Annotated in this window: 123 protein-coding genes, 1 tRNA gene, 1 pseudogene, 1 riboswitch and 1 other annotated feature (2 of these 127 cut by a window edge); of the genes and pseudogenes, 102 read left to right on the plus strand and 23 right to left on the minus strand. The window is 48.0% G+C overall.

All coding sequences use genetic code 11. From position 1 onward, the window contains the following. The 7 genes from dxs to spoIVB form a co-directional block, all read left to right on the plus strand. A protein-coding gene (dxs, locus tag I8U23_RS00850; RefSeq protein WP_037993843.1) for a 1-deoxy-D-xylulose-5-phosphate synthase crosses the window boundary here: on the plus strand, positions 1–164 show its 3' end. It extends 1,726 nt beyond the left edge of the window; the window shows 164 of its 1,890 coding nt (coding positions 1,727–1,890); its start codon lies beyond the left edge, outside the window; the stop codon is at positions 162–164. 9 nt (positions 165–173) lie between these two features. Next, positions 174–986: a TlyA family RNA methyltransferase gene (locus I8U23_RS00855; RefSeq protein ID WP_037993838.1), complete on the plus strand. Its 813-nt coding sequence runs from the start codon at positions 174–176 to the stop codon at positions 984–986. 59 nt (positions 987–1,045) lie between these two features. Continuing rightward, positions 1,046–1,561 carry a hypothetical protein gene (locus I8U23_RS00860; protein WP_049719946.1) on the plus strand — a complete coding sequence of 172 codons (516 nt, stop codon included), beginning with the start codon at positions 1,046–1,048 and terminating at the stop codon, positions 1,559–1,561. A 29-nt stretch (positions 1,562–1,590) separates the two neighbouring features. Beyond that, positions 1,591–2,493, plus strand: a complete 903-nt coding sequence (locus I8U23_RS00865) for an NAD(+)/NADH kinase (protein WP_049719947.1) — start codon at positions 1,591–1,593, stop codon at positions 2,491–2,493. Then, positions 2,471–2,920, plus strand: coding sequence for a transcriptional regulator AhrC/ArgR (ahrC, locus tag I8U23_RS00870; RefSeq protein ID WP_049719948.1), 450 nt, complete (start codon positions 2,471–2,473; stop codon positions 2,918–2,920). The genes I8U23_RS00865 and ahrC overlap by 23 nt, the downstream gene beginning before the upstream one ends. 13 nt (positions 2,921–2,933) lie before the next feature. Then, complete coding sequence (recN, locus tag I8U23_RS00875; protein ID WP_198050608.1) at positions 2,934–4,640, plus strand: DNA repair protein RecN; 1,707 nt, start codon at positions 2,934–2,936, stop codon at positions 4,638–4,640. A 181-nt stretch (positions 4,641–4,821) separates the two neighbouring features. Further along, the gene (gene spoIVB, locus I8U23_RS00880; protein WP_309485129.1) at positions 4,822–6,363 is read left to right on the plus strand and encodes a SpoIVB peptidase; all 1,542 of its coding nucleotides are present in this window, start codon (positions 4,822–4,824) and stop codon (positions 6,361–6,363) included. 371 nt (positions 6,364–6,734) lie between these two features. Here spoIVB and I8U23_RS00885 read toward each other — a convergent pair whose 3' ends face one another. The 6 genes from I8U23_RS00885 to I8U23_RS00910 all read right to left on the minus strand — a co-directional run bounded on the left by I8U23_RS00885 (position 6,735) and on the right by I8U23_RS00910 (position 12,186). Continuing rightward, on the minus strand, positions 6,735–7,247 hold the full coding sequence (locus tag I8U23_RS00885) for a M57 family metalloprotease (protein WP_049719950.1): 513 nt from the start codon (positions 7,245–7,247) through the stop codon (positions 6,735–6,737). 175 nt (positions 7,248–7,422) lie between these two features. Further along, positions 7,423–8,103 (minus strand): DUF7847 domain-containing protein, encoded by a 681-nt coding sequence (locus tag I8U23_RS00890; RefSeq protein ID WP_049719951.1) that lies wholly within the window; start codon positions 8,101–8,103, stop codon positions 7,423–7,425. Between the two features lie 18 nt (positions 8,104–8,121). Then, entirely contained in the window at positions 8,122–8,955 is an 834-nt protein-coding gene (locus tag I8U23_RS00895) for a hypothetical protein (protein ID WP_049719952.1), read from the minus strand. Between the two features lie 19 nt (positions 8,956–8,974). After that, positions 8,975–9,946, minus strand: a complete 972-nt coding sequence (locus I8U23_RS00900) for a hypothetical protein (protein WP_198050609.1) — start codon at positions 9,944–9,946, stop codon at positions 8,975–8,977. Between the two features lie 606 nt (positions 9,947–10,552). Then, a complete protein-coding gene (gltP, locus tag I8U23_RS00905) occupies positions 10,553–11,824 on the minus strand; it encodes a glutamate/aspartate:proton symporter GltP (protein ID WP_049719954.1) in 1,272 nt (423 codons plus the stop codon). Between the two features lie 224 nt (positions 11,825–12,048). Then, positions 12,049–12,186: a hypothetical protein gene (locus tag I8U23_RS00910; RefSeq protein ID WP_156473318.1), complete on the minus strand. Its 138-nt coding sequence runs from the start codon at positions 12,184–12,186 to the stop codon at positions 12,049–12,051. Between the two features lie 190 nt (positions 12,187–12,376). On the opposite strand from I8U23_RS00910, the gene spo0A reads away from it, so the two are divergent. Further along, positions 12,377–13,177, plus strand: coding sequence for a sporulation transcription factor Spo0A (gene spo0A, locus I8U23_RS00915; protein ID WP_037993823.1), 801 nt, complete (start codon positions 12,377–12,379; stop codon positions 13,175–13,177). A gap of 30 nt (positions 13,178–13,207) precedes the next feature. Here spo0A and I8U23_RS00920 read toward each other — a convergent pair whose 3' ends face one another. Further along, positions 13,208–13,447, minus strand: coding sequence for a hypothetical protein (locus tag I8U23_RS00920; protein WP_037993821.1), 240 nt, complete (start codon positions 13,445–13,447; stop codon positions 13,208–13,210). 17 nt (positions 13,448–13,464) lie between these two features. After that, positions 13,465–14,406 (minus strand): superoxide dismutase, encoded by a 942-nt coding sequence (locus tag I8U23_RS00925; RefSeq protein ID WP_232335409.1) that lies wholly within the window; start codon positions 14,404–14,406, stop codon positions 13,465–13,467. A gap of 175 nt (positions 14,407–14,581) precedes the next feature. Between I8U23_RS00925 and I8U23_RS00930 the strand changes: the two genes are divergently transcribed. Together I8U23_RS00930 and I8U23_RS00935 are read left to right on the plus strand one after the other, a co-directional pair. Further along, the gene (locus I8U23_RS00930; RefSeq protein WP_049719955.1) at positions 14,582–15,148 is read left to right on the plus strand and encodes a TetR/AcrR family transcriptional regulator; all 567 of its coding nucleotides are present in this window, start codon (positions 14,582–14,584) and stop codon (positions 15,146–15,148) included. A 131-nt stretch (positions 15,149–15,279) separates the two neighbouring features. Then, on the plus strand, positions 15,280–17,418 hold the full coding sequence (locus tag I8U23_RS00935; protein ID WP_049719956.1) for an MMPL family transporter: 2,139 nt from the start codon (positions 15,280–15,282) through the stop codon (positions 17,416–17,418). Between the two features lie 75 nt (positions 17,419–17,493). Here I8U23_RS00935 and I8U23_RS00940 read toward each other — a convergent pair whose 3' ends face one another. Further along, on the minus strand, positions 17,494–17,754 hold the full coding sequence (locus I8U23_RS00940; protein ID WP_049719957.1) for a DUF2627 domain-containing protein: 261 nt from the start codon (positions 17,752–17,754) through the stop codon (positions 17,494–17,496). 124 nt (positions 17,755–17,878) lie between these two features. Here I8U23_RS00940 and I8U23_RS00945 point away from each other — a divergent pair, with 124 nt between their 5' ends. The 8 genes from I8U23_RS00945 to I8U23_RS00980 all read left to right on the plus strand — a co-directional run bounded on the left by I8U23_RS00945 (position 17,879) and on the right by I8U23_RS00980 (position 28,101). Beyond that, positions 17,879–19,939 (plus strand): sigma-54 interaction domain-containing protein, encoded by a 2,061-nt coding sequence (locus tag I8U23_RS00945; protein ID WP_037997454.1) that lies wholly within the window; start codon positions 17,879–17,881, stop codon positions 19,937–19,939. A gap of 108 nt (positions 19,940–20,047) precedes the next feature. Further along, positions 20,048–21,073 (plus strand): phosphate butyryltransferase, encoded by a 1,026-nt coding sequence (gene ptb, locus I8U23_RS00950; RefSeq protein ID WP_232335410.1) that lies wholly within the window; start codon positions 20,048–20,050, stop codon positions 21,071–21,073. 22 nt (positions 21,074–21,095) lie between these two features. After that, positions 21,096–22,196: a Leu/Phe/Val dehydrogenase gene (locus I8U23_RS00955; protein WP_037997456.1), complete on the plus strand. Its 1,101-nt coding sequence runs from the start codon at positions 21,096–21,098 to the stop codon at positions 22,194–22,196. 35 nt (positions 22,197–22,231) lie between these two features. Then, positions 22,232–23,344, plus strand: a complete 1,113-nt coding sequence (gene buk, locus I8U23_RS00960; protein WP_198050721.1) for a butyrate kinase — start codon at positions 22,232–22,234, stop codon at positions 23,342–23,344. After that, a complete protein-coding gene (lpdA, locus tag I8U23_RS00965) occupies positions 23,337–24,764 on the plus strand; it encodes a dihydrolipoyl dehydrogenase (protein WP_198050610.1) in 1,428 nt (475 codons plus the stop codon). Before buk ends, lpdA begins: the two co-directional genes overlap by 8 nt. Before the next feature lie 17 nt (positions 24,765–24,781). Beyond that, entirely contained in the window at positions 24,782–25,771 is a 990-nt protein-coding gene (locus I8U23_RS00970; protein WP_037997459.1) for a thiamine pyrophosphate-dependent dehydrogenase E1 component subunit alpha, read from the plus strand. Between the two features lie 20 nt (positions 25,772–25,791). Further along, on the plus strand, positions 25,792–26,778 hold the full coding sequence (locus tag I8U23_RS00975) for an alpha-ketoacid dehydrogenase subunit beta (protein ID WP_037997460.1): 987 nt from the start codon (positions 25,792–25,794) through the stop codon (positions 26,776–26,778). 24 nt (positions 26,779–26,802) lie between these two features. Continuing rightward, positions 26,803–28,101: a dihydrolipoamide acetyltransferase family protein gene (locus I8U23_RS00980; protein ID WP_198050611.1), complete on the plus strand. Its 1,299-nt coding sequence runs from the start codon at positions 26,803–26,805 to the stop codon at positions 28,099–28,101. A 97-nt stretch (positions 28,102–28,198) separates the two neighbouring features. On the opposite strand, the gene I8U23_RS00985 is transcribed toward I8U23_RS00980, so the two are convergent. Beyond that, positions 28,199–28,375, minus strand: coding sequence for a hypothetical protein (locus I8U23_RS00985; protein ID WP_156097763.1), 177 nt, complete (start codon positions 28,373–28,375; stop codon positions 28,199–28,201). Between the two features lie 316 nt (positions 28,376–28,691). Here I8U23_RS00985 and I8U23_RS00990 point away from each other — a divergent pair, with 316 nt between their 5' ends. The 5 genes from I8U23_RS00990 to I8U23_RS01010 all read left to right on the plus strand — a co-directional run bounded on the left by I8U23_RS00990 (position 28,692) and on the right by I8U23_RS01010 (position 34,125). Then, positions 28,692–30,332, plus strand: a complete 1,641-nt coding sequence (locus I8U23_RS00990) for an acyl-CoA mutase large subunit family protein (protein WP_037997464.1) — start codon at positions 28,692–28,694, stop codon at positions 30,330–30,332. 16 nt (positions 30,333–30,348) lie between these two features. Further along, positions 30,349–30,765 (plus strand): cobalamin B12-binding domain-containing protein, encoded by a 417-nt coding sequence (locus I8U23_RS00995; RefSeq protein ID WP_197052016.1) that lies wholly within the window; start codon positions 30,349–30,351, stop codon positions 30,763–30,765. Continuing rightward, entirely contained in the window at positions 30,758–31,183 is a 426-nt protein-coding gene (gene mce / locus I8U23_RS01000; RefSeq protein ID WP_049719960.1) for a methylmalonyl-CoA epimerase, read from the plus strand. Before I8U23_RS00995 ends, mce begins: the two co-directional genes overlap by 8 nt. A gap of 12 nt (positions 31,184–31,195) precedes the next feature. Then, positions 31,196–32,737 carry an acyl-CoA carboxylase subunit beta gene (locus tag I8U23_RS01005; protein ID WP_198050722.1) on the plus strand — a complete coding sequence of 514 codons (1,542 nt, stop codon included), beginning with the start codon at positions 31,196–31,198 and terminating at the stop codon, positions 32,735–32,737. Positions 32,738–32,985: 248 nt separating this feature from the next. Next, the gene (locus I8U23_RS01010) at positions 32,986–34,125 is read left to right on the plus strand and encodes a M20/M25/M40 family metallo-hydrolase (protein ID WP_049719961.1); all 1,140 of its coding nucleotides are present in this window, start codon (positions 32,986–32,988) and stop codon (positions 34,123–34,125) included. Positions 34,126–34,233: 108 nt separating this feature from the next. Here I8U23_RS01010 and I8U23_RS01015 read toward each other — a convergent pair whose 3' ends face one another. From I8U23_RS01015 to I8U23_RS01025, 3 genes are read right to left on the minus strand one after another with little or no spacing between them, the layout of a single operon-like run. Next, on the minus strand, positions 34,234–35,079 hold the full coding sequence (locus tag I8U23_RS01015) for an EcsC family protein (protein ID WP_049719962.1): 846 nt from the start codon (positions 35,077–35,079) through the stop codon (positions 34,234–34,236). A gap of 32 nt (positions 35,080–35,111) precedes the next feature. Then, a complete protein-coding gene (locus tag I8U23_RS01020; protein ID WP_198050612.1) occupies positions 35,112–35,981 on the minus strand; it encodes a fructosamine kinase family protein in 870 nt (289 codons plus the stop codon). Positions 35,982–36,026: 45 nt separating this feature from the next. Continuing rightward, on the minus strand, positions 36,027–36,182 hold the full coding sequence (locus I8U23_RS01025; RefSeq protein ID WP_131470937.1) for a Z-ring formation inhibitor MciZ: 156 nt from the start codon (positions 36,180–36,182) through the stop codon (positions 36,027–36,029). 278 nt (positions 36,183–36,460) lie between these two features. Between I8U23_RS01025 and I8U23_RS01030 the strand changes: the two genes are divergently transcribed. The 37 genes from I8U23_RS01030 to I8U23_RS01210 all read left to right on the plus strand — a co-directional run bounded on the left by I8U23_RS01030 (position 36,461) and on the right by I8U23_RS01210 (position 68,978). Then, positions 36,461–36,715 (plus strand): DUF2642 domain-containing protein, encoded by a 255-nt coding sequence (locus tag I8U23_RS01030; RefSeq protein ID WP_231855173.1) that lies wholly within the window; start codon positions 36,461–36,463, stop codon positions 36,713–36,715. Positions 36,716–36,770: 55 nt separating this feature from the next. After that, positions 36,771–37,661, plus strand: a complete 891-nt coding sequence (locus I8U23_RS01035; protein ID WP_049719965.1) for a manganese catalase family protein — start codon at positions 36,771–36,773, stop codon at positions 37,659–37,661. Between the two features lie 120 nt (positions 37,662–37,781). After that, a complete protein-coding gene (locus tag I8U23_RS01040) occupies positions 37,782–38,333 on the plus strand; it encodes an NUDIX hydrolase (RefSeq protein WP_049719966.1) in 552 nt (183 codons plus the stop codon). Then, complete coding sequence (locus tag I8U23_RS01045; RefSeq protein WP_049719967.1) at positions 38,326–39,501, plus strand: endonuclease Q family protein; 1,176 nt, start codon at positions 38,326–38,328, stop codon at positions 39,499–39,501. Before I8U23_RS01040 ends, I8U23_RS01045 begins: the two co-directional genes overlap by 8 nt. Positions 39,502–39,659: 158 nt before the next feature. Next, a complete protein-coding gene (locus I8U23_RS01050; RefSeq protein WP_198050613.1) occupies positions 39,660–40,115 on the plus strand; it encodes a hypothetical protein in 456 nt (151 codons plus the stop codon). A 90-nt stretch (positions 40,116–40,205) separates the two neighbouring features. Further along, positions 40,206–40,868 carry a stage II sporulation protein M gene (spoIIM, locus tag I8U23_RS01055; RefSeq protein WP_198050614.1) on the plus strand — a complete coding sequence of 221 codons (663 nt, stop codon included), beginning with the start codon at positions 40,206–40,208 and terminating at the stop codon, positions 40,866–40,868. Between the two features lie 97 nt (positions 40,869–40,965). Continuing rightward, a complete protein-coding gene (fur, locus tag I8U23_RS01060; protein ID WP_037997491.1) occupies positions 40,966–41,445 on the plus strand; it encodes a ferric iron uptake transcriptional regulator in 480 nt (159 codons plus the stop codon). A gap of 92 nt (positions 41,446–41,537) precedes the next feature. Next, complete coding sequence (gene ald / locus I8U23_RS01065; RefSeq protein ID WP_049719970.1) at positions 41,538–42,659, plus strand: alanine dehydrogenase; 1,122 nt, start codon at positions 41,538–41,540, stop codon at positions 42,657–42,659. Between the two features lie 85 nt (positions 42,660–42,744). Further along, entirely contained in the window at positions 42,745–42,990 is a 246-nt protein-coding gene (locus I8U23_RS01070; RefSeq protein ID WP_037997497.1) for a DUF4227 family protein, read from the plus strand. Positions 42,991–43,056: 66 nt separating this feature from the next. After that, entirely contained in the window at positions 43,057–44,238 is a 1,182-nt protein-coding gene (gene deoB, locus I8U23_RS01075; protein ID WP_049719971.1) for a phosphopentomutase, read from the plus strand. Between the two features lie 23 nt (positions 44,239–44,261). Next, positions 44,262–45,080: a purine-nucleoside phosphorylase gene (locus I8U23_RS01080; protein ID WP_370526884.1), complete on the plus strand. Its 819-nt coding sequence runs from the start codon at positions 44,262–44,264 to the stop codon at positions 45,078–45,080. Positions 45,081–45,236: 156 nt separating this feature from the next. Continuing rightward, positions 45,237–47,504 (plus strand): immune inhibitor A domain-containing protein, encoded by a 2,268-nt coding sequence (locus tag I8U23_RS01085; protein ID WP_198050617.1) that lies wholly within the window; start codon positions 45,237–45,239, stop codon positions 47,502–47,504. 117 nt (positions 47,505–47,621) lie between these two features. Further along, positions 47,622–48,812 carry a D-alanyl-D-alanine carboxypeptidase family protein gene (locus tag I8U23_RS01090; RefSeq protein ID WP_049719973.1) on the plus strand — a complete coding sequence of 397 codons (1,191 nt, stop codon included), beginning with the start codon at positions 47,622–47,624 and terminating at the stop codon, positions 48,810–48,812. A gap of 122 nt (positions 48,813–48,934) precedes the next feature. After that, positions 48,935–49,288, plus strand: a complete 354-nt coding sequence (spoIIAA, locus tag I8U23_RS01095) for an anti-sigma F factor antagonist (protein WP_037997504.1) — start codon at positions 48,935–48,937, stop codon at positions 49,286–49,288. Further along, on the plus strand, positions 49,285–49,740 hold the full coding sequence (gene spoIIAB, locus I8U23_RS01100; protein ID WP_037997507.1) for an anti-sigma F factor: 456 nt from the start codon (positions 49,285–49,287) through the stop codon (positions 49,738–49,740). Before spoIIAA ends, spoIIAB begins: the two co-directional genes overlap by 4 nt. A 9-nt stretch (positions 49,741–49,749) precedes the next feature. Continuing rightward, positions 49,750–50,520, plus strand: a complete 771-nt coding sequence (sigF, locus tag I8U23_RS01105) for an RNA polymerase sporulation sigma factor SigF (protein ID WP_037997510.1) — start codon at positions 49,750–49,752, stop codon at positions 50,518–50,520. 100 nt (positions 50,521–50,620) lie between these two features. Continuing rightward, positions 50,621–51,250 carry a stage V sporulation protein AA gene (locus tag I8U23_RS01110; RefSeq protein WP_037997511.1) on the plus strand — a complete coding sequence of 210 codons (630 nt, stop codon included), beginning with the start codon at positions 50,621–50,623 and terminating at the stop codon, positions 51,248–51,250. Further along, the gene (locus I8U23_RS01115; RefSeq protein WP_198050618.1) at positions 51,234–51,650 is read left to right on the plus strand and encodes a stage V sporulation protein AB; all 417 of its coding nucleotides are present in this window, start codon (positions 51,234–51,236) and stop codon (positions 51,648–51,650) included. The genes I8U23_RS01110 and I8U23_RS01115 overlap by 17 nt, the downstream gene beginning before the upstream one ends. Before the next feature lie 31 nt (positions 51,651–51,681). Continuing rightward, on the plus strand, positions 51,682–52,035 hold the full coding sequence (gene spoVAE / locus I8U23_RS01120) for a stage V sporulation protein AE (RefSeq protein ID WP_037997515.1): 354 nt from the start codon (positions 51,682–51,684) through the stop codon (positions 52,033–52,035). 185 nt (positions 52,036–52,220) lie between these two features. Beyond that, positions 52,221–53,189 (plus strand): COX15/CtaA family protein, encoded by a 969-nt coding sequence (locus tag I8U23_RS01125; RefSeq protein WP_198050619.1) that lies wholly within the window; start codon positions 52,221–52,223, stop codon positions 53,187–53,189. 117 nt (positions 53,190–53,306) lie between these two features. Next, positions 53,307–53,440, plus strand: a riboswitch (FMN riboswitch). Positions 53,441–53,609: 169 nt separating this feature from the next. Then, positions 53,610–54,725 (plus strand): bifunctional diaminohydroxyphosphoribosylaminopyrimidine deaminase/5-amino-6-(5-phosphoribosylamino)uracil reductase RibD, encoded by a 1,116-nt coding sequence (ribD, locus tag I8U23_RS01130; RefSeq protein WP_037997516.1) that lies wholly within the window; start codon positions 53,610–53,612, stop codon positions 54,723–54,725. 15 nt (positions 54,726–54,740) lie between these two features. Further along, complete coding sequence (ribE, locus tag I8U23_RS01135; RefSeq protein WP_037997519.1) at positions 54,741–55,388, plus strand: riboflavin synthase; 648 nt, start codon at positions 54,741–54,743, stop codon at positions 55,386–55,388. Positions 55,389–55,399: 11 nt separating this feature from the next. Further along, positions 55,400–56,596, plus strand: coding sequence for a bifunctional 3,4-dihydroxy-2-butanone-4-phosphate synthase/GTP cyclohydrolase II (locus I8U23_RS01140; RefSeq protein WP_037997522.1), 1,197 nt, complete (start codon positions 55,400–55,402; stop codon positions 56,594–56,596). Between the two features lie 18 nt (positions 56,597–56,614). Continuing rightward, positions 56,615–57,085 (plus strand): 6,7-dimethyl-8-ribityllumazine synthase, encoded by a 471-nt coding sequence (gene ribH / locus I8U23_RS01145; RefSeq protein WP_037997524.1) that lies wholly within the window; start codon positions 56,615–56,617, stop codon positions 57,083–57,085. 18 nt (positions 57,086–57,103) lie between these two features. Beyond that, complete coding sequence (locus tag I8U23_RS01150; RefSeq protein WP_198050620.1) at positions 57,104–57,859, plus strand: segregation and condensation protein A; 756 nt, start codon at positions 57,104–57,106, stop codon at positions 57,857–57,859. Next, positions 57,859–58,470 carry an SMC-Scp complex subunit ScpB gene (gene scpB / locus I8U23_RS01155; RefSeq protein ID WP_037997528.1) on the plus strand — a complete coding sequence of 204 codons (612 nt, stop codon included), beginning with the start codon at positions 57,859–57,861 and terminating at the stop codon, positions 58,468–58,470. The genes I8U23_RS01150 and scpB overlap by 1 nt, the downstream gene beginning before the upstream one ends. Before the next feature lie 115 nt (positions 58,471–58,585). After that, complete coding sequence (locus I8U23_RS01160; RefSeq protein WP_037997530.1) at positions 58,586–59,041, plus strand: PTS sugar transporter subunit IIA; 456 nt, start codon at positions 58,586–58,588, stop codon at positions 59,039–59,041. A 116-nt stretch (positions 59,042–59,157) separates the two neighbouring features. Continuing rightward, positions 59,158–59,808 (plus strand): DUF2953 domain-containing protein, encoded by a 651-nt coding sequence (locus I8U23_RS01165; protein ID WP_037997533.1) that lies wholly within the window; start codon positions 59,158–59,160, stop codon positions 59,806–59,808. Further along, positions 59,809–60,255, plus strand: coding sequence for a GerW family sporulation protein (gene ytfJ, locus I8U23_RS01170; RefSeq protein ID WP_037997536.1), 447 nt, complete (start codon positions 59,809–59,811; stop codon positions 60,253–60,255). It abuts the gene before it with no gap. A gap of 105 nt (positions 60,256–60,360) precedes the next feature. Continuing rightward, a complete protein-coding gene (locus tag I8U23_RS01175; RefSeq protein ID WP_370526864.1) occupies positions 60,361–61,509 on the plus strand; it encodes a D-alanyl-D-alanine carboxypeptidase family protein in 1,149 nt (382 codons plus the stop codon). A gap of 7 nt (positions 61,510–61,516) precedes the next feature. Continuing rightward, positions 61,517–62,119 (plus strand): nucleoside recognition domain-containing protein, encoded by a 603-nt coding sequence (locus I8U23_RS01180; RefSeq protein WP_049719977.1) that lies wholly within the window; start codon positions 61,517–61,519, stop codon positions 62,117–62,119. Between the two features lie 25 nt (positions 62,120–62,144). Continuing rightward, positions 62,145–62,684, plus strand: a complete 540-nt coding sequence (locus tag I8U23_RS01185) for a spore maturation protein (RefSeq protein ID WP_037997541.1) — start codon at positions 62,145–62,147, stop codon at positions 62,682–62,684. A gap of 119 nt (positions 62,685–62,803) precedes the next feature. Then, positions 62,804–63,523 (plus strand): pseudouridine synthase, encoded by a 720-nt coding sequence (locus I8U23_RS01190; protein WP_037997544.1) that lies wholly within the window; start codon positions 62,804–62,806, stop codon positions 63,521–63,523. Between the two features lie 112 nt (positions 63,524–63,635). Beyond that, positions 63,636–65,210 (plus strand): cytochrome c biogenesis protein ResB, encoded by a 1,575-nt coding sequence (locus tag I8U23_RS01195; RefSeq protein ID WP_231564643.1) that lies wholly within the window; start codon positions 63,636–63,638, stop codon positions 65,208–65,210. Between the two features lie 12 nt (positions 65,211–65,222). After that, the gene (gene ccsB / locus I8U23_RS01200; protein ID WP_037997546.1) at positions 65,223–66,425 is read left to right on the plus strand and encodes a c-type cytochrome biogenesis protein CcsB; all 1,203 of its coding nucleotides are present in this window, start codon (positions 65,223–65,225) and stop codon (positions 66,423–66,425) included. 25 nt (positions 66,426–66,450) lie between these two features. Further along, positions 66,451–67,167 (plus strand): response regulator transcription factor, encoded by a 717-nt coding sequence (locus I8U23_RS01205; protein ID WP_198050621.1) that lies wholly within the window; start codon positions 66,451–66,453, stop codon positions 67,165–67,167. After that, the gene (locus I8U23_RS01210; protein WP_049719978.1) at positions 67,164–68,978 is read left to right on the plus strand and encodes an ATP-binding protein; all 1,815 of its coding nucleotides are present in this window, start codon (positions 67,164–67,166) and stop codon (positions 68,976–68,978) included. The genes I8U23_RS01205 and I8U23_RS01210 overlap by 4 nt, the downstream gene beginning before the upstream one ends. 49 nt (positions 68,979–69,027) lie before the next feature. Here the strand turns inward: I8U23_RS01210 and I8U23_RS01215 are convergent, their stop codons facing one another. Genes I8U23_RS01215 through I8U23_RS01225 form a run of 3 tightly spaced genes read right to left on the minus strand, consistent with a single transcriptional unit; the run spans position 69,028 to position 72,496 of the window. Next, positions 69,028–69,723, minus strand: a complete 696-nt coding sequence (locus I8U23_RS01215; RefSeq protein WP_037997551.1) for an SDR family oxidoreductase — start codon at positions 69,721–69,723, stop codon at positions 69,028–69,030. Positions 69,724–69,765: 42 nt separating this feature from the next. Beyond that, positions 69,766–71,346 carry a phosphoglycerate dehydrogenase gene (serA, locus tag I8U23_RS01220; RefSeq protein ID WP_198050622.1) on the minus strand — a complete coding sequence of 527 codons (1,581 nt, stop codon included), beginning with the start codon at positions 71,344–71,346 and terminating at the stop codon, positions 69,766–69,768. Next, on the minus strand, positions 71,339–72,496 hold the full coding sequence (locus I8U23_RS01225) for a pyridoxal-phosphate-dependent aminotransferase family protein (RefSeq protein WP_037997655.1): 1,158 nt from the start codon (positions 72,494–72,496) through the stop codon (positions 71,339–71,341). The genes serA and I8U23_RS01225 overlap by 8 nt, the downstream gene beginning before the upstream one ends. A 69-nt stretch (positions 72,497–72,565) precedes the next feature. Continuing rightward, positions 72,566–72,794 (minus strand) — a binding site (T-box leader). Between the two features lie 150 nt (positions 72,795–72,944). Here I8U23_RS01225 and I8U23_RS01230 point away from each other — a divergent pair. Continuing rightward, positions 72,945–75,080 carry an ATP-dependent helicase gene (locus I8U23_RS01230; protein ID WP_049719980.1) on the plus strand — a complete coding sequence of 712 codons (2,136 nt, stop codon included), beginning with the start codon at positions 72,945–72,947 and terminating at the stop codon, positions 75,078–75,080. 34 nt (positions 75,081–75,114) lie between these two features. Here I8U23_RS01230 and I8U23_RS01235 read toward each other — a convergent pair whose 3' ends face one another. From I8U23_RS01235 to I8U23_RS01245, 3 genes are all read right to left on the minus strand, one after another. Then, positions 75,115–76,218 carry a DUF1648 domain-containing protein gene (locus tag I8U23_RS01235; protein ID WP_037997661.1) on the minus strand — a complete coding sequence of 368 codons (1,104 nt, stop codon included), beginning with the start codon at positions 76,216–76,218 and terminating at the stop codon, positions 75,115–75,117. Continuing rightward, positions 76,215–76,613, minus strand: a complete 399-nt coding sequence (locus I8U23_RS01240) for a GntR family transcriptional regulator (RefSeq protein ID WP_037997663.1) — start codon at positions 76,611–76,613, stop codon at positions 76,215–76,217. The genes I8U23_RS01235 and I8U23_RS01240 overlap by 4 nt, the downstream gene beginning before the upstream one ends. Positions 76,614–76,732: 119 nt before the next feature. Then, positions 76,733–77,227, minus strand: coding sequence for an inorganic diphosphatase (locus I8U23_RS01245; RefSeq protein ID WP_037997666.1), 495 nt, complete (start codon positions 77,225–77,227; stop codon positions 76,733–76,735). Positions 77,228–77,341: 114 nt separating this feature from the next. Between I8U23_RS01245 and I8U23_RS01250 the strand changes: the two genes are divergently transcribed. Further along, entirely contained in the window at positions 77,342–77,668 is a 327-nt protein-coding gene (locus tag I8U23_RS01250) for a rhodanese-like domain-containing protein (RefSeq protein ID WP_037997669.1), read from the plus strand. Positions 77,669–77,706: 38 nt separating this feature from the next. Here I8U23_RS01250 and I8U23_RS01255 read toward each other — a convergent pair whose 3' ends face one another. Next, positions 77,707–77,916: a ferredoxin gene (locus I8U23_RS01255; protein ID WP_037997672.1), complete on the minus strand. Its 210-nt coding sequence runs from the start codon at positions 77,914–77,916 to the stop codon at positions 77,707–77,709. A 110-nt stretch (positions 77,917–78,026) separates the two neighbouring features. Here I8U23_RS01255 and I8U23_RS01260 point away from each other — a divergent pair, with 110 nt between their 5' ends. Both I8U23_RS01260 and I8U23_RS01265 read left to right on the plus strand, forming a co-directional pair. Beyond that, positions 78,027–78,611: a CPBP family intramembrane glutamic endopeptidase gene (locus I8U23_RS01260; protein WP_049719982.1), complete on the plus strand. Its 585-nt coding sequence runs from the start codon at positions 78,027–78,029 to the stop codon at positions 78,609–78,611. A 160-nt stretch (positions 78,612–78,771) separates the two neighbouring features. Beyond that, a complete protein-coding gene (locus I8U23_RS01265; protein ID WP_037997674.1) occupies positions 78,772–79,362 on the plus strand; it encodes a genetic competence negative regulator in 591 nt (196 codons plus the stop codon). A 36-nt stretch (positions 79,363–79,398) separates the two neighbouring features. Here I8U23_RS01265 and I8U23_RS01270 read toward each other — a convergent pair whose 3' ends face one another. After that, complete coding sequence (locus I8U23_RS01270) at positions 79,399–80,079, minus strand: PIG-L deacetylase family protein (protein ID WP_049719983.1); 681 nt, start codon at positions 80,077–80,079, stop codon at positions 79,399–79,401. A gap of 134 nt (positions 80,080–80,213) precedes the next feature. On the opposite strand from I8U23_RS01270, the gene I8U23_RS01275 reads away from it, so the two are divergent. Both I8U23_RS01275 and I8U23_RS01280 read left to right on the plus strand, forming a co-directional pair. After that, positions 80,214–81,494: a Glu/Leu/Phe/Val family dehydrogenase gene (locus tag I8U23_RS01275; RefSeq protein WP_198050623.1), complete on the plus strand. Its 1,281-nt coding sequence runs from the start codon at positions 80,214–80,216 to the stop codon at positions 81,492–81,494. Positions 81,495–81,565: 71 nt separating this feature from the next. Continuing rightward, entirely contained in the window at positions 81,566–82,537 is a 972-nt protein-coding gene (locus I8U23_RS01280) for a YpdA family putative bacillithiol disulfide reductase (RefSeq protein WP_049719985.1), read from the plus strand. Between the two features lie 71 nt (positions 82,538–82,608). On the opposite strand, the gene I8U23_RS01285 is transcribed toward I8U23_RS01280, so the two are convergent. Then, a complete protein-coding gene (locus I8U23_RS01285) occupies positions 82,609–83,583 on the minus strand; it encodes an asparaginase (RefSeq protein ID WP_049719986.1) in 975 nt (324 codons plus the stop codon). A 503-nt stretch (positions 83,584–84,086) separates the two neighbouring features. Between I8U23_RS01285 and I8U23_RS01290 the strand changes: the two are divergent. From I8U23_RS01290 to I8U23_RS01330, 9 genes and pseudogenes are all read left to right on the plus strand, one after another. Beyond that, positions 84,087–84,449, plus strand: a pseudogene (locus I8U23_RS01290) (cell wall hydrolase); the annotation flags it as partial. Between the two features lie 15 nt (positions 84,450–84,464). After that, positions 84,465–85,811 carry a germination protein YpeB gene (ypeB, locus tag I8U23_RS01295; RefSeq protein ID WP_049719987.1) on the plus strand — a complete coding sequence of 449 codons (1,347 nt, stop codon included), beginning with the start codon at positions 84,465–84,467 and terminating at the stop codon, positions 85,809–85,811. Positions 85,812–86,118: 307 nt separating this feature from the next. Continuing rightward, positions 86,119–86,787: a (d)CMP kinase gene (gene cmk / locus I8U23_RS01300; RefSeq protein ID WP_049719988.1), complete on the plus strand. Its 669-nt coding sequence runs from the start codon at positions 86,119–86,121 to the stop codon at positions 86,785–86,787. Between the two features lie 3 nt (positions 86,788–86,790). Next, positions 86,791–87,381 carry a lysophospholipid acyltransferase family protein gene (locus tag I8U23_RS01305; RefSeq protein ID WP_037995299.1) on the plus strand — a complete coding sequence of 197 codons (591 nt, stop codon included), beginning with the start codon at positions 86,791–86,793 and terminating at the stop codon, positions 87,379–87,381. 108 nt (positions 87,382–87,489) lie between these two features. After that, positions 87,490–88,647 carry a 30S ribosomal protein S1 gene (gene rpsA, locus I8U23_RS01310; RefSeq protein WP_049719989.1) on the plus strand — a complete coding sequence of 386 codons (1,158 nt, stop codon included), beginning with the start codon at positions 87,490–87,492 and terminating at the stop codon, positions 88,645–88,647. 98 nt (positions 88,648–88,745) lie between these two features. Then, positions 88,746–89,363: a hypothetical protein gene (locus I8U23_RS01315; protein ID WP_131470933.1), complete on the plus strand. Its 618-nt coding sequence runs from the start codon at positions 88,746–88,748 to the stop codon at positions 89,361–89,363. Positions 89,364–89,470: 107 nt separating this feature from the next. Further along, positions 89,471–90,784 carry a ribosome biogenesis GTPase Der gene (der, locus tag I8U23_RS01320; RefSeq protein ID WP_037995291.1) on the plus strand — a complete coding sequence of 438 codons (1,314 nt, stop codon included), beginning with the start codon at positions 89,471–89,473 and terminating at the stop codon, positions 90,782–90,784. 29 nt (positions 90,785–90,813) lie between these two features. Next, entirely contained in the window at positions 90,814–91,422 is a 609-nt protein-coding gene (gene plsY / locus I8U23_RS01325; RefSeq protein WP_037995289.1) for a glycerol-3-phosphate 1-O-acyltransferase PlsY, read from the plus strand. Next, positions 91,419–92,444 carry an NAD(P)H-dependent glycerol-3-phosphate dehydrogenase gene (locus I8U23_RS01330; RefSeq protein WP_049719991.1) on the plus strand — a complete coding sequence of 342 codons (1,026 nt, stop codon included), beginning with the start codon at positions 91,419–91,421 and terminating at the stop codon, positions 92,442–92,444. Before plsY ends, I8U23_RS01330 begins: the two co-directional genes overlap by 4 nt. Before the next feature lie 163 nt (positions 92,445–92,607). Here the strand turns inward: I8U23_RS01330 and I8U23_RS01335 are convergent, their stop codons facing one another. Beyond that, on the minus strand, positions 92,608–93,147 hold the full coding sequence (locus I8U23_RS01335) for a hypothetical protein (RefSeq protein ID WP_131470932.1): 540 nt from the start codon (positions 93,145–93,147) through the stop codon (positions 92,608–92,610). Between the two features lie 77 nt (positions 93,148–93,224). Between I8U23_RS01335 and I8U23_RS01340 the strand changes: the two genes are divergently transcribed. The 27 genes from I8U23_RS01340 to I8U23_RS01470 form a co-directional block, all read left to right on the plus strand. Continuing rightward, entirely contained in the window at positions 93,225–93,449 is a 225-nt protein-coding gene (locus I8U23_RS01340) for a hypothetical protein (protein ID WP_037995285.1), read from the plus strand. Positions 93,450–93,461: 12 nt separating this feature from the next. Beyond that, on the plus strand, positions 93,462–94,193 hold the full coding sequence (locus tag I8U23_RS01345; RefSeq protein ID WP_037995283.1) for a hypothetical protein: 732 nt from the start codon (positions 93,462–93,464) through the stop codon (positions 94,191–94,193). Positions 94,194–94,262: 69 nt separating this feature from the next. Then, positions 94,263–94,406 (plus strand): hypothetical protein, encoded by a 144-nt coding sequence (locus I8U23_RS01350; RefSeq protein WP_156097728.1) that lies wholly within the window; start codon positions 94,263–94,265, stop codon positions 94,404–94,406. A gap of 164 nt (positions 94,407–94,570) precedes the next feature. Further along, a complete protein-coding gene (spoIVA, locus tag I8U23_RS01355; RefSeq protein ID WP_198050624.1) occupies positions 94,571–96,049 on the plus strand; it encodes a stage IV sporulation protein A in 1,479 nt (492 codons plus the stop codon). 170 nt (positions 96,050–96,219) lie between these two features. Beyond that, the gene (locus I8U23_RS01360) at positions 96,220–96,495 is read left to right on the plus strand and encodes an HU family DNA-binding protein (RefSeq protein ID WP_037995279.1); all 276 of its coding nucleotides are present in this window, start codon (positions 96,220–96,222) and stop codon (positions 96,493–96,495) included. A 144-nt stretch (positions 96,496–96,639) separates the two neighbouring features. Further along, entirely contained in the window at positions 96,640–97,203 is a 564-nt protein-coding gene (folE, locus tag I8U23_RS01365; protein ID WP_037995277.1) for a GTP cyclohydrolase I FolE, read from the plus strand. Positions 97,204–97,281: 78 nt separating this feature from the next. Continuing rightward, a tRNA-Pro gene (locus tag I8U23_RS01370) sits at positions 97,282–97,358 on the plus strand. Between the two features lie 98 nt (positions 97,359–97,456). Then, positions 97,457–97,678 (plus strand): trp RNA-binding attenuation protein MtrB, encoded by a 222-nt coding sequence (gene mtrB / locus I8U23_RS01375; protein ID WP_037995275.1) that lies wholly within the window; start codon positions 97,457–97,459, stop codon positions 97,676–97,678. Between the two features lie 77 nt (positions 97,679–97,755). Beyond that, positions 97,756–98,316, plus strand: a complete 561-nt coding sequence (locus I8U23_RS01380; protein ID WP_198050625.1) for a hypothetical protein — start codon at positions 97,756–97,758, stop codon at positions 98,314–98,316. 26 nt (positions 98,317–98,342) lie between these two features. Further along, positions 98,343–99,080: a heptaprenyl diphosphate synthase component 1 gene (locus I8U23_RS01385; protein ID WP_049719994.1), complete on the plus strand. Its 738-nt coding sequence runs from the start codon at positions 98,343–98,345 to the stop codon at positions 99,078–99,080. After that, complete coding sequence (locus tag I8U23_RS01390) at positions 99,077–99,802, plus strand: demethylmenaquinone methyltransferase (RefSeq protein WP_037995270.1); 726 nt, start codon at positions 99,077–99,079, stop codon at positions 99,800–99,802. Before I8U23_RS01385 ends, I8U23_RS01390 begins: the two co-directional genes overlap by 4 nt. Before the next feature lie 22 nt (positions 99,803–99,824). Further along, on the plus strand, positions 99,825–100,694 hold the full coding sequence (locus I8U23_RS01395; RefSeq protein WP_037995267.1) for a UbiA-like polyprenyltransferase: 870 nt from the start codon (positions 99,825–99,827) through the stop codon (positions 100,692–100,694). 96 nt (positions 100,695–100,790) lie between these two features. After that, the gene (locus I8U23_RS01400) at positions 100,791–101,762 is read left to right on the plus strand and encodes a polyprenyl synthetase family protein (RefSeq protein ID WP_049720044.1); all 972 of its coding nucleotides are present in this window, start codon (positions 100,791–100,793) and stop codon (positions 101,760–101,762) included. A gap of 91 nt (positions 101,763–101,853) precedes the next feature. Continuing rightward, positions 101,854–102,297 (plus strand): nucleoside-diphosphate kinase, encoded by a 444-nt coding sequence (gene ndk / locus I8U23_RS01405; RefSeq protein WP_198050626.1) that lies wholly within the window; start codon positions 101,854–101,856, stop codon positions 102,295–102,297. 197 nt (positions 102,298–102,494) lie between these two features. Then, complete coding sequence (gene aroC / locus I8U23_RS01410) at positions 102,495–103,655, plus strand: chorismate synthase (RefSeq protein ID WP_049719995.1); 1,161 nt, start codon at positions 102,495–102,497, stop codon at positions 103,653–103,655. Continuing rightward, complete coding sequence (gene aroB / locus I8U23_RS01415) at positions 103,655–104,764, plus strand: 3-dehydroquinate synthase (protein WP_175413184.1); 1,110 nt, start codon at positions 103,655–103,657, stop codon at positions 104,762–104,764. Before aroC ends, aroB begins: the two co-directional genes overlap by 1 nt. A gap of 230 nt (positions 104,765–104,994) precedes the next feature. Continuing rightward, complete coding sequence (gene trpE, locus I8U23_RS01420) at positions 104,995–106,509, plus strand: anthranilate synthase component I (protein ID WP_049719996.1); 1,515 nt, start codon at positions 104,995–104,997, stop codon at positions 106,507–106,509. Beyond that, the gene (gene trpD / locus I8U23_RS01425) at positions 106,506–107,528 is read left to right on the plus strand and encodes an anthranilate phosphoribosyltransferase (protein ID WP_198050627.1); all 1,023 of its coding nucleotides are present in this window, start codon (positions 106,506–106,508) and stop codon (positions 107,526–107,528) included. Before trpE ends, trpD begins: the two co-directional genes overlap by 4 nt. Beyond that, positions 107,518–108,297 (plus strand): indole-3-glycerol phosphate synthase TrpC, encoded by a 780-nt coding sequence (trpC, locus tag I8U23_RS01430; RefSeq protein ID WP_037995254.1) that lies wholly within the window; start codon positions 107,518–107,520, stop codon positions 108,295–108,297. The genes trpD and trpC overlap by 11 nt, the downstream gene beginning before the upstream one ends. Further along, the gene (locus I8U23_RS01435; protein ID WP_198050628.1) at positions 108,294–108,962 is read left to right on the plus strand and encodes a phosphoribosylanthranilate isomerase; all 669 of its coding nucleotides are present in this window, start codon (positions 108,294–108,296) and stop codon (positions 108,960–108,962) included. Before trpC ends, I8U23_RS01435 begins: the two co-directional genes overlap by 4 nt. Next, positions 108,946–110,145 carry a tryptophan synthase subunit beta gene (gene trpB / locus I8U23_RS01440; protein WP_198050629.1) on the plus strand — a complete coding sequence of 400 codons (1,200 nt, stop codon included), beginning with the start codon at positions 108,946–108,948 and terminating at the stop codon, positions 110,143–110,145. The genes I8U23_RS01435 and trpB overlap by 17 nt, the downstream gene beginning before the upstream one ends. Further along, on the plus strand, positions 110,145–110,942 hold the full coding sequence (trpA, locus tag I8U23_RS01445; RefSeq protein WP_049720000.1) for a tryptophan synthase subunit alpha: 798 nt from the start codon (positions 110,145–110,147) through the stop codon (positions 110,940–110,942). Before trpB ends, trpA begins: the two co-directional genes overlap by 1 nt. A 31-nt stretch (positions 110,943–110,973) precedes the next feature. Continuing rightward, the gene (gene hisC, locus I8U23_RS01450; RefSeq protein ID WP_037995245.1) at positions 110,974–112,065 is read left to right on the plus strand and encodes a histidinol-phosphate transaminase; all 1,092 of its coding nucleotides are present in this window, start codon (positions 110,974–110,976) and stop codon (positions 112,063–112,065) included. Positions 112,066–112,074: 9 nt separating this feature from the next. Beyond that, on the plus strand, positions 112,075–113,205 hold the full coding sequence (locus tag I8U23_RS01455) for a prephenate dehydrogenase (RefSeq protein ID WP_198050630.1): 1,131 nt from the start codon (positions 112,075–112,077) through the stop codon (positions 113,203–113,205). Next, the gene (gene aroA, locus I8U23_RS01460) at positions 113,202–114,494 is read left to right on the plus strand and encodes a 3-phosphoshikimate 1-carboxyvinyltransferase (RefSeq protein WP_049720002.1); all 1,293 of its coding nucleotides are present in this window, start codon (positions 113,202–113,204) and stop codon (positions 114,492–114,494) included. The genes I8U23_RS01455 and aroA overlap by 4 nt, the downstream gene beginning before the upstream one ends. 168 nt (positions 114,495–114,662) lie before the next feature. Beyond that, entirely contained in the window at positions 114,663–115,160 is a 498-nt protein-coding gene (locus I8U23_RS01465; RefSeq protein ID WP_049720003.1) for a hypothetical protein, read from the plus strand. Positions 115,161–115,241: 81 nt separating this feature from the next. After that, positions 115,242–115,343, plus strand: partial view of a hypothetical protein gene (locus I8U23_RS01470; protein ID WP_049720004.1) — the 5' portion only. It continues 1,029 nt past the right edge of the window; 102 of the gene's 1,131 nt are visible here — the first part of the coding sequence; the start codon lies at positions 115,242–115,244; its stop codon lies beyond the right edge, outside the window.

Genomic DNA, 115,343 nt, shown 5'->3' on the forward strand with positions numbered 1-115,343 from the left:
AGCAAAAAGAAATCGAAATGCCCAAGGTGAAAATTTTGGGGGTTCCGGATATCTACGTGGAACACGGAAGCATCGATGACCAACGGAGAGAAGTCGGATTAACTCCGGAAGGCATTGCCGATACTGTTAACAGATTTTTATCACAAAAAATCCAAAAAGCTTGAGGGTTGAACGTGGAAAAAAAGGAACGCATTGATACTTTACTGGTTCAAAAAGGCCTGTTTGCAAGCCGTGAACAGGCCAAACGATCCATCATGGCCGGACTGGTTTATGTAAATCAGGAACGGATCGAGAAAGCAGGAACCAAAGTCCCGGTGGATGTGTCCATCGAGGTGAAAGGGCAACTTCACCCTTATGTCAGCCGCGGCGGATTAAAGCTGGAAGAAGCGGTGAAAACATTTGGCATTGATTTGAAAAACCGCGTCCTTTTGGATATCGGGGCTTCCACCGGGGGATTTACCGATTGTGCGCTGCAAAACGGTGCAAAACAGGTGTATGCCATTGATGTCGGCTATGGACAACTTGCTTGGAAATTGCGGCAAGACCCGCGGGTGATCGTGATGGAGCGGACGAACTTCCGGTATGTCAAACCGGAACATTTGACAGGGGATATCCCTGACTTTGCCGTGATTGATGTTTCATTTATTTCCTTAAAGCATATCTTTCCCAATTTAAAAGACCTGCTCAGCCGCGGCGGGGAAGTGGTGGCATTGATCAAACCCCAATTTGAAGCTGGCAAAGAAGAAGTCGGCAAAAAAGGGATTGTCAAAGATCCCAAAGTGCACCGGAAAGTTTTGATGAATACCGTGAAGCTGGCCGAATCCCTGAATTACCGGGTGGAAGGAATCACGCCATCCCCGATTCAGGGAGGAGAAGGAAATATTGAATTTCTGGGATATCTCACTTTCCCGAAAACCCGGGAAAGCAACATCGATTGGGAAACCAAGATAAAAGAAGTGGTGGATGAAGCGCACGAGCGGTTTTGATGAATTGAAAAAAGGGTTCACCCGCATGACTTCGAATTAGTAGGTAAAGGAGGGGGGGAATGGTGACCCGACCGGGCGATACCCTTGTACTTTTTCTGCTAATCGGAGTCATCTTTTATTTAATTTGGAAAAAGTTATTGGACTTATACCCGAAAAAGGAAGAACCGGATGAAGAGATTGAGGGTGAAGTTCCGGACTTGTTGCGGCAACAAGGATATGAAGTGGTGGGGGAAAAAGAGAGGATTCCGTTTGACATCGATTACGGTGGACGCCAGTATGCCAGCCGGTTGTTCATCGATTATGTCGCCCGCCGCGATGATGCGTGGTATGTTGTGATTGTCGCAAGACCGCGCAAACCCATCCGGGAATCCGGAGCCGGATTGAGGGACTTTTTCCTGCCGTATTATTTGTTGTACCGTCCGGATGCCATTTTGTATGTGGACCGCGATCAGGGAACGATCAAGAAGATCGAATTTGACATACCGGATGTCTCCTTTCAAAAGCAAAAACATGTTTTGTTTTATTTGGCACCGGTGATATTGATCTTGTTCGCCGCTCTGTTTATATTATTATGATTGCAACGTGGTTATTGGGGTGGAAATGGTTGAAAACAATCGGGATTAAAGTAAATCGATCCAAACCGAAAGCTTTTGCGGTTGCAGAGAAAATGAAACGGGAATTGGAAAAAAGAGGGGTTGATGTCTGTTTTGAACCAGATATTGCAGCTGACTTGGGATATCCCGACTTGGGGCTTCCTTTGGAGGAATTCGCCAACCGTGTCGAACTGGTCTTTGTCCTGGGCGGCGACGGAACCTTGTTGGGGGTGGCCAGACAGTTAGCGCGGTATCAAATCCCGATTCTCGGTTTTAATTTGGGAAATCTGGGCTTTTTGTCCGAAGCGGAAACCGGCGGTCTGTCCGAAGCGATTGAACGGGTGCTTTCCGGGGATTATGTGATCGAATGCCGCCTGATGCTTGAAGCGGAAGTCATCCGCAACGGCCGTGTGATTGAAACCGGGGTTGCGCTCAATGATGTGGGGATCGCCAAAGGCTCTTTCGGCCGGATGATCACTTGCACAGCGTATATGGACGGGAATTTTCTCGGAACCTATACAGGTGATGGGGTCATTATCTCCACGCCGACCGGTTCGACTGCCTATTCCTTGTCCTGCGGAGGGCCGATTGTCTATCCGGGAATCCGGGCATTGCTTTTGACGCCGATTTGTTCACATACATTGACTTCCAGACCCATGGTTCTTCCGTCTGAATCGGTCATCGATATCCATGTTTCGGCCGTTCACCGGGAGATGGGCATCACCATCGATGGTCAGATCGGCTATTGTTTGAAGGAAGGAGATATTGTCCGGGTAAAGCGTTATAAGCACTCCGCTTTACTGATCAAATGGCAGGATCGTTCATTTTTTGAGGTGGTACGCCAAAAACTGCAAGGCGAGAGTGTGGATGTTAGCAGGGTAGGTGGAGAACATGAAGGCACAGCGCCATATTAAAATCCGTGAAATCATTTCAAGCAAAGAGATTGAAACACAAGACGATTTGGTCGCGGAATTGAAAAAAGCGGGTTTCAATGTGACACAGGCAACCGTCTCCAGGGACATTAAAGAATTGCATCTGGTGAAAGTTCCGACAGCCAGCGGGGCATATAAATATTCACTTCCCACCGGGGAAAAACGTTTTGATCCGTTAAGAAAATTAAAGCGGACACTTCAGGAATCTTTCGTGAGCATCGATTACAGCGAAAACCTGGTTTTGCTCAAAACCTTGCCCGGTAATGCCCAAGCCGTGGCCGCTTTGTTGGATCATTTGGATTGGGAAGAGTTGATGGGTACGATTGCAGGGGATGACACCATATTGATCATTTCCCGGACCAAAGAGCAGGCACCTCAATTAATGCAGCGCTTCTTGGATTTGCTGTAAGGAGGCGGTCGGGATGCTGAAGGAACTCGTTATTCGCCACTTTGCCATCATTGAAGAGGTGCATATCGCATTTGACCATGGGTTTCATGTGTTAACAGGCGAAACGGGCGCCGGGAAATCCATCTTGATTGATGCTCTGGGCTTGGTTGCCGGCGGCAGGGCATCTGCGGATTTTGTCCGCCATGGAGAAGGAAAAGCCGAAATCGAAGCGGTGTTTGAACTGGATCAAGAGCATGCTGCACGGGCTCCGCTGGTGGAGTGGGGATTTGATGAGGAAGAGTTGGATCAAATCATCATCCGCAGAGAGATCACTGCGCAAGGGAAAAGCACCTGCCGGATCAATGGAAGAGTGGTCACGCTGTCCTTGCTCAAACAAGTCGGACCCCGTTTGATTGACATCTCCGGACAGCACGAGCACCAATCATTGCTGAAAACGGAGGAACATTTGGAGTGGCTGGACCATTTCGGCGGCGAGGAAATTCTTTCATTGCGCCGGCAATATGAAGAGATATATGTTTCTTACGATAAAGTAAAGCGCCAATTGGAACAATTGCGAAAAAATCAGAGGGATTTGGACCGGCGTTTGGATTTGCTCCGTTTTCAGGCCGATGAAATTGAAGCAGCTCAGTTGACCCCCGGGGAAGAAGAAGCTTTGGAATCGGAACACAAACGTTTGGCTTCCGCCGAGAAACTGATGGTCCACAGTGCGAAGGCATATGAATACTTAAACGGTGAACAGGGAGGCATCAGCCTCGTGCAGGAGGCGATATCCCATTTAAGCCAGATTTCCGAAGTGGACGAGTTTTTGGAAAATGTGGCGGAACTGGCCCGGTCGGCCTGTTACCAACTGGAAGAAGCGGCAATTGAAATTGCCCGCTATCAGGACAGTTTTGAGTTCGATCCCAAACGCCTTTACGAGGTGGAAGAAAGAATCCATTTGATTCACCAATTAAAACGCAAATACGGGGACAGCATTGAAGAGATTTTGGCTTATAAAGAACAAGTGGACCAAGAACTGCATGAGCTCGAAAATCATGAGGAAATTGAAGCGGAACTCAGCGCAAAATGCCGCCAATATACGGAGCAATTGAAAGAATTGGCGCAAAAGCTCACATCGAAACGGAAAAAAGCCGCATCCGCATTGGAAACCAGAGTGGAACAGGAATTGAAGGATTTAAATATGGGGTCGACCGTTTTTCACGTCGCCTTTTTTCCGGAGCCTTACCGCCATGACGTTTTTTATGCTCACGGGCAGGATCAAATTGAGTTTCAAATTGCCCCCAACCCTGGCGAACCGTTAAAGCCGCTTGCCAAAATTGCATCCGGGGGAGAATTGTCCCGGTTGATGCTGGCGCTCAAATGTATTTTTACCGAAGTGAACCGGAATGATACATTGGTCTTTGACGAGATTGACACGGGAGTGAGCGGCCGCGCAGCGCAAGCCATTGCGGAAAAAATTGCGTTTTTGTCGAACAGGCATCAAGTCCTGTGCGTGACTCATTTGCCCCAAGTGGCTTGTATGGCGGACTGCCATATGTACATTGCAAAAGAAGTGTTGCAATCCAAGACAAGGACAAAAGTGGAGAAGCTGGACATGGAAGGTCGCACGGTTGAATTGGCGCGCATGCTAGGCGGCGTGGAAGTGACCAGTACGACCCGGAATCACGCCCGGGAAATGATCCGGCTGGCTGAAGAACAAAAGAAACAATATGTGAGGTGAGTGCCTTTAACCCAGGTGTTAAAGGCTTTTTTGTTTTTTAATTGGCATTTGGTTTTTCAGGGAACATGTTCATGAGCAGGAATGTTTTGAAGGACATAAAAGGCCGGTGAAGCGGTTACCTTAAGATTAGTAAGCTGCACCTTTCAAAATTGGCGAAAGGGAAGGCGGGAAGCTCAGGAGAGTGGTAAGATTGCAAAGCAAAGGGAAACGAAAATGGTTGGGATTTCTCCTGGTGCTTCTCCTGATGTTGGGAAGTACTACAAGTGTCTTTCAGCAATGGATCCAATTTCCACATGAGATCCGCCTTTTTCAGGGTGAATCAAAACAGCTTCCTTTATCCATGCCTGCCACCGCTACTGCCAGTGTATCCGATCCCCGTATTCTCCATGTGAACGGATTCCGTCAAGCTGAGGTTCCGGTGGATCTCAAAAAGCCTGTCACTTTATTTACCAACACAGCCGGAAAGACTTGGCTGACCCTGAACTTATTTGGTGCATTCCCGATTAAAAAAGTCCAAGTGAATGTTTATCCCCGGTTAAAGGTGATCCCCGGCGGACAATCCATTGGAGTGAAGGTTTATTCCAAAGGAGTGATTGTTGTCGGCCACCATCGTATCCAGACCAGCGATGAAAAGGTGGATTCACCGGCTGAAAAAGCTGACATCCGGATCGGCGATTATATTGTGGCCATGAACGGAAAGCCGGTCAACCGGGTGCAGGATGTGGCCAAAGAAGTCGAAAAATCGGAGGATAAACCGATCCGGGTCACACTGATACGGGAAGGAAAACAAAAAAACACCACCATTCAGGCACAAAAAGATGCCAGGGAAAACCGTTACCGCTTGGGGATTTATATCCGCGACTCCGCGGCCGGGGTGGGAACGCTGACCTTTTATGATCCTGAAAAACATGTGTACGGGGCACTGGGACATGTCGTGACAGACGTGGATACCGGACTGCCGATTCGTGTGGGGGAAGGAAAGATTGTCCAATCCAATGTGACCTCGATTCAAAAAGGGGAATCTGGTGAACCGGGTGAAAAAAGAGCCATTTTCTTCAGGGAAAATCAAGTGTTGGGGAACATCCGCCAGAATACACCGTTCGGGATTTTCGGGCAGATGAATGAGGCCCCGGCTAACGGAAAATACCAAAAACCGATTCCGGTTGCTCTCGCTGATGAAGTGAAAGAGGGCCCTGCCAAAATCCTGACGGTGGTTGAGGGGCAAAAAGTGGAGGAATACAACATTGAAATCGTGCATGCCATCAAACAAAAATTTCCGGCGACCAAAGGATTGATCATCAAAGTGACGGATCCCCGGTTATTGAAAAAAACCGGCGGCATTGTCCAGGGAATGAGTGGAAGCCCGATCATTCAAAACGGAAAATTAATTGGGGCAGTAACTCACGTGTTTGTCAATGATCCAACTTCGGGATATGGAACTTTTATCGAATGGATGTTGCAAGATGCAGGGGTGATTCAATCAACAGCGGCTACACATCGTAGCCGCTTTTTTCTCTTCAGGATCGATCCAGTTGTTTTAAAAGTTGATCTTTCGTCTGAATTTGTTGAAGGGCCGCATCCACGTGCTCAGCAGCAGAAACCCGGTTTCCATCCAAAGCAAATTTCCCTTGATAAGCGCCCACGATCACGTAGCTGGGATCATTTGTCACCGGACCTTCGTATTTTTTCAATAACAAAACATACGAGTCATCCGCATCCATGACTTCATTTCCTTCCACGGTAAAATTCATATTTTTCTGTACACCACCGGTTTCCAAAATGGATATGACTTTTTGCGGAGCGTTCCCTTCATAGACCTGATCAATTTGAAACGAAGTCAGGGTAAACGGAACCCGGTCATAGAAAAAACTTTTTTGCCCGGAAAGAGCCTTGCCCTCCACGATTAAATCAGCTTCTTGCTGCATTTCTTTCACACTGGAATACATTTTGTTCAAGGACACACCCACTTCCACCTCTTTCGGTTGGAAGAAAGAAACATAGATCCCGGCCGCCGTCAACAAAGCAAGACTTGTGATCCCGATGGAATAAAGAAGGTGTTTGGACTTCCTCAGCATAAATAAACCTCCTTAAAAATTAATAAATGGCATTCACTCCGCTGATGTCATCCTGGGTCGGGGAATAAACCGTTCTCCCGTCATTGCTGTACATGACTGCTCCACCGGGTCCCAGCCGGTCTTCATGGGCAAGACCGATCGCATGCCCCAGTTCGTGCGTGATGACTCCTTTTCGAACCTGAGAGGAATAACTGTCGGTATAATAACGGTTGATGGAAATATCCATTTGGTAAACCGTGCTGCCTGAAGCGGAAGTAACGGTGCAAAGGCCGCTCCAGGAAACATTTCCATAATTGCCGGCCTCCGTGCGAATCCCGGCACTGGACCCTCCGTAACTGAGATTTACATCCGTCCGGCTGCTCCATTCCGCAGCGCCGTTTTCGCACTGTGTCGTATAGTCGCCTCCCATATCGCATTCATACGTAATATTGCTGCTTGACCATCTGTAACCCCACAAATTGTAAGCAAAGGCCGGAGTCCATGCCAGCAGGGTGACCACAAACAAACTGAGGACTACCAATTTTTTGGCCAAGAAAAACCCTCCTTATAAAAATATTCTGACTATATAATTGGCTACAAAGGAGGGAAAACCTGCTTTTTTATATAAAAAAATTCTAATTCAAAATACTTTTATACAAACAAAGAGCAAACCAACAAGAAAAAAAAGGCAAGAATCCATTTTCGGAATCTTGCCTTTGAATTTGGCTTCAAATTGCTGAGTCGGGTTGTTCTTTCCAATCTTGGTATAACAAGCCGGTGGCAAAAGTGACAAGCGGAACAAACAACATATTGACCAGCATGACCACGGATGCCACCACGAGGTAGCGGTCGGTGAATAAGAATGTGATCGATTGGACGATCCACTCGACAGCCAGCTCCACGATCAAGAAGCCAAAAATAATACCACACAGTTTCCAGAAATTGCTTTTGCCAAATTGAAAGGCTTGTTTGAAGCCTTCCCACCATTTTTTTTCGTCCAGTACCACGGCAAAAGGGAAGGCATTAAACAGAACCATCAAAACCAGTCCCGGGATAAGGAGAAGGAAAGTTCCGGTGACCACTCCCAAAGTATAGAGAATGGACATCACAAAAACGACAAAACCATATTGCCAAAAGCTCCCGTATGCACTCGAAAACTCAATGTATTCCCGTTTCCGGTAACTGTCCAAGAGCTTGATAAAGGGAATTTGGACCAGTGATCCGGCAATCAACATATTGATGCCGTAGAACAAATCAGCGATATGAATCTGAGGTAACCAATAATAGAAATAAAAATAGTTGTTGATGAGTATACACAGAAACTGGATTGGAACGATCACGATCAAACCCAGCAATAAGATCTTGCCAAATTCTTCGCGATACAGTTGTAACGAATCCCGAATGAGCATTTTGTCCTCCTTTAACATTTAGTCTCTGGGGTTGCGTATGATTTCGATTAATTGTTGTCTTAAGGGTTCGTTGGCTTTACTTCGGTAAATATCATTTTTAAAATCTTCATACTCAGCCATCGTGGCTTGATCGGCATTCAGCCATTTATGCAACTTATGGAGCCGCATATAGGAAAACTTTTTCGACAGATCCAAAAAAGAAATGGATTCTTTCAATTGCTTCATGAAGTTTGTCCGTTCTTCTTCCGTTTCGATCTGCACTTCAAATTGCTTCTTCTTGATATCCATCATCCGACGAAAGTTGTTTTTAATTTTTTCATGAGTTTGTTCTGTAATGACATAGTCAATGGTTATTTCTGAATAATATTTTTTTGCGTTTTCCACGACTTCTTTCAACTGATCTTGTGTTTCAAACATCGTTTGCGGAATAGAACAAAAGACTTCATATCCTTGTTTGAAAGAAGGATCATTGGAAGCATGGACCGTATCTGCAAAAGAATCCAACAGGGATTGTAACTTTTTCCACACCCCCATGGGACGGTTGGACCATTCCAAACCATATGTAAATACATTTTCCAACCCTTTGTCTACGTCAGAAATATAATCTCGAATGACAATCGCATCTTTATGGGGAGGAACTGTGCCATCTTCTTTGACAATCAAGATTCCTGCTGCATCTTCATTTAAGGATTTGTAGTAATAAGAGACATAATAATACTTTTCATTTTTGTAAAGAACCCTTTGAGGGAAAACATTGATTTTTTCTCCCTCTTTCGCGTATGAGTTTCCTACCTTTTTAATTAGTTCAGGTGGTTCAGGATTTGGATTGACTTTTAATTCTTCCAAGTTCAATGTTCAAGCCCTCCTTTGTTTAACCGAAAAGTTTGTTCCAAGCCGATTTTACACCATTTTTCACGGCGTTAATCCCTTTTTTCGCCAAATCAACGGCTCCTTGTGCCATCTTTTTGATGCCTTCCCGATGGGTCCAAATGGCACTTCCAGCCCATAATACCGTACCGGCAGCGGCTAAACCGATTCCCCAAGGAGTGGGTCCCATCAAGGCTCCTGCCGAAATCAGACCTTCACCGAAACTTCCCACAGCTTTGATGGCTGCATCCCGGGCTTCTGCACCTTTGCCGGCTTTCCAATTTTTGTAGGTGTCAATCAGATTATTTCCTGTATCGATAGCGGCAACACTAATGCCAACCCAGCCGAGACCTTTGGACAATTTGGAAACGGAACTGAGTTTTCCGATTTGACTTTGAATCTCGGCTCTTTGAAATACAGTTGTAGAATTTCTTAATTGTTCCTGCAGATTTTTAATTTGTTTTAAGTCTTTATATTTGTTCCATACTTCAATCGATTTTTCTGCCCCATCCCAAGTATCAATAAAGATTTTCCCAGCAGATCCATCTTGAAAAACCAAGTTTCCCATGGCTGACCGCGGGATTTTCACTATGTTGCCGTAAACGGCTCCTTTGGGGGAGATTTCATCAATTGGATTGTATATATAAGGTTCAATGGAAGCGGCTTGTTCTTTGAAAAAGTCATTGATCACAAATTTCATGACTGTCCAGGGATCCGGACCGTCGTTTTTCTTTTCGTTTTTGGATTGCGGTTGTTGTTTTTGCTCCGGTGTTTCCACTTTGGTGTTTTCATCGTTGATCTTTTTTTGCTCTTCCGGTTTCGGCCCTTCCTTCGGCTTGTAAAAATGGTCATCGACCGAAGGAACGTTGATGCCGCCTCCTTCGGCGTGGGAAATCGCCGGTGACAATGGAATGACAATTCCGATCATCATGCAGATGATTGCCATCAGCAGGCGGCGGGGGATGTTTTTTCGCATGTGACGCATACACATGGTTACGGAAAACAAAAGCAGAAGGATGGATTTTAAACCGTTTCCTTCGCTGGCGCAAGTATGTATGTAATTTGTTTTCCGTAACAGATTCACCTTCCTTTCATGGATGTGTTTTCATGGCTGTCATAACAGACAGAATGAACCCGGAGGTTCACTCTGTTTAAGCAATATTTCGATTTATTTGCAAACCGGGTTACGGTTTACAACCTATGTAAATAATTCATAAATCATAGCCAATTATACTTGTTTTTGTAATATTCGATTTAAAACACTCTTGTCTATATTGTTAATTCTTCTTTAAAGACGATTGAAATGGATGATTTAAGGGAAAAATACAAATTTCTTTCAACATATTTTTTTATATTAGCATATTTTGGCTTGGAAGGGTAGGGATGAGGGGAGAAATCAGGAAGGAAATTTATTAAAAAGGAGTAAATCAGATAAAGTTATTCATAATTTCATTCCATGGAGTTTAAATTGCATCTTTTACGGTCAGATGCTGTCGGTTGGAGATTGCAAGGGGAAGGGGAAGGTGTTATGTTATGAGTCGTTTCAATCAATGAAAAAGACTGCTGTTTGAACGCAGCAGTCTTAGGTGGCATTTTTGATTTCTTCAAAGTAGTCTTTGGCTTTTTTCTCGTTAAATTGTTTTTCCCATTTGGACATGACAACCGATGCCAAAGAATTGCCCAGGACGTTGACAACCGTACGCATCATGTCCATAATGCGGTCGACGCCGGCGATGAATGCCAATCCTTCTGCCGGGATGCCGACAACATGCAAGGTGGCTAACAGGACCACGAAGGAAACTCCCGGAACTCCGGCAATTCCTTTGGAGGTTATCATAAGTGTGAGCAAAAGGGTGACCTGTTGGGTGACAGTCAAATCAATGCCATACATCTGGGCGATGAAAATGGCGGCAATGGCTTGATAAAGCGTGGAACCGTCCAAGTTAAACGAATAACCGGTTGGAATGACAAACGAAGTGATCGCTTTCGGGCAGCCAAACCGCTCCATTTTCTCCATCAATTTTGGCAAAACGGCTTCCGAGCTGGAAGTGGAGTAAGCCAAAATCAATTCGTCTTTTAAGATCCTGACCAAATGAAAAATGTTGACTCCGACGATTTTCGCGGTAAGCCCCAAGACCACGACAATAAAAAAGATCATGGTCGCATAAACCAAGATCACAAGTTTGCTCAATGGAATCAAGGATTCGATCCCAAACTTGGAAACCGTGACTCCGATCAGGGCAAAGACGCCAAAGGGAGCAAATTTCATGACGGTATTGGTGACATAAAACATGGCATCGGCGGTTCCTTGGAAAAACCTGAGCACGGGTTTTCCTTTTTCACCGATCGCGGCGATCCCAAGGCCAAACATGACGGAGAAAAAGATGATGGCCAGCATGTCGCCTTCCACAATGTCCGCAAACAAGTTTTCGGGGACGATTTGGACGACGGTGTCAATGAGCCCGTGTTCTTCCGTTTCTTTCGTGGTTTCTTGGTATTGGCTGATATCGGTTTGCTCGATGGATTGCATGTCAACGCCCTTACCCGGTTGAAACACGTTGGCGGCGAGCAACCCGACAAGCAGTGCGATGGTGGTGATGATTTCGAAATAAAGAATGGTTTTTCCGCCGAGTTTCCCCAGTTTTTTAATGTCTCCGACACCGGCTACGCCGACGATAATGCTGGAAATGACAATGGGGATGACAATCATTTTGATGAGGCGCAAGAAAATGTCGCCAATGGGTTGCAGATATTTTTCGATATTCGGATTGCCGAAGAAAACGGCCCCGACAATGATACCCAAAATGAGCCCGATAAATATTTGCCATGCCAGACTGATTTTAACCTTTTTCATTCAATCACCTCGCAAAAAAATGACATGATTATAAATGTTTATGACTATTTATTAATTGATCTAGTAAATAAACGACAAATAATATGTTAAAAGAAATTTAAAGATGAATCAATCTTTATAACAATAATTGTATTTATTTGAATATAATTGTTTTTCAATCTATAAGTTTGGAGATAAAAAAACCGGGAAGATATATCCCAGTTTTTTAACGTTGAATAATGAAGTTAAGTTGACGGGCGGTCCGGCCCTTCCAGCTTCTTGTTTCCAAAGCCGGCGGCAAATTCGGTTTCGGTTTTGTTTTGCTGTTTGGTTTTCTCGTTTTTTTTCTTTTGTTCCAAGCTGGAATTGGACGGTTTTTTCAAAGCGGTTCACTCCTTTCTAATTTTAATATGCAACTTTTTCGTGGTTTTACACCGAATTCGTTTTATGAAATTGTATATTTTTTTATTTTCTTAAAAATTATGCCCTCATCAAAAGGCGGAATGCAGGAAGTTTTGATTCTTTGTCGAATGGAAAAAATAAACTGTTTTGGACGATTGGGAGGGTCTTCCATTGAATAAAATCCGAGTGATCCTAGCGGATGATAATCGGGAATTTGCCGATTTGCTTAAAGAACATTTGAACGGGCAGGGAGATATTGAAGTGATCGGTGTGGCCCACCACGGGGGCGAGGTCATTGAAATGTTAAAACAGGAAATTCCCGATGTTTTGATCCTGGATATTATCATGCCTCATCTGGACGGGCTTGGCGTATTGGAACAGCTCCAGCAAATGGATCTGGAGTTTGATCCGAAAGTGATCATGCTCACGGCATTCGGCCAGGAAAACATCACGCACCGGGCCGTGGAACTGGGAGCTTCCTATTACATATTAAAGCCGTTTGATCTGGATGTGTTGACCCACCGGATCCGGCAGATGAAAGGCATTGCTTCCAAGCCGGCATTGGTGAAATCCGGCTCTTCCGTCCCGTCGGGAAAAGCGGCCTCCGGACAAAAAGCCAATAATTTGGATGCCAATATCACCAACGTGATTCATGAGATCGGTGTCCCGGCCCATATCAAGGGGTATCTGTATCTGCGTGAAGCCATTTCCATGGTTTACAATGAGGTGGAGTTACTCGGAGCGATCACCAAGTCGCTGTATCCCCGGATTGCCAAAAAATACAACACGACTCCGAGCCGTGTGGAACGGGCGATCCGCCATGCGATCGAAGTGGCTTGGAGCCGTGGGAATATGGATTCCATCCGGGAGCTGTTCGGTTATACAATTAACGTAACCAAAGCAAAACCGACAAACAGTGAATTTATCGCGATGGTTGCCGATAAATTACGCATTGAACATAAAGTCGGGTAAGCCGCCACTTGATCGTGGCGGCTTTTTTCATCAGCGGATTCGTACTTTTTCGGAACGGTCAATCCATAACCGGTGTTCTTTTCTCGCTTCGGTGATTTTTCGATAAAGGGATTCGGCTTCGGCATATCTGCGGGCTTTTAAAGCTTGGCGAAATCTTTTTTCCAGCGGTGCCACCACTTGTTGATGAAACATGTTTGCCCGGGTAGTGTACTTGGGTTTTGCAGGACGTTGTTCCTGCCGGTTTGTCGAAAGTCTTCTTTTTTTGCCCATAGGTCATTGCCTCCTTTTTAAGCAGGGGACCAGGTCACTTTCCTGGCGGTTGAAAAACGTTTTTTCACTTCAGGCCAGTAAACCACATTCCACCAGTTGTCGATGTATGCTTTGCGATTGTTTTTGTATATCAGATAATAGGCGTGTTCCCAAACATCTAGGGGCAGTAAAGGAATCACATCTTGTTGGGAAAGGTTTTGGTGTTTTTCCGCTTGCAAAATCTCCAGTCGATGTGCCCTGGGGCTCCAGACCAAAATGGTCCAACCGCTTCCTTCCACCTGTTCTGCGGCGCGGGAGAAGTGTTCCTGAAACCGTACGAAACTGCCAAAATCCATATCGATTTGGTTTCTGAGAGAGCCGGACGGTTCCCCACCGCCTTCCGGATTCATAATTTCCCAAAAGATGGTGTGCAAATAGTGACCGGCTCCGTGGAAGGCCGCTTCCCGTTCCCAATGCTTCAACAAAGTAAAATCCCCTTCCTGACGGGCGGTTTGAATCATTTTTTCAGCCCGGTTCAGTCCGTCCACATAGCTTTGATGATGTTTGTCGTGATGCAGTTGCATGGTTTCCGCATCAATATATGGTTCAAGCGCATCATAGGGATAGGGGAGCGGAGGCAGTTGATGTTTTCCAACGGGAACGCGGGGCTCTTGCAATGGTTTGGGGGATTCCGGCGATTTAGGAGTTTTTTCTGCAAAAGAAGTTGCGATGGGCGAGGCAAGGTTTTGGAATCGTGCGATGAGTTGCTGAAAAGTTTGGTAAAGGGTGTAAGGATCTTTAAAAGGCATTTGTCTTTCCAAATGGCAGATCTGTTTCCACAATTTTTGTCCGGCTTTTTTCTGGTGAGGATCGGTAATGGATTGCAGTTGTTGTTCCAGCCAGGTGCGGTAATATTGAATCATAAAGGCAAAAGACTGCTTCTGCAGATGGTTGAACCCATTCAGGTTTGGATGTATCATTCGCTCCATTCTCCTCCGCAAAGTTGTTTTTTCCACAATATGTGTAGTCGCCCAAAACCGTGAATGAAATTTGGGATAAAAAAGAGAATTTTAGTGTCGAAACATGTTAAAATAAATGGTTACAGTGTTGAGTGTTGGAATGTGGTGAGAGTTTGAAGTGAATGGAGGCGACAAGGTGGCTCGGGAACGCAAGTTTTCAACCGATGAATTGTTTCGTGAAACCAAACAAATTCTTCAATGTAAAGGTTATGACGCCTTTACCCTCAGCCGGTTGGCAGAATGTTTGAATGTATCACGCGGGACCATTTACAAATATTATGAGAATAAAGATGAATTAATTATGGCTTATATGATTGATGAAATGAATCGGTTTCTTGTGAAACTGAATGAAATGGAAACCAGGCAAGGTTTTTTCGCCCAGTTTGAATTTCTGTTGCACCTTTTATTTGAAAACGAAAATATTGATCAACTTATGGAGATCGGACAGCAAATTTCAGCAAGTACGAACAAAGTCAAAGAGAAAAAAGAAGAATTAAGTCGACTCCATTTAATGATTTATGGCCGCTTGCAACAATTAATCCAATTGGGGCGCAAAGAACAGGTGTTGAAAGAGGAAATTCCGGATGAACTGATCTTGGGATTTATTTTTAACTCTGTGGCCATTCCACGCGGTGAAGTCCCATGGGATCAATGGGTCAAGAGCATCGAGGAAATCATCTTTTATGGAATGGTTAAACGTTGAGAAGAATTCGTATATGTTTTTTGATTGACACAAGTGTCACCATTGTTTATGATCTTAAGTGACACTTGTGTCAATTTGCATTCAAAGTGACAGTATTGTTACTTTCATGGAAAGGGGAAAACGGATAAGCGATGCACAAGGTTCTGCAAGCAGTGACGGATCGTGTGACAACAAAGAAGGGAGTTTGGATCACGTTGGCCGTATGGCTGATTGCCGTGGTTCTGCTCGCCCTTTTTGCTCCGGGGGCAAAAGATTATGAGGTGAGCCAAGTGGACACCCTTCCGGGGGAAGCCCAATCGGTCATTGCCCAAAAGAAACTGGATCAGTACTTTCGTCAGGACGGAACACCCGCCATTTTTGTTTTTCAGTCAAAACAAGGGGAATTGAAAGCCGAAGCGCTTTTGGAGTTGTTGAAGAAAATTGAGGGAGCGGATCCGAAGGGACTGGAAGCCGCCGTTCCCCTGCAAAACCTGCCTCCCCAGGCAATGATGGGATTTTTCTCGGATGACAAGACAACCGCAGTCCTTCCTTACATGTTTGATGAATCGCTGGAAACAAAAGAGATCAAAGAGGTAAGGGATCAAATTTTAGAGGTAGCCGGGAATCATCCGGATATTCAGCTTTATGTGACCGGACCGGCCGGAATCGCCGCGGACACACTGGATCTTTTCTCCAGAGCAGATCTGGTGCTTCTTTTCTCGACAATCGGGTTAATCCTTGTACTTTTAATTGTGATTTATCGTTCTCCATTGTTGGCCCTGATTCCGCTGATTGCCGCGGCATTTGTTTATGAGGCTGTGATGCAGATTCTGGGATTGATGGGGAAAGCCGGGCTGGTATACAGTAATCAGACGGTTTCGATTATGTCGATTCTCTTGTTTGCAACCATCACGGATTATTCTTTGTTCGTCTTTTCCCGTTTCCGGGAAGAACTGAAGGTGCATGAGGACAAATTTGCCGCCATGAAAGCGGCCATGAGAGGCACGGGAATGCCGGTCTTCTTCTCGGGTGGAACGGTTTTGGCCGCCATGCTTGTTTTGTTCTTTGCCCAGTTTGGGGATTACCGGAACTTTGCCCCGACTTTTTCCACGGCGATGGCGGTGGTCATGCTGGCATCCGTGACCTTGATTCCTGCTTTGTTTGCGGCTTTCGGAAGAAAGGCATTTTGGCCCAAAGTGCCTCGGGTCGGGGAAGCGAATATCAAAAACAACGCCATTTGGAGCCGGATTGGACATACGGTCGTCAAGAAACCGGGGGTTTTTGTGGCGGCCATCGGGATTTTTCTCCTTTTGTCGGCAAGCTATTTGGCGAACTTGAACTATGAGTTTGACACGATGAAATCGTTCCCGGAAGATATGCCTTCGCGCCAAGGGTATGAAGTGCTGGAGCAAAAGTTTGCCAAAGGGGATTTGGCACCGGCCACCGTTCTGTTGGAAGCCGAGGAGAAGGTTACCAAAACGCAGATGGATTCCTTGCAACAGACGTTGGAAAAACAGCCGCTCGTCAGCCAAGTGCGTCCCAACGGAACGGACGAATCCGGAAAAGTGGTCCGTTTTCAGCTGACTTTTGACGAAAATCCCTATGCGGTGAAAACCATTGATGCCATGGAACAAATGGTCAACCATTCGGGGCAGATTTTAAATGAGAGCGGATTGAAAGGCAACTTGTACTTTGCAGGGGAAACCGCCCACAAAGTGGATGACCGCATCATCAATAACCAGGACACTTGGCTCATTGTCCTGTTGGAAACCATTTTGATTTTCTTGCTCCTGATTGTTTTGACCCGATCCTTTAAGATGCCGGTATACATGATGGGAACCATTTTGATATCGTTTTTGGCCGCGTTGGGGCTGGGAATGCTGTTGACCAAGTGGTTCTTCGGCATTGATTCCATCAGCAACCGGGTCCCGCTGTATTCGTTTGTGTTTCTGGTGGCACTGGGCATTGACTATAACATCATGCTGATGTCCAGGTTCCAGGAAGAGCGGAAAAAACACACGGTCAAACAAGCGGTCGAAAATGCCGTGGCCAGCACGGGAGGGGTCATTTCCTCCGCCGGGATCATTTTGGCCGCCACCTTTGCGGTATTGATGACCCAGCCGATGCAGCTTTTGTTTGTCTTTGGTTTCATTGTGGCTGTGGGCATTTTGTTGGATACTTTTTTAATCCGGGGCATGCTGTTGCCGGGAATGGTGGCATTGTTTGAAAAAGACAAAGCGGAGAAAGAGAAGGATCCTGCTTCCGCCGCTGGGCTTTTGGATAAAGCCTGAAGACGCGGCGGGGAGAAATAAAAAAAGAGGATGGGGGAAGAAACCCTTCATCCTCTTTTTTGTTCGCTCAAAAAGTTAAGAGGAAATTTTGCTTTTTTGACTTTTGAGCCGGTTTCTTTTTTTGTCATGGTGAAAAATGAAACCACCCAGAAAGGCGATGCTGGCCAGAAATAAGACGAGGGAACCGGTAAACGGCAGCCAGGCAAAGGGTTGGCCGGACAGAAAGTCATGGAACATGTCGCGCATCCATTTCCAACTGTATGCGGCCGATGCTCCCGGAATGCACATGATGATGATGGCCAAGATACGTTCATACACAGGTTTTGATGGTTTCATCGATCCGGTCCGTCCTTTCTGTATCTTCTTTAAACATAGTAGCGCAGGTTAGCGGATATTACCACCCGCTTTTCACAGAAACAATATGATAAGATGAATGGCGAAGGAGGAAGGAGGAATTCCGATGAAAACGTTTCTTATTGTGGGAGGCGGTCAGGGCGGGATTGCCATCTTGCAAACCTTGTTGTCCATTGATTTTGTCAAAGTGATCGGAGTGGTTGATTTAAATCCTGACGCTCCTGCGATTTCAGAAGCTGAGAAACATGGGATTCCCACAGGAAGGCAATTCGAACCTTTCCTGGATCCGGCGCCTGATGTGGTATTGGAAGTGACGGGAGATCCGAAAGTTTATGACCGGCTGGGGGAAATGAAACATGAAGATACCCTGTTGATCTCAGGCGCGGTGGTTGATCTGTTGATCCGGCTGGTGGAAGAAAAAAAGAAGTGGTTCATGGCTTACAAGCGCCGGCAACAAGAGTTGGAAACAATTTTGGATTCCACCCATGACGGAATGATCGCAGTGAATAAAGAAGCCCGGATCACGTTGTTTAACCGGGCGGCAGAGAGGATGATCGGAACCTCGGCCGGGAAAGTGCTGGGGAAAAAAATTGAGGATGTGATCCCAAAATCCCGTCTGGAGTGGGTCTTGCACAACGGAAAAGCGGAACTGAATCAAAAGTTTAAACTTCCAAGCGGAATGGAGATATTGACCAACCGAGTTCCGGTGAAGGGGCAAGACGGAAAGGTGATCGGAGCCGTTTCAGTATTCCGGGACATCAGCGAGCTGAAGAACATGTCCCAACAAATCATCGATTTGGAAAGCATGAAAAGCTTGCTGCAGGCCATCATCGATTCATCGGAAGATGCCATTTCCGTCGTGGACACCAACGGAATGGGGATCCTGATCAATCCGGCCTACACCCGTTTAACGGGACTGAAACCGGAGGACATTATCGGGAAGCCGGCGGATACGGATATCTCCGAAGGGGAAAGCATGCATATGAAGGTGCTCCGGACCAAAAAACCGGTTCGCGGCGTCCAATTAAAAGTGGGTCCCCATCGGAAAGAGGTGTTGGTCAATGTTGCGCCGATCATGATGGAAGGGGAATTGAAAGGTAGTGTGGGAATTATACACGATGTTTCCGAGATCAAGCGGCTGAACCGGGATCTCGAACGGGCGCGCCGGATTATCCGAAACCTGGAGGCCAAATATACATTTGATGACATTATCGGAAGTTCCGAAACGATGAGATACAGCATTGAACAGGCAAAGCAAGCGGCGGAAACCCGGGCGACCGTCTTGTTGAGAGGGGAATCGGGAACCGGGAAGGAATTGTTTGCTCATGCCATTCACAATGCCAGTGACCGCAAATACAACCAGTTTGTCCGGGTGAATTGTGCCGCTTTGTCCGAATCCTTGTTGGAAAGCGAGTTGTTCGGCTACGAAGAAGGAGCGTTCACCGGGGCAAGGCGCGGCGGAAAAAAAGGCCTTTTTGAAGAAGCCAACGGCGGAACCATTTTTCTGGATGAGATCGGCGAGCTGAAGCCGAGCACCCAGGCAAAACTGCTCAGAGTGCTGCAGGAAAAAGAGGTTTTGCGGGTGGGAGGCACCAAATCGATTCCGATCGATGTCCGGGTGATTGCGGCAACCAATGTGTATTTGGAAAAAGCCATTCAGGAGAAACGCTTCCGGGAAGACTTGTATTACCGCCTGAACGTATTGCCGATTCACATTCCCCCGCTTCGCATGCGGAAAGAAGACCTGGTGGATTTGGCCCGGCATTTGATTAAAAAGTTTAACCAGGAATATGGCCGGAATGTGGAAGAGATTGACTTGGAAGCGATCCAAACCTTGCATCAATATTCCTGGCCGGGAAACGTACGAGAATTGGAAAACGTTTTGGGGCGGGCCATGATCAATATGGAGTTTAACGAAAGGGTCATGAGGAAAAAACATTTGCCGCCCTTGGATTTATCCCGGGCAAAAGAGGGACAAGATTTGGAAGGCCGGTTGGAAAGTGGTACAGATATTCAACCTTTGAAAGATGTTATACAACAATTTGAAAAAAATTATTTAAAAAAAGTGTATGAAAAAACCAACAAGAACAAAACGGAGACAGCCAAAGCGCTGGGGATCTCCGTTCGAAGCCTTTATTACAAGCTGGAAAAATACGATCTGATTTGATTTTGCAAAAAATTGCATGAAAAAAATTTCCTTTCTCTGCACAGTTTTGCAAACGAAAAAAATCTAAAATAACAAAAGCTGCTAATAAAATCGCGGGATTTTCATTTTTTGATCCGGTTGGCATGCCATTTGCATATCAGTATGTCGGCCGGCGAAATCGTAAAAACTATCGCTGATGAAATGAAAGGAACGACTCAAACAATCAGCCGGAATGAAGAGGTGTTAAGTATGTTAAGATCCTTTGAAGAAATACTAAAAAAAGCAGAATCTTTGCCTTCGGTCAAGGTTGCTGTCGCAGCAGCCGATGATCAGGATGTGTTGGAGGCTGTTCGTGATGCCATGCAACATGGAATTGCCGATTTCCTGTTGTTTGGGGACGAAGCCAAGATCCGGGAGATCAGCCGAGAAATCGGTCTTGATATCAAAGACGGGCAAATCATTCATGCGGATTCCCCCGCACAAGCTTCAAAAATGGCAGTATCCGCCGTTCGTGACCAACAAGCCGATGTGGTGATGAAAGGGATGGTTCAAACGGCTGACTTTTTGCGGGCCGTCTTAAATAAAGAAAAAGGCTTGAGGACCGGCGCCGTATTGAGCCATGTGGCCACGTTTGAAGTTCCGGGATATGATCACTTGATTCATGTCACCGACCCGGCATTGAATGTGGCTCCGGATCTGAAAGAAAAAACCCAAATTGCCCAAAATGTGATCCGGTACTGTCACACACTCGGAAATACCGAACCGAAAGTCGCGGTCCTGGGTGCAGTGGAAGTGGTGAATCCCAATATGGATGCGACGCTTCATGCTGCCGCGCTCGCACAAATGAACCGCCGGGGCCAAATTAAAGGTGCTTTGGTTGACGGGCCGTTTGCTTTGGACAATGCAGTGTCCGTGAGAGCAGCGGAACATAAAGGAATTGACAGTCCGGTTGCAGGACGTGCGGATGTTTTGTTGGTGCCGGACATTGAGGCAGGAAACATGCTTTACAAGTCCATGGTGTATTTTGCCAACAGTAAAATCGGTGCCGTTGTTTTGGGAGCTGCCGCCCCGGTGGTATTGACTTCCCGTGCGGACTCGCCGGAATCCAAATTGTATTCGATTGCGCTTGCCGTGTTGCAGGCAGCTGCCCAATGATCTGATTGAGGAGGAATGAAAGATGAAAATCTTCGATTACATGGAAAAATATGATTATGAACAACTCGTCATGTGCCAAGATAAAGAGTCCGGTCTCAAAGCCATCATTTGTATCCATGATACCACCCTGGGGCCGGCTCTGGGTGGTATGCGCATGTGGACTTATGCTTCGGAAGAGGAAGCCATTGAGGATGCGCTGCGCCTGGGAAGAGGGATGACTTACAAAAATGCGGCTGCCGGCTTAAATCTCGGCGGCGGAAAAACGGTGATCATCGGCGATCCGAGAAAAGACAAAAACGAAGCCATGTTCCGTGCCTTGGGACGCTTTATTCAAGGTTTGAACGGACGGTACATCACGGCGGAAGATGTGGGAACCACCGTGGAAGACATGGATATCATTCATGAGGAAACCCGTTACGTGACAGGCGTGTCGCCCGCTTTCGGTTCCAGCGGCAACCCTTCACCGGTGACCGCTTACGGCGTATACCGTGGAATGAAAGCGGCTGCAAAAGAAGCTTTCGGCGATGACTCACTCGAAGGCAAAGTGGTGGCTGTTCAAGGAGTGGGACATGTTGCTTACGAATTATGTAAGCACTTGCATAATGAAGGGGCCAAATTGATTGTGACCGACATCAACAAAGAAAATGCAGACCGTGCCGTGCAAGAATTTGGTGCCGAATTTGTTCATCCGGACAAAATCTATGATGTGGAATGCGACATTTTTGCTCCTTGTGCGCTCGGGGCGATCATTAATGACGAAACCATTGAACGCTTGAAATGCAAAGTGGTGGCCGGTTCGGCAAACAATCAGCTGAAAGAAGAGCGCCATGGAAAAATGCTTGAAGAAAAAGGAATCGTCTATGCGCCGGATTATGTCATCAATGCCGGAGGCGTGATCAATGTCGCCGACGAATTGTTGGGTTACAACCGTGAGCGTGCGATGAAAAAAGTGGAAGGCATTTACGACAATATCCTGAAAGTGTTTGAGATTGCAAAACGGGATGGCATTCCGAGTTATCTCGCAGCAGACCGCATGGCGGAAGAACGGATTGAAATGATGCGCAAAACAAGAAGCACATTTTTGCAAGATCAACGCAACCTGATCAATTTTAACAACAAATAAGGGATGGAAAATTGCAGGCAGATTAGAATGGAGTGTTGAAGGTGGAGCCGATTCGGGTTCTGGCAATTAACCCTGGATCAACTTCGACGAAAATCGGTGTGTTTGCGGACGAAAAACCGATTTTGGAAGAAACATTGCGCCATGATCCAAATGAAATAGCAAAGTTTAAAGACATGTTTGACCAATATCCGTTTCGCAAACAAGTGATTCTGGACACCTTGGATCGCGAAGGGATCAACTTGAACAAACTGGACGCCGTGGTCGCACGCGGAGGGTTGTTGAGACCGATTCCGGGCGGAACTTACAAAGTGAATGAAGAAATGATTGCTGATCTGCGTTCAGCGGAATATGGCACGCATGCTTCCAACCTGGGTGCCATCATTGCCCAAGAAATTGCGGATCAATTGAATATTCCGGCATTCATCGTGGACCCGGTGGTGGTGGATGAATTGCAACCGGTTGCACGGATTTCCGGGATTCCTGAAATTAAGCGGAGAAGCATTTTCCATGCTTTGAACCAAAAAGCAGTGGCCCGGCGCGTTGCCCAAAAATTGGGGATGACCTATGAAAAAAGCCGTTTCATAGTTGTGCATATGGGAGGCGGCATCACCGTGGGCGCGCATCTGGAAGGCCGGGTGATTGATGTCAACAACGGATTGAACGGAGAAGGACCGTTTTCGCCCGAACGTGCGGGGACGGTGCCGGTTGGCGATTTGATTTCACTCTGTTTTTCCGGCAAATACTTTGCCAGTGAAATTATGCGCATGGTTGTCGGGAAAGGCGGACTCATGGGTTATCTGGGAACGACGGATGCCCGCGAAGTAGAAAAGATGATTGAAAACGGGGATGAAAAGGCAGCTTTGATTTATGAAGCGATGGCTTATCAAGTGTCCAAAGAAATCGGAGCTTATTCCACGGTGTTAAACGGACAAGTGGATGCCATCGTTTTGACGGGCGGTCTGGCCTACGGGAAATCTTTCACCAAAATGATCCAAGATCGTGTGGATTGGATTGCCCCTGTGCATGTGGTCCCTGGAGAAAATGAATTGCAAGCATTGGTCGAAGGAACGTTGCGTGTGGTTCGCGGCGAAGAAGAGGCCAAGCATTATCCACCGATAGAAAAAGGAGTCGAGGTAGTCCATGGCTGAGAACTATGATCTCGTCGTATTGGGGGCCGGGCCCGGCGGTTATGTCGCCGCCGCCCGTGCCGCCCAACTGGGAATGAAAGTGGCTGTTGTCGAAAAGGAACGCTTGGGAGGCGTCTGCTTAAATAAAGGATGCATCCCGACCAAAACTTTGTTGAGAAGCGCTGAGCTTTACCAAAATATGAAAAACAGCGAAGAATTTGGAATTTTCGTCGGGGATGTCAATCTGGAATTTGACCGGGTGCAAAAAAGAAAACAAAAAGTGGTCGATACCTTGCATAAAGGAGTCGAGGGACTTCTCAAGAAAAATAAAGTGGATGTTTATTACGGAACCGGCCGCATTTTGGGCCCGTCCATTTTCTCGCCGATGCCCGGAACCATTTCCGTTGAGCACGCGGACAGCAGTGAAGAACCGACGATGCTGGTTCCCAAAAACGTGTTGATTGCAACGGGTTCCAGGCCCAGAACATTGCCGGGGCTTGAAGTCGACGGTCAATTTGTCATGAACTCGGATCATGCCTTGCAAATGGAAGAGCTTCCGAAATCCATGATTATCATCGGAGGCGGCGTTATCGGTGTTGAGTGGGCTTCCATGCTCAGCGACTTTGGTGTGGATGTCACCATTGTGGAGTATATGGACCGGATTTTGCCTTTGGAAGATGAGGATGTCAGTAAGGAGATGGCCCGTCTTTTGAAGAAGAGAAAAGTAAAAATCCTGACCGGTGCCAAAGTGCTGCCGGAAACTGTCACTGCTCAGGGTGGAAAAGTGACCATGCAGGTGGAAAAAGGCGGGGAAGTGACAACACTGGAGGCCGACCGCACCCTTGTATCCGTCGGGCGTGAAGCCAACATCGATGACATTGGCTTGCAAAACACCTCGATCAAAGTGGAAAAAGGTGTGATTCTAGTCAATGAATTCATGCAGACGGAAGAAAGCCACATTTACGCCATCGGTGATGTCATCGGCGGATATCAATTGGCTCATGTGGCTTCGCATGAAGGAATTTTGGCAGTGGAACACATGGCCGGCAAAGAAGTTTATCCGATTGATCCGCTCACCATTCCGCGATGCACATACAGCCGTCCGGAAGTGGGAAGCATCGGTTTGACAGAGGCGCAGGCCAAAGAGAAAGGCTATGAAGTCAAAGTCGGCAAGTTTCCGTTCCGGGCCGTCGGAAAATCATTGGTATTCGGAGAAATGGACGGATTCATAAAAATCATTTCTGACAAGAAAACCGATGACTTGCTGGGTGTGCATATCATCGGTCCCCATGCAACCGATATGATTTCGGAAGCCGGGTTGGCGAAAGTATTGGATGCAACGGCTTGGGAAATTGCCCATACCATTCACCCGCATCCGACATTATCCGAGGTTTATGCCGAAGCAGCGATGGCTGTCGACGGAAAACCGATCCATGGTTAACGAAAGGGGCGTTTTTGATGAGCGAATTGAACCATCGGGAATTGGGATTAAGCGATGACCAAGTGTTGGATATGTACCGTTACATGCTTTTGGCGCGCAAAGTGGATGAGCGCATGTGGCTTTTGAATCGGGCCGGTAAAATTCCCTTCGTGATCTCTTGTCAAGGTCAAGAAGCCATCCAGGTGGGGGCTACGTTTGCATTGGATCGCGAAAAAGACTGGCTCTGCCCTTATTACCGTGATTTGGGCATGATGCTGGTATTTGGGCAAACCGCCAGAGACCAAATGCTGTCTGCCTTTGCCAAAGCAGAAGATCCAAACAGCGGCGGACGCCAGATGCCCGGACACTATGGAGATCACCGTTTCCGCATTTTAACCGGTTCCAGCCCTGTGACGACCCAGGTGCTTCATGCGGTGGGAATCGCTTATGCCGGTAAACTGGAAAACAAAGATCATGTGGTACTCACCACTTGCGGGGAAGGTTCCAGCAACCAGGGGGATTGGCATGAGGCATGCAACTTTGCGGGGGTTCATAAACTGCCTGTGATCTTTATGGTGGAAAACAATAAATATGCCATTTCCGTGCCGCTCTCCAAGCAAGTGGCCGGGGGCGAAGTATGGAAACGGGCAGAGGGATACGGATTCCCCGGCATCAAAGTCGACGGAAACAATCCACTTGAAGTTTACAAAGCGGTCAAAGAAGCAGCTGAACGTGGCCGGAAGGGAGAAGGTCCGACCTTGATCGAAGCCGTTTCCTACCGTTTGGTTCCGCACTCCAGTGATGATGATGACCGTACTTACCGGGCACGGGAAGAAGTGGAAGAAGCAAAGAAAAAAGACTCATTGGTCGTCTTTAAAAATTACTTGATGGATCAAGGTGTGTTGACCGAGGAGAAAGAAAAAGAAATTCAGGATCAAATCGCCAAAGAAGTCAATGATGCCACGGATTATGCGGAAAAAGCACCTTATCCGGAACCTGAAACCATTCATGATCATGTATATGCCTAATCGAGCAGGAGGGAATGAATATGCCGGTCATTTCATATATTGATGCGGTGACACAAGCACTGAAGGAAGAAATGGAACGTGATTCACGTGTTTTCGTGCTTGGAGAAGATGTGGGGGTGCGCGGCGGTGTTTTCCGGGCAACCGACGGCCTGTATGAACAGTTTGGGCCGGACCGGGTGCTGGATACACCCCTGACGGAATCTGCGATTGTCGGAGTCGGTATTGGTGCAGCGGCTTACGGGATGCGTCCGGTGGCTGAAATCCAATTTGCTGATTTCATCATGCCGGCGTATAACCAAATTGTCAGTGAAGCGGCACGGATTCGTTATCGCTCCAACGGCACCTGGCATGTGCCCATGGTGATTCGTGCACCGTACGGCGGAGGCGTTCACGGAGCGTTGTACCATTCACAAAGCGTGGAAAAGCTGTTCACCGGTGTTCCCGGATTGAAAATTGTGATGCCATCCACTCCTTATGATGTCAAAGGATTATTAAAATCGGCGATCCGCGATGACGACCCGGTGTTGTTCTTTGAGCACAAACGTTGTTATCGGTTGATTAAAGGAGAAGTTCCGGAAGAGGATTATACCGTTCCGATCGGAAAGGCGGAAGTGAAGCGGGAAGGATCCGACGTCACCGTGATTACCTACGGTCTGATGGTTCACTACGCTTTGCAGGCTGCTGAAAAATTGGAAAAAGAAGAAGGAATCAGCACCCATGTGCTGGATTTGCGCACATTGGTACCGCTGGATAAAGAAGCGGTTCTCGATGCAGTGAAAAAGACGGGAAAAGTGATCGTGATTCATGAGGATAATAAAACAGGAGGATTTGCCGGGGAAGTTTCTGCGGTCATTGCCGAAGAAGCCTTGTTTGAATTGGATGCCCCCATCAAACGTCTTTGCGGTCCGGATGTACCTGCCATGCCGTACAGCCCGCCGCTTGAAAAAGAGTTTATGTTGAATCCGGAAAAAATCGCAAATGCCATTCGCGAATTAGCAGAATTCTAACCAGATGAGGAGGTTCTTCCCAAAATGGCGACCGATATTTTAATGCCTCAGCTCGGGGAAAGTGTAACCGAAGGCACCATTGCAAAATGGCTGAAAAAACCAGGAGATCCTGTAACCAAATATGAACCGATTTGTGAAGTGTCCACAGACAAAGTGAATGCCGAAGTTCCGTCAACTTATGAAGGAAAAATGGCGGAAATCATTGCTGAAGAAGGCGAAACCGTTGAAGTCGGGCAACTCATTTGCCGCATCGAAGTGGCAGGAGAAGAAGGCGGAACAGAAGAACCGGCAAAAGAAGAAGCTTCCGCTCCCGCCCGGGAAGAAGCAAAAGCACCGGAACAAAAACCGGCCGCACAAAAAGATGATTCCAACAAACACCGTTATTCTCCGGCCGTCATGCGCCTGGCTCAGGAAAATAACATCGATTTGACGCAATTGACCGGAACCGGAAAAGGGGGACGGATCACCCGGAAAGATGTACTCAAAGCGATTGAAGAAGGTACCGGTCGGGCCGCTGCTCCGGCTCAACCGTCTCACACGGCGGCTGCGGAAAAAGCGGCCGAACCCAAAGCCGCGGCAGACAAACCCGCTGCCAAACCGGGATCCGGTTCCGGCATTGTACTGGAAAATGGCGACACCGAGATTCCTGTGTCCAGCGTGCGCCGTACCATTGCCAACCGCATGGTGCAAAGCAAGCATGAAGCTCCCCATGCCTGGACCATGATGGAAGTGGATGTAACGGGACTTGTGGAATTGCGCAACCGTATCAAACATGACTTCCAAAAACGCGAAGGGGTCAAGTTGACCTTTATGCCTTTCTTCATCAAGGCGGTTGTGGATGCGCTCAAAGAGTATCCGATCCTCAATTCGGTTTGGGCGGACGACAAAATCATCTTGAAGAAACGCATCAATATTTCGATGGCCACGGCCACCGATGATGCCTTGTATGTACCGGTGATCCATGATGCGGATGAAAAAAGCATTTTGGGACTGGCTAAAGCCGTGCAGAACTTGGCCGAAAAAACACGGAATGGAAAATTGGAACTGGCCGACATGCAGGGCGGAACGTTTACGGTGAACAATACCGGTTCTTTCGGTTCGATCCAATCGCAACCCATCATCAATGCGCCGCAGGCAGCCATCCTGTCCTTTGAAGCAATTGTGAAGCGACCGGTGATCTATAACAACATGATTGCCGTCCGGGACATGATGAACATTTGCTTGTCCCTCGACCATCGGATTCTCGACGGCCTGGTGGCAGGACGTTTCTTGAATCGCGTCAAAGAACGCTTGGAATCCTATGGCCCCGACACGCAAATTTGACGTTGACCAAAAAAGGCACCCATTTTCGGGTGCCTTTTTTTGATGGAACAAAAAAACAAGGTTCTCACCAGGGCCGATGAAAACCTTGTTACCGCTTTTATTGGAGTCCGATAAAGAAATCATACAAAGCAAGCAATGTCACTCCGACGACTCCCAATGTAAAGATGCCACCGATCACAAAACCGGGTTTGTTCCCGGTTTTTTTGTTGTACCATGCTCCGCGTACGGCAAGAATACTGATGATGACCAAAAGCGGTACCATAAAGTAATCCATCGTCATTCCACCTACTTTCTCAAACTCCAGTCGTTTTCAGTATAAACCTGTGAATGATTCATTAACCGTTATTATATGGAAATCAGAATAAAACATACCGGTGCAAGTGGAAGTTGCAACCAGCGTAACAATGAAGTAAACCATGGCTTGAACCCAGGCCGATTGTAAAATAATTTACCTCAGGTTACATTGTAACCAACATTGTCACCAATGTCCATGTTCTTTCCGATCGTAAAAAATCATTCAAAGATGATAAATATTTGTTATATTAAGAAGTGAAAGCGTTTTATCATATCTTGAGAGGAGACTGTCAATAATGAATAAATCATCCGAGCAAGAAAAATTGAAAATTTGGGAAGAAAAAACCAATCGGCTCCTCCAAAAAACGCCGGAAAGAAAAGAGACGTTTCATACATCTTCGGAGATTGAAGTGAAACGCCTCTATACAGAAGCGGATGTACCGGAAAACCCGGGATTGCCGGGAGAGTATCCTTATACACGCGGGATTTATCCCTCCATGTATCGCAGCCGGCTTTGGACTATGCGGCAATATGCCGGTTTCGGATCAGCCGGGGAAACCAACAAACGGTTTCGTTATCTGTTGGAACAGGGACAAACCGGACTCAGTGTCGCTTTCGACCTTCCCACCCAGATTGGCTATGATTCGGATGATGCCATGTCGCAGGGGGAAGTGGGGAAAGTCGGGGTGGCCATTGACTCTCTGAAAGACATGGAAAGGTTGTTTGCAGGCATCCCGTTGGATCAGGTCAGCACTTCCATGACCATCAATGCACCGGCCAGTGTGTTGCTGGCGATGTATATTGCCGTTGCGGAAAAACAAGGAGTGCCTTCCGAAAAACTGAGAGGAACCATTCAAAATGATATTTTGAAAGAATATATTGCCCGTGGAACTTATATCTTCCCACCGAAGCCGTCCATGCGCTTGATTACGGATGTGTTCCGGTATTGTGCGGAACATGTTCCCAAATGGAACACCATCAGCATCAGCGGATACCACATACGGGAGGCCGGTTCCACCGCGGTTCAGGAGATCGCATTCACTTTGTCCGACGGCATCGCTTATGTGGAAGCCGCACTGGAAGCGGGTTTGGAAGTGGATCGGTTTGCACCCCGTTTGTCCTTTTTTTTCAATGCGCATAACCACTTTTTTGAGGAAATCGCCAAATTCCGTGCAGCCCGGCGCATTTGGGCCAAAATCATGAAAGAGCGTTTCAACGCGTCGAACGAGCGCTCGTTACAATTGCGTTTCCATACGCAAACAGGGGGATCCACGCTGACGGCCCAACAACCGGACAACAACATCGTGCGGGTGACTTTGCAAGCTTTGGCGGCGGTTTTGGGCGGAACTCAAAGTTTACACACCAACTCCCGGGATGAAGCATTGGCCCTGCCCACGGAAGAGTCGGCAAGAATTGCCTTGCGGACGCAGCAGATCATTGCGCATGAAAGCGGTGTTGCCGATACGGTTGATCCGCTCGGAGGATCGTATTATATCGAAGCGTTAACTGACCAAATCGAAAAAGAAGCCTGGCGCTATATTGAAAAAATTGACGAAATGGGCGGGGCGGTCCGCGCCGTGGAGGAAGGGTACATGCAGCAAGAAATCCATCGGGCTGCGCTGGCCATCCAAAGAGAAATCGAATCCGGCAAACAAGTGGTGGTTGGTGTGAACCGTTACCGTTTGGAACAAGAGACCGAACCGCAATTGTTGCGGGTGGATCCGGCCATTGCCAAACAACAAGTGGAACAATTAAGGGAATTGAAAGCCAACCGGAACGCAACGGAAGTGGAGGAAAAGTTAAAGCGCTTGAAAAAAGCGGCGCAAGGGACGGAAAACCTGATGCCTCATATTCTGAATGCCGTCAAAGCTTATTGTACGATCGGCGAGATTTGTCAAGTGTTACGGGAAGTTTTTGGTGAATATCGAGCGGGATAAAAAGGGGGAAATCGAAATGAAACGGACGATCCGTGTGTTGATCGCAAAACCCGGGTTAGACGGCCATGACCGGGGGGCGCTTATTATTGCACAAGCGTTGAGAGACGAAGGGATGGAAGTGATTTATACCGGTTTGCGCCAAACGCCGGAGCAGATTGTTGCCCAAGCGATTCAAGAAGATGTGGATGTGGTCGGCTTGTCTTGTTTGTCGGGGGCTCATAATGAATTGTTTCCCGAAGTGGTGCGCCTGTTAAAAGAACAAGGCGCTGAAGATATTCCGGTGATTGCAGGCGGGGTGATCCCGCAAAAAGATGTGGAGTTTTTGAAACAGCAAGGCATTGCCGAAGTGTTTACGCCGGGAACCCCGACGAAACAGACGGCTGATTATATACGGAATTTGGTTGCCGGAAAGGAGCGTCAGCAGCATGAATGAGGGAAAACCCAAAAAAATCAGCCACATCGGAATTGCCGTTCGCAGTCTTAAGGAAGCCGTTCCTTTGTACCGGGATGTTTTCGGGTTGGAATACGAAGGGGAAGAAGTGGTGGACAGCGAGCAGGTTCGCGTGGCTTTTTTTAAGATCGGAGAAAGTAGGATTGAATTATTGGAACCATTGTCTGAGAACAGTGCGATTTGCAAATATTTGCAAAAGAAAGGGGAAGGGATTCATCACATCGCCCTGGAGGTCAGTGATTTAAAGCAGCGGCTGTCGGAATTAAAAGAGAAAGGGATCCGGTTGATTTATGAACAGCCGAAACCCGGAGCCCATCAAATGAATATCTCTTTTTTGCATCCGAAAGTAACCGGCGGTGTATTATACGAGCTTTGTGAACCTCGTGAAAGAGAGGAGTAAATCACCATGAATATGTACCAAAAGATTGACCAGCTTTATGAAAAGCGCCGCAAAGCTGAAATGGGCGGCGGGGAAAAAAGGATCCGGGCCCAACATGACAAGGGGAAATTAACGGCTCGCGAACGGATTGATTTGCTGCTGGATGATGACAGTTTTGTCGAGTTGAACACGTTTGTGGAACATCGGGCGGTGCATTTCGGCATGGATCAAAAAGAAGCTCCGGGGGAGGGGGTGGTGACCGGTTACGGAAAAATCCACGGCCGGGACGTTTATGTCTTTGCCCAGGATTTCACCGTGTTTGGCGGGGCATTGGGCGAAATGCATGCACTTAAAATTGCCCGCTTGATGGATTTGGCCGCCAAAAACGGGGCTCCGGTCATCGGCTTGAATGACTCGGGAGGGGCACGGATTCAAGAAGGCGTGGTTTCGCTGGATGGATACGGCCATATTTTTTATCGCAATTCCATTTACTCCGGAGTGATTCCCCAGATTTCGGTCATTATGGGTCCTTGCGCCGGAGGGGCCGTGTACTCGCCGGCCATCACTGATTTTGTCTTTATGGTGGAAAAAACCAGCCAAATGTTTATCACCGGACCAAAAGTGATTGAAGCCGTCACCAGAGAAAAAATCAGTTCGGAAGCACTGGGCGGGGCAAAAGTGCATGCCGGTGTGAGCGGAAATGCCCATTTTACCGCGCCGAGCGAGCCGGAGGTTTTGGAGCAGGTCCGGCGCCTCATGCAGTTTCTCCCGCAAAGCTACCGGGAAAAACCGCCCGTGGTTCCGTACCGGGATGAGGATGACTGGATTGAAGAACTGGCGGAAATCGTCCCGGTGGAAGAGACCAAAGTGTATGATGTCCGGAAAGTGATTGAATACATCGTCGATGACGGGGATTTTATGGAAGTCCATGAATCGTTCGCGCGCAACCTGGTGGTCGGTTTCGGCCGGATTGCCGGCCGGACGGTGGGAATTGCCGCAAATCAGCCCAAAGTGATGGCAGGCAGTCTGGATATCGATTCATCGGATAAGTTAAGCCGGTTTATCCGTTTTTGCGACAGCTTCAACATCCCCATCATCACCTTTGAGGATGTGACCGGCTTTTTCCTGGGGGTCAACCAGGAGCATCGCGGGATTATCCGGCATGGAGCCAAAATTTTATACGCTTATTCCGAAGCGACCGTCCCCAAAATCACGGTCATTTTGCGCAAAGCTTTCGGAGGGGCTTATGTTGCCTTAAACAGCAAGGCGATCGGCGCGGATCTGGTATTTGCTTGGCCGAGTGCGGAAATTGCCGTCATGGGTGCGGAAGGAGCGGCCAACATTATTTTTTCCCGAACGATCCAAGAGAGCGAAAATCCGGAACAAACCCGGAAGGAAAAAATCCGGGAATACAAAGAAAAGTTTTCCAATCCTTATATCGCGGCCAGCCACGGCATGGTGGATGATGTCATCGATCCGCGGGAAACCAGACAGAAATTAAAACAAGCTTTAAAGATGCTGGAAAACAAAAAAGAAAGCCGCCCGGCCAAAAAGCACGGGAATATTCCGCTGTAAGGGAAAAGGATGCGAAAAGTGGGAATCCAAAAGGGTTTCCACTTTTTCCTTGGGGCAATATTTTTGATCCGGATGAAAAAAATGGATAAAGGGGATGATAGGGGAATAAGGAGGTGAAAAAAATAAGAAAGTGGTATGATAAAATATGGTATGAAAAATGGAGCTTGTACCAATTTTTGTTATCCAATTCTAAATAATGGTGTTACAATAAGAAAAATTTTTTGCATCGAATGGAGGAAGGATTACCATTGGTTAACCAACAACGGCTGATTGATGAATTCATCGAACTTGTCACAACGGATAGCGAAACAGGGGATGAACGGGTCATTTGTGATTTATTGAAGGAGAAGTTGACAAACCTCGGTTTTGATGTGAAAGAGGATCGTTCCAGTGAAAAAACCGGACACGGTGCCGGAAATATCGTGGCGACGTTAGGCGGAACGTTGGAAGATGTACCGAAAATCTACTTTACCTGTCACATGGATACCGTCGCACCCGGAAAAGGCATCCGGCCCGTCATAAAAGATGGTTATATCCAATCGGATGGAACGACGATTTTGGGAAGCGATGACAAAGCGGGACTGGCAGCGTTGATGGAAGGAATCCGCTTGATGAAGGAACAAAAAATCCCGCACGGAAAAATTCAATTTATCATCACCGCCGGCGAAGAATCGGGATTAATCGGTTCGCGCCATTTAGACTTGAGTCTGGTGGATGCCGATTTCGGTTTTGCCTTGGATTCCAACGGGCCGGTGGGCGAAATTATCACTTCCGCCCCGTCCCAAGTGAAAATCATAGCGACGATTTACGGGAAAGCGGCTCACGCCGGGGTGAATCCGGAAGACGGAATCAGCGCCATCCAGGTGGCCAGCCGGGCTATTTCCAAAATGCGCCTGGGCCGGATCGACAGTGAAACCACCACCAATATCGGTTCATTTCACGGCGGGACGGCCAGCAATGTGGTTCCGGAAAAAGTGGAGATCATTGCTGAAGCCCGCAGCCGTAATGAAATCAAATTAAAAGCACAAGTAAAGCATATGGTTCAGGCATTTAAAGAAGCGGCAGACGAGCTCGGGGCCCGTGCCGAAGTCGAAACGAACGTGCTTTATCCCTCATTTAAATTCACCGAGAAAGATTTGGTCGTGCAAAAAGCCATGGCGGCGGTGGAACGGGTCGGCCGCAAACCGAAATTGGATGTGAGCGGCGGAGGAAGTGATGCCAATGTCATCGCCGGATACAACATTCCGACAGTAAATCTGGGAATCGGTTATGAAAACATCCATACAACCAGTGAACGGATGCCGGTTCAGGAATTGATCAAAGCAGCCGAATTGGTTGTGGCATTGGTAGAAGAGTGTGCCAAAGTTCCGGTGCCGCAAAGTCTGTAGTCATAAGAACCCCGGCCGGGGGTTCTTTCTTTTTTGAGACACATACATCAGTTTGCGGTTTTTCTTCGGAAACTATGCATTCATTTCCGGTGACCCGGCCGTGAAAAATCAGGATGGCATGTCGGCCCGGAAGTTTGGATCCAGTTTTTTTAATTTATCCATGATCCGCCGTTTGCGGTATAACATCATGCCGGCTTCCGCCACTTCTTCGACCGTGGAGCGGTTGATGAAGGCTCCGAAGAGAATGCCGATGACCGGCACGATTTGAAAGAGTTTTTTCCAGCCGAAATGATCACGGTACGTTGCAATCACTTCCCGCCATCCCTGAAATTCGGAGATGGCTTCCCGTTGGTTTTTTTCGGAACCGGTTTCTGCCAGCTGCTTGAGAATGGATTGTTTGCCGACATAGTCGGCGGAAGCAAATTGCAAACATTTGACAATGAAGATTCGCTCTGATTTTTCTTTGGGCTGATATCCATAGATAATGGCCATTTCTTGCAAGGCGTGAAGCGAAATGCCGAGCAAGGCGGGGATGTCTATGGCCAAGGTGAAAATTCCGCCGAATCCGGTGGTGGCCCCTTGCATGGTGGCGAGTTGCTTGTGTTTTTGCATGGCTGTTTCGGCAACTTCGTTTAACAGGGATAACGGAAGTTGCCCGATTTCTTCCGGCGAAAGGGATGGACCGGGAATCCCCGCTTTCCTGGCGATGACCGAAATGGTTTGGCGTTCCTGAATCAAATACTCACCGCCGGTTTGGATATAGCTTCCCAATTCATCAAAAAACTTCCCCAGCACGTTATGGACGGCCTGAGGCGTGATTTTATCCAAAAGCGCAAAAGGGAGCCGTCCGATTTTTTCCCAAAACCACAAATCTTTTTGATCTTTTTCCCATTGGCTGATCCTTTCCCATTCGCTTAACAAAAATTCCTTGCTGTCCTGTGAAAAACGTTTCATTTAGACAGATCCCCTCTTTTCACAACAGGAAGTCACCCGACGTACCGGTTTAAAATGCGGTCCACCGAACGGCCGTAGGATTCACCAAAGACATTCAAGTGAACCAATAAATAATACAATTGATAGAGTGGTTTCCGCTCCGGATAGGATGGAGAAACCGGGTAAACTTCTTGATAGGAATCATAAAAAGGCGCAGGAAATCCCCCGAACAATTCCGTAAACGCGATTTCCAGCTCATGATGGGCAAAGAAGACGGCCGGATCAATCAAACACGGAGAGCCACCCGGGCCGGTGATCCAATTGCCTCCCCATAAATCACCATGGATCAATGAAGGTTGTACTTGCCCGGGAATCCAACGTTCCAGTTGATTTATCAGCGCTTCCAGTTTTTTTCTTCGCTTTCCGGTGATCGTTTGGCGGTCAATCCCCAATTCATATTGAACTTTTAAGCGTTGATCCCGATAAAAGGAGCGCCAGTCGGTCATCCAGGCATTTCGTTGCGGAAGGGTTCCGATCAGATTGTCCTCATGAAATCCGAAGGCTTGTCCGCGAACCTGATGAAGGCGGGCCAATCCTCTGCCAAGTTGTGGAATGGTCGTTTTGGTTTCCGTTCCTTCAATCCATTCCAACAGAAGCAGGGCGGTTTGGGTTTCTTTTTCATAAAAGGTTCCGTAAACGTCAGGAACGGATAAGGTGTTTGTCTGTTTAATCGCGTTTAATCCGTTGACTTCTTTTTGGAAAAAGGTTTCCGGAACCGGACGGTTGATTTTGGCAAAATAAGATCGCTTGGTTGTGTTGATCCGGAAGGTTTGATTGATGCTTCCGCCGGAGACCGGGTGAATTTCGGGGGGATCCTTTTCATCCAAAAGTTGGCGGAGTGCTGTTTGAAGGATGGTTTTCATGTCCGGATCCTCCTGTGCAAAAAGTATCCGGATTTATTTTAACAATTATTTCATTTTGACTAAATAGGGATGTTGGGGATGGCATTTTTCAAGATATTGCTTGACCGTTAAAGGATGGACAGCCATTTTCTTTAAATAAGAACGGATTTGCCCGGCGGTTCCCGTCAGGCGAATGCCGTGCGGACCGGTTTTGAATTCCATATTGCACGCCTCCGGTAACAAAGTGTTTAATTCTTTTTTACGTCAGTGCAAGTGAACTTATACATCCGCCGACGTTACCGGAGATTTGCAAACACATTGACGGAAAAAACATGTAATTTGATAGGACAATTTATATTGCGAATCCGGGTGCATATATACATTTATGGAGGTTCTTTTTCTGTTATAAGCCAAGTTTGCTGAATGGGTTTCAAAGGAACGGTTGCTTCTTCGTGTTGTTATCAAGAGGAAATTTCCTCAGATCATAAGGAGGGATTTCAATGCACCCTTGGTCACCCTGTGGGAGCATGTATGATGCCACCTTCCAATCCAGTCTGTATCCGCTCATGGGCCGGAAGGTTTCCGTGCAAACGATCCGCGGGAGTGTAACGGGAAGGCTCACACACGTTCAGAGTGATCATGTCGTGGTTCAATCCGGCGGGGCTCCTTTTTTTATTCGCATGCAACAAATCCTTTGGGTCGTGCCGGTTACAAAAAGCAAGAGACAACGGATGACTTCTCCGCTTCCTTGTTGATGGCATGACCTGAATTTGATCCGGTTTTTGATGCATAACCAAGGGAGGGGAAAGGATGTTTAAACGTTATAATCGTCTGGCTATTGAATTACCCGTCCCCGAACACGGGGATGCCAATGCGGCGGCGGCTGTTCAGGAATTGCTCGGCGGACGTTTCGGAGAAATGTCCACCTTAAACAACTATATGTTCCAATCCTTCAATTTTCGTGCCAAAAAAAAATTGAAACCCTTTTACGATCTGGTTGCCAGCATCACGGCAGAGGAATTCGGTCATGTGGAACTTGTCAGTGCAGCCATCAATTTATTGTCCACCGGCATCACCCGTCCGGGGGATCCGGACACCACACCATTAAGAAACGGGTTGGATGCCCGAAATACCTATTACTTTATCGCAACGGCCCAGACCGCGCTTCCTGCCGATTCGATGGGCAATCCATGGAACGGAACTTATGTGTTTAACAGCGGCAATTTAATTGAAGATTTCCTGCACAACTTTTTCCTGGAGATCGGTGCCCGCACCCATAAAATGAGGGTTTATGAAATGACTGACGCGCCGGTGGCCCGGGAAATGATCGGTTATCTTTTGGTGCGGGGAGGCGTGCATATCGTTGCCTATGCCAAGGCGCTGGAAATCCTGACCGGTGTTGATGTCACCCGCATGCTTCCCATTCCGAGTCTTGACAACTCCAAATTTGATTATGCCAGAAAATACATCGAACAAGGACTGGATAACATTCTTTACACTTGGAGTGAACATGACTACCGCGACATCGACAGAATCTGGAGAGGGAAAAACCCGGAAACGGGTGCACCGCTCCGTGTGGTGGTCGGAGCTCCCAAAGGAGCCCCCATGCCCGATTTGGAGAAAAAACCGGAAGAGTTTGCCCCGGGCATTGACAAGGATCATTATGAGTGGGTGTTAAAAAAATTGAAATTTTATATGTAAACGGCTCACAGCCACAGTCCGGCACAGGGTTGGGCTGTTTTCTTTTTTTGATACGTTTTCTGGTACACGCGGTTCACTGCGTTATAATGGAGGGGATATCGCAAACAGGAGTGACGAGCAATGAAAAAAAATCTGGAAGAGAAAACGATTGCCACCCAAAAAATATTCACCGGAAAAGTGATTGATTTACAAGTGGATGATGTCCTGCTTCCCAACGGAAACGTCTCCAAACGTGAAATTGTGACACACCCGGGGGCCGTGGCGGTCATGGCGCTCAATGAAGAAGACAAGCTCGTGCTTGTACGGCAATTCCGCAAAGCGTTGGAAAAAACGATTTTGGAAATTCCGGCGGGAAAACTGGAAAAAGGCGAAGATCCGAGGGACAGTGCCCGGCGGGAGTTGGAAGAAGAAACCGGTTATCAGCCCGGCCGTTTGGAAGAAGTGGTCTCGTTTTACACCTCCCCCGGTTTTGCCGATGAGAAAATCCATTTGTACTGGGCGACCGGTCTGGAAAAAGGAACCCGCAATCCGGATGAAGACGAATTTGTGGAGCTGGTCGAGCTGACCATGGAAGAATGTTTCAAACGGATTGAAACCGGAGAAATCTGTGACGCCAAAACGATTTTTGCCGTTTATTTTTGGAAAAACCGGGTGGAAGCCGGCGATGAGTGAACTGAAGACCCTTTATGCCGATTTTCATATTCATATCGGGAGAACCAGTCGCAATCATCCGGTAAAGATTACCGCGGCCAGAAACATGACCTTTGAAAACATCGTCAAAGAGGCACACCATCGCAAGGGGCTCGGCATGATCGGCGTGATTGACAGCCAGTCTCCGCCGGTGCAGGAGGATATTCTCGACGGGCTTCGATCCGGATGGTTCCGGGAGCATCCGGACGGGGGAATCGTTTACAAAGAGACGACCTGTTTGCTCGGAGCCGAAATTGAGATCCGGGAACCGGACACGGGCCCGGCTCATGTGCTGGTGTTTGTAAAAACTTTGGAGAAGGTGCAGCAATTGACTGCTTGGCTGAAAAAGTCGATGAAAAATGTACAGTTGAGTACCCAAAGGCTTTATCAGCCGGTTTCAAAGTTGCAGGAAAAAGTGGAAGAGCTGGACGGGTTGTTGATTCCCGCCCACATTTTTACGCCGTTTAAAAGTGTTTATGGCAGTGCCGTCGACTCCATGGGGCAGCTTTTTGATTTGAAGAAAGTGGCTGCGGTCGAATTGGGGCTGAGCTCCGACTCGGAATTGGCGGACCGGATTTCGGAGTTGAATGCATTTCCGTTTTTAACGAATTCGGATGCGCACTCCCTGCCGAAAATCGGACGGGAGTACAACAAGCTTTTGGTGAAAGAAGCCAGTTTTGAAGAATTCCGCAAGGCGTTGAACGGGGCGGACGGCCGAAAAATCCTTAAAAACTACGGGTTGAATCCGCGATTGGGTAAATATTACCGGACCCGGTGTTTAAAATGCGGTGAGCTCTGGCCTCATGAAGAAACGCCGGTTTGTTTGCATTGCGGAAGCAAAAAGAGAGTCAAAGGTGTTTTGGACCGGATTTTGGAAATCAGTGACCAATCTTGCCGCCATCCGTCATTTCGTCCTCCGTACCAATATCAAGTTCCATTGGAATTTATCCCGAAACTGGGGAAAAGGACTATGGAAAAACTGCTGGACGCATTTGGCACTGAAATGAACATTCTTCATGAAGTTCCGGTCGAAGCGCTTGAAAGCGTGGCGGGAAGCCACATCGCCCGTCACATTCTCATGGCCCGGGAACAAAAACTGGCTTTCGAAGAAGGCGGGGGAGGCATATACGGACGGGTGAAACCAAGCTGACCACATGAATTGTGGCCGGCTTTTTTTATACCCGCCTTTTCTTAAAAGATGATCCATTCCGGGAACAAGAAAGAAGAACGTAGTATAATGGATTTAACATCTGTACCGGTTAAGTTTGAGCGATGAAAGGTGAAGAAGGGATTGGGAAAACACCAGAGGTGAAATTTGGAGTGATGGGAATGGCTTATTTGGATTGGTCTCAGAAGTTGCTGAAAGTGAGCGGGTCATGGGTTCTTGTATGTGTGATTCTTTTAATCTTGTTCAAAGGATTGATTTTCCTTCTCCGCAACAAAAAATTATCGGTTTTCATCGCTTGCTTCAAAGGGATTTGGGCTGTCTTTTTTATCCTTTACTATGGTTTGATCTGTATATTTATTTATCGATTTCTGATTTATCCGTCTTTTGGCGGGGATCCGGTTTGGGAGATTGGAATGACGCTGATCATTTTTGGCCTGGCGGTTTTGTTCTGGATCGGCCCCGTACGGGGAATCCTGGGATTCAAAGCTACCCGGACCCATCCCGAGGCGGCTGGCGGTTCCAAAGACGGCTGGGTGATTGAAAGCTGGTGGGGGGACGAGGTGTTGCCGGAGCGGAACCGGGATCCGGGCGAATGAACCGGAAGCAGGCAAATCTATAGAATCTTTTCGTATATTTTGGCTTTGTCCGTCATAGTTTCATAGTGATGGACAAAGGAGGCGGAAAGTATGAAAAGAAGACCGGGTCCCTTTGAGCATACACTGAGGTCCCATTTTCAGAGTCAAAAGTCGTTATATATTTTCGTCACGACCCTGTTTATGATGGGAGTGATTTTTGGCGCCGTTTTGGTCAACTCCTTGGATCCGTCTCAAAAAGAAGGGTTGCTTCATTATCTGGGGTATTTTTTTCAGGGGTTAAAAGACGAGACCATTGCCGAGCCGGGGGTTGCTTTCCAACATTCATTGGGAGGCCATTTGAAAACGATCGGTTTGATGTGGATTTTGGGCTTGTCGGTCATCGGGATTCCTGTTTTGTTGGTTCTCTTGTTCTTAAAAGGCCTGGTCATCGGGTTTACGGTGGGGTTTCTTTTTTCAAAATTGTCCTGGCAGGGGCTGTGGTTTGCGATTGTTTCCATTGTGCCGCAAAATTTGCTGATCATCCCGTCGATGATTATCATCACCATGGCCGGCATCCGTTTTTCCATCACCCTGATTAAGAATCGTTTGATTCATCATCGTGGAGCCATTTATCCGCATTTTGTCTCCTTTTCGCTGTTGGTGACGGGCATGGCGGTGGTTATGCTGGTTTCTTCCGCCTTTGAAGCTTATGTTTCCCCGGTGATGATGAAAGAGGTTGTGCCAACCGACATCACTGTGAGTCAAAATCCATAATTTATAACAATTATTATTTGATAATATTTCTCGATTGGATTGACTCCTCTGCTTTGGTCAAATATAATGGTGTAAGACAGACAGGGGGGTGTCGTTATTGGAAGATCGGGTGAATCAAATTAAACAACAATTATCCGCCCATAACTATAAATTGACCCCCCAACGGGAAGCGACGGTCCGTGTGCTTTTGGAAAATGAGGAAGATCATTTGAGCGCGGAGGATGTCTACCTGTTGGTGAAGGAAAAAGCTCCGGAAATCGGGTTGGCAACCGTGTATCGGACGCTGGAGCTTTTAAGCGAATTGCAGATTATCCATAAGTTGAATTTCGGAGATGGTGTAACACGGTATGAATTTCGGGCTGAAGGGGCGGAACATCACCACCATCACCTCATCTGTCTCCATTGTGGTACAGTCGATGAAATTACGGAGGATTTGCTAGGCCCGATTGAGGAACAGGTGGAGAAAGATTTTGATTTTCAGATTGTGGATCATCGGTTGACATTCCATGGAATTTGCCATCGTTGTAAAGGAAAAGTATCCAATTTAAAAAAACTGGTAGGATCCAAAGTGACGTGAGATCTCTTCAGATCTCACGTTTTTTATGTTTAAAATCCGATATATATTCCATCCTATAAATGGAAGCTCAAACCAAAGGAGGGTGTTGAATATTGAAAGTCGGAATTCCCAAGGAGATCAAAAACAATGAGAATCGTGTCGCCATCACACCCGCTGGTGTCGACCTTTTGGTGCAAGCCGGGCACGAAGTCATGGTGGAGTCCGGTGCCGGCGAGGGAAGCGGATTCAAGGATGAAGAATTTTTGGAGCATGGCGCCCATATTCTTCCTTCCGCGGCCGATGTGTGGGGCAAAGCGGATATGATTTTAAAAGTAAAAGAGCCGTTGAAAGAGGAGTTCCAATATTTTCGCGAGGATTTGATCTTATTTACTTATTTGCATCTTGCGCCGGAGCCGGAATTGACAAAGGCGCTGATGGATCAAAAAGTTTCCGCCGTTGCCTATGAAACGGTGCAATTGGATAACGGGTCCCTGCCGCTTTTAACCCCGATGAGTGAAGTGGCCGGCCGGATGTCCGTGCAAATCGGAGCACGCTTTTTGGAAAAACCGCAAAGCGGTGCAGGCGTGTTATTGGGCGGAGTGCCCGGTGTGGCCCCTGGCAATGTGGTGATTATCGGAGGCGGAACGGTCGGAACCCAAGCCGCCAAAATGGCCTTGGGCATGGGGGCCAATGTGACGATCCTCGATATCAATGCGGAGCGGCTCAGACAGCTGGATGATTTGTTTGCCGGACAACGGATTCAAACGTTGATGTCGAACCGGTTCCATATTGCCGAAGCCGTCAAACAGGCGGATTTATTAATCGGGGCGGTTCTGATTCCGGGACGGCGGGCACCCAAGCTGGTCACGGAAGAGATGGTCCAAACGATGAAAGAAGGATCCGTGATTGTCGACGTGGCGGTGGACCAGGGGGGATCCATCGAAACGGTCGACCGGATTACCACACACAGTAATCCCGTCTATGAGAAATACGGGGTGGTGCACTATGCCGTTCCCAATATCCCCGGTGCGGTTCCCCGGACTTCCACCATGGCTTTAACCAATGTCACCATGCCGTATGCCAAAGAGATTGCCGATAAAGGTTTGGAGCAGGCCGTAAAAGAGAATAAGGCGCTAGCCAAAGGAGTCAACGTGATCCACGGGCACGTGACCTACAAAGCCGTGGCGGAAAGCCTCGATTTGCCTTATACGCCGCTTGATGAGGTGATGGGATAAAGGGATGTTTCACTCCCGGATGATGTCATAAAAGATTGTCTTTCACATAATGTTTATAAAAATGTTTGAAAAGGGACGATCTTTTATGGTAATTTCTTTGCGTAAGGTGAAACAGTGGGTGAAATTTTTGTTATTATTTACCTTATTTACGCTTTTGCTGTATCAGCTTTTCATGATCCTGGCTCCTTATTTCCAACCGGACTTTCTGTATGAAGAGCCTTCCGGCGGAGCGGTGAAAGTGATTGCACAAAATATAGATACTCATGAATCCTCATCCACGCTGAAAGAAATGAAAGAACGGTTGCTTTTGTTTTACTGGATGGGGGAATGAAAAAGAACGCCCACCGTTCTTTTTTTTTCTCATGGATTATAATGGGAATCGGAAGGAGATGAAGAGATGAATCGTTTTAAACGTGTCGCCTTGATTGTATTAGACAGTGTCGGAATCGGGGCTTTGCCGGATGCCGGTGAATTTAATGATGAAGGTGCGCATACGCTGGGGCATATTGCCGAATATGGAGACGGGCTCAAAATGCCGAATATGCAAAGCCTCGGGTTGGGAAATATCGAAGCCTTGAAAGGGATTGAGCCGGTCGCGGAACCCGAGGCCTGGTACGGAAAAATGAAGGAGATCTCCAGAGGAAAAGATACAACCACCGGACACTGGGAGTTTATGGGGATTTATACGGACAAGCCCTTTAAAACCTATCCGGACGGATTTCCCACGGAATTGATTCAAGCGTTTGAGGAAAGAACCGGACGCAAAGTGATCGGGAACAAACCGGCTTCCGGAACGGAAATCATCAAAGAATTGGGCGAAGAGCACATGAAAACCGGTGCATTGATTGTCTATACTTCCGCCGATAGCGTGTTTCAGATTGCCGCCCATGAGGAAGTGGTGCCACTGGAGGAATTGTACCGGATTTGTGAAATCGCCCGTGAATTGACCCTGGATGAAAAATATTCCGTCATTCGCGTGATTGCCCGGCCGTTTGTGGGACAACCCGGAAATTTCACCCGTACGGCCAACCGCAGGGATTATTCGGTCAAACCGCCGGAAAAAACCGTGTTGAATCATTTGAAAGAAGCGGGCAAAGATGTGATCTCCATTGGGAAGATTTCCGATATTTATGCCGGTGAAGGAATTACATATTCCCTGAAGACCAAATCCAATATGGATGGCGTGGATCAGTTCCTCAATATCATGAAAGAGGATTTTCACGGACTGGCGTTTGTGAATTTGGTGGACTTTGATGCCAAATACGGCCATCGCCGGGATCCGGAAGGATATCAACAAGCGTTGGAAGAGTTTGATGCGCGGGTGCCGGAGATTTTGGCATCTCTCCAAGAAGATGATTTATTGATCATCACCGCCGACCACGGAAACGATCCAACCCATCATGGAACCGATCACACCCGGGAATACACGCCGCTTTGGGTGTATGGGAAACGTTTGGTCAAGCCCGGACAATCGTTGGGTGTGCGGGAATGTTTTGCAGACGTGGGAGCCACTATTGCAGAAAACTTTGATGTGACCATGCCGAAAATCGGAAAAAGCTTTCTGAAAGAATTGAAATAAAAGGAGTGGTTGAAACCGTGAGTGTGACGAAAGAACAAATCAAAGAAGCCGCAGAGTCGATTCGCGGACAAATGAAGGATAAACCGCAAGTCGGATTGATTTTGGGGTCCGGACTGGGCGTGTTGGCCGAAGAAATTCAGGAGCCGGTCACCAGCCGTTATCAAGATATCCCGCATTTCCCGGTTTCCACGGTGGAAGGGCATGCAGGAAAGCTGATTTCCGGGAAATTGGAGAATAAAAATGTGATGGTCATGGCCGGACGATTCCATTTGTATGAAGGACATGACCCGTCATCGGTGGTGTTCCCCATCCGTATGATGAAAGAACTGGGAGTGGAAACGATTTTGGTCACCAACGCGGCCGGAGGAGTCAACCAGTCTTATGAACCGGGGGACTTGATGGTGATTCGCGACCACATTAATCTGATGTTCCGGAATCCTTTGGTCGGTCCGAATGATCCGGAACTCGGGGACCGTTTCCCGGATATGTCGGTTGCTTATGATGAAGAATTGCGCAAGTTGGCCCATCAGGTTGCGAAGGAACAGGGTTTCTCCCTGCAGGAAGGCGTCTATGCCGGTGTGTTGGGCCCGTCTTATGAAACGCCGGCCGAAATCCGCATGATCCGGACGCTGGGCGGAGATGCGGTCGGCATGTCGACGGTGCCGGAAGTGATTGCGGCCCGGCATGCGGGAATCCGGGTATTGGGGATTTCTTGCATTTCAAACATGGCGGCGGGCATTTTGCCGCAACCGCTTTCGCATGAAGAAGTGATCGAAACCGGTAACCGTGTCAAAGGGAAATTTATCAAACTGGTGAAAGGGATTTTGCAACAGTTGGATTAATCGGAAGGGAAGAAGATGGAACCATGATTTTTCATGGTTCCATCTTCTTTTTTATGGTGTTTTTTGGGATAAACAGAGTACATCCATGTTGAAAAAAAATTAACATAATTTATAATAATAGATGTGTTTTTATGTTTTAATCAAAGGGGGAAACCGATGAAGAAAACGAAAAAGGTGTTTGCCCTTCTTTCTTCTTCACTTTTGCTCGGATCCATTGTTATGTCGCCGGTGGCGGGATGGACGGAAAAAGTGGAAGCAAAAGAAGCGGAAACACGGGTTGATTGGTCATTGGTGAATGAAAATGCATTGATTCAGCATTTGAAAGAGAAGGGGAAACTGGATCAAGATGCAAGCCCTGAGGAAATCAACCAAGCCGTGAAAGAATACGTGATGGACGGAAGTGTTCCTTTCAGCCAAACCGAAGGGATCGACACTTCTTCCAAATTTGGTGAAGAAGCATACAAAGGGAAGAAAAAGATCCAACAAAAAGTATTCGACAAAATCAGCAAAATCGATGAAAATACCGTTCAAGCACTGAAAGAGAACAAAAAATCTTTTAATGACCGCGCGGTTGTGGCCTTGATTGAATTTCCTGATTTTCCGCACAATTCCATCAAAAAGAAAGAAAACCAGTTTTGGGTGAAAGATTTTAATCCGGAACATTACGAACAGCTGTTGTTCAACCGCGATGGATTTACCATGGATAACGGGGAGAAAATCCCGTCCTTGCGCCAATTTTATCTCGAACAATCCGTCGGGTACTGGAATGTGGTTGGCGAAGTGACCCCTTGGGTTCAAGCAAAGCATGAAGCGAAATATTATGGAGGACACCAGGACCAAGGGGATTATGAATTAAAAGATGCCCGTCCCCGTGAGTTGGTGATGGAAACGTTGGCGGCCGTCGGCCAACAAATTGCCGGAAAAGAGGAATTGTATGACCAACGGGATCCGTATGATCTTGACAATGACGGCGATGTCATGGAACCGGACGGCTTGTTGGACAACCTGTTCATTGTCCACTCCGGTGAAGGCGAAGAAGCGGGGGGCGGCGATTTGGGCGAAGACGCGATTTGGTCCCACCGTTCAGTGATCGGTCCGGAGCCGGTTCCGATTCCGGGAACCAATTTAAAGGCTTTTGATTATATCATTCAGCCGGAAGATGGTGCGGCCGGTGTCTTTGCCCATGAATACGGCCATAATCTCGGATTGCCGGATGAATATGACACCGGATACACCGGAGCCGGTTCCCCGATCGAGGCTTGGTCTTTGATGTCTTACGGCAGTTGGACGGGGAAAATCCCGGGGACCGAACCGACCGGATTCAGCCCGTGGGCAAAACTGTATTTCCAAGAAACTTACGGCGGAACCTGGCCGATCGCCACTGTCATAGATTACGACCGACTGCACCAAAAAAGAGCGGCGGTGTTAAAAGAAGCGGTGGCGCAATCCAGCAAAGGAAAAATCCTGAAAATCAACCTGCCGGACCAGCTGGTGGATCCGCCGACCCAGCCAAGAGGAAAGAAATCGTATTTCTCTGACAAAGGAAATATGCTGAACACAAAGCTGACATCGGCGGAAATTGATTTGACCCATGCTTCGGAAGCGAAATTGCAATTTGAATCGTGGCGTCAGATTGAGGCAGGTTATGATTTCTTGTATGTCAATGTTTATGCCGACGGGAAAAAGGAAACCATCCGGCAATACGATGATGACACCAACGGCAAATGGGTTGAAGAAGAGTTGGATTTGACTCCGTACACCGGCAAAAAAATCAAAATCGAATTTAATTACGTCACGGATATCGGATTGATGATGGAAGGGTTCTATGTGGACAATATCGCTGTCACCGCAGATGGAAAAATGGTCTTTTCCGATGATGCCGAAGGCGATCCAAAATTCACACTGGATGGTTTCAAAGTATTTGACGGGTCCAAAATTCCCTTTGAACAATATTACTTGGTGGAATGGCGAACCCATCACGGAATGGATCTGGCCCTGAAGCATCTTCGCCGCGGACAAACCATGTTGAGTTATGATCCCGGAATGGTGGTCTGGTTTTATGATGCCCGTTGGGGAGAAGACAACATGACGGGGCTCCATCCGGGAGAAGGTTTCCTCGGCGTGGTTGATGCCCATCAACGCGGGCATTACTGGAACGACGGAACCGTGGCGGACACCCGGTATCAAATCAATGATGCGGCTTTCGGATTCAAAAAGACTTCCCCTATCGATATCGAGTTCAACGGTTCCTACATGAAGTATGATCCGTTGCCGGGAATTCACACGTTTTATGACGGACACGATTACACCAGCCCGTTTAATCCGGACGGAGGAAAGATCCTGCCCCATTACGGAATCGGAATCGCTTTGAAAAAAGTGAAAAACGGTGAAAAAGAAGTGATTGTGGAAGTATCCAAAAAATAAAAAGCAATGACTGAAAAAAGACTTTGCTGCTTTTAGCGGTAAAGTCTTTTCTTTTTTGGCATAATTATCCGGCTCGTGGTTCAAACTATAGATACTGCTATTGGGGAGGGAATTGGAATGCTGAAAAAGCTCAGCTGTTTAATCCTGTCGCTCGGCTTGATGGCCGTTTCGTTGATCCCGTCACAACCGGTTTCGGCCGAAGAGGCGGAAACCGATTTGGCGCCGGAAGCCGTTTCCGCCATTCTGCTGGATGCCGGGACGGGAAAAGTGTTGTACGAAAAAAACAGCCATCAACCGTTGCCTCCTGCAAGCATTACCAAAGTGATGACCATGTTACTGGTCATGGAGGCAATCGATCAGGGGAAAATATCCTGGTCGGATCCGGTGCGTGTCAGTGAACATGCCGCTTCCATGGGCGGGAGCCAGATTTTCCTCGAACCGGGGGAACAAATGACCGTCCATGACTTGTTTAAGGCGATGGCCATTTCATCAGCCAATGATGCGGCAGTGGCACTGGCGGAATATTTGGGAGGCACGGAAGAGCGTTTTGTGAAAATGATGAATGACAAAGCCAAGGAATTGGGACTGAAAAATACACATTTTGAAAATTGCAACGGATTGCCGGCATCAGGCCATTACTCTTCCGCTTATGATATTGCCGTGATGTCCAGGGAACTTCTTTCTTATCCCAAAGTGACCAACTATACGGGACTTTACGAAGATTACCTGAGGAAAAATTCGAAAAAACCGTTCTGGCTGGTCAATACCAACAAATTGGTCCGGTTTTATCCGGGAATGGACGGGTTGAAAACCGGATACACTTCCGAGGCGAAATATTGCTTGACGGCCACGGCCAAAAGGAACAATCTCCGGTTTATCGCCGTGGTGATGGGCGAACCAGATGTCAAGAAGCGGAATCAGGAAGTTTCCTCGATGATGGATCATGCATTTAACCATTACACAAGCCAACGGATTTACAACAAAGGGGATTTGATCGCGGAAAAACGGATTGATAAAGGAAATCCGGACAAAATCCGCATTGAAGCCAAACAGCCGATCGACATGTTGATAAAAAAAGGCGAATCCATCCGTGATTATCAAAAGAAATGGGTTTGGGAGGATTTAAAGGCTCCCGTCAAAAAAGGAGACCGTCTTGGAAAACTGCAGATCGTTAAGGACGGACAAGTTGTTGCCGAGTGGAATTTGATCAGCAGCATGGAGATCCAAAAAGCAAACCTCTGGACCTCTGTGAAGCGAAGTTTGAAAGAAATGCTTTTTTTGCCGGATGATGTGAATACACAGATGTAGAAGGAAAGAGGATTCTGGACAATCTTGTCAGGAATCCTCATTTTTTGGTTATTTTTTGCAGACGGAAGGAAAGGGCCGAAAAATCATAGAAGATATGGGAAAAAAAGAAAGGGGCGGGAGAGATGAGCTTATCCCTGCAAATGGATTCCGACCGTCAGGTTTTGATCGTCCGGCTGGCCGGAGAACTTGACCATCATCATGCCGAAAAAGTGCGTGCTTCGATTGAAGCCGAATTGGAAAAAGGGGAGTTTCGCCACCTGGTGTTGAATCTGGCCCGTTTGGAATTTATGGACAGTTCCGGATTGGGTGTGATTTTGGGGCGTTATAAAAAAGTTTCCCAGTTGGGAGGAAAAATGATTCTCTGTTCCATTCAGCCGCCTGTATACCGCTTGATGGAAATGTCAGGGTTATTTAAAATTTTGCCTACATACGAAAATGAAAAGCATGCAATTTCAGCTTGCGGGGTGGCGTCATGAGCGAAACAGGGAAAAATTTCATGGAATTGAAATTCAGCAGTCGTTCGGAAAATGAAGCGTTTGCCAGAGTGACGGTCGCTTCTTTTATCTCTCAATTGGATCCGACGGTGGAGGAATTGACCGAGATCAAGACGGTTGTTTCCGAAGCGGTGACCAATGCGGTGATTCATGGATATGAAGAAAAAGAGGATGGGGTCATCTATATCCGGACGGATATCGAGGGGCAAAAAATCAGCATCACCATTTCCGATCAGGGCATCGGCATTGAAGATATCAACGAAGCCAGACAACCGCTTTACACGTCCAAACCGGAATTGGAACGGTCGGGCATGGGATTTACCATCATGGAAAATTTCATGGATGAAGTGATGATTCATTCCAAACCGGGGAAAGGCACAACCGTTCACATGGTGAAATACTTGAAAAGCCGTCAGCAGACGATGGCTCATTGAGGGATGCCTATGGAACCGGATGTATACAACAACAGGCACAGCCATTTGTCGGATGAAGAAGTGAAAAAACTGATTCAGGCCAGTCAAAACGGGGACATGGAGTCCCGGAACCGTTTGATTCGTCATAATATTCGGTTGGTTTGGTCGGTGGTGCAACGGTTTTTGAACCGCGGATATGAGGCGGAGGATTTATTCCAGATCGGATGTATCGGTTTGTTGAAAGCAGTGGATAAATTTGACTTGAACTATGACGTGAAATTTTCCACTTATGCCGTTCCGATGATTATTGGCGAAATACAGCGGTTTTTGCGTGATGATGGAATGGTGAAAGTGAGCCGGTCGTTAAAGGAGATGGCCAACCGCATCCGCAAAACGAAAGACCATTTGTCCAAAAAATACGGGCGTTTGCCGACCATTCAGGAAATTGCCAATGAGATGGGAGTGGACCCCGAGGAGATTGTTTTTGCCCAAGAAGCCAACCGGGCTCCTGCTTCGATCCATGAAACCGTCTACGAAAATGACGGCGACCCGATTACCTTGATGGACCAGATTGCAGACGAGCCGGTGACCACCTGGTTTGACAAGCTGGCCATCAAAGAAGCGATTCATCGTTTGAGCGATCGGGAAAAGTTAATCGTTTATCTTCGTTATTACAAAGACCAGACACAGTCCGAAGTGGCAAGCCGGCTGGGCATTTCCCAAGTTCAGGTCTCGCGGTTGGAAAAAAAAATTATTGCCAAAATGCGACAGGAGCTGGATATCCAGAAAGAAAACCGGTAATTTCAGGCTTCAAGCACCTTGACGGTGCTTTTTTATATTTTACCAGTTCTGCACATACTAACGGATGATCGAAGTGTTTTTTTAAAGGAGTTGCCCGCAGATGAAAGACATGTTAACCATCCGTCTCAAAAAGAAAGTCGTCATAAAACCTGGGCAACCATTGTATCTGAAAGATATTTCCCGGTTGGATTCTGCGCGAGAGGAAATTGCATGCAAAGTCAAAGATTTAATCATTTATGACCCGCAGGTACAGCATGGGAGTTTTTATGTGATTGATGTGATGGATGTCATGGACATCATCCACAAACATTTTCCGGCATTGGATGTTCGTCATGCGGGGCCGCCGCAAACATTGGTTGAGATCTCCGGCAATTTGCGGCCGCCTTCGATCATCCTTGTCCTGATGGTGATGATTCTTTTATTTATCGGTTCCGGACTGGCCATCATGAATTTTCACATGGATGTCAGCATGCCCCAGGTTCATGAACGAATTTATTATCTGATTACCGGGGAACATAAATCATCCCCCTTGATCATGCAAATTCCTTATTCGTTGGGCATCGGGATCGGCATTTTTGTCTTTTTTAACCGCTTGATTAAAAAACGGTTGAAAGAAGAACCAAGTCCGTTGGAGCTGGAGATGTTCCTGTATCAGGAAAATATTGAACAATACATGATCGATCATGAAAAGCGGAAAGAGGATTCCGGTTGCCATGAATCTGTTCCATGACTTGCTTCTCATCATCATCGGTCTGGCGGGAGGGACGGTGGTCGGTGGCGGTTTTGTCGCTTTTATAACCGTGCTTGACATTGTTCCGAGACTGGCACAAGTGACAAGGACACCACAAATGATCGCCCTCTATGAGTACAGCATCGGACTTGGCGTTTTGTTTTTTACCTGGTTGGACTTTCGTTCGTTTTCGCTTTCGATGCCAGGTGTTTTCACTTTGATCGTCGGCCTGTTCATGGGGGTGTTTGTCGGCCTTTTGGCGGCGGCACTGACAGAGGTGGTAAACGTCATCCCGATTATGGCAAAGCGTTTGAACATGGAAGGTTATTTGGTTTATTTTCTGCTGGCAATGGCACTCGGCAAAGTGGCCGGTTCCATTGCGGAATGGATGTTTTTTTGATACTGATCAAGAAAGAAAGGGTGTATGAGAAATGGGTTCTTATTGGGCTGCTTTTTTGGTGGGGGGGTTGATTTGCGTGATTGGACAGTTGTTGATTGACTTAACCAATTTGACACCGGCACACGTCCTCAGCCTATTGGTGGTTGCCGGTGCGGTGTTGGACGGATTCGGATTGTACGATCCGTTGATCCAGTTTGCCGGAGCCGGCGCAACGGTTCCGATTACAAGCTTTGGAAATTCATTGGTGCACGGGGCATTGTCGGAAGCACATCGCAACGGATTCATCGGGGTGTTGTCAGGGATCTTTCAAATCACAAGTTCCGGTATATCCGCGGCCATTATCTTCGGCTTTCTGACAGCGGCGATTTTCAAGCCCAAAGGTTGATAAAAACAGTTGATAAAAACATATAAAAATACATTTTAAGCATAAATGAGTGGGGGTTTCCACTCTTTTTTTTACGGAGTTGTGATAAGTTTTTGCCGTTTTTGTCCCTATGCGGCTTTTCGCCAAAATTTGTGGTATGATCAGTTGTGAACATTTTTTCCTCGTCGGAGGGAGGGAATCAAAAGATGAAGCATCTGCGCGCATTGCAGATATTCGGAATCATCACTTCGATTGGCGCTTACTTCATGTTGGCGATTGGAGCCATTGTAAGCGCTACGGAATCAGGGAAAGGATGCGGCAACACCTGGCCGTTTTGTCATGGAAAACTGATCCCTGAAAGTTTGCCGATGGAAACCGTGATTGAATACAGCCACCGGATTGTCTCGGGAGTGGACGGTTTGTTGATCCTGATTCTGACGGTCTGGTCCTGGATGGCGTTTAAAGAGAATAAACGTGTGAAGGTTTTGGGTTTTTTAAGTTTGTTTTTTGTCGTGTTTCAAGGAATTCTCGGAGCATTGACGGTTGTTTTTGAAGGCACGTTTGCCAAAAACTTCTCACTGGCCTTGCATTTCGGCTTTTCCCTTATTTCATTTGCCAGTGTGATTTTGCTGACGGTTTATCTGTTTCAATTGTCCAAACCCGGGAAGAAGAACGGGCTCATGGATATGAGGAACACCCTGCTGGCCAAATGGCTTTGGGGCTTGGCTGCCTACACTTATATCGTGGTGTATACCGGAGCTTTGGTACGCCATTCCGAGGCGACGATGGGATGCGGCTATTCCTTCCCGTTATGCGGCCCGACCGTTTTCCCAGGCTTTTCTTCCCTGGCTGAGATTCATTTGCTTCACCGTTACTTTGCCTTTTTGCTCTTTTTCCTTGTCCTCGGCACGTTGATTTTTATTTTGAAAAAACATCGTGACCGGAAAGATTTGGTGCACGGGGGTTGGCTTGCGTTTCTTTTGATCACACTCCAGGCATTAAGCGGTGCGATTATTGTCTGGACGGGCGGAAAATTAATGGCCGAGTTGTTGCATACCACCATTATTTCGGCGTTCTTTGCCGTCCTTTCGTATATGTGCATGCAAATCGGCTTACCCTGGAGCAAAAAAACGCATTTGCCCGATGTTTCGACGGGAGTCGGGCAGACAAGCTGAAAAAAATGAAGGTGGATTTTCACCTTCATTTTTTTGTTTAAAAAGAAGAGATATCGACAATCTGCTGAAGATAAGCTATACTCATTGGTAAGGTGTGAAAATTGGATATGGATTTTTCACATCCTTCGGGGCAGGGTGAAATTCCCGACCGGCGGTGATGGCACGTTTGCCTCAGTCCGTGACCCGCGTTGGCGGTGGATTCGGTGCAACTCCGAAACCGACAGTGAAAGTCTGGATGGGAGAAGGATGAACAGATGTGTACCTTTAACCTGTGAATTTTTTCACATTTGTTAAAGGCTTATTTCTGTATGCAAAATTATTACTTTCAGGATACACAGCTGTTTCTTCCGTGACTGCCTCGAATTCATAAAGATTCGAGGTTTTTTATTTGCTTCGACAAAAAAGAATAAGGAGAGAAGGATGCTGACGACACACGAAACCTGGATGCGTTTGGCATTGCAACTGGCCGAAGCGGCGGAGGGTCAAACTTCCCCGAATCCGATGGTTGGGGCCGTCGTGGTCAAGGACGGGCAAATTGTCGGAGCCGGAGCCCATTTAAAGGCCGGCACACCGCACGCGGAAGTCCATGCATTAAACATGGCCGGGGATGATGCCAGAGGCAGCACGCTTTATGTGACTTTGGAGCCGTGCAATCATTACGGGCGCACGCCGCCTTGCACCGGGCGCATCATCGAAGCCGGGGTCCGGCGTGTGGTCGTGGGGTGTGTGGATCCGGATGAAAAAGTGTCCGGTGAGGGGATCAAGCGGCTGCGCGAATCCGGAATCGAAGTGGTGGAAGGGATCTTGCGCGAAGAATGTTTGCGGCTGAATGAAGCATACTTTCACCACCGGAAAACCAAAAAACCGTTTGTCACGCTCAAGATGGCGACCACCCTGGATGGAAAGATTGCAGCATACAACGGGGACAGCCGGTGGGTCACAGGCCATGAGTCGCGGGCACATGTGCATCAAATCCGCAAAAAAAGTGATGCGATTCTTGTGGGCGTGGGGACGGTTTTGGCAGACGACCCGCAATTGACCGCACGGATCGACGGAGAGCCGGTCCGGCAACCGGTGCGGATCGTTTTGGACAGCCGGCTTCGCACCCCGCTGGATGCGCAAATCGTGAACACTCAAGCTGCTCCGACCTGGATTTTTACAACGCCCCGCTGTGACCGGAGCAAAGTGGACCGGTTGATCGAAAAAGGGGTCAAAGTGATCGTGACCCAAAGCGAAGACCGGGTCGATATCGATGAAGTGTTGTCTTACTTGGGACAGCAGGGGATTTTATCGTTGATCGTGGAAGGAGGCAGCCAGGTCAATGCATCCTTTTTAAGGTGCGGCCACGTGCAAAAGGTGATGGCTTATCTTGCCCCCAAATTATTGGGTGGCAAAGACAGCAAAAGCGCCATTGCGGGAGAGAATCCCGAACGGATGAAGGAGGCTGTTTCTTTAAAACACACGGAGATCCGGCGCTTCGGGGAAGATTTCTTGCTTACGGGATATATTTCTTATGAAAAGCCGGCACAAGGTTAGAAGGGGGGCGTCAATGTGTTTACAGGAATCATTGAAGAAGTGGGACGGATCAAGCAGTTGCGTAAAAATCCGCTGACCATGGAATTGACCATTCAGTGCCGGAAGGTTTTGGAGGGCACCCAACTGGGAGACAGCATCGCCGTCAACGGGGTTTGTTTGACGGTTACACAGCTGGGCAGTGACTATTTTATGGCCGATGCCATGCCTGAAACCATGAAACGGACCAATCTGGGCAAGTTGAATGTGTCGGATCCGGTCAATCTGGAGCGGGCGGTTGCCGCCGGACAACGAATGGGCGGCCACTTTGTTCAGGGGCATGTGGACGGAGTCGGTACGATCCTGTCGAAGACCCCTTATGAAAATGCCGTTGTGTACCGGATTGAAACCAGCCCGCAATTGACCCGATACATGATTGAAAAGGGATCCGTGACCGTCAATGGCATCAGTTTGACGATTGTGGAGGTCAGTGATCATGACTTTACGGTGTCCTTGATCCCGCATACCTACAAGCATACCCAATTGCGTGATGCAAAGCAGGGAGATATGGTGAATATCGAAGTGGATATGATTGGAAAATATCTGCATAAGTGGTTTGAAAATAAAACCGGTTCCGGTTCGCCGATTACCCGGGAGATGCTGAAAGAACACGGATTTATCGGATAAGGGGGGATACCATGTCTTTTGATACGATTGAAGAAGCGCTGTCCGCCTTGAAAAAGGGAGAAATCATTATTGTGGTGGATGACGAAGATCGCGAAAATGAAGGGGATCTGGTGGTGCTCGCCGAGAAAGCGACGCCGGAGGCCATTAATTTTATGATCACCCACGGGCGGGGACTGGTATGTGTGCCGATGACGGAAGAACGTGCCCGGGAATTGGATTTGTCCCTGATGGTCAATCACAATACAGACCGGCACGGAACGGCCTTTACCGTATCGGTGGACGCGATGGAAACCTCGACCGGGATTTCGGCTTTTGAAAGGTCGCTTACGGTGATGCAATTGATCGATCCCAAGCGGGGAGCCCAAGACTTCCGGCGCCCGGGACACATTTTCCCGCTGATTGCCCGTGAAGGCGGTGTGTTGCGCCGTGCAGGCCACACCGAGGCAGCTGTGGATTTGGCGAGGTTGTGCGGGGCATATCCGGCCGGAGTGATTTGTGAAGTGATCAAAGAAGACGGAACCATGGCCCGTGTGCCCGATTTGAAAGAAATGAGCCGGAAATTTGGATTGAAAATGATTACCATTCAAGATCTCATCCAATACCGGCGGCAAAAAGAAACATTGATCGAGCGCATCGTGTCGGTTCGGATGCCGACCGAATACGGCGAGTTTCAAATGATCGGTTACACCAATGAAATTGACGAAAAAGAACACGTCGCTTTTGTCAAAGGAGACATTGACCCGGATCAACCCGTCCTGGTCCGTGTTCATTCCGAATGCTTGACGGGGGATGTTTTCGGATCCAAACGATGCGACTGCGGACCCCAGTTGCATGCAGCGATGCGGAAAATCGAAGAAGCCGGACAAGGCGTGCTTCTCTACATGCGGCAAGAAGGGCGCGGAATCGGCTTGATCAATAAATTAAAAGCATACAAACTGCAGGAAGAAGGCTTGGATACGGTGGAAGCCAACCTGCGTCTCGGATTCCGCGATGATTTGCGTGAATACGGGATTGGCGCGCAAATCTTGCGCGATTTGGGCGTGGGGAAAATGCGCCTGATGACCAATAACCCGCGGAAAATCACCGGTTTGAAAGGTTACGGTCTGGAAGTGACAGAGGTGGTTCCTCTGGAAATCCCCGCAAACAAAAATAATCGTCGTTATATGGAAACGAAAAAGGAAAAATTGGGTCACATGTTGCATTTGTAAAAAGAGGAGGAAACAAGGATGCCAAATGTATATGAAGGAACGCTTGTGGCAACAGGAATGCGGTTTGCGATTGTCGCCGGACGGTTTAACGAATTTATCACCGGCAAATTGGTGAATGGAGCCGTTGACGGTTTGAAACGCCATGGAGCCGAAGACGATGCCATTGATATCGTTTGGGTGCCGGGAGCTTTTGAAATTCCGCTGATTGCCGATCAATTGGCTCAATCGAAAAAATACGATGCGGTGATCGCGTTGGGATGTGTGATCCGCGGCGCCACCACCCATTACGATTATGTATGCAATGAAGTTTCCAAAGGAGTGGCGGCGGCGAGCGTGCGTCATCAACTGCCGGTGATTTTTGGAGTGATCACCACCGAAAACATTGAGCAAGCCATTGAAAGAGCCGGCACCAAAGCTGGAAACAAAGGATGGGAAAGTGCACTGGCAGCCATCGAAATGGCTGATTTGATGAAACAGTTAAATCGTTGATGGGGTAACGATTATCATATGGAAGAAGTAAAAATTAAGCTGGATATGTTTGAGGGGCCTCTTGATTTGTTGTTGCATTTAATTGAAACCTCGGAAGTGGATATTTATGAGGTTCCGATTGCGCAAATTACCGAACAATATATGCAAGTGTTAAATGAAGCCGAAGAGAGTAAGCTGGATGTGGCCAGTGAGTTTTTGGTCATGGCGGCAACTCTTTTGGCCATCAAGAGCAAAATGCTCCTGCCCAAGCAAGAGGTTTTTGAAGAAGATTTTATGATGGAAGAGGATGAATGGTTTGAAGATCCCCGGACGGAACTGGTCGAACGGTTGCTGGAATATAAGAAATACAAGCGTTTGGGGGAAGTGTTGCGCCAGAGGGAAGAAGAAAGAAGCAAAATTTATTCCCGTCCGGCGATGGATCTGACGGCCTACACACCAGAAGTAAACCCGGTTGAAGGGCTTTCTCCGGACGATTTGTTGCAGGCATTTGTCGAGGCGCTGAAAGACCGGGAAACCCATGAGCCGGAAGCCAAGTTGACCAGGGAAGAGATTTCGGTCAGTGACCGGATGAATGAAATTGATGCGCTTTTGACAGAAAAAGGGCAGTTGCTTTTTTCCAAACTGATCGATTGGAAAACCGCCACCAAAGAACGGGTGATCACGACCTTTTTGGCGCTTCTGGAATTGATGAAATTAAAAAGGATCGTTTGTTATCAGGAACATATATTTGGGGAAATCCGGGTGGAACGACTGCAGGCGGAGGTGCAGCCTTGATGAGCCGGGATATGAAAGCAGTGATGGAAGGTCTTTTGTTTGCAGCCGGAGAAGAAGGAATGAGCATTAAAGAACTGGCGGATGTGACCGGCTTGGAAAAACACGAAGTGGAACAATGTTTGCATGATCTCAGGGTCGACTATAAGGAACAGCAAAGAGGCATTCAAATCGTCAAAGTGGCCCAAGTTTACCAAATGACCACATTGCCCGAACATGCGTCCTACTTTGAAAAGATGGCCCAAGCCCCGAACCGTTCTCGGCTGTCCCGTGCGGCATTGGAAACCCTTGCCATTATCGCATACCGACAACCGATTACGCGTGTCGAGATTGAAGAGATCCGGGGGGTCAAAAGCGAACGGGTGTTGCAAGTCCTTTCGCGAAAGGGATTGATTCGGGAAGCCGGCAGGGCGGAAGGAGCGGGACGCCCGATTTTATACGGAACCAGCAAAGATTTTCTGGATTATTTCGGACTCAACGATATCGAAGAACTTCCCCCGCCGGAATCCATCTTTGATTGGCAGGAATGGGAACAAGAGCGCCAGGATTTGTTTAAGCGTTTGGGTGTGGAACAAATGGAAGAGGCGGAGACGGATGAAGGATCTCCCGTTTAAAGGAGGCCGGCCGGCCTCCTTTTTTAAAAACAAAAAAGAAAAATTGCCGTTTTTGTAAACGCTTTTAAGATGAAAAAAACGTGAATGGCTGGATCGGAGAGGAGGCAGGCTGAATTTGTTACATGAATTGATCACGAGGGATACCATTGTTTTAAAAGAGGAAGTCCGCAATTGGAAAGAGGCGATTCAATATGCATCCGAACCCCTGTTAAAAAAAGGATGGATTGAGCCGGAATATGTAAAAGCCATGATCCATATTATCGAAACGCTGGGCCCCTATGTGGTTTTGACACCCCATGTGGCCATTGCCCATGCGCGACCGGATGCGGGAGTGAACCGGTTATCCATGAGTCTTTTGCGGTTAAAGAAGAGTGTTTCTTTTGGAAGAGGACAAGAGGTGCATCTGATTATTATTTTAGCAGCCATCGACCAAAAGTTTCACTTACATGCATTGTCGGATTTATCTCAATTATTGTCTGAAGAGAAAAATATTGAACGGATGATACATACCGAAAAAATTGAAGAAATTGAAGAACTGATTCATCAATATTCAAGAAAACAGTGCAATTAGCAACTTAGTGGTCGGAATTTTTTCAAAAAGGCCGGACGGTTTAAAAATTTGTTGGATAATATTGTATATTCACCCGTCATCTTGCCCAAACTACCCAGTGATGGCAGGTGGTGGGGTTGATTTTTTTTCTGATCATTCTTGTGTTGTTGCTGGTCTTCTTCATCGGAACTTGGTTTTCCAACATTCAAATTGAATTGTTGTTTAAACGGGAAGCGCAAAATGATTTTGGCAAAATCAAAGTGAAGATGTTTGGCGGATTGCTCAGATTTCAATACAATTTGCCGCAAATCCTATGGGGTGGTTTGGATGAAGGGGTGGCCCTCAAGCAGAACGTGACCGGTAAGATTGGCAAGAAAGAAACCAAAACGAAAAAGAAATCGATTCACATTGATAAACGGAAAGTCAAGAAATTTCATTTTGAATATCGCCAGATTCTTTACCGGTACCATGATTTTCAACGAATCATGCGGTGGTTCTTTGGAAAGATCACCTGTGAAAAATTCGTTTGGAACACCAAGATCGGAACGGGGGATGCAGCAGAGGCGGGATTTTTAACCGGATTGGCATGGAGCTTTAAGTGGATGCTTCTCAGTTGGCTGGGAAATCAAATCCGGTGGAATGCCAAACCGGAGTTAAAGGTGGATCCAAGATTCAATGAAGCGATATTGGAAACCTACTTTCACAGTATAATCCGGTTCCGGATCGGGCATGCTATCCTTGCTGTGAAACGTTTATCAGATCATATGCGGAAAGGGAGGATCCAATAAATGTCTGAGCACCCTATTCAAAACTTGATGGAAACTGCCATGGAAAATATTCGTGAAATGATTGATGTCAATACTATTATCGGTGATCCGGTGGAGACGCAGGATGGCCAAGTCATCATTCCGGTTTCCAAGGTCGGGTTTGGATTTGCAGCGGGAGGAAGTGAATTCAGAGGACATTCGGATGATAAAGAGGGGGAAGATCAGGAAAAGCGGGGGAATTCCAGACATTCCACTGAAAAAAGCCAAGAAAAGCTTCCGTTTGGTGGAGGAAGCGGCGGAGGCGTCTCTGTCACTCCGGTTGCATTTCTTGTTGTCAGTGAAAAAGGAATTCGTGTGTTAAACATGGATAAACAAACCCATTTATATGACCGCCTGATTGACACGGTCCCTGAATTTGTGGAGCAGTTGAAAAACATGGTTAAAAAAAGTGATAAAAGTGAAAAGTAAACCGGATACAAAACGGCACAGCCCGGGGCAGTGTCGTTTTTTTACATAATCTTGTCCGGAGTGCATATATTTGTACAAACCCGAACGGGAGTGGGGTGAGATCATTTGATTCTGGGGCGGATCTGTTCGGTTGGGCTTGTCACAGCCATCTTGATGATGATCTTTGTCTGGCCGGAAGGAGCAAGAGCCGAAGTGACAGGGGATTTGGCTCCCGGGGCAAAAGCCGCCATTTTGTATGATGCTTCTTCAGGCCGTGTTTTATTTGAGAAGAATGCAGAGGAACCCATGTTGATTGCCAGTTTGACCAAAATCATGACGGCAATCATTGCGATTGAAAACGGGAATTTGGATGAAACAGTGACCATCAGCCCCAATGCGGAAGGAGTGGAAGGCTCTTCCATCTATCTGAAAGCCGGTGAAAGAATACCGCTTCGCACCCTGTTGTACGGACTGATGTTGCGTTCCGGAAATGACGCGGCAACGGCGATCGCCGAACACATCGGCGGATCGGTGGAAGGGTTTGTTTATTTGATGAATGAAAAAGCCGCCTATCTGGGTCTGGAAAACACGCATTTTGCCAATCCGCACGGTCTGGATCAAGAGGGGCATTATTCATCGGCCAAAGATTTGTCCGTATTGACGGCATACGCACTCAAAAATCAGGTTTTTCAGGAAATTGTCAAAACAGAGGTCAAGACGGTGTCCTGGCCTGGCGAAAAATGGAAAAGAAAATTTTACAATAAGAATAAGATGTTGCGCTTTTATAAATGGGCGGACGGCGTTAAAACGGGGTTCACCAAAAAGGCGAGAAGAACGCTGGTTTCTTCTGCGACCAAAGACGGCCACCAGTTAATCACCGTCACTTTGAATGACGGGGATGATTGGAAAGATTCCATGAACATGCTGGAGTACGGGTTTCAGCATTATGATTTGGTCTCCTTATTGAAAAAAGAACAGGTTCTGTCCGGTCAGGCATATGAAACGGATGATCACAAAAAGTTCCGGGTTGTCGCCGGTGCTTCCTTTGATTATCCGCTGACGGAAGAAGAAAAAAAACAGGTTACGGTAAAGCCGGTCATCAGTTATCCTCTCCGGCTGGTGACAAGCGACCGCATGCAAGTGGGAAGCGCCCGGATTTACGTGAACCGGCAATTGATCGGATCGGTTCCTTTGGAAGTCGAAATGGAGCCCGAACCATCCATGATGAAAAAGTGGTTCCAATCCTTCGGGCTGATGCTTTGGAAAAAAGGGTGAAGCAAAAATGATCCATTATATTTGGATTTTTATGATTTTAAGCGGGGTGGTGGCAGCGGCACTGCAGGGGAAGTTGGAGTTGGTGACAAAAGCGGCCTTAAATGGTGCGGAAGAAGGGGTTTCCGTTTGTCTGGGACTGATCAGTATCATGGTGTTTTGGTTGGGGATGATGCGGATTGCCCAAGATGCCGGCTTGTTGGAAAAGCTGTCGAAGATTTTGCGTCCCGTTGCCCGGTTTTTGTTTCCATCCGTGCCTCATGATCATCCGGCGATGGGCTACATTTTATCGAACATGAGCGCCAACCTGTTTGGATTGGGAAATGCCGCGACCCCCATGGGACTCAAGGCAATGGAAGAGTTGCAAAAATTGAACCCCGACCGGAAGACGGCCACTCCTGCGATGTGCACTTTGCTTGCTCTGAACACCTCGGGACTGACATTGCTTCCGACAACAATTATCGGGATCCGGTTGAAACACGGTTCGGTGAACCCGACGGAGATTATCGGCCCGACATTGCTGGCCACCTTGCTTGCCACTTCTTTTGCCATCCTGTTGGATCGTTATTACCGAAAGCGCACGTTTGACGAGAACGGGCGGCTGAAGAAGTAATCAAACAGGGAAGAGGGTAAATCAGATGTTTGAAATCATCAGTTTTGTTTCCAATCTGATGTTGCCGGCCATTGTGGTGTTTGTTCCGCTGTATGCCGTGTTTCGCAAGGTTCCCGTTTATGACAGTTTTGTCGAGGGGGCCAAGGAAGGATTCCCGACAGCGATTTCGATTATTCCACACCTGGTCGGTATGATGGTGGCTGTTTCCATCTTCCGGGATACCGGCGCTTTGCAGTTTTATTTGCAATTTTTGAAGCCGGTGCTCGGTTGGCTGAAGATTCCGGAAGAAGTGGTTCCGATTGGGATTTTGCGGCCGATTTCCGGAACCGGTTCCCTGGCCTTTGTGGAAAGCGTTCTTCGCACCTACGGGCCGGACTCCTTTCTGGGAAAACTGGCATCCACCATTCAGGGAAGTACCGATACCACTTTATATGTGCTGACGGTTTACTTTGGCGCCGTGGGGATCCGCAATTCGCTCTATGCGCTGAAAGTCGGTTTGTGGGCGGACTTGGCGGGATTTTTGGCTGCCTGGATCATTTGTACATTGATTTTTTTACCCGGTTAAGCAGAGAAAGGCTTTTTCTGCGATACCGGGTTTTATAATGTCTGAAAACAACAGGGCTGTCCGGTTTGACTTGTACGAAACTTTGTAAACAGTTAAGATGACTAAGAGGTGAGCATAGCATGGAGCGTTTACAAAAAGTGTTGGCACAGGCGGGAGTCGCTTCCCGAAGACGTTCGGAAGCATTGATCTGTTCCGGGAGAGTGAAAGTCAACGGACAACGGGTCACCGAGCTGGGAACCAAGGTGAATCCCCGCCAAGACCGGATCGAGGTGGATGACCGGCCGGTCGTGTTGGAGAGAAAAAGGACATTTTTGTTTTATAAACCGGAGCAAGTGATTACCAGTATGCATGACCCGCAGGGACGGAAAGTGGTGGCTGATTATTTCCGCCATATCCCTGAGCGTGTTTTCCCGGTCGGGAGGCTGGATTACGATACCGAAGGTCTGCTGATCATGACAAATGATGGAGAACTGACCCATCGTTTGCTTCATCCGCGTTACAAGGTAAATAAAGTATACATTGCCACTGTGGAGGGAAAACCCGGCCCGAAAGCGTTAAAACAGCTGGAAAAGGGTGTGAAACTGAAGGATGGATGGACCGCCCCGGCCAAAGTCCGCTTTCTTTCCCATTCCAGCCGGGACAATACCTCCCGGTTGGAACTGACGATTCATGAAGGGAGAAAAAGACAGGTCCGGCGCATGTTGAAGGCGGTCGGGCACCAGGTGATTCATCTGATCCGGGTCCGATTTGGATTTTTGACGCTGGAAGGATTAAGCAAGGGGGAATTCAGGGAATTGACGGATGAAGAAATTCAACGGTTAAAAAAAGAGATTTTGTGAACAACTTTCAAATCATCGTCACATGTTCCTAATCGAAAACCAAACTTAAATGTATAATTAGTTAATGAAATCATGGAGTTTTTCGTGATTGGATCACAGGGGGGAGTCATGCGTGATAGATAACAGCAAATGTGAGTGCGGACACAATAACCCTGTTGGCACCATATTGTGTGAGTACTGCGGAAAACCGCTGGACAAGACCATCAAAGAAAAGGAAAATATTGCTGAGGAGATGCGCTATGAAGGAAAAGCAAGACGTTCCCAAATGGCACAACCCTCCCCGTTTGACCGGGTCTGGCAGTTCTTCTCCTCAGTGAAAGTTGCCATTATTTTGATTGTCGTTACTTTGATCGCCGCCGGAATCGGCACCATTTTTCCTCAAGAAATATATGTCCCCTCTTCCGATCCAAAGAGTTACTATGAGGAGCACTATGGAATCTGGGGAAAACTTTATTATGCACTTGGTTTTTCGGATATGTACAACTCCTGGTGGTTTTTTCTGCTTTTGTCAATGATCGGGGTTTCGCTTGTTGTCTGCAGTTTGGACCGGGTTGTTCCTCTGTATAAAGCGCTTAAAAACCAAACCGTGACCAAAAGCCCGGAATTTATCCGCCGGCAACGGATTTCGCATGTGGAGCATGTGACCGACGAATACCCGGAGCAAAAGATTGATGAGATCGCGCAAGCATTGAGCAAGAAACGTTATCACATACGGCGCGAAAACGGGGCGCTTCTTGCAGAAAAAGGACGGATCAGCAGATGGGGTCCTTACATCAATCATATCGGGTTGATTATTTTTTTATTCGGGGTTTTGCTGCGGTATGTGCCCGGATGGTATCTGAATGAAACGTTGTGGGTCCGGGAAGGGGAAACCAAAAAAGTTCCGGAGACACCGTATTATGTGAAAAATGAGCGCTTCACCATGGAGTTTTATGATCAACAAAGCAAGGATGAAGGACCGGTTGTCAAGAAATACCAAACCAATGCCGTGTTGTATGAAAAGGACAAGCAGACGGGGCAGTTAAAGCCGGTCAAAAAGCATGCGATCATTGTGAATGAACCGCTGAAATACAAAGGCTTGTTGTTATATCAATCCAGCTTTGAGACCGGATTGCTCCAAAAAATTTCTTTTAAAGTCACGGAGAAAAATACGAAAAAAGAGTTGGGAACCTTTACCGTTGATTTGAATAACCTCCGGAAGGACCAGGTTTATCCGGTCGGAAATTTGGAAGTCCGGGCACTGGAATATTATCCGGACTTTGCCATGGAAAACAATCGACCGGTGACCAAATCGCAGGAACCGAACCGCCCGGCTTTTGTCTTTGAAGTCCGGGAAAAAGGAGCGAAAACGGGAGAGAAATCCTGGGTCATCTCCGGTCAGGACTTGGGCGATTTGTTGAAAGACAATCACTATAACATTGATCTGGCCAATATCCACACGGTGAATTCCTCCGGGCTCATGGTACGCGTCGATAAAAGTTTGCCGGTGATTTTTTTGGGAGGATTCATTTGCATGATCGGGCTGGTGATGGGATTTTACTGGCACCATCGCCGGGTCTGGGTCCGTGTGACCGACGGTTCCTTATACGTTGGCGGGCACACCAACAAAAACTGGTACAGTTTTTACCGCGAACTGTCTGCGCTGGATGTATTGAAAGATTATGACTTGAAGCCGGCGAAAAAATAGGGGGAAAAGACGATGGAACAATTGATGGAGAATCTCCTTTTTGGAACATTCTTTTTATATTTGATTTCTTCTGTCGCGTTTGTGATGGGAATCTCCAAAGACAAAAATGAAAAAAGTGAACAAAGAAAAAGACGCTGGGGAAATATTGCCGTCGGAATTGCGATCGTGGGAGCCGTTTTTCAAACTTTGTTCATTATCACAAGAATGATGATCGGTGGCCACTTCCCGACAAGCAACATGTTTGAATTTACGGCTTTTCTATGTTATGCCATTGTCATTGCGTTTGTAATTGTTTACTTTATTTATAAAAATATTGTTTTAGGGGCTTTTGTCATGCCTCTGGCTGTGGTTTTGCTGGCTTATGCTTCTGTTTTCCCGCGGGATGTCCAGCCGCTGATCCCGGCCTTGCAAAGCTACTGGTTGCCGATTCACGTGTCGACGGCGGCGCTGGGGCAAGGGGCCTTTGGGATTGGTTTTATTGCCGGATTAATTTATCTGGTTAAAAACGTCGGGAATCAGAAAGCAGGGAAAAATGCTTTTTGGCTGGAAACCACCCTGTTGATTGTTTTGATGTTTCTTGGATTTAGTATTGTTCAATTTGCATTTGGCCTCGTTGATTATGAAGCGAAATTTTCGCATACTGTTGATGGGGAGGCAAATGTTCAAGAGTACTCTCTTCCTCCCATCGTGAGTCCGACTGACAGCCAAATCATTCAAATGGATTCCTTCCCGGGCCTGAATGAACCGCTGTTTGAAAGTCCCGGCTGGATGAAGGGAGAAAAAGCGGCAAGCAAATTGAATTCCGTCATTTGGTCTGTGATTACCGGACTGATTTTATACGGGCTTTTGCGGTTGATCTTGAGAAAGCCGCTTCGAACAGCGCTTCATCCGCTGGTGAAAGACTTGGACAGCGAATTGGTTGATGAAATTTCTTACCGCGCGATTGCAATCGGTTTCCCGATTTTTACATTGGGCGCGCTGATTTTTGCAATGATTTGGGCTCATCAAGCGTGGGGCCGTTTCTGGGGATGGGACCCGAAAGAAGTGTGGGCGCTCATTACCTGGCTCTTTTACAGCGCTTATCTGCATTTGCGGCTGTCCCGCGGTTGGCACGGGTTGAAGTCGGCATGGCTGGCGGTTGGCGGTTTTGTGATTATCATGATTAATTTGATCGCAGTTAATCTAGTGATCACCGGTTTGCATTCATATGCGTAAATCAAAGCAGCAGGGGTGAAGTAACTTGGACAAACAGTATCAGATTCTGGTGGTGGATGATGAAGACCGCATTCGTCGGTTGCTTCGCATGTATCTGGAAAGAGAAGGCTATTTAATCGAAGAAGCGGAAGATGGCGAAAAAGCTTTGCAAATGGCGCTGGATAAAAACTATGACCTGATTTTGCTGGATTTGATGTTACCGGGGATGGACGGATTGGATGTTTGTGCGAAATTGCGAAAGAAAAAAGCAACGCCCGTGATTATGCTGACGGCCCGGGGAGAAGAAGCCAACCGTGTGGAAGGGTTTGAATCCGGAACCGATGATTACGTGGTCAAGCCGTTCAGCCCCCGGGAATTGGTACACCGGGTGAAAGCGGTGTTGCGCCGGGCCTCGGCGACTGCCTTCTTGACCACCAATATTGAAACGCATAATGTGATTGTGTTTCCTGAACTGACAATTGATCATGATGCCCATGAAGTCAAAGCGGGCGGCAAAAAGATCCAATTGACACCGAAAGAATATGAGCTGCTTTATTATTTGGCCAAATCTCCCGATAAGGTTTTTACCCGGGAACAGTTGTTGAGGGATGTATGGCATTATGAATTTTTTGGGGATTTGCGCACGGTTGACACACACGTAAAACGATTGCGTGAAAAACTGAACCGCGCTTCCACCAAAGCGGCGAAGATGATCACCACGGTGTGGGGAGTCGGTTACAAACTAGAGGTGCCGAAAGAGTGATTTGGAGAAGTGTAGTCGGCAAGCTGTGGATCACCATCATCATTCTTGTTTCCTTGGTGTTGGTGCTGTTAAATCTCTTTTTGAATGAACAAGTGGAGAAAACTTATGTTCGTGACCAGAAGAAAAGTTTGGAGCAACTTGCTGGAGAGATTCAGAAAAAGTTTAATCAACCCGGATATGATCATATCCAGTATCTGAATAATGTCCTGCAAGTCTCTGAACTTTTCCATACATATATCGTCACGTTGGATGCCAGCGGATCGGTGAGCAACTACGGGGTTTCTCCCCATGTGCCGAACGTTCCCTGGCAGGAAGTTTTATCGCAAGATGATTTAAACCGGGTGTTAAAAGGCGAAACGCTTTTTATTCAGGGAAAAGTCCGGGTAAAGTCCGATCCGGGAAATTTTCCGTTCTTTAAAAATGACGTCTTGCTTGTTGCCGTTCCGCATATTGTCAACGACAAAACGGTGGGTGCGATCGTGCTTTATCAAACCCAGGAACAGTTGAGCGAGACGGACATCAAACGGTGGATTTTTTACTCTTCGCTGATCGGCATTGTGTTGACGACCATTTTTGCCTTTTTCTTGTCAACCCGGATTTCCCTTCCGTTGGTGCAGATGAAAAAAGCGGTGGAAAAAATGGCGCGCGGAGAGTTTTCCACCCGGGTTCCGGTCCGCTATCATGAACGGGACGAAATTGCCGAGTTGTCGATGACGTTTAACCGGATGGCCTCCCAACTGGAAGACTCGATTCATCAGCTGTCACAAGAAAAAGAACAATTGGCAAGCATTTTAAAAAGTATGTCGGATGGCGTTTTGACCATCAGTAAATATGGAAAAATCATTTTGACCAACCCCATTGCCGACCGTTTTCTCGCGCAGTGGAAAGATGACACACCCAAAGATGCTTTGCCCAAGCCGTTGCAAGATCTTTTCAGACAAGTGACCGACGACCATAAAGAATATACCGGGGATATCACCGCCCGGGGACGGACATGGGTGGTGGTCATGTCCCCGCTTTACACCGATACCGGGGACCAGGTGCGCGGGGTGGTGGCAGTGTTGAGGGATGTCACGGAAGAGAGAAGATTGGACAAACTCAGAAAAGATTTTGTTGCCAATGTTTCTCATGAGCTGAGAACCCCGTTGCAAATGTTGCAAGGTTACAGTGAAGCTTTGATGGATGACATTGCCGACACACCGGAAGAGCGCCGGGAATTGGCGAAAGTGATCAATGAAGAGTCTCAACGGATGAGCCGTCTGGTCCGTGAATTGCTCGACCTTGCCCGTATTGAATCCGGGCATATTCAAATCGCTCCCACGGAAGTTCCTCTGGATGAGTTTATCCAGCGCGTGATCCGCAAATTCCAGGGAATGGCGAAGGAGAGCAATGTTCAGTTGGCTGCCGTTTTCAAAGAAGAATCGCAACCGGTTGTCTATTGGGATGAAGATAAAATTGAGCAGGTTTTGACCAATCTGATCGACAATGCGATCCGCCATACTCCGAGTGGAGGAAACGTCTATGTACACGTCGGTGTCGAAGACGGAAAAGTGAACATCGATGTGGAAGATACCGGTTCGGGAATTCCGGAAGAAGATTTGCCCTTTGTGTTTGAGCGCTTCTACAAAGCGGACAAAGCCCGGACCCGGGGCCAATCCGGAGGAACCGGAATCGGTTTGTCGATTGTCAAACACCTGGTGGATGCGCATGGAGGCAATGTTTCTGTCAAAAGCGAGACCGGAAAGGGAACGGTGTTTATGATTGAATTGCCGCTTCGGATCGAAGAGAATAATGAATTTTTTATAGGCTGAAGAAAAAGCACGGATCTTAAGGATCCGTGCTTTTTTTATGGGAAGGAAGTTACTTTTGGAACGCTTTGGGAACCAAGGGGCGCATCAAAATCTGATTGTAAATCACCCCTTTGGGTGCTGAAACAATGGTCCATACCGCTTCGGCCACTTGTTCCGCTTCCATGGCGTATTCTTTGTAGTTGTTAAAGTTGGTTTTGATCGACCCCGGGCAAAGAGCCGATACTTTGACTTGATGAGGTTTTAATTCGAGCGTCAGTGCATCGGTCAATGCCATCAATCCGAATTTGGATGCGCAATATCCGGCTCCGGAAGCAAATGCCTCGGTTCCGGCGATGCTGGAAATATTGACAATGTGCCCTTCGGTCTTTTTCAAATGGGGAATGGCATATTTACAATGAAGAAAAGCGCCCTTCAAATTGACATTCATCATTTCGTCCCATTCTTCTTCACTTAATTCTTCCACGGGCGAAAAATATCCGAGACCGGCGTTGTTGATCAGGATATCCAGCCGGCCGTACTTTTCGATAGTATCATCCATGACTTTTTTGACTTGGCGGGAATCTGTGACATCGCAAGCGACGGGATCGATGGTGCCTTGGAACTCCCCGGCCAATTCATTCAGTTTTTCGGTGCTGCGGGCCGTGGCAATAACTTTGATGTTTTCTTTGGCCAGGCGTCGGGCGATGGCAGCGCCCAATCCTTTGCTTGCACCTGTCACAATGGCGATTTTTTGCTCCGCTTCCATACCGTTTTCCTCCAATCCTGACACATTGATTCTGAATCTCTATTATAAATCAATTTCATGCAAAGATTGAATGTTATCGATTTGCAGAATCAAATCAATCAGGTTTTTGGTCAGCGGTTTGTCAATTCGAAGAATCATGATGGCTTGGCCGCCGATTCCCAGCCGCCCCACTTGCATGGTTGCAATGTTGACATCTTCGCTTCCAAGCAACGTTCCAACCCGTCCGATGACCCCGGGCAAATCCTGGTGCTGAATAAACAGGAGATGCCCTTTGGGGGTGACATCCACCGGATAATCGTCCACCTTGGTAATGCGGGGCCCAAAGCCGTTTAACAGGGTTCCCGCCACACTGCGGATTTCTTTGGAGGTATGCACTTCAACCCGGATATATTGCGTGAAACCATGGCTTGCCATCGTTTTTTGTTCCACGATTTGAACGCCGCGTTTTTTTGCGAGATGGGGGGCATTGACATCATTTACATTGGATAAGTAATGGGAAAGCACTCCTTTTAATACCGTGCGGGTCACTGGGGAAACATCCAGTTCAGCCACTTCCCCCCCATAGGTGATGGTGATTTGCGACAGGGCGCCGTTGCTGATCTGGGAGACGAATTTTCCCAGCTTTTCGGCCAATTCTTGATACGGAAGCAGTTTTTGTCTCAGTTCGGCGGGGACGGATGGCAGGTTGACGGCGTTTTTAAAGGGTTCCCCACGCAGGATGTGAAGCACTTCTTCCGCAACGTCCAGTGCCACATTTTCTTGGGCTTCGACGGTGGAGGCTCCCAGATGCGGAGTCGCGATCACCTGAGGCAGGGAAAGAAGCGGATGATCCTCGGGCGGTTCCGACTCAAACACATCCAGTGCGGCTCCGGCCACTTTTCCGTCCAAAATGGCCTGGTACAGGGCTTCCTCATCGATGATCCCGCCCCGGGCACAGTTTAAGATCCGGACACCATCTTTCATTTTGGAAAACATGTCATGATTGATCAAGTGTTTGGTTTCTTTGGTCAACGGCGTGTGTACCGTGATGAAATCGCCTTTTTCGATCGCTTCTTCCAACCTGGCTTTGGTGACGCCCAATTTTTCAGCCCGGTCTTTGGACAGGTAAGGATCGTATGCGATCACGTTCATCCGGAATGCTTTGGCGCGTTTGGCAAGTTCCGATCCGATCCGTCCGAGTCCGATGATGCTGAGGGTTTTTCCGTTCAATTCCGTTCCCACATACTTTTTGCGCAACCATTTGCCTTGCAGCAGGGAATGGTACGCTTGCGGAATATTGCGGGCCAATGACAACAACATGGCAAACGTATGTTCAGCGGTGGATATCGTATTGCCATCCGGAGCGTTGACCACTATGATTCCTTTTTGTGTGGCGGCATGGACATCGATGTTGTCCACACCGACCCCGGCACGTGCGATCACTTTCAAACGCCGGGCTTTATCGATGACTTCGGCGGTTACTTTGGTTTGGCTGCGAACCAAAAGGGCATCGGCATCTTCGATGGCTGTAAGCAGTTCTTCTCGAGATAATTTTGATTTTTGGATTACTTGAATATCCGGGGATTGTTGTAATTTTTCAATCCCTTGGTCGCTGATCGGATCGGTGATCAATACTTTAAACATTCATCATCACCTCTTGTGCTGCTTTGGTGGCCATTCCCGGTTCAACGGGTTGTCCCATTTGCGAAAGAGTGACTTCAACGGCAGCAAGAACCGTCAGGATATCCCACTCGTCACAGTAACCCATGTGCCCGATTCGGAAGATTTTCCCCTTCAGGTGTTGTTGTCCGCCGGCAACATAAAAACCGTGGCTTTGCAATTTTTTTCGGAACGCTTCCACATCCCACTTCTCTTGCGACGCATCGATGGAGGTGACAGTCGGGGAAGCGTGGCGATCATCGGCCATCAAGGTTAGGCCGGAAGCCCGGATGCCGGCGCGGGTAATGTTTTTGAGACGTTCATGCCGGGAGCATACATTTTCAAATCCTTCTTCTTCCAAAAGGGACAAAGACTCTTTCAAACCGTATAATAGGGAGACGGCTGCGGTGAAAGGAGTGGTGTCCTCCTGTTCCAGTTTCCGGCGATACGCTTCCAGATCCAAGTAAAAACGGGGTTGCCGGTTGCCGGCAATCACTTGCCATGCGCGCTCGCTCACGGCAAGAAAAGCAAGCCCCGGAGGCAGCATCAGTGCTTTTTGGGAACCGGTCACCATGATGTCGACTCCCCAATCATCCATTTGGCAGGGAACCGCCCCGACACAGCTGACGCCGTCAACGATCACCAAGGCATCGGAATGTTGCCGGACGGTTCGGGCCAGTTCCGGAACGGGATTTAAAACGCCGGTGGATGTTTCGCAATAAGTCAGAAAGACGCTTTTGGCGCCGGGATGTTTCTTTAAGAAGTCAGCCAGTTGCTCCGGTTCGCATGCTTTTCCCCAGGGAATATCCAAGCGATGCAAATCGATCTCGTATTTTTCGACGATTTTGGCAAAGCGGTCGCCGAATGCACCGGTGACCACGACAATGGCTTCATCCCCGGGGGATAAGGTGTTGACGACAGCCGCTTCCAAAGCCGAAGTTCCGCTGCCTGCCACAATGAGTGGTTGCTGTCCGGTCCCGAAGATGGGTTTCAGCCGCTCGGAACATTCATGAATCAATTGGGAAGCCAGGCGGCTCCGGTGCCCGATCACCGGCTGTGTCATGGCGCGCTGGACTTGAGGCGGAACGGGTGTCGGACCGGGAATGCGAAGATGATATTTGTCTTTCAATGGCATGAAGATCTCCTCCTATCCAAGGTGAAAGTCAATAAAAAAAACCTTACATCCCCACACCTGTGGCAACAGGTGAGGGACGTAAGGTCCGTGGTGCCACCCTCGTTCGCAATTGGTTCGCACCAATTGCCTCATCAAGTCCGAAAAGGACTCATGATGTAACGGATCATCCGGATCTGCCTACTCATTCTTTCAGCAGACCGCTCAGGAGTGCTCCACATCGGGCAAACTGCCGATTCGCAGCAAACATCGGCTCTCTGAGAGTTTGCCGGCTGATGCTTGGCTCCTTCATCGCTTTAATCATCTGAATTTTGATAAATAATGTAACATGGCGGGGAAGTACTGTCAACCCGTAAAGAAGAAAAATGTTGAGGCATAGAAAAAAAGGTTTGTGTTAACATTGAATTATTCAGTTGTGTCGATGGCGATCCGGAGGAAAGGAGGAGAAGCGGTGGGGATCAGCGGAACGAAATACATTTTGTCCGGATTGAATGACAAACAACAAGAGGCCGTAACGGTACCCTGCCAGCCGACCGTGGTGTTTGCCGGGCCGGGGAGCGGAAAAACGACGGTGCTGACAAGAAGAATCTTATATTTGATGGAACAGGGAACACCGCCCGGACAGATCATGGTGGTGACGTTCACCCGGGCAGCGGCACGAGAGATGAAAAGCCGTTTACAGGAAGTGAATCCCGTGGAAACGGACAAACTGTGGATCGGAACGTTTCATTCTTTGTTTCTTTTGATGTTAAAGGATAGCGGCATGAGAATTCCTCCCTTGTTGAAAGACGGCAGGCAAAAAGAAGCCATCCGCAACATCTTGTCCCAACTGAACCAGCCCACCGATGATGACACGATCGGCACTTATCTTCAGCAAATCGGATTATGTAAAGCGCATGCCATTCTTCCGGCCAGAATGAAAGTCCAAAAGCAAAAAAACATCTTGTTTCGGGAAATTTATTCTTTATACGAAGCATGGAAACGGGAGCAGGATTATTGGGATTATGATGATATTTTGCTGGCGATGTACCATCAGGTGAAAAAACCGGAGTTTCTTGCGCGGTGGCAAGAACGGTTGATACATATATTGGTGGATGAGTTTCAGGATATCAACCGGATTCAATACGATATTCTGGTCCGGTTGGCTTCCAGGCACCGCCTGTTGTATGCCGTCGGGGACGATGATCAATCCATTTATGGATTCCGGGGAAGCGATCCGGAAATCATGCTGCAATTAAAAAAAGATTTTCCCGATTTGAAGCGATTGATCTTGACCACCAACTACCGGTCCGCCGATCCGATCATTCAAGCCAGTGAACGTTTGATCCAAAAAAACCGCTTCAGACAGGCCAAAGTCCGGCATGGACTGGGGAAGGACGGAGCGGACGTGGAATGGATGGAGCCGGAAGACGAGAATGAAGAAGCTGAACGGATTCTTTTCCGGATCCAGGACGGCACCGACACGGCGGTATTGTTTCGAACCGCCACTCAGGCACGCGCTTTGGTCGATGCGTTGGTACGAAAGGGCATCTCTTTTTATATGTCAGGGGAATTTTCTTTTTACCGCCGGTGGCAGATCCAAGATCTGTTTTCTTATTTTCGTCTTGTCAATGATCCGGATGATCTGGATGCCTTGATCCGCATCATCAACAAACCCAAACGTTACTTGTTTCAAGAAGAATGGATCGATGCATGCTGGTTCCTGTCCAAAAAAAGCGGGCGGTCGCTGGTGGATACATTACCGGCGTTGCCGGGACTGGAACCGTATCAGGTCCGCCATTTGGACAAGCTGGGAAAAGATCTGCGCGAAATTCAGGCATGCTCACCGGTTGAAGCGATCCGGCATTTGCGGTTTCAAACGGGATATGACCGGTATTTGGAAGCATTTGCGAAGGAAACGGGGGCGGATCTCGAGCAGTTGATCGAACCGTTGGATGAACTGATGGTCGCCGCGGAAAGTTTTTCTGATCTCACGGAGATGCTCGCGCATGCGGAAAAAGTGGAAGAAGCGTTGAAACGTAGCAATCCCGACACGGCCAAAATCAAGTTGATGACGCTTCACCGATCCAAAGGGCTGGAGTTTGACCGGGTTTTCATTATCGGTTTACAGGCGCAAACCCTTCCGCATCACCGGAGCCTTCAGGTGGCGGAGGAACGGAAAAGTGCCGCTTGGGAAGAAGAACGGCGCTTGTTGTATGTGGGAATGACCCGTGCGCGAAAAGAACTGATTTTGTCTTCGACCAAAACCAGGCAGGGGAAAAGAACCGCTCCTTCCCCGTTTTTAAAAGACATCGGAATCACCGGGGAAAACCGGAGGGCACAAGGGGGAACGGAAAAGAAGCCGGAATCCGCTTCCCCTGTAAAACTGTCCGATCTGAAAAAACAACCGCAAATGCGATTTATCCATGAAGAAATCACCATCGGCATGCAGATTCACCATACCCGGTTCGGAACCGGGGTCATTGAAGATGTTGTTCCCATTGAAGGGGTGGCTCCCGGCAGAAAAATTCTGGTGCGGTTTCAAGGCGAGCGGCAATCCTTGCACTATGAATTATCCCGGCAGTTGGGATTGATCCGGCAGGCATGAAAAAGGTCAGGGACACAGGTTCCCTGACCTTTTGTCAATTTCCAAAAAAATAGGTAATGGCAAACGCAAGACCGATGACAAGAAGGATGAAGATCCAGGAAAGCGGATGAGCCCAATTATTGGTCCAGCCGATCCCGAAGCGTTTTTCCACAAAAATTGCCGGATCGTTTTTATTAAAGTAAAACTGTCCGAGCTTCCAGTATTGGTCATCATCCCGGTTGATCATGTCCCCGTTTTTGCCGGAAACCGCTTTGACCCGGCTTCCTCCTTGTCCCGTTGTAAAGGATATGAGAAGTGCGGCGATCAAAATTCCGATGGTAATGACAAGTGAAACGGCAGTCACCGGTCCCGCGGAAACCGGGTGAATCCATGAAAAGGATGACAGAGAGAACATCGAAACCACAGCGGTTCCGGAAAGGATGGTGAAAAGGGACCATCTGCGCCGGAAAATCACATTTTGCCGGATGGATTTTCCCGGGTTTTCCGCGCTGATTTGTTGTTTGGCTTTGCCGATCATGATGTTGATCCATAAAAACAACAGGGTTAAATAGACTTGCATCACCGGTGGAAAGAGAACCGTCCGGTAAGATTTTTCCGCATAGCGGGTTACCTTTCCGTTAAAGTCATATTGCATGGGGATCTTTTCCGGGATCCGTTCATAAAAATGGATTAAAAAGATCAAAGTGGCCAGCGTCAGGGAAAAGGGAATCAAAAACCATAAATGGGAGTAAGTCAGCTTTTCTTGGCGAAAGCTGGTATCCACGACCACCATCTGTTTTTTCTCTTTTCCCCAATCGGCCTGTTGTTTCAATGCTTTCATTTTTCGGTGAAAGATTAAGTAAGCCAGAAAGTGGGCAGCCAGATAAAAAAGAAGAAGAAAAACAAACCAAAGGCCGAGCGATTCCTCGTCGTTTAATACCATGGATCCCGGAACAAACATGGCAAGGACGGCCAATCCGATACCGGCCATGATCCAGGCGTATTGCTTGCGCATCTTTTTAAGTTCCGGAAGATGATAAGCTTTTTCCGGGATGGAGACGCCAAAACTTTCTGTCCGTCTGGTCCAATAGGGAATGAAACAAAGGGAAATCAATACGGGAATCATGATGAGGCACATCAGTAACACACTTGTACTCACGGGTTGTCACCTTCCCTGTCGGTGAATTTTTGAAACAAGCGTCTGCAAAGCTGTTGAAATTCCTTTTCCCCGATTCCGCGGCACACGGATTCGGCGATCAGGGGAGAAAGGGCTTGTTCCAGTTTTGTCCGGTATGCTTCATCCGCTTCCGGAACCCCTTCCGGATGAACGACCACGCCCTTTTGTCTGTGAATCAAGATGAAGCCTTCCTGTTTTAACTGTTGGTAAGCTTTATTGACCGTGTGCAGGTTGATTCCGATGTCAGCAGCCAGGGCTCTTACCGAAGGAAGGCGGTCGCCCGGTTTTAATTCTTTTTTGGCGATCCCGGCGATGATTTGATGCTTTAACTGCAAATAAATCGGTTCATCTGATTCAAAGTCCAAAAAAATTTGCACCTTTCCACCACCTTCCGTTTATTCTATATGTTATATATATAATATAACAAACAAATTGAACGGGCAACAGGAGGCACAAAAAAAGCACCTGATCCTTTCAGGTGCTTTTTCAATAAGCGTTATTTATTTTCTTGATACCGTTTTTGACATTCTTCATAAAGTTGAGCCGCAAAGTCGGCATCTTTCCAACCTTCGATCTTGGTCTCTTTGTTTTCGAGGTCTTTGTAAACCTGGAAGAAGTGTTCGATCTCTTTCAACACATGGGGAGCCACGTCTTCCAAGGAGTTGACTTTGTCAAAACGGGGATCGTCAACCGGAACGGCCAATAATTTTTCATCCGGTCCTTTGTCATCCGACATCAGCAACACGCCAATCACCCGGCTGGAAATCACGCAACCCGGGAAGGTCGGGAACGAAGTCAGGACCAAAATATCCAACGGATCCCCGTCTTCCGCCAGGGTGTTTTCAAGATAACCGTATTCGGTCGGATAATGCATGGGAGAGTAAAGAACCCGGTCCAGTCGGAATACGCCAAGTTCTTTATCGTATTCGTATTTGTTTTGGCTTCCGGTCGGAATTTCAATGAATGCATCAACTACGAGTGGATTGGACATCTTTGTTCCTCCTTTGGTATGTATAACCTAACCATCATTGTAGACGTTTTTTTACAGATTCGCAATAAAGAAGGCACCCCGGGTATGCTACAATCATAAAAAAGGGGAGTAAATATGATAAGTGAAATTTCTGCAAAAGAGTTTGCGAAAAAGGTTCAAAGCCAAAAGCCACAGAAGGATGAAATGGTGATCATTGATGTGCGCGAACCTGAAGAATGGCATGATTATCATTTGGAAGACTCGAAGTTAATGCCGTTGGGGACATTGCATCAGCAAATTCATGCACTGAATAAGCAGCAAAAAATTTATGTGATATGCGCCCATGGCGTCCGCAGCTTCTATGCCGCGCAATATTTGCTCCAACAAGGGTTTTCCGATGTGGTGAATGTTGAAGGGGGAATTCAACGCGTCCGGTTGTATTTGGAGGAATTTGAAAAATGAAAAAGCTACCCGGAAAAAAACCGGGTAGCTTGTGGGCATTATTCCTCGACTTTGATGGAGTCCGTGGGGCAGCCTTCTTGAGCGTCGCGGACATCTTCCCAAAGTTCTTCAGGAACATCAGCGGTTCCGGTGTTGTCATCAAGAATCACATAAGCAATGCCGTCTTCGTCATAGTCATACACGTCGGGAGCCGTTGCTCCGCAAGCACCACAAGCAATACAAGTATCTTTATCTACCCAAGTGCGCATAAGTACAAATCTCCTCCCGTGAATAAATACCAATGAGCTAAGTCCACTACCAACCCTCATTTTAGAACGAATTGGTTGGAATTGCAAGAAGCGGATTGAGAGGGATGACCATGAGGGAACACGCTTCCAAGGATTCATCACCTGCGGCGAAGCAAGTGCTGTTCGCCTTTTATATTACCCAGTTACTGTTATTTGCAATCAGTGCCGTCGCTTTATGGTGGCAAGAGAAATCACTGGAGCATTTATTCTCCTTTCATGATATACATATGTGGTTGTGGGGAATCGGTGCAGGAGGATTGATTCTGTCCATCGACGCCGTGCTCATGGCCTGCGTCCCCAAAAGCTGGCTGGACGACGGGGGCTTGAATCAACTGCTGTTTGAAAATCGCTCCGTGGTGCATGTTCTTGTGATTGCGGTGGTCGCGGCGGTCTCGGAAGAGATGTTTTTCCGGGGAGTTCTCCAGGAATGGCTGGGGATCTGGATGACCAGTGTTGTGTTTGTGCTCTTGCATACGCGGTATTTGAAAAAATGGTTGCTGGTGGCCGCTGTTTTTGCAATCAGTGCGGGGCTCGGTTGGTTAACGGAATGTTTCGGCAACATCACTCCCGCCGTGATTGCGCACGGGCTGATCGACTTTGTTTCGGGATTGTTCATCCGTTACAGGGCAAAAGGAGGAAGGAAGCTCAAAACTTGACAGCCACTTCAAGATGTTTTAATTATTTTATATGCTGATCTAGGCAAGAGAGTTGTTGATTGTGTATGATGAATATAGAAAAAGGAGACTTTGCCCCGTCACATGATCTTTTTTTTCACATAAGGTATAGGGGAAGGTCTCCAGCGAGGGAGGGTAGGCCATGCGTGTCGAACGGCTTGGGGGAGATAAAATCCGCTTTTTCCTCACTTTGGATGATTTGGCTGATCGCGGGATCGAAAAAGAGGATATTTGGCGGGATATCCCCAAAGTACACGAGTTATTTAATGACATGATGGAACATGCCTATCAGGAGTTAGGATTTGAAGTGACCGGACCCGTGGCTGTGGAAGTGTTTGCATTGCCTGCACAGGGGATGGTGGTTGTCGTCACCCGTGGTCAGGCTCCGGGCGATATGGCGGAGGAAATCAGCCAAGATCCGGAAATCTATGAACTGGAAGTGACGATGGAGGAAACAAAGGACCTGGTTTTCTGTTTCCATGACTTTGAAAATTTGGTGCAGGCCGCCCATCGCGTGAAACATCTTACCCAAGGAGGACAGGTTTACGCTTTTCAAAATCGTTACTATCTCCTTTTCGGGCAAGAGATGCAATCGGATGATTTGGGAACCTTGGTGGCCATCTTGTCCGAATTCGGGGAAATGTCCACGTGTACCATTCCTTATTTGCAGGAATACGGGAAAGTGGTTTGTGAAGATCATGCGGTTCAACAAATATCCCATTATTTTGGATGACATAGATGCGCACCCGTTTTCAGGCGGGTGCGCTTTTCATGATGTTTTATCCACAACCAATTGGAAATGCTCAAATTTTCGCAGCTGGCCGGTTTTGCCTGAAAGGACCCCCGGAAAGACGCGTTCGACGGACAGATGCTGGGTTTTATGCGCGGCCAGTGCTTTGGCGATTTGTTGATGGTAAGGGCTTACATCCACTTTTTCGGTTACATGCTCGTCCGGTACAAAGGAAACGGGAGAGGAATAAAAATGGCCAATTGATTCTGGTATGACAATATAGTAAAGTTTGGTTGGGAAAGAAATATTTTGCACAGCTGTAAGTGTTGCTTTTTGGATGATTTTATGATCCGGATGTCCGGAAATTCCGGACGGTGGGAAGGTGATAATCCGATCGGGGCGAATCTCATTCATCACGGAACACAGTTCATCGACGATGGTCGAAAAAGGCTGCCCGGCCAAACGTCCGTCACCGTAATTTTTAAGGATCAACCGGTCCATTCCCAAAATGGACAGCGCATTTTTCAGTTCCTGTGTCCGGACATCCCCCAGCTCTTCCTGCGTGCACAGGGGAGGGTTGCCGGTTTTGCCGGCTTCGCCACGGGTGGCGCAAAAAAGAATCTGTTCGTATCCCAATTGATGAAAGTGACAAATGGTTCCCCCGCAACTGAAGGTTTCATCATCGGGATGGGCAAATACGTACAATATTTTTTGACACATGATGATTTTCCTTTCTTTGTTTAACGTAGTGGTGTAGGGCGCTTGTTTTTTGAGTTTAGTTCTTCTGAGGAATATTGTATACTTAGATATGTTTAAAGGGAATGAAAAGTAGTATTTTTTCTGAGGTGGTCAGGATGGCACAACAATCAGTTGCAGAAAGTCATCAAGAAGATAAAGAAAACATGGATGTTCTTGTTTCCACGCAAACCGTGATCAAAGAAGCTTTAGAAAAATTAGGTTATTCAGAAGCGGTTTATGAATTGTTGAAAGAGCCGTTAAGGGTTTTGACGGTTAGGATTCCCGTGAGGATGGACGACGGGTCCGTCAAGGTTTTCACTGCATACCGGGCACAACATAATGATTCGGTCGGACCGACCAAAGGCGGCGTCCGTTTCCATCCGAATGTCACTGAAACAGAAGTGAAAGCGTTGTCAATTTGGATGAGTTTAAAAGCAGGGATTGTCGACCTTCCTTATGGCGGCGGTAAAGGCGGCGTGGTTTGCGATCCGCGCAATATGTCATTTCGGGAATTGGAACGTTTGTCCCGCGGCTACGTGAGGGCGATCAGTCAGATTGTGGGTCCCACCAAAGACATTCCGGCTCCGGATGTTTACACCAACTCGCAAATCATGGCATGGATGATGGATGAATATAGCCGGATTCGTGAATTTGATTCTCCCGGATTTATTACCGGAAAGCCGTTGGTGCTCGGTGGTTCACGCGGACGGGAAACAGCGACGGCCAAAGGCGTGACTTTGATGATCCGCGAAGCGGCGAAAAAGCGGAACATTGATCTCAAAAATGCACGGGTTGTGATTCAGGGATTTGGAAATGCGGGCAGTTATTTGGCCAAATTCATGCATGATTCCGGTGCCACGGTGATCGGGATTTCCGATGCTTATGGAGCCCTTTATGATCCGGACGGATTGGATATTGAATATCTCCTGGATCGCCGCGATTCATTTGGCACCGTGACCAATCTGTTCAAAGACACGATAACCAACCAGGAATTGCTGGAGCTGGATTGTGACATCCTGGTGCCTGCCGCGGTCGGAAATCAAATCACCGCCAAAAATGCACAACGGATCAAGGCGGATATCGTGGTGGAAGCCGCCAACGGTCCGACGACCTTGGAAGCGACCAAAATCCTGAATGATCGCGGAGTTTTGTTGGTGCCGGATGTGCTTGCCAGTGCCGGCGGTGTGACGGTTTCTTATTTTGAATGGGTGCAAAACAACCAGGGCTATTATTGGACGGAAGAAGAAGTCGAGGAAAAATTGGAAAAAATCATGGTGAAAGCGTTTGAGAATGTATATCGCACGGCTCAAACACGAAATGTGGATATGCGTTTGGCCGCTTATATGGTCGGCGTGAGAAATATGGCGGAAGCATCGCGTTTTCGTGGCTGGGTATAGTATAATAAAAGACTTGGAGAACACCCTTTGCGGGGTGTTCTTCTTTTGCATGTATTTTGGAGGTGGTTCACTTGGCAGATGTTATTATTGTCGGAGCCGGACCCTGCGGAATTTCTGCCGGCATTGAACTGAAGAAGGAAGGATTTGATCCGCTTATCATCGAAAAGGGGTGTCTGGTGAATTCCATTTATCATTATCCGTTATCCATGACTTTTTTCAGTTCCGCTGACAATCTGGAAATCGGGGGAATTCCTTTTACCACTATAAATGAAAAACCGACCCGCGCCGAGGCGTTGGCTTATTACCGGACCGTGGCCAGATATTTTCAGTTAAATATCCGTACTTATGAAGAAGTTTTGGACATTGAAAAGAACGGGGATGCATTTGTGGTCCGAACCCGAAAAAGAGAGGAACAACATCGTTACGAGGCGAAAGCGGTGGTGCTGGCAACAGGCTATTATGATAATCCCCAGCGGATGGGAATACCGGGTGAAGAGTTGCCGCATGTCCATCATTATTTTCATGATGCCCATCCCTATGCCGACCAAAAAGCGGTTGTCATCGGAGGCCGCAATTCAGCCATTGATGTGGCCTTGGAGCTTTACTATACCGGAGCCAAGGTGACCATGGTTTACCGCAAAAGAGCTTTTCACGGCAGTGTGAAAGCCTGGGTGCGCCCGGTGATTGAAACTGCGATTGAAAAGAAACGCATAGAGATGTTTTGGGAATCGGAAGTGGAAGAAATTTTGCCAAATTCCGTGGTGATTCGAAAAAACGGGGAGAAAATGGCCATTCCGGCTGATGTGGTGTTTGCGATGACCGGATACCGGCCCGATCTCACATTTTTGAAAAGATTGGGAGGGGAAGTGAATCCGAAAACCGGTGTTCCCGTTTTATCCGAAGCGATGGAATCAACGGTGCCCGGATTTTATCTGGCCGGGGTGGTCACAACCGGTCATGATTCCACCAAAATCTTTATTGAAAACGGAAGACACCACGGACGGTTTATTGCCGAGGATTTGAAGAAGAAATTCAAAGCGTAATGAAGGCATGTGTGGTGGTTTCAGGAGGGAGGCCCCTCCGCTTTCCTTTTGAAACCACGATGTGGCCTTTTTTACATTTGAAAGTAAGGCTCCAGTTCTTTGAGATCGGTTGTTTGTTGAAGGGCCAGCATCAGTTTGATCCGTGCTTTGGGCCCGTTGATCCCGTTGCAGAACAAAAGCCCCATCTCTTTTAATTGTTTTCCGCCCCCTTCGTATTCATAAGTGTCGAGCACCACTCCGTTAAAGCACCGGGAAACCAGCACGACCGGCATGTTGCGGGAAAGTGCTTTTCGGATTCCGGGTAACATCATGGGAGGAAGGTTGCCTTGTCCCAATGCTTCGATGACCAGCCCGTCCATTTCCTGGTGAATCGACCACTCGATCAAGGAGCTGTCCATTCCGGAGACCGCCTTGATGAGAGCGACTTGATGCGCCGGGGGTTTTAACGGCAGTTGTTTTTCACTGATCGCTTGCCGTTGGAACAAAATTTCTTTTTTTGTGATCATGCCAAGAGGGCCCAATCCCGGGGATTGAAAAGTTGCAACATTGCTTGTGTGCGTTTTGGTCACCGTTTTGGGGGAATGAATTTCATCATTAAACACCACAAGGGTTCCCATGCCTTTGGCTGTTTCGTCAGAGGCGACGCGAACGGCGTTGACCAAATTGTACGGGCCGTCGGCACCCAGTTCGTTTTGGCTTCGCATGGCACCCGTGATGACAACCGGCTTATCTTGGGGAAGGACCAAACTCAAGAAGTATGCGGTTTCTTCCAGGGTATCCGTTCCGTGGGTGATGACGACCCCCGCCACGTTATTTTGATCCAGGAAGTGTTTGGCCCGCCCGGCGATTTGAGCCATGATGGCCGGCGTGATATGGGGGCTGGGCAGGTTCAGGAAATGGTCCATTTCCACTTTTGCATATTTGTTCAATAACGGCAGTGTGTCCTGTAATGCTGTCGGATCTTCCGGTTTGACGCCTTCGGTCTCATCGGATTGAGACATGGCGATGGTTCCTCCGGTTGTGATCACAACCACTTTTTGATCCAAGCGGTTCACATCCTTTCCATCCGTCCGTGTTTGCGGCTTACACCAAATCTATCGTATGGAATCCAGTATTCCCTGTCAATAATAGGATTATCAAGTGGTTTGGATGGTGAAAGAATGAAGGAAAACGAAAGATACATGGTCAGAATCCAATGCAATCAATGTGGCGAACGGTTTATTTTAAAAGGCAGGATGAAAAAGGGGCAAGTGCAGACAGGCTTTAAGAAATGCTTGTGCGATAATGATTCGGATTTTGAAATTGATTATACCTCATTGGATGACAAATAAAGAACCGGTTGAAAAAAGAGAGCTCGAATGGCTCTCTTTTCTTATTGCATAAATCACCGGCTGGCCGTTCAAACTACTGGAAGAAATGAAAAACGGAGGAAGAAACGGTGAAAAGGTTTGTGTCGATCAGCGTTTGGTTTTGTCTGATCCTGATGATGGTTTGTACGGTTTCTGCAGACCGGGGACAGGTTCATGCGGCAAATGCCGGAAAATCGAGTGGAGGATTCAGTGAAAATGAAATCCGGCTGTTGAGCCAGGCGGTTTACGGTGAAGCGCGTGGCGAGCCCTATATTGGACAGGTCGCCATCGCCGCGGTTATTTTAAACCGCTTGGAAAGTGAAAGTTTTCCCGATACCGTCTCCGGGATCATTTTTCAACCGGGGGCTTTTACCGCCGTGGCGGATGGACAGATTTGGATGGAACCGGATGAAACAGCCCGCAAAGCGGTGATGGATGCCATAAACGGATGGGATCCGGCGGAAGGGGCGGTTTATTATTTCAATCCGGAAACAGCCACCTCCAAATGGATCTGGTCCCGTCCGCAAAAAAAGAAAATCGGAAAACATATTTTCTGTGATTAAAGGGGATGTGATCTCATGTACAAAAGAGTGGCGGCCATTTTGTTTCCGATTACCTTGGTGGCCCTGGTGGGGACAGCAGCCTGGGGATACCAGGAATATCAAGACAAAAATGCCGTTTTGATTAAAGCGGAAAACTCCTATCAACGGGCTTTCCATGATTTGAACGAGAATTTGGACCGTCTGCACGGGGAATTGGGAAAGTCGCTGGCAATGAAATCCCCCAAGCAGTTGGCAACCTCAATGACCAATGTGTGGAGACTGGCCTATGCGGCACAAAACGATATCGGACAATTGCCGCTCACGTTGGTTCCTTTTGACCAGGCTGAAAAATATTTGGCAAAAGTAGGGCGTTTTGCCTACCAAGTCGGAATTCGCGATTTTAACAAGGAGCCTTTGAGTGAAAAAGAATGGAACACACTGCAAGAACTTTATAATCAATCCAAAAATATCACCCATGAGTTGCAAAATGTGCAACATAAGGTATTGGACAACAACTTGCGCTGGATGGATGTCGAACTGGCGATCGCCACTGAAGACAAGAAAATGGACAGCACCATTATTGACGGCTTTAAGTTGGTGAATCAGAAAGTGAAAGAGTTCCCGGAAGTGGATTGGGGACCCGCTGTGAATAATATGGAAGTACGGGAAAGAGAGCGTGCCAATCAAATTTCCGGCAAGAAGATCACACCGCAAGAAGCAAGGGAAATTGTCGCAAAAGCCTTTGGCAAAAAAACAACCAAAGGCATGGAAGTGGCGAAAAACAAAAACGGAGATTTTGAGACATACAGTGTCCGTTACAAGGGAGCCGGTAACACCGATGTTTACACGGAAATGACCACCAAAGGAGGCCATCTGGTATGGATGGTGTTTGACCGGCCGGTGAAAAAGAAACAAATTTCTTCTGAGCAAGCGCTGAGAAAAGCGGAACAGTTTTTGGAACGGATCGGTTATCCGGACATGGAACCGGTTGCCTACGATGAAACGGCCAACATTTTGTCATATACGTTTGTCCGCCGGCTGAACGGAGTGATGATTTATCCGCAAACCCTCGCCGTCAAAGTGGCGTTGGATAACGGGGAAATCATGGGGCTGCAGGCTGATGAATATGTGTTTAATCAATTCAAAGTGGTCGATACCAAACCGGAATTGACGGTGGAAGAGGCCAGGAAAAAACTGAGTCCGTATTTGAAAGTGCAGAAGAACGGGCTTGCGGTGATTTATAACCAAAACGGGCAGCCGGTATTGTGCCATGAGTTTTTGGGTACCATCAAAGACAATCAGTATCGCGTCTTCTTAAATGCCAAAACCGGCGAGGAAGAGTACGTGGAGCGGATTGAAAAAGCAGACGCCGATCAGATTTAATTTTTTGTTTAAACTTTTAAATGGGCCGATATAATAAGATCGGCTCATTTAATTGTTTTCATTGCAACTATGACTAAATTATGTTATTCTTTTAACAGGTTTCCTTTATCGTGATGCGCGATGTCATTCGCTCGAATTTCATGTTTTTACTTAAAAAGGAAATACATAGTTGATATGATCAGGTAGCAGTTGCGTTTTAGTTTGTCGAGAGGAATTTACTTGAATCGAATAAAGTATTTCCAATCGAGCAGGCTACGCCTGCTCTTATCATTTTCATCCCGACTTTCAGGGAGGATTAACAGAATCAATGAGTAGGATTTCAGTGGCAATTGACGGTCCGGCAGGTGCCGGAAAAAGCACAGTGGCGCGCCAAGTGGCAAAGCGCCTTGGAATAACTTATGTGGATACAGGAGCCATGTATCGGGCAATTGCATGGAAAGCGCTTCAGAACCAGATTGATCCGGAAGATGAGGAAGCGATGACTCAGCTTGCGGAATCGGTTCAAATCGATCTGCATCCGGATGGAATCTGTGTCGACGGACAGCCCTTAAAAGATGAACTTCGCACTTCCGAAGTGTCGCAACTTGCGTCAAACATTGCAAAAATGCCCGGGGTTCGCCGCATCCTGGTAAACATCCAACAACGGATCGCCGAAGGCCGGAGTGTTGTGATGGACGGACGGGATATCGGATCGCATGTGTTGCCGCATGCCGATGTAAAAGTGTTTTTGACGGCGTCCATTGAAGAAAGGGCCATGCGTCGATACCGGGAGATGAAAGCAAAAGGGATCGAAGTGGATTTCGAACAAATGAAAGCGGAACTGGCGAAACGCGATGAAAACGACCGCATGAGGGAAATCGCCCCGTTAAAAAAGGCAGAGGATGCGGTGTTGGTGGATACGACGGATTGCCCGGTTTCGGAAGTTGTCGAAAAGATCCTTCAACTTTGTCGTAACAAATTAAACGATGAGGAGTAAGATATGTTATACCGTGTTTCACGTGCCATTGTTCGATTTTTGATGGCTTTGCTCTATCCCTTCAAGTCTGAGGGGGAAGGGCATATTCCCAAAGAGGGTCCTGTGGTCTTATGTTCCAATCATATCAGTAATTTGGATCCGCCTTTAGTGGGGATCACCACGACGCGTCAGGTTTATTTTATGGCCAAGGAGGAGTTGTTTCGCATTCCGGTTCTGAGTGGTTTGATCCACCGTTTCGGGGCTTTTCCCGTCAAGCGCGGAGCCGGGGATTTGAAATCGTTGAAAACAGCCATTCAACTCCTTAAAGACGGAAAAGTCGTGGGGATTTTTCCGGAGGGGACCCGCTCCAAATCAGGGGAGCTGTTGGATTTTCATGTGGGTGCCGCATTGGTTGCCCTGAAGGGGAAAGCACCTATTGTGCCGGTCAACATCACCGGACCTTACCGGTTGTTTCGTCCGGTCAAGATCACCTATGGTCCCCCCATTGACATCACGCCGTATTTACAGGAAAAAGCAAACATGAAAACGGCGAAACAATTGACGGAACGGGTGATGGAAGAAATCCGTTCGATGCAAAATGAAAACAGGGAATGAAGATCATCGAAAAGGTGAGGAAACTCAGAGGCTCACCTTTTCAAATCTGATCTTTCTTTTATAAAAAATAGTTTTGATTGCGTCTGGCAATGATGAGGAGGGCTCGTGATGGCAGAAGAGATGAAATCTGGGTTGGCTGAAGTTCAAAATTTAGAAGTGGGCGACGTTGTAACAGGCAAAGTCGTGAAAGTGGAAGACAATCAAGCATTGGTTGATACAGGTTATAAATTCGAATCCATTTTACCCATTTCCGAATTGTCTAGTTTGCATGTGGATAAAGTTTCCGATGTCTTGTCGGAAGGAGACGAAGTCACGGTCAAAGTGCTTCGCATTAAAGAAGACGAAGGAAAATTGATTGTCTCCAAAAAGGAAGTCGATGCCGAAAAAGCGTGGGCAGAGTTGCAACAAAAATTTGAAACAGGCGAAACGCTGACGGCAAAAGTTCATGACATTGTCAAAGGCGGCTTGGTTGTGGATGTGGGCGTTCGCGGTTTTATCCCGGCTTCGCATGTTGAACAACACTTTGTCGAAGACTTCTCCGATTACAAAGGTCGTGAACTGACATTAAAAGTGGTGGAATTGGATCCTGAGAAAAACAAGCTGATTTTATCACACAAGGCCGTATTGGAAGAAGAACAAGAGCGTCGCAAAAAAGAACGCTTGAGCCAGCTGGAAGAAGGACAAGTGCTGGAAGGAACCGTACAACGTTTAACCGACTTCGGGGCATTTGTGGATATTGGCGGTGTGGACGGTCTGGTTCATGTATCCGAAATCGCCTGGCACCGCGTGGAGCATCCGGCCGATGTGTTGAAGGAAGGCGACAAGGTGCAGGTGAAAGTCCTGAAAGTCAACCAGGAAGAAGAAAGAATCAGCCTCAGCATCAAAGAAACCCTGGAAAGCCCTTGGGAAAAGGTGGCCAAAGAAATCAGCGCCGGGGACATTGTGAAAGGAAAAGTGAAACGCCTCGTCTCGTTTGGTGCGTTTGTTGAAGTTTACCCGGGAGTGGAAGGATTGGTTCATGTTTCCCAAATCTCCCACCGTCATGTGGAAACACCGGCGGAGGTTTTGGAAGAAGGACAAGAAGTGGAAGTTAAAGTGCTCGATATCCTTCCGGATCAAAAACGGATCAGCTTAAGCATGAAAGAAGTGGAACCGAAAGAACCGAAAAAAGAAGTAAAAGAAAAAGAAGAGAACAAATTGCAACAATCCTCCGGTTTGAATGTGACCTTGGGTGATGTTTATCCGGAATTGCGCAACTTAAAATAAAAACACAGGATGTTTAAACCAGCCAAAAGTTGGCTGGTTTTTGTATGCTTAAGAAAAGTTTTTTATACAAAAAATATATAAAAAGATTTAGAAAGAAGGTGAACAGGATTGCGGCCTTCCTTTGTTCGTGGAGCTTGTTGATTTTATATGGCACCGGATGGTTGTCACATTGGATGGAAGCGTTTGAATCGACCCGCACCAACATCCAATGGGTGTTGTGGACCTTGTCTTTGTTCAGTTTATGTCAACCTTGGATGGTTCATGAGTATTTGTATATCCATCCCGCATGGATTGCTTTTCTTCTTATATTTATTTATTTCGTCAGCAAATTTTCACCGGATATCCTCATGACTTTACTCAGCAGTTCCTTTTGTGCAGGCACCTTGTTCCTTTTAGGGCATGAATGGCTCCATGCCCATGCCGACTGGACTTATCCACCTTTTCGAATCATGTTGTTTTTGGGAGTAATCCTGTTTTCGCTTTTGATTTCTCCCCGTCTCCCGGAGCGGATCTGGTTTGCGGGCATGAGTTTGATGACCTTGTATATTTGGATTCTTTATTTTCATCAGGATGGATTCGCCCCGGTCGTTTTGGGGTCTGATGTTTTTATGGATGTGTTATGGCTGTCTTTGACCGGCATTTTGGTCGCTCATATTTTGGAAAAGCATTTTCGTTCACGAATATCCAAAAAACGCCTGTCTCTGCCAAAGCTTTGAAAGAACATCAAAACCGGATGAGAAGAGCTTGCCTTAAAAAATATTTATCGATAAGATTAGGTATGTCTTAATATAATGATTGGAAAATGGAAAAGCGAGGATTTTGTATGAGTTTACCTGTTGTTGCGATCGTTGGAAGGCCCAATGTGGGCAAATCGACCATTTTCAACCGCTTGGCGGGAGAGCGGATTGCGATTGTGGAAGATCAGCCGGGAATCACCCGTGACCGGATTTACTCCCGCACGGAATGGAATGGTCGCGAGTTTCATTTGATTGATACAGGCGGAATAGAATTTGATGAAAAAGACGGGATCCTTAAACATATTCGAAATCAGGCCGAACTGGCGATTGAAGAAGCCGATGTGATTATTTTCGTCACGGACGGCCGGCAAGGAATCACCGCAACGGATGAAGAAGTTTCCCGTTGGTTGCACCGGTCCAAAAAGCCGGTTGTTTTGATGGTGAATAAAATTGATGATGTCAAACATATTGAAGGCGTGTACGAGTTTTACCGGTTGGGATTTGAACATGTGATCCCGGTCTCTTCGATTCATGGCACGGGTACCGGGGACATGCTGGATACCGTTGTTTCTCTTTTTCCGGACAAAGAAGAAGAAGAGTATGACGAGGACACGATCCGGGTAGCGCTCATCGGCCGGCCCAATGTAGGGAAATCATCCCTCGTCAATGCGATTTTGGGGGAAGAGCGGGTGATAGTGAGCCCGGAAGCCGGAACCACCCGCGATGCGGTGGACACGCCTTTTGAGTATGACGGGCAGTCGTATGTGCTGATTGATACCGCGGGGATCCGCAAACGCGGAAAAGTTTATGAGTCCGTGGAGAAATACAGTGTCATCCGGGCGATGCGGGCGATTGAGCGTTCCGATGTCTGTCTGATTGTCATTGATGGCGAACGGGGGATAGCGGAACAGGATAAAAAAATCGCCGGGTTTGCACATGAAGCGGGAAGAGCGGCCATTTTCATCGTCAACAAGTGGGATGCGGTTGAGAAAGACGAAAAAACAATGCATAAATTTGAGCAAAAAATTCGTGATTCATTCCAGTTTATGCACTATGCCCCCATCTTATTTGTTTCTGCCAAAACAGGCAAACGGATTCAAAAGATTTTGCCAACCGTGGGCGAAGTGGCGGAACAGCATGCGATGCGCATCCCCACATCCGTATTAAACCAAGTGATTCAAGATGCGATGGCGACGACACCGCCTCCTTCCGACAGGGGACGCCGCTTCCGGGTTCACTACATTACGCAGGTCGCCGTGAAACCGCCGACAATTGTGTTTTTCGTCAACGATCCGGAGATCGCTCATTTCAGTTATCTCCGATATTTGGAAAATCAATTGCGACAGGCATTTCCTTTCCATGGCACGCCTCTTAAAATAAAATTAAGAAAGAAAAGTTGATAATCACAAGCAGGGAGAGAGAGGAGAATATGTTGTTCAGTTGGGGGATATCTTTATTGATCTCCTATTTACTGGGGTCGATCAGTTTCAGTTATTTGTTTACACGCTGGTTAAAAGGCGTGGATATTCGGGAATATGGAAGCGGGAATGCCGGGGCGACAAACACGTTGCGTGTTCTTGGCGCAGGACCTGCGGCGGCCGTCTTTGTCCTTGATGCCGTCAAGGGAGTGGCGGCGGTGGGACTGGGTCACTGGTTGTCTCACGGAGACCCGGTATGGATGGTTGTTTGCGGGATTGCGGCCATTGTCGGCCATAACTGGCCAGTGTTTCTTCGTTTTCGGGGAGGAAAAGGGATCGCCACCATGGTCGGGGTGACAGCCACCTGTTTTTTTGGCGCCACCCTCGTTTCCGGGATTTTGGCGATTTTGTTTATTGTTATTACCCGTTATGTTTCATTGGGGTCTCTGGTTTTGGCCCTCTTTATCCCGGTTATGATGTGGATCCTGGATTATTCCGGGGGCTTGATCGGGCTGATGCTCATTATCACGGTGATGTCCGTTTGGCGCCACCGGGAGAACATTCGTAATTTGATTCGCGGAAAAGAACGGAAGATCTCATTCAGAGGAGAGAAGGCATGAAACAACGAATAGCAGTGCTGGGTGCAGGGAGTTGGGGAAGCGCTCTGGCATCGGTTCTTGTGGAAAATGGCCATGATGTGAAGATATGGGCCCGCAGGGATGAGCAGGCAAATGAAATCAACCAATCTCACACCAATGAGAAATATTTGCCGGGGGTGAAACTTCCGGAATCGCTTTTTGCCTCCCCTTCGCTGGCTGAGTGCCTGAAGGGGCGGGACATCGTCGTTTTTGTGGTGCCTTCGCACACGATGAGGGAAGTGGCCGGAAAAGTGAAGCCGTATCTGCCTCCGGATGCACTCGTTGTGCATGCGACAAAAGGTTTCGAATTGGATTCGTGGAAGCGAATGTCGGAGGTTTTGCTGGAAGAACTGGGCGAGTCGTTCCGGGATCGGCTGGTCGTATTATCCGGTCCCAGCCATGCGGAAGAAGTGATTCGAAAGTGTCCGACGACCGTTGTTGTTGCATCCTCCGGATTACCGGCTGCGGAAAAGGTCCAAACCTTGTTTATGAACCATTATTTTCGTGTCTACACCAATCCGGACGTGGTGGGTGTCGAAGTGGGCGGGGCGCTGAAAAACGTGATCGCTCTCGCTTCCGGCTTGGCTGATGGGCTTCAATTCGGGGATAATGCCAAAGCCGCACTGATGACCCGCGGATTGGCCGAAATTGCCCGCCTAGGTTCCGCGATGGGAGCCGAGCCCATTACCTTTGCCGGCCTCGCCGGAGTCGGGGACTTGTTTGTGACTTGCACCAGCAAGCACAGCCGGAATTTCCGGGCAGGCAATATGCTGAGCCAAGGCAAAAAGTTGGATGAGGTTCTTAAGGAAATGGGAATGGTTGTCGAAGGGGTGAAAACCACCCGTGCCGCCCATGCTTTAAAGAAGCGATACAATGTGGAAATGCCCATCAATGAACAACTGTATTTGGTGCTTTTTGAGAACAAAGAACCTAGACAAGCCGTAAAAGAATTGATGGAGCGTGGACGGACAAAAGAACTGGAAGAAATCGTCCAAGGTTGGTAAAATGATATTTGGGCTTTTTCCCTGTTGCAAGCTTTTCGGTGATTTCATACTCTGTAATAGCTTCAACCAATATCCACAAAACTTGAGCACTGATACAAGGACAGGGAATCAGATTGGTCAGGAGAAGCAGGGTACAAGAAACAGGGGTAATGCCTGATAAGCATTACCCCTGTTTTCGTTTGATTTGGGAATAAGAAGAAGTGGAAGCTGTTTTGGGACGGAACAGTTGTGCAATCATTCTTTGAATCCACGGAGATTGTAACAGTTCAAGAATTTGGCCGATGCTGATGGATGAAAAGAGGGATGGGGGATCCGCTTTTTTTTCGTCCGGCCAATCAATGACCGGGATGTCTTCTTCCCTTGGCAAAGAAGGGGTGTGTTCCCGATCCGGCGGGGGAAGCATGGGAAAAGCGCGTTGTGACGGAAACGCTTGCTGGGCGGATTTCAACTGATTGGACAATTCGAAAATTTTGTATGCCGAATCCATGATGTTTTCAAGCTTTTGGATGGACTTGCTCAAGTCTTGGATGGTTGAACGCAAGGTCATAAATCCGCTCAGAACTTTTGCGATATGTTCGGATGTCATGGGGGGCAGCGGTTCCGGCTTCGCTTTGCCGGGCGGCTGAACCGGTTTTGCCGGGGAAGTCACTTTTTTTCTTCTCTTTTTGCGAGAAGCATTTGGTCGATTTCGTTGGTTACTCATGTTGGCTTCCTCCATTTCAGGCTAATGTCCATTTATCTTATGCACAGGGCAGGCGAATGTATTGAGGCAGATGTCCTGTGATCCCCTGGGCCGGTGCGGATTTCACCCATCCCGGTGAAAACGAAAAAGGAAGTGTGGAAAGATTGGACTTAATGATTGTCTTGTTTTTATTGGTGCTGATCAATATCTTGGTGGCCATCGGACGGCAACAAAAAAGGGCCTGGGTGAGTATGATTTTTTCAACCGTTTCCTTCTTGCTCCTGTTGGTGGTTGTGCTCTTTGTGATTCGAATGTTTACGTGAGGAGGGATGGTTTTGCGGTTCAAAAAGTGGTTACCCGGGATGTTCAGCCTTGTTCTGCTTCTTGCGGCCGGTTGTATGTATCCGGAGGAGGAACGGATGCAGCTCGACCGGCTTCCGGAACAAGTGGCGCAAGTGCAGGGGGCGGTCGATGCCTATTACCGGGAAAACCGGGTTTTGCCATTTAAGTATACAGAAGAGGACGAAAAATTAACGACCAAGTACAAGGTGAACTTTGAAGAGCTGAAAGGGATTTTGGGGAATATCCCGCCATCGGCATTTGAAAAGGGCGGATATTTTTTGTTTGTTCTGGTCGATGTGGAAAAGGATCCCAAAGTCCGCTTATTTGACCTTCGCGTCAATGATGCGGTCATGAAAGTCCAAGCTGAAGTGAACAGCTATGTGAAACAACATCATTCTTTACCGGTCAAAGAGAAAATCAACGGGCCATTTTACACCGTCGATTTCCAAAAACTGCGTATGGACCCCGTGGAGGTGCCCAGCCCTTATTCCGGGGAAAACCTGCCTTTGGTGGTCAACGGGCAAGGAAAAGTTTATCTCGATTACCGGACAGAAGTGATGAAAAAATGGCAAAATGCGAAAGAGAAACCGGATGAAGAGACGGATTTGCGCCTGTGGTTATCCGAAGATGCACTTTTTGTCCCCGCATTTTCCCCGAAGATCCAAATGAAGGGGAACGAACCTTGGTTGTTGCCGGTGGATGAGGAAAGCCACAGCAAAAAATGAATAACTGTTTTTTCTTTGAATAAGGATGAAAACAAGCGGAAGAACTTTGGGCCCGAGGAGTGAAGTCCCATGGAACTGCTTTTGCTTCACCTTTTGGCGATCCCGTCGGTTTTCTTGTTGGGAAGGTTGTCGGGGTCTGTGAAAATATCCGCATTCCGGACGAAAGTAACCTCTTCCCGTCACAAAGACCGCTTGTCATCCCGTTCATCTTAGAGCTTCTTGCAAAAAGAGAGCTCTATTTTTTTACCCAAAGAATCATATTGGAGCGAAGCATTCATATATTAGTAGTGTCCAAGGAAGGTTCCGGAGGGAGGGGTTGCCTTCGCACCGGCGACAAGACCAGCATGTGATGTTTAAGTTCTGGAGGAGGGAATTTCGTGGAAAAAGTAGATATCCTGAAAGATATTGCAGAGAGAACAGGAGGAGATATTTACCTGGGTGTGGTCGGTGCGGTGCGCACCGGTAAATCAACATTTATCAAGCGGTTCATGGAACAGGTTGTCATCCCAAACATTGAAGATGAAGCTGAAAGAGTGAGAGCGACGGATGAGTTGCCGCACAGCGGTGCAGGACGTACCATCACAACCATCGAGCCGAAATTTGTGCCCAATCAGGCGATTCAGATCCATGTGGACGAAGGATTGGATGTCAATATTCGTTTGGTGGATTGTGTGGGCTATGCCATAGAGGGCGCCAAAGGTTATGAGGATGAAAACGGGCCGAGGATGATCAGCACCCCGTGGTTTGAAGAGCCGATTCCGTTTCAGGAAGCGGCGGAAGTGGGCACCCGGAAAGTGATTCAGGAGCATTCAACGGTTGGCATTGTAATCACCAGTGATGGCAGTATCACCGATTTGGCCCGGGAGTCTTATGAAGAAGTGGAAGAGCGTGTCATCGAAGAACTGAAGGAAGTGGGGAAACCGTTTATCCTGATCTTGAATTCAACCCAGCCGTACAGTGAACAAACCCAGGCTTTAAGGGACGAACTTGCAGAAAAATATGACATCCCCGTTCTGGCTGTCAGTGTGGCCACGATGAGTGAAGAAGATATTTTGGGCATTATGAAGGAAGTGCTTTATGAATTCCCGGTGCGTGAAGTCAATGTCAATCTCCCGAGCTGGGTCATGGTTCTTGAAGAAGATCATTGGTTGCGGCAAAGTTTTGAAGAGTCCGTGCGCGAAACGGTCAAAGACATTAAAAGGCTCCGGGATGTGGACCGGGTGGTGGGACAGTTTTATCAATATGATTTCATTGACAAAGCATCTCTGTCCGGAATGGATATGGGGCAAGGCGTTGCCGAAATTGATCTGTATGCCCCGGATGATCTGTATGACCAGGTGTTGCAGGAAGTGGTCGGCGTTGAAATTCGCGGTCGGGATCACCTGTTGGAATTGATGCAGGAGTTCAGCATTGCCAAGCGGGAATATGACAAAGTGGCAGATGCATTAAAAATGGTGCGTACGACCGGCTATGGCGTGGCAGCCCCTGCAATCGAGGAAATGACATTGGATGAACCCGAATTGATCAAACAGGGAAGCCGCTTTGGAGTCCGTTTGAAAGCAACCGCACCTTCGATCCATATGATCCGGGTGAACGTGACTTCCGAATTTGCGCCCATCATCGGTTCGGAAAAACAGAGTGAAGAGCTGGTCAATTACCTGATGCGCGATTTTGAGAAAGACCCGTTGCAAATCTGGAATTCCGACATCTTTGGCCGTTCCCTGAATTCTATCGTCCGGGAAGGCATTCAGGCCAAACTGTCCATGATGCCGGAAAATGCCCGCTATAAATTGCAGGAGACACTCGAGCGGATCATTAATGAGGGTTCCGGGGGATTAATTGCCATTATATTATAAATAATATGGAAAGCGCGTTTTCAGCGCTTTTTTTATTGTTATCCGGGAAAATCGCAAAGATTCTCTTGAACTTACGATTTGTCTATATTAGTATAGGATTGTCCCACGCAAATCCACTCATTTGCCGGTTGTATGGCAAGAGTGTTGGATTCGTAAACGGAGGTGCGAATATGAACAAAACCGATCTGATCAATAAAGTAGCAGAGGCTACTGAAATGACGAAAAAAGATGCTTCGAAATCGGTTGAAGCTGTATTGGAAGCCATTGCCGGAGCATTGCGTGAAGGAGAAAAAGTGCAACTGATTGGATTCGGAAACTTTGAAGTGAAAGATAAGCCTGAGCGCAAAGGGCGTAATCCGCGCACCGGTGAAGAAATGATCATTCCGGCTCGCAAAAGTGTTTCTTTCAAAGCAGGTAAACAATTGCGCGAAGAAGTCAATAAGTAATGATTGCTGGGACTACATAACCTGCCAAAAAGACCTCGTTTCTTCGAGGTCTTTTTGTTTTTTTATAATATGATATAATGTTCCTTGTTTCTATTGGTATAATACTTATTGTACAGGAATTTGTTTTTGGATGGAGGAACATAAATGGTAGACCATCGCAAGATTGAAGAAGCGGTACGCATGATTTTAGAAGCTGTCGGCGAAGATCCAAACCGTGAAGGTTTATTAGATACCCCAAAACGTGTGGCACGGATGTATGAAGAGATTTTTTCGGGATTAAACAAAGATCCGAAGGATCAATTTTCCGTGGTTTTTAGTGAAGATCACGAGGAACTCGTCTTGGTGAAAGACATTCCTTTTTTCTCCACTTGTGAGCATCATTTGGTTCCGTTTTTCGGGAAAGCCCATATTGGTTATATCCCGCGCGGAGGAAGAGTGACCGGGCTCAGCAAGTTGGCCCGCGCAGTTGAAACGGTAGCCAGAAGACCCCAATTGCAAGAACGGATTACTTCGACGGTGGCCGATTCCATTGTGGAGTCGTTGGATCCGTATGGTGTGATTGTCGTCATCGAAGCAGAACATATGTGCATGACCATGCGGGGGGTTAAAAAACCGGGTTCCAAAACCGTCACCTCGGCCGTCAGGGGAGTGTTTGCAGAAGATTCGGCTGCCCGTGCCGAAGCCATGAGTTTGATTGGTTTAAAATAATGAAAAAAACCTCTTGACACTGTATAAAACCCGTTATATAATCTTAGTTGTCACTGAGAGACAATATGAATTATATGACGGGCTATGGCGCAGTTTGGTAGCGCGCTTGCATGGGGCGCAAGAGGTCGTCAGTTCAAATCTGGCTAGCCCGACCAACAACGAGACTCTTCCTCATGGGAGAGTCTCTTTTATTGTCATGGCAAGGATGAAACCGTGGTAAAATAAAGTTGATTTTCTCAAGGAGGGATTTGCATTGAAGGAAACTTCAGGTGATTATGTGATTATCAAAGCCAAAGAGAACGGGGTGAATGTAATCGGATTGACCCGGGGAAGAGACACCCGTTTTCATCATTCAGAAAAGTTGGACCGGGGCGAAGTGATGATTGCACAATTCACGGAGAACACCTCCGCCATTAAAGTTCGCGGAAAGGCAACGGTCATGACCAGTTTCGGAACAATCGAGACGGATGAGTAGAGGTCTTGTTGCCCAAGGCATGTTTCCCCCTTGTTGTTTATAAAATAAAATCAGGGAGATCAAAGGGGGAAACAAGGGTGAGAAGTTTTCTGGTCCGATGGTTTGCTGCGGTTTTGTTGTCCACGGTTTTAGCGCTGATGATTTCCTGGATGTGCAGCCGGACGTTGTTTCCCGACAACCCGCCGACAAAACCGGTTTTTAAAGAGGAAAAAGTTCATCGGTTGACCAACGAAAATTTAGTGGACTATTTGGTGAGCCGGCAGATCCAGTTGACGATTCAACGGGCCGACCTTCGTCAGCAAAACGTTTATTTGGAGCTCACTGCTTTCAGACAGACCAAACCGGAAATGGAGCATGAGATGGTGCGGTTGATTTGTCCGATGCTGGAGCAAGTCGAAAATATCAACCGGGTGGAAGTTCTTGTGCATTTCAGACCCGGTGAAAGTTACTTTGTGGAAGCCGGAAAAGAAGATTTGCCGGCGTTGCAGAAAGCACCGATGAAAGCGTTGTCGGATCAGGAGATTTTGGAGGGTGTGTTTGAAATGACCCGGTTTTCTTCCCGTTCCCGTGATGAGGGGAAAACCTTGGAAGAATGCCTATCCACCAAAAAAGTATGGTATACTATTCGCAGTGTTTGAACTACCTCAATGGGGGAACTTTGTTTATGGCATTCATACATAATGAATCATTAAATCAGTTGATTACACAAATTCAAAATGATGCAAATCACAAATATGTACGCAAAATAATCGGGGAAGCGGAAGTCCCAGTTTTTTTTGTCCAAGTTTTACAGTGGTTGCTCGGCGATCTGGCTGTGGACAAAAAAAGGGCGGACTTGTACATTCTGGCAACCACATTGGTGAAAATGGGAACGGATATGCATGAACGCGTGGCGGTCGCTTCCCCGGATTCCGAAAACGAGCAAAAACAGCAGCTGACGGTTTTAGCCGGGGATCATTACAGCAGCTTGTTTTATTGGCATCTGGCCGGCTGGCATGAAACCGAAGGGATCCGTTGTCTGGCCGGTGTGACTTGCCGGGTGAATGAATGGAAAATGTCTTTGCATTCTCTGCTTCATGACAAAAAGGATCCGGACGTGGAAAAAGTCTGGTTTTACTTTGAAAAAATTGCAACAGCATGGGTTACGGCGCTCGCCGACTTTTTTCATGTTGAAGAAAACTTGAAGGTTCAGATTGCAAAAGCGTTGGTCGTTCTTTATGAAACGACGCAAACCGCTGATTCCCGGCTGCATCAACATGAGGTGTGGACGAATGAACTGCGGCAAAGAGTGGAGTTTCTTCAGGAGGCAGGCCGCCAAGCCGGGGATCCTTTCTTGACATTCTTAATCCATCAACTGCCGGAGACAGATACGGCTGTATCGAAAGCGAGTGATGAATCTTGACACGGGAAGGCGAAGCGAAATCCCGGTTTGTCCATCAGGTGTTTGAAAATATCGCCAAAGATTATGACCGGATGAATACGTTGCTGAGTTTTCGCATGCATAAAGTCTGGCGCAAGTTTGCCATGAAAAAAATGAAAGTGAAACCGGGCGAAACAGCCATTGACGTCTGTTGCGGGACATGTGACTGGACAATTTCCCTGGCCCGCGCATCCGGGACCGGGGAAATTGTCGGACTGGATTTCAGTGAAAAAATGTTGGATGTCGGCAAAAAGAAAGTGGAAAAGGAAGCTTTGTCCGGCCAAATCCGGCTGGTGCACGGGGATGCGATGAATCTGCCTTTTCCGGACAATACGTTTGATCATGCCACCATCGGTTTTGCACTGAGGAATGTTCCGGATCTTGTCCAAGTGTTAAAAGAGATGAAACGGGTTGTCAAGCCGGGAGGACAAGTTGTTTCCCTGGAACTGTCCAAGCCGACGTGGCCTCCATTCCGGGCGGTTTATTATTTTTATTTTCAACGGATTTTGCCGCTGTTGGGAAAATGGTTTGCCGGCCGTTATGAGCAATACCGCTGGCTGCCGGAATCACTCGTTCCTTTTCCCGATTACAAAGAGTTGGCGAAGTTGATGAAAGAAGAGGCGGGGCTTGAAGAGATCCGGGTTTACCCGCTGACCGGCGGCATTACCGCTCTTCATATCGGAAAAAAACCAATCAATGGATAAGAAACAGAAGGAAGATGGTTGGATGAATGCATGGAACAAATTAAAAATCGTGTTGGAAATGATCAAGTTTGAACACAGCATATTTGCGTTGCCTTTTGCCTATCTCGGGGCAATCTTGGGAAGTTTGGAAGTAAGAGGGGAGTTTCCTTCTTGGGCCGAAATGGGATGGGTGACGTTGGCGATGGTCGGTGCGCGGAGTGCGGCGATGTCCCTGAACCGATTGATCGACCGGCATATCGATGCCAAAAATCCCCGCACGAAAAACCGGGCAATTCCGGCCGGTTTGGTTTCAACCACCTTTGTATGGGGATTTGTCATTGTTTCGTTTGCGCTGCTCTTTCTCTCGGCTTATCAGTTGAATATGCTGGCCGTGTATTTATTGCCGGTGGCCGTGTTTTTTCTGTGGTTTTATTCGTATACCAAACGTTTCACATGGACATGCCATTTCTTTTTGGGAATCGCCACCGCCTTGGGCCCGTTGGGGGGATGGGTGGCCACCACCGCTCAAATCGATTGGGTCTCCCTGATTTTGTTTGCGACAGTGGCGCTGTGGATTGGCGGATTTGATGTGATTTACGCCTGCCAGGATGTCGAGTTTGACCGGAAAGAAAAAATTCACTCCATCCCGGCGCGCTTTGGAGTCAGAAAAGCATTGGTGATCTCTTCACTGATGCACGTTGGGACGGCAGTCGGATTGATTGCGCTGTTGCTGCTGACCAACCTGGGCATCTGGTTCGGGATCGGAACAGCCATTGCATTGGGGGTTCTGATTTACGAACACGCCATTGTTTCTGCAGACGATTTATCCCGTTTAAACACTGCGTTTTTTACCATGAACGGGGTTCTGAGTGTGGTTGTGTTCGCCTTTATGCTTCTGGATGTATGGCTGTAAAGGCGAATGGCCGGTTCGTTAAGGAAAGCCGGATTGAGGATTTTGAAATTGGCATGCCAACCGGTTGCCGGGGTGGCATGTGTTAGGGTGAAGATGATGAATTTGCAAGAAATTTACCATGTGATCAAAAAGGATCTGGATTGGATTGAAGAAGAATTACAAAACGCTATCAAGACCGGACAGCCGGTGCTCAATGAATCATCCGCACATTTGCTCAAAGCCGGCGGCAAGCGGATGCGCCCTGTGTTTGTGCTGTTGTCCGGTCGGTTTGGTCATTATGAGCGTGAAGAATTAAAAAGGGTAGCCGTGGCGCTGGAGTTGATACACATGGCTACCCTGGTTCATGATGATGTGATTGACGATGCGGATACACGACGGGGGCAAGCGACCATCAAAAAGGAATGGGACAATAAAGTGGCCATGTATACCGGGGACTTTATTTTGGCCCGGGCCTTGATGGAGTTGTCCGGTTTGAAGGACAAGACGGTTCATCCCATTCTGGCCAAAGCGATGACCTTGGTTTGCTTGGGGGAAATGGACCAGATCGAGGATCTGTATTCGGAAAGATTGTCGTTGCGCCGTTATTTACGCCGGATTAAACGGAAAACTGCTTTGCTCATGTCGGTCAGTTGTCAATTGGGGGCACTCGTGAGCCAGGCTTCCCCCCGCTATGTTCAGTGGTTGAAAGCATACGGGTATTACGTGGGAATGGCTTTTCAGCTGAAGGATGATGTATTGGATTTCATCGGGGATGAAAAGACATTGGGCAAACCGGCGGGTAATGATTTGCGGCAGGGGAACGTGACCTTGCCGGTGATTTATGCGTTATGCCAAGGCGATGAAGATGTGCGCAACTCTATTCGTTCTTATTTGCGCACGCAAGGGGAAACGGTCGCCCTCTCACAGGTGTTGGATCAGGTCAGAGAAAGCGGGGGAATCGAATATACCTTGGATTTGTCCAAGCGCTATATGAATAAAGCGATGCACTGTTTAAAGCAATTACCGGTCTCCACGGAACGGGAATCCCTCCGGCTGATTGCAGAATTCATTGTTGAACGTTCTTATTGACGGGATGGTTGCGTTTACAATTTAAACTTGTTAAAATTTTTCATGACGCTTTTTTCTTTTTGTTCATACATAAAGGTGGAGGATGAACCAAATGGAAAAAACATTTATCATGGTAAAGCCGGATGGTGTGCAACGCGGATTGATCGGAGAAATCGTATCCCGTTTTGAGAGGAAAGGTTACCAACTGGTGGGTGCCAAGTTGATGACCGTATCCCACGAGCTTGCAGAGCAACATTACATCGAGCATAAAGAGAAGCCCTTCTTTGGCGAGTTGGTGGACTTCATTACTTCCGGACCGGTCTTTGCGATGGTTTGGCAAGGAAACGGCATTATTGCGGCAGCTCGCCAAATGATGGGGAAAACCAATCCTTCCGAAGCGTTGCCGGGAACGATCCGGGGCGATTACGGCGTCAATGTGGCGATGAATATCGTTCACGGTTCCGATTCGCCGGAAAGCGCCGAGCGTGAAATTGCATTGTGGTTTGATGAGGAAGATTTCAATCATTATGAGAAAACCATCAATCGTTGGATCTGAAAACCGGTTTGAAAAGGCATAGCGAAAAAGCTATGCCTTGATTTTTTTTACTGGAGCCGGTGGATTGGAAAATGCCGGGACCATATTTCAAACCGGGTTTGAAAAAGGGTTTCATTTGGAATTGGCTCTCCCCAGTTCGGTCGATCTGTGTTATGATTACTATCAAATTTTTTCATTGAGATGAGAGGGAGATGAGCATGAGGTATCTGACAGCAGGAGAGTCACACGGTCCACAATTAACAGTGATCATTGAAGGATTGCCCAGCCAACTTTCCTTGGATAAAGAGAAAATCGACCGCGAATTGGCCCGTCGTCAAAAGGGATATGGTCGCGGTCGTCGCATGCAGATTGAAAAGGATCAGGTGAAAATTTTGTCCGGTGTCCGGTTCGGGAAGACAACGGGAGCTCCTGTCACCCTTGTGATTGAAAACCGGGATTTTACCCATTGGAAAAAAGTGATGAGTGTGGATCCGATTCCGGAAGAAGCGGAGAAACGGAAAATTTCCCGACCGCGACCGGGTCATGCCGATTTAAATGGAGCCATCAAGTATCAACACCGGGATATGCGTGATGTTTTGGAACGTTCCAGCGCCAGGGAAACCGCAGCCCGTGTCGCTGCAGGAGCGGTGGCCCGTTTGATTCTCGAAGAATGCGGAATCCGCATTGCCGGTCATGTGATTCGCATTGGCGATGTCGTTGCGGAACCGGTGGATTTGTCCTTTGAGGAGATGGTGGAGCGTGCCGAATTGTCGCCGGTGCGTTGTCTGGATCAAAACGCTGAAGAAAAAATGATGGTCCTTATCGATCAAGCGAAAAAAGAGGGAGATTCCCTGGGAGGCGTCGTGGAGACCATTGTGCAGGGGGTTCCGGTCGGACTGGGAAGCCATGTTCATTGGGACCGCAAACTGGATGCCAAGATTGCGCGTGCTGTGGTCAGCATCAATGCCTTTAAAGGAGTCGAGTTTGGAATCGGTTTTGAGGCCGCCAAGCGGAAGGGATCCGAAGTCCATGACGAAATCTTGTGGTCAAAGGAACGCGGCTTTTACCGCCGGACCAACCGGCTGGGAGGATTGGAAGGTGGAATGACCACTGGCGAGCCCATCATTGTAAGAGGCGTCATGAAGCCCATTCCCACCTTGTATAAACCGCTTCAAAGTGTCGATATTGAGACAAAAGAACCATTTCAGGCAAGTATCGAACGTTCTGACAGCTGTGCGGTTCCGGCGGCCAGCGTGGTGATGGAAAATGTGGTGGCATGGGAAGTGGCGCAAGCACTCATGGACAAATTTTCAGGAGACACCATGGATGAGGTGAAACAGCAACTGAAGCAGTATCGGGAAAGAGTGTTGAGTTTCTGATGAAAACATTAACGGTACATGGGAAGGAACGGTCTTACCCGATTTATATCGGAAACGGTTTGTTGGAAAAAGTGCCTTCGTTCTTAAAGCAACATCACATTGAAACAGATTGCAAGCTGATGATTGTCACGGACACCCATGTGGCTCCGCTTTATGCCGGCAAATTGCGCGAAGCGTTGGAGCAAGCCGGATTTCAGGCGGGGATATCTGTCGTCGAAGCAGGGGAGAAAAGCAAGAGCTTGCAAATGCTGGAACATTTGACGGGGGAATGTTTGAAGTTTGGTCTAAATCGCCGCAGTGTGATTCTGGCCTTGGGAGGAGGTGTGGTAGGCGATCTGGCCGGTTTTTTGGCGGCCAGTTACATGCGGGGGATTCCGTTCATTCAAATTCCCACCACTTTATTGGCCCATGACAGCAGTGTCGGCGGCAAAGTGGCCGTGAACCATCCCATGGGAAAAAATTATATCGGCGCCTTTCATCAGCCGTTGATGGTTGTCTTTGATGTGGCCTGTTTAAAGACACTGCCGGTGAGAGAATGGCGCTCCGGGATGGCAGAAGTGATCAAACACGGGCTGATCCGGGATGCTTCCTTCGTCGAATGGTTGGATGAACATCGCAAGTCGCTTGATGCACGGGACCATGATGCCATGATGGAATCCGTTTACCGGGGTTGTCAGGTCAAGGTGGATGTGGTGTCACAAGATGAGAGGGAAACCGGACTTCGCGCCATTTTGAATTATGGCCACACCATTGGCCATGCCTTGGAGGCGGTGTCCGAATATCAGGTTTACACCCATGGAGAGGCGATTTCCATTGGAATGAACGGTGCCGCACAGTTAAGTGAACGGTTGTTGGGGACGGGCCGGGAGGTGGTCCGGGAAACCGGACGGATTCTGAAATCATTCGGACTGCCCGTTGTTTGTACCGACTCATGGCCGGTTGAGTCCCTGATCGGGATCATGAAGCGGGACAAAAAAGCTCAACAAGGACAATATGTGTTTGTACTGGCCCGGGATATCGGCAAAGTGGAGATTGTACGGGATGTGCCGGAGGAAGAGATCAAACGGGTCTTGCATCAATTGTTGCCGGACCGGGAAATGAAATCCTGATTTCGGGTTGACAATTTTTTGCCTCTTCGATAAAGTAATAATCATAGAATGAGTAGCATAGTTATTCAGATGAGCTGAGTTGAGCAGAGAATGGAGATAGCGGAGCAGAGTGGAGGCTGAATGATACATGAAAAAGCAGCCAAAGCAACGCTTGCTTTGGTTTTTTATATTTTCCTCTGCATTCCCCGCTGTTCCCTTCTCTCAAAACCCATTTTTGAGGAGGGATTTTTTTGATTTACCCCACAAGAGAAACTGCGTTGTCACTGAGCAAAAAATATCAATTGATTCCGCTTTGCAAAAGAGTGCTGGCTGATACCGAAACCCCCATCCGTTTGTATGCGCGGGTGAAGGATCAACCTTATTCCTTTTTGTTGGAAAGTGTCGAAGAGAGTGAGCACCGATCCCGGTATTCCTTTATCGGATATGACCCGTTTTTGACGGTAAAAGGAAAAGGGACCGAAATCACGACGACAAAGCGGAATGGCGAAAGCCAAAAAACAGTGACTCCTTCCCCGTTTGCTTTTTTACAATCCATGCTTGAACAGTATCAAACCCCGGTTTATAAAGATTTTCCCTCATTTCTGGGAGGGGCGGTCGGCTATACCGGTTACGATGCCATCCGGTTTAAGGAGCCGGACCGGAAGGTGACCAAAGGGACTTCTGACCAAAACGACCTTCATTACATGTTTGTGGACCGATTGCTGGTTTTTGACCATCTGAAAGAAGAAGTCATTTTTGTTTCCCACCTGAAGGTTTCCCCCGGGATGTCCAATCAGGAAATAAAAGAGGCCTATGATCAGGAGGCGGACCGGCTGGAGAAATGGTCATCGGAGTTTTTGAAGAAACCGGGCCCCGTTCCTTCATTATCTTTTGAAGAGAGGGAAGTTTCCGAACAGGATGTCAAAGCGGACGTCAGCAAAGACGAATTTATGCAAATGGTGAAGCAAACCAAGGAATACATTCAAAACGGCGAAGTTTTGCAAGTGGTTCTTGCCCGTTCGCTGACGGTTGATCCGGCACCTCCGTCTTTCGAAGTTTACCGGGCGTTAAGGGTTTTGAATCCTTCCCCTTACATGTATTATTTGAACTTTGGGGACGAAAAGGTTGTCGGGACTTCGCCGGAAGTGTTGGTGCGTGTCACCGGTTCCACCGCTGAAACTTGTCCCATTGCCGGAACCAGACCGCGCGGAAAAGACGAACTGGAAGACCAGGCATTGATGGAGGATTTGTTGCAAGACCAAAAAGAACGCGACGAACATGTGATGCTGGTAGATCTGGGACGGGAAGACATCGGGCGCGTTGCCAAAGTGGGGACGGTGAAAGTGCCGGATTATATGAAGATCGAAAAGTATTCCCACGTCATGCATCTGGTTTCCCGGATCCAAGGGGAACTGAAAGAAGGAAAGAAACCCATGGATGCTTTGCTCGCTTGTTTCCCGGCGGGGACCTTGTCCGGAGCGCCCAGGGTGCGGGCAATGGAAATCATCGCCGACCTGGAGGCGTCTCCCCGGGGCATTTACGGGGGAGCGCTCGGTTATTTCAGTTTCAGTGGGGATATGGACAAATGCATTACCATCCGGACCATTGTGTTCCGTGACGGAAAAGCACAGGTTCAATCCGGTGCGGGCATTGTCGCCGGTTCGGATCCGGAAAGGGAATATTTCGAGACCTGGCATAAAGCAAAGGGGATGCTCAAAGCATTGGCGATGGTCCGGCCGGAAAAGGCAGGGAGTTCGGTAGGATGAAGCCGTTTCTGAAAAAAGTGGTGGAAGGAGAACCTCTCAGCCGCAGTGAAGCAAAACAAGCGATGGAAGAGATGATCAACGGAAACGTGCCACAGACACAAATCGCAAGTTTTTTGACAGCGATGCGGATGAAAGGGGAAACGGTGGAAGAACTGATCGGTTTTGTCGAAGGCATCCATTCGCAAGCCATTCCCGTCCGGAACCCGTTTGAAGAAGCGGTGGATACTTGCGGAACCGGCGGGGACGGACAAAATACATTTAACATTTCAACAGCGGCATCCATCGTTGCATCTGCGGCGGGGGTGCCCGTCATCAAACACGGAAACCGCGCGGTATCCGGCAAAAGCGGGAGTGCCGATGCCTTGGAGGCCTTAAAGATGAATATCCGTTTGAATGCCGATGAAGCAGTAAAAATGCTTGAAAAGACAGGACTTTGCTTTTTATTCGCCCCTTTGTTCCATCCGGCGGTCAAAAAGGTGATGTCCATCCGGAAAGAGCTTGGGTTTCGCACCTGTTTCAATTTGATGGGGCCCCTGTTGAATCCGGCGCGGGTGAAAGTGCAATTGTTGGGCGTTTATGATGCCGGCTTAACCGGGAAGGTGGCGCATGTATTGAATCACTTGGGCGTCAAAAGAGCGCTGGTGGTGTCGGGGCTGGACGGCTTGGATGAGATGACGGTGACGGATGCGACCCGCATCAGTGAATTGGAGAACGGAGAGATGAAAACTTACGAGGTCACTCCGGAGTCCCTCGGAGTGAACCGTTGGCATGCAGCCAGTCTTCGGGGCGGAACCGCAGAAGAAAATGCCCGGATCATGAAAGAAGTTTTTGCGGGCAAGGAGGGGGCTCCTGCCGATATCGTCAGCATCAATGCCGGGGCGGTCCTCTATCTTGCGGGGAAAGCCGGATCATTGAAAGAAGGGACGGAGCAGGCGAAACGGATCATTCAATCGGGACGTGCCCGGGAGCAGCTGAGCAAAGTGGTTCATGCTTCGAAGGAGGTAACCTATGTTTCTTGAAAAAATCGCAAACACCAAAGCAAAAGAAATCAGAGCCCTTCACGATCAAATTTCCCCGCATGACTGCAAGCGTGCCAAACGCCTTCCGAACGGGTTGTCTTTAAAAGAGAAGCTTGCGGGGACGGAGGCCGCCGTTATTGCCGAAGTGAAATCCGCCTCTCCGTCCAAAGGGGTGATCTCGGAAAAGGTGGATCCGGTGAAGGTGGCCAAGGGATATGAGCTTGGCGGAGCGGCGGCCGTGTCGGTGTTGACGGATACCGTTTATTTTCACGGTAAACCGGAATATTTGACACAAGTGAAACAAAATGTCGGCTTGCCCGTGCTTCGCAAAGATTTCATCATCGATGAATTGCAAGTGTATGAAAGCAAACTGTTGGGAGCCGACATCATTTTACTCATTGCCGCTTTATTGGATGAAAAGCGCTTAAAACGGTTCACCCGGACGGCCCATGAGCTGGGGATGGAAGTTTTGGTTGAAATCCATGAAGAAGACGAAATTCCTCTGGCGCTTTCGTGCGATCCGGATGTGATCGGAATCAATAACCGGAATTTGCATACTTTTCAAACCGATATCTCCCATACTGAGAAGCTGAGACCGCTCATTCCCCCGGGACGCCCTGTGATCGGTGAGAGCGGCGTTCTCTCTTTGGAAGATGCAAAGCGGATTCACAAAGCCGGAGTGCAAGGATTGCTGGTCGGGGAATACCTGATGCGCCAGGAAAATCCGGAATGGGCCGTTCGTGATTTGCGAGAGGGTTTAAGCCGATGAAAAAGCCGTTTATTAAGTTTTGCGGTTTTCAAAGCGTTCGGGATGTGCAAAAGGTCAGCCGGTTGCCGGTGGATGCCGTGGGATTTATTTTGGTTCCCGGCCGGAGAAGGTCCGTGACCCGCAGCCGATTGCCGGAATTGATCCGGCATCTGTCTGCAGGGCAGGCGGCCATCGGGGTTTTACAAAATCCTTCTTGGGATGAAGTGAAAAGTTGGTTGGAAACCGCGTCCCTGTCCGGCATTCAATTGCATGGAGAAGAACCTGCAGGGTTGCTCCGGAAAATCAAATCGGCCCGGCCCGGCCTTCATCTTACCAAAGTGATTCATATGCAAGATGCTTGGCCGGAACCGGCGAGGCTAAAAGCGTATCAGCCGTGGGCCGATGCGATTTTGCTCGACACCGCCGCCGGAAACATCAAAGGCGGAACCGGAAAACCGTTTGATTGGCGTTTGGTCCCGGCCTGGAAAGAGGCGTGCAACAAGTTGAATCTGCCCTGTTGGGTTGCCGGTGGATTGGACGAAAACAATGTGGTGGAGTTGATCACCCGCTATCGTCCCGACGGAATTGACGTGTCCGGCGGAATAGAAATCAATCAACGCAAAGACGGCGTAAAAATGCGTCTTTTTTTGGAAAGGGTGAAAAGAGCTTATGCCGCTACTTCATAAAAAAGCCGCGTCTTGGAGATTCGGGGAATTCGGGGGACGTTACGTTCCCGAAACCACCATGAATGCCCTGATTGAACTGGAAGCCGGATTTGAAGAGGCAATGAAGGATCCTTCCTTTAAAGAAGAGTTAAACCATTGGTTGGAACATTATTCAGGACGCCCGACCGCATTGACTTATGCAAAAAGACTCACCGAATATGCCGGTGGGGCCAAAATTTATTTAAAAAGGGAGGATTTGAACCATACCGGTGCCCACAAGATCAACAACGCCTTGGGGCAGGCGCTTTTGGCCAAGCGGATGGGAAAAACCAAATTGATTGCCGAAACCGGAGCCGGTCAGCACGGAGTGGCCACGGCAACGGTTGCCGCACTTTTGGGCTTGGAATGCGAAGTGTTTATGGGAGAAGAAGATATCCAGCGGCAACAGTTGAATGTTTTTCGGATGGAACTTTTGGGGGCGAAAGTGCAACCGGTTTGTTCCGGTACCCGCACATTAAAGGATGCCACCAATGAAGCGCTCCGGCGTTGGGTGGCGGAGGTGGACCATGCCTTCTATCTGATCGGTTCGGCCGTGGGTCCCCATCCTTATCCGCTGATTGTCAAAACGTTCCAACGGGTGATCGGCGATGAGACCCGGATCCAAATATTAAACCGGGAAGGACGACTTCCGACGGATGTCGTGGCTTGTGTCGGGGGAGGAAGCAATGCGATCGGCATGTTTTCCGGGTTTCTGGATGAGGAAGAGGTGCGTCTTCACGGGGTGGAAGCCGCGGGAAAAGGATTGTCCACCGGATTGCATGCCGCTTCGCTCAGCAAAGGGGAAACCGGCGTCTTGCACGGCATGTACAGTTATTTCCTGCAGGATGAAAACGGCCAGGTGTTGCCGGCCCATTCCATTTCAGCCGGACTGGATTACCCCGGGGTCGGGCCCGAGCATGCGTACCTGCACAAGACCGGCTGGGTGCGCTATACGTCGGTGACCGACCAAGAAGCATTGGAAGCGGTGAAAATCCTTTGCCGGACGGAGGGGATTTTGCCTGCGTTGGAGTCGGCGCATGCCGTTTGGGAAGGGATCCGGTTGGCCAAACAACGGGATTTTCGGGATTTGATTGTGATTTGTTTATCAGGCCGCGGGGATAAGGATGTGGAAACGATCCGCCGGGCGTTAAGAGGTGAATCGTGATGAACCGTTTGCAACAAACCTTTGTTCAAAAAGAGAACCATTTCATTCCTTTCATCATGTGCGGCGATCCGGATATGGAAGTGTCGGAAAGCCTTATCCGGTTGCTGGAAGAGGAAGGGGCATCGGCCATTGAGTTGGGGGTTCCTTTTTCGGATCCGATGGCCGACGGTCCGGCCATTCAGGCCGCGGGGGAGCGTGCTTTGAAAAACCAGGTGACTTTGGACAAAGTGCTTCAATTGGGAAAAAAGATGCGAAAAAACGGCAGTGAAGTGCCTCTGATTTTGTTTACGTATGCCAATCCCGTGTACCGGTTTGGCATGGAAAAACTGGTGGATGAAGCAGCCGCTCACGGATTTGACGGGTTGATCGTCCCGGATTTGCCTTTTGAAGAAAGCGAAGAATTACGCCATTTGGGGAAAAAACGCGGTTTGTGCGTGATTCCCCTGGTGGCGCCGACATCCCAAGACCGGGTGAAAGAAATCGTTTCAGAAGCCCAAGGGTTTGTTTACTGCGTCTCTTCACTGGGAACGACCGGGATGCGGGATCAATTCGCCGGACACACCAGTCAGTTTCTGGATACGGTCCGGAAGTTCAGCCCGGTTCCCACGGCAGTGGGTTTTGGCATTTCCAACCGGGAACACGTCCGGCACTTTTTAAACCATGCCGATGCTGTTGTGGTCGGTAGTGCGTTGGTCAAGATAATCGAGGAACAATCGGACTTGTTGAAGGATCCGGGGAAAAGGGAAGACGGGTTGAAGAACATCAGGGTGTTTGTCAGACAGTTAAAATCGGAGTAAGATAGAAATAAAAAATTGAAAGGGAATGGGCATGAAACCAAAAGCAACCGTTCAAGGACTACCAGTCTATCAACCTGGCAAAACACTTGCAGAGGTAAAAGAGGAGTACGGGATCCACGATGTGGTCAAGTTGGCTTCGAATGAAAATCCTTTCGGCTGTTCCCCGAAGGTTTGGGAAGCTTTGGGAGAGATGAAAGGGGAGTTCCATCTCTATCCGGAAGGGAATGCTCCGAAACTGCGTGAAAAATTGGCGGAGTACTTGGAAACCGACCCGCTGCGTATCATCTTCGGAAACGGATCGGATGAATTGATTCAGATGATCGGCCGCACTTATCTGGAGCCGGGGACGGAATCGGTGATGGCTGATCTCACTTTCCCGCGATATGAAACCGCGGTGCGGATTGAAGGAGCCCGGCCGGTGAAGGTGCCTTTAAAAGACGGCGTGCATGACTTGGAAGCCATGTTGGAGGCGGTGACGGACCGGACCAGGGTGATCTGGATCTGCAATCCGAACAATCCGACCGGAACGATTGTGACCCGGCAAGAGCTGACATGGTTTTTGGACCGGCTGCCGGAACACGTCTTGGTGGTGTTGGACGAAGCGTATTATGAATATGTCACGGATCCGGATTACCCCGATTCCTTGTCTTTGCTGGATTATAATCCGCAACTCATTGTTTTGCGCACTTTCTCCAAAATCTTTGGTTTGGCCGCTTTCCGTGCCGGATACGGGATTGCCCATCCGGATGTGGTTCGCGAGTTAAACCGGGTCCGTGAACCTTTCAACCTGAACCGGCTTGCGCAAACTGCGGCACTGGCGGCGTTGGAGGATGAAACATTTATTTTTTATTGCCGGAACCAAAATCGGTTGGGAATCAAACAGATTACGGAAAAATTGGATGAATGGAACCTTCATTATTATCCGGCGCATGGAAACTTTATCTTGATGGATACCACCATGCCGGCCGGTGAGGTGTTTCAGGGATTGCTTCGTCAAGGGGTGATTGTCCGGTCCGGAGAGGCGCTGGGCTTCCCGACTTACATCCGTGTCACGGTTGGAAACAAAGAACAAAATGACCGGTTTTTAAAAGCGTTGGAGCAACTTTTGGAAATGAAAGGATAGAATCTCCCGATGCCTGAAAAAATTGCGATTCTGGGAATTGGATTAATCGGCGGATCATTGGCACTGGGATTGAAAGAACGGACCGATGCCGTGGTGGTCGGATATGACCGTTCGGAAAAAGACTTGCGGTATGCAATGGCGATTGGCGCCGTGGATGATTGGACCACTTCCCTCCCGCAGGCGGTCAGCAATGCCGACATAGTTGTCATCGCCTTGCCTGTGGGCCAAATCAAGCAAATGATTGAGACATTGGCCGAACTTCCCCTGAAGCCGTCATGCATTGTGACGGATGTGGGGAGCACCAAATCGGAGATCATGGAAGCAAGCCGCAAATTAAAAGAAAAAGGAATCGTGTTTATTGGCGGACACCCCATGGCCGGATCGCATCAGTCAGGCATTCAGGCGGCCCGGTCTTTGTTGTTTGAGAATGCTTACTATGTTTTGACACCGGATCCGGAGGCCTCCCTTTGGGAGGTGCAAAAGATCAGCCAGTTGTTGCACAAGGCGACCCGGGCCGAGCTGGTGATCATGAATGCAGCGCATCATGACCGGATTGTGGGGGCGATCAGCCATTTGCCCCATATCATCGCGGCCGGATTGGTGAATGTGGTCGGCAATTATAATGAAGAAAATGAATGGTTTCATCGCTTGGCGGCAGGCGGGTTTCGGGATTTGACCCGCATTGGTGCCAGTCACCCGGTCATGTGGCGGGATATTTTGCTTTCCAACAGGAACGCGCTGTTAAAGTTGATGGATGATTGGATTGAAAAAATGGAAGAAGTCCGCTCCGCCATTTCTGACGGGGAACAAGAGCAAATTGAAGTGTTTTTCAGCCGTTCCCGCCGGTTAAGGCAACAATTGCCGGATAAAAAGCGCCGGGGGATACTGGAACCGCGGTATGAATTGCATGTGGATGTGCCGGACCAGCCGGGGGTGATCGGAAAGATTGCCACCCTGTTGGGAGACGAAAACATCAATATCAGCAATTTGGAAGTGATGGAAAACCGGGAAGAGATTCCCGGCGTCTTAAAAATTGCCTTTAAAAAAGAAAAAGATTATCTGGCCGCCATCTCTGTCTTGCGCAGGGAAGGCTTGGAAGTATTCAGTGAGGACGAAAGCTGGGAGGAAAGCAAAGGATGATGGAAATATCGCAGTCGAAACCGTTTCAATTGACTTGCAAAGTACCCGGTGACAAATCGATTTCCCACCGCTCCATCATGCTGGGGGCATTGGCTGAAGGGGTGACCGAAGTCGAGGGCTTTCTGCCCGGAAAGGATTGTTTGGGGACCATGCAATGTTTTGAGCAGATGGGAGTGGAAATTGAACGATTGTCCCCCACATCCGTGCGGATTCACGGACGGGGGATTCACGGATTAAAAGAGCCGGTGGCCCCGCTGGATGTGGGAAACTCCGGCACGACCATCCGGTTGATGCTGGGAATATTGGCCGGAGCGCCGTTTTTTTCAACGGTGATCGGTGATGAATCCATCGGCCGCCGTCCCATGGACAGGGTGGTTCAACCGTTACGAAAAATGGGAGCACGCATTGAAGGGCGGGAAAACGGGCGTTACACCCCTCTCGCCATAAAAGGAGGCCGTTTGCAGGGGATCACCTATCACAGTCCGGTGGCCAGCGCCCAAGTGAAGTCTTGTCTCTTGCTAGCCGGTTTAAGCGCAGAAGGGGTCACCACGGTGGCGGAGCCCTCTCTATCCCGTGACCATACCGAACGCATGCTGCCGGCGTTTGGAGCCGCATTGACGGCGAAAGATCATGTGGTTTCCATAGAAGGTGGACAATCGTTGCAAGGAACCAAAGTCCGGGTGCCGGGGGATATTTCCTCTGCTGCGTTCCTGCTGGCCGCTGCCCTGATGGTGCCGGGCAGTCAGGTGACGGTGGAAGACGTCGGGTTAAACCCGACAAGGACCGGAATCCTGGATGCTTTTAAACAAATGGGAGCCGGAGTGGAAGTGGAAGAAACCGGAAGCTGGTGTAATGAACCCGTCGGCAGAGTGACGGTTCGCACGGGAGAGCTTCATGGAGTGACCATTGGCGGAGAGATGATTCCGCGCCTCATTGATGAAATTCCGGTTTTGGCCGTTGTTGCCACTCAAGCCAAAGGAACCACGGTCATCAAAGATGCCAAAGAATTAAAAGTGAAGGAATCAAACCGGATTGCCACCACAGTCAACGAACTGAAGAAGTTGGGGGCAAACATCGAAGAAACCGAAGACGGCATGGTGATCGAAGGACCCGTGACCCTGCGCGGCGGCATCACCACCAGCCACGGGGATCATCGAATCGGCATGTCGATGGCGGTTGCCGGATTGGGTTCAAAAGAAACCGTCAAGGTATTGGATGTGGAATCCATCGATGTATCTTTCCCCGGATTTTTCCGTTACATCCAAAAAATGCAAGTGAGTCAAATCTGAAAATTAAGAAATGTTGTTGACCTTGTCCACTTCTGACTTTATAATGGGAACTACAGTATGGTTTCTCTCCACTCCTATCCAATATGTACGTCCTGTGCAACCCGTCCGATCAAATCGGGCGGTTCTTTTTTTTTTCTTGTAAACATAAAAGTGGGATGAGGTGGTTTCATGCGGACAAGAGTCGGTCGTTTTAGCCTTGAATTTTTAATCGTGATCGGACTGGTCATGGCATTGAAAATCTGTTTTTTTCCTTTGTTGATTTCATTTTGGTTTCCAGCCCGGTTGGTGGCGGATCATTTGATGGAGTGGACCGTGCTAATTATTGGTGTCATGATGATGTTTATTTATTTGGGGTTGGGCTCTTCCGGAAAGCAAACCCATGGGTTGTCGCTGTGGCAGGCAACGGCGGTGTTTTCGGGGCTTCATCTTTTGTTTTTTATTCAAACGGTGTCCGTGATTGATCAATTTTATTTATATTGGAAAGATTTGATCGGGGATTTATTGGCCTTGTTTTTTCCAAAACAAACCATTCATGATTGGCATTTGGTCATCATCTATTTTATTCTTTTTCTGGCAGGCCGAGGGATTCAGGTGAAAGAGGAAAAAACGGAAGAACACCGCGACAACCGGAAATCATCCATCCCGTTAAATGAGAAGAATCTCTGAAAACCATGACGGCAAAGAGTCTATCTTTCTCCCGATTCGTCCAAAATAAAAATAACGAGTCTTCGAGGAGGAAGATGGACGGTGAACATGGCAGAATGGTTAACCTATGCGGACATTGAACAGCTGAAACGAATGAACCGGTACTACGGGTGTGAAAATCAAAATTCCAGTTCCAAATATGAC

It is taken from the genome of Thermoactinomyces sp. CICC 10735 (assembly GCF_016055175.1).
In the GTDB taxonomy this organism is placed as follows: Bacteria; Bacillota; Bacilli; order Thermoactinomycetales; family Thermoactinomycetaceae; genus Thermoactinomyces; species Thermoactinomyces vulgaris.

Excerpts from the sequence above, each read along its gene's own strand:
- I8U23_RS00860 (WP_049719946.1), top strand. The coding sequence starts at position 1,046 with ATGGTGACCCGACCGGGCGATACCCTTGTACTTTTTCTGCTAATCGGA.
- ahrC (WP_049719948.1), top strand. The coding sequence starts at position 2,471 with ATGAAGGCACAGCGCCATATTAAAATCCGTGAAATCATTTCAAGCAAA.
- recN (WP_198050608.1), top strand. The coding sequence starts at position 2,934 with ATGCTGAAGGAACTCGTTATTCGCCACTTTGCCATCATTGAAGAGGTG.
- I8U23_RS00890 (WP_049719951.1), bottom strand. The coding sequence starts at position 8,103 with ATGCTCATTCGGGATTCGTTACAACTGTATCGCGAAGAATTTGGCAAG.
- I8U23_RS00900 (WP_198050609.1), bottom strand. The coding sequence starts at position 9,946 with ATGCGAAAAAACATCCCCCGCCGCCTGCTGATGGCAATCATCTGCATG.
- gltP (WP_049719954.1), bottom strand. The coding sequence starts at position 11,824 with ATGAAAAAGGTTAAAATCAGTCTGGCATGGCAAATATTTATCGGGCTC.
- I8U23_RS00920 (WP_037993821.1), bottom strand. The coding sequence starts at position 13,447 with ATGGGCAAAAAAAGAAGACTTTCGACAAACCGGCAGGAACAACGTCCT.
- I8U23_RS00925 (WP_232335409.1), bottom strand. The coding sequence starts at position 14,406 with ATGATACATCCAAACCTGAATGGGTTCAACCATCTGCAGAAGCAGTCT.
- I8U23_RS00935 (WP_049719956.1), top strand. The coding sequence starts at position 15,280 with ATGCACAAGGTTCTGCAAGCAGTGACGGATCGTGTGACAACAAAGAAG.
- I8U23_RS00940 (WP_049719957.1), bottom strand. The coding sequence starts at position 17,754 with ATGAAACCATCAAAACCTGTGTATGAACGTATCTTGGCCATCATCATC.
- I8U23_RS00945 (WP_037997454.1), top strand. The coding sequence starts at position 17,879 with ATGAAAACGTTTCTTATTGTGGGAGGCGGTCAGGGCGGGATTGCCATC.
- I8U23_RS00955 (WP_037997456.1), top strand. The coding sequence starts at position 21,096 with ATGAAAATCTTCGATTACATGGAAAAATATGATTATGAACAACTCGTC.
- lpdA (WP_198050610.1), top strand. The coding sequence starts at position 23,337 with ATGGCTGAGAACTATGATCTCGTCGTATTGGGGGCCGGGCCCGGCGGT.
- I8U23_RS00970 (WP_037997459.1), top strand. The coding sequence starts at position 24,782 with ATGAGCGAATTGAACCATCGGGAATTGGGATTAAGCGATGACCAAGTG.
- I8U23_RS00975 (WP_037997460.1), top strand. The coding sequence starts at position 25,792 with ATGCCGGTCATTTCATATATTGATGCGGTGACACAAGCACTGAAGGAA.
- I8U23_RS00980 (WP_198050611.1), top strand. The coding sequence starts at position 26,803 with ATGGCGACCGATATTTTAATGCCTCAGCTCGGGGAAAGTGTAACCGAA.
- I8U23_RS00985 (WP_156097763.1), bottom strand. The coding sequence starts at position 28,375 with ATGGATTACTTTATGGTACCGCTTTTGGTCATCATCAGTATTCTTGCC.
- I8U23_RS00990 (WP_037997464.1), top strand. The coding sequence starts at position 28,692 with ATGAATAAATCATCCGAGCAAGAAAAATTGAAAATTTGGGAAGAAAAA.
- I8U23_RS00995 (WP_197052016.1), top strand. The coding sequence starts at position 30,349 with ATGAAACGGACGATCCGTGTGTTGATCGCAAAACCCGGGTTAGACGGC.
- mce (WP_049719960.1), top strand. The coding sequence starts at position 30,758 with ATGAATGAGGGAAAACCCAAAAAAATCAGCCACATCGGAATTGCCGTT.
- I8U23_RS01005 (WP_198050722.1), top strand. The coding sequence starts at position 31,196 with ATGTACCAAAAGATTGACCAGCTTTATGAAAAGCGCCGCAAAGCTGAA.
- I8U23_RS01015 (WP_049719962.1), bottom strand. The coding sequence starts at position 35,079 with ATGAAACGTTTTTCACAGGACAGCAAGGAATTTTTGTTAAGCGAATGG.
- I8U23_RS01020 (WP_198050612.1), bottom strand. The coding sequence starts at position 35,981 with ATGAAAACCATCCTTCAAACAGCACTCCGCCAACTTTTGGATGAAAAG.
- I8U23_RS01025 (WP_131470937.1), bottom strand. The coding sequence starts at position 36,182 with ATGGAATTCAAAACCGGTCCGCACGGCATTCGCCTGACGGGAACCGCC.
- I8U23_RS01030 (WP_231855173.1), top strand. The coding sequence starts at position 36,461 with ATGCACCCTTGGTCACCCTGTGGGAGCATGTATGATGCCACCTTCCAA.
- I8U23_RS01035 (WP_049719965.1), top strand. The coding sequence starts at position 36,771 with ATGTTTAAACGTTATAATCGTCTGGCTATTGAATTACCCGTCCCCGAA.
- I8U23_RS01040 (WP_049719966.1), top strand. The coding sequence starts at position 37,782 with ATGAAAAAAAATCTGGAAGAGAAAACGATTGCCACCCAAAAAATATTC.
- I8U23_RS01045 (WP_049719967.1), top strand. The coding sequence starts at position 38,326 with ATGAGTGAACTGAAGACCCTTTATGCCGATTTTCATATTCATATCGGG.
- spoIIM (WP_198050614.1), top strand. The coding sequence starts at position 40,206 with ATGAAAAGAAGACCGGGTCCCTTTGAGCATACACTGAGGTCCCATTTT.
- I8U23_RS01070 (WP_037997497.1), top strand. The coding sequence starts at position 42,745 with ATGGTAATTTCTTTGCGTAAGGTGAAACAGTGGGTGAAATTTTTGTTA.
- deoB (WP_049719971.1), top strand. The coding sequence starts at position 43,057 with ATGAATCGTTTTAAACGTGTCGCCTTGATTGTATTAGACAGTGTCGGA.
- I8U23_RS01085 (WP_198050617.1), top strand. The coding sequence starts at position 45,237 with ATGAAGAAAACGAAAAAGGTGTTTGCCCTTCTTTCTTCTTCACTTTTG.
- I8U23_RS01090 (WP_049719973.1), top strand. The coding sequence starts at position 47,622 with ATGCTGAAAAAGCTCAGCTGTTTAATCCTGTCGCTCGGCTTGATGGCC.
- spoIIAA (WP_037997504.1), top strand. The coding sequence starts at position 48,935 with ATGAGCTTATCCCTGCAAATGGATTCCGACCGTCAGGTTTTGATCGTC.
- spoIIAB (WP_037997507.1), top strand. The coding sequence starts at position 49,285 with ATGAGCGAAACAGGGAAAAATTTCATGGAATTGAAATTCAGCAGTCGT.
- sigF (WP_037997510.1), top strand. The coding sequence starts at position 49,750 with ATGGAACCGGATGTATACAACAACAGGCACAGCCATTTGTCGGATGAA.
- I8U23_RS01110 (WP_037997511.1), top strand. The coding sequence starts at position 50,621 with ATGAAAGACATGTTAACCATCCGTCTCAAAAAGAAAGTCGTCATAAAA.
- I8U23_RS01115 (WP_198050618.1), top strand. The coding sequence starts at position 51,234 with ATGAATCTGTTCCATGACTTGCTTCTCATCATCATCGGTCTGGCGGGA.
- spoVAE (WP_037997515.1), top strand. The coding sequence starts at position 51,682 with ATGGGTTCTTATTGGGCTGCTTTTTTGGTGGGGGGGTTGATTTGCGTG.
- I8U23_RS01125 (WP_198050619.1), top strand. The coding sequence starts at position 52,221 with ATGAAGCATCTGCGCGCATTGCAGATATTCGGAATCATCACTTCGATT.
- ribD (WP_037997516.1), top strand. The coding sequence starts at position 53,610 with ATGCTGACGACACACGAAACCTGGATGCGTTTGGCATTGCAACTGGCC.
- I8U23_RS01140 (WP_037997522.1), top strand. The coding sequence starts at position 55,400 with ATGTCTTTTGATACGATTGAAGAAGCGCTGTCCGCCTTGAAAAAGGGA.
- ribH (WP_037997524.1), top strand. The coding sequence starts at position 56,615 with ATGCCAAATGTATATGAAGGAACGCTTGTGGCAACAGGAATGCGGTTT.
- I8U23_RS01150 (WP_198050620.1), top strand. The coding sequence starts at position 57,104 with ATGGAAGAAGTAAAAATTAAGCTGGATATGTTTGAGGGGCCTCTTGAT.
- scpB (WP_037997528.1), top strand. The coding sequence starts at position 57,859 with ATGAGCCGGGATATGAAAGCAGTGATGGAAGGTCTTTTGTTTGCAGCC.
- ytfJ (WP_037997536.1), top strand. The coding sequence starts at position 59,809 with ATGTCTGAGCACCCTATTCAAAACTTGATGGAAACTGCCATGGAAAAT.
- I8U23_RS01180 (WP_049719977.1), top strand. The coding sequence starts at position 61,517 with ATGATCCATTATATTTGGATTTTTATGATTTTAAGCGGGGTGGTGGCA.
- I8U23_RS01185 (WP_037997541.1), top strand. The coding sequence starts at position 62,145 with ATGTTTGAAATCATCAGTTTTGTTTCCAATCTGATGTTGCCGGCCATT.
- I8U23_RS01190 (WP_037997544.1), top strand. The coding sequence starts at position 62,804 with ATGGAGCGTTTACAAAAAGTGTTGGCACAGGCGGGAGTCGCTTCCCGA.
- ccsB (WP_037997546.1), top strand. The coding sequence starts at position 65,223 with ATGGAACAATTGATGGAGAATCTCCTTTTTGGAACATTCTTTTTATAT.
- I8U23_RS01215 (WP_037997551.1), bottom strand. The coding sequence starts at position 69,723 with ATGGAAGCGGAGCAAAAAATCGCCATTGTGACAGGTGCAAGCAAAGGA.
- serA (WP_198050622.1), bottom strand. The coding sequence starts at position 71,346 with ATGTTTAAAGTATTGATCACCGATCCGATCAGCGACCAAGGGATTGAA.
- I8U23_RS01225 (WP_037997655.1), bottom strand. The coding sequence starts at position 72,496 with ATGCCATTGAAAGACAAATATCATCTTCGCATTCCCGGTCCGACACCC.
- I8U23_RS01245 (WP_037997666.1), bottom strand. The coding sequence starts at position 77,227 with ATGTCCAATCCACTCGTAGTTGATGCATTCATTGAAATTCCGACCGGA.
- I8U23_RS01250 (WP_037997669.1), top strand. The coding sequence starts at position 77,342 with ATGATAAGTGAAATTTCTGCAAAAGAGTTTGCGAAAAAGGTTCAAAGC.
- I8U23_RS01255 (WP_037997672.1), bottom strand. The coding sequence starts at position 77,916 with ATGCGCACTTGGGTAGATAAAGATACTTGTATTGCTTGTGGTGCTTGC.
- I8U23_RS01260 (WP_049719982.1), top strand. The coding sequence starts at position 78,027 with ATGAGGGAACACGCTTCCAAGGATTCATCACCTGCGGCGAAGCAAGTG.
- I8U23_RS01265 (WP_037997674.1), top strand. The coding sequence starts at position 78,772 with ATGCGTGTCGAACGGCTTGGGGGAGATAAAATCCGCTTTTTCCTCACT.
- I8U23_RS01270 (WP_049719983.1), bottom strand. The coding sequence starts at position 80,079 with ATGTGTCAAAAAATATTGTACGTATTTGCCCATCCCGATGATGAAACC.
- I8U23_RS01275 (WP_198050623.1), top strand. The coding sequence starts at position 80,214 with ATGGCACAACAATCAGTTGCAGAAAGTCATCAAGAAGATAAAGAAAAC.
- ypeB (WP_049719987.1), top strand. The coding sequence starts at position 84,465 with ATGTACAAAAGAGTGGCGGCCATTTTGTTTCCGATTACCTTGGTGGCC.
- cmk (WP_049719988.1), top strand. The coding sequence starts at position 86,119 with ATGAGTAGGATTTCAGTGGCAATTGACGGTCCGGCAGGTGCCGGAAAA.
- I8U23_RS01305 (WP_037995299.1), top strand. The coding sequence starts at position 86,791 with ATGTTATACCGTGTTTCACGTGCCATTGTTCGATTTTTGATGGCTTTG.
- rpsA (WP_049719989.1), top strand. The coding sequence starts at position 87,490 with ATGGCAGAAGAGATGAAATCTGGGTTGGCTGAAGTTCAAAATTTAGAA.
- der (WP_037995291.1), top strand. The coding sequence starts at position 89,471 with ATGAGTTTACCTGTTGTTGCGATCGTTGGAAGGCCCAATGTGGGCAAA.
- plsY (WP_037995289.1), top strand. The coding sequence starts at position 90,814 with ATGTTGTTCAGTTGGGGGATATCTTTATTGATCTCCTATTTACTGGGG.
- I8U23_RS01330 (WP_049719991.1), top strand. The coding sequence starts at position 91,419 with ATGAAACAACGAATAGCAGTGCTGGGTGCAGGGAGTTGGGGAAGCGCT.
- I8U23_RS01335 (WP_131470932.1), bottom strand. The coding sequence starts at position 93,147 with ATGAGTAACCAACGAAATCGACCAAATGCTTCTCGCAAAAAGAGAAGA.
- I8U23_RS01350 (WP_156097728.1), top strand. The coding sequence starts at position 94,263 with ATGGAACTGCTTTTGCTTCACCTTTTGGCGATCCCGTCGGTTTTCTTG.
- I8U23_RS01360 (WP_037995279.1), top strand. The coding sequence starts at position 96,220 with ATGAACAAAACCGATCTGATCAATAAAGTAGCAGAGGCTACTGAAATG.
- folE (WP_037995277.1), top strand. The coding sequence starts at position 96,640 with ATGGTAGACCATCGCAAGATTGAAGAAGCGGTACGCATGATTTTAGAA.
- I8U23_RS01385 (WP_049719994.1), top strand. The coding sequence starts at position 98,343 with ATGGCATTCATACATAATGAATCATTAAATCAGTTGATTACACAAATT.
- I8U23_RS01395 (WP_037995267.1), top strand. The coding sequence starts at position 99,825 with ATGAATGCATGGAACAAATTAAAAATCGTGTTGGAAATGATCAAGTTT.
- I8U23_RS01400 (WP_049720044.1), top strand. The coding sequence starts at position 100,791 with ATGAATTTGCAAGAAATTTACCATGTGATCAAAAAGGATCTGGATTGG.
- ndk (WP_198050626.1), top strand. The coding sequence starts at position 101,854 with ATGGAAAAAACATTTATCATGGTAAAGCCGGATGGTGTGCAACGCGGA.
- aroC (WP_049719995.1), top strand. The coding sequence starts at position 102,495 with ATGAGGTATCTGACAGCAGGAGAGTCACACGGTCCACAATTAACAGTG.
- aroB (WP_175413184.1), top strand. The coding sequence starts at position 103,655 with ATGAAAACATTAACGGTACATGGGAAGGAACGGTCTTACCCGATTTAT.
- trpD (WP_198050627.1), top strand. The coding sequence starts at position 106,506 with ATGAAGCCGTTTCTGAAAAAAGTGGTGGAAGGAGAACCTCTCAGCCGC.
- trpC (WP_037995254.1), top strand. The coding sequence starts at position 107,518 with ATGTTTCTTGAAAAAATCGCAAACACCAAAGCAAAAGAAATCAGAGCC.
- I8U23_RS01435 (WP_198050628.1), top strand. The coding sequence starts at position 108,294 with ATGAAAAAGCCGTTTATTAAGTTTTGCGGTTTTCAAAGCGTTCGGGAT.
- trpB (WP_198050629.1), top strand. The coding sequence starts at position 108,946 with ATGCCGCTACTTCATAAAAAAGCCGCGTCTTGGAGATTCGGGGAATTC.
- trpA (WP_049720000.1), top strand. The coding sequence starts at position 110,145 with ATGAACCGTTTGCAACAAACCTTTGTTCAAAAAGAGAACCATTTCATT.
- hisC (WP_037995245.1), top strand. The coding sequence starts at position 110,974 with ATGAAACCAAAAGCAACCGTTCAAGGACTACCAGTCTATCAACCTGGC.
- I8U23_RS01455 (WP_198050630.1), top strand. The coding sequence starts at position 112,075 with ATGCCTGAAAAAATTGCGATTCTGGGAATTGGATTAATCGGCGGATCA.
- aroA (WP_049720002.1), top strand. The coding sequence starts at position 113,202 with ATGATGGAAATATCGCAGTCGAAACCGTTTCAATTGACTTGCAAAGTA.
- I8U23_RS01465 (WP_049720003.1), top strand. The coding sequence starts at position 114,663 with ATGCGGACAAGAGTCGGTCGTTTTAGCCTTGAATTTTTAATCGTGATC.